The 115,343-nt window shown below is 62.8% G+C and carries 101 protein-coding genes, 3 tRNA genes and 1 pseudogene (2 of these 105 cut by a window edge); 66 read left to right on the top strand and 39 right to left on the bottom strand.

Annotation, left to right across the window (positions count from 1 at the left end; genetic code table 11):
• Both menD and LDN75_RS18725 read left to right on the top strand, forming a co-directional pair.
• A protein-coding gene (gene menD, locus LDN75_RS18730; protein ID WP_223934205.1) for a 2-succinyl-5-enolpyruvyl-6-hydroxy-3-cyclohexene-1-carboxylic-acid synthase crosses the window boundary here: on the top strand, positions 1-435 show its 3' end. It extends 1,275 nt beyond the left edge of the window; 435 of the gene's 1,710 nt are visible here — the last part of the coding sequence; its start codon lies off the left edge, out of view; it ends in the stop codon at positions 433-435.
• A 163-nt stretch (positions 436-598) separates the two neighbouring features.
• Positions 599-1,093 carry a hypothetical protein gene (locus LDN75_RS18725; protein ID WP_223934204.1) on the top strand — a complete coding sequence of 165 codons (495 nt, stop codon included), beginning with the start codon at positions 599-601 and terminating at the stop codon, positions 1,091-1,093.
• Between the two features lie 122 nt (positions 1,094-1,215).
• On the opposite strand, the gene LDN75_RS18720 is transcribed toward LDN75_RS18725, so the two are convergent.
• The 4 genes from LDN75_RS18720 to LDN75_RS18705 form a co-directional block, all read right to left on the bottom strand.
• Entirely contained in the window at positions 1,216-2,010 is a 795-nt protein-coding gene (locus LDN75_RS18720) for an amino acid ABC transporter ATP-binding protein (protein WP_223934203.1), read from the bottom strand.
• An 11-nt stretch (positions 2,011-2,021) separates the two neighbouring features.
• Positions 2,022-2,813, bottom strand: coding sequence for an amino acid ABC transporter permease (locus LDN75_RS18715; RefSeq protein ID WP_223934202.1), 792 nt, complete (start codon positions 2,811-2,813; stop codon positions 2,022-2,024).
• Positions 2,814-2,915: 102 nt separating this feature from the next.
• Positions 2,916-3,716 (bottom strand): ABC transporter substrate-binding protein, encoded by an 801-nt coding sequence (locus LDN75_RS18710; protein ID WP_223934201.1) that lies wholly within the window; start codon positions 3,714-3,716, stop codon positions 2,916-2,918.
• 158 nt (positions 3,717-3,874) lie between these two features.
• Complete coding sequence (locus LDN75_RS18705) at positions 3,875-5,224, bottom strand: isochorismate synthase (RefSeq protein ID WP_223934200.1); 1,350 nt, start codon at positions 5,222-5,224, stop codon at positions 3,875-3,877.
• Positions 5,225-5,315: 91 nt separating this feature from the next.
• Between LDN75_RS18705 and LDN75_RS18700 the strand changes: the two genes are divergently transcribed.
• The 5 genes and pseudogenes from LDN75_RS18700 to LDN75_RS24290 all read left to right on the top strand — a co-directional run bounded on the left by LDN75_RS18700 (position 5,316) and on the right by LDN75_RS24290 (position 10,081).
• A complete protein-coding gene (locus LDN75_RS18700) occupies positions 5,316-6,086 on the top strand; it encodes a demethylmenaquinone methyltransferase (protein ID WP_223934199.1) in 771 nt (256 codons plus the stop codon).
• 22 nt (positions 6,087-6,108) lie between these two features.
• Positions 6,109-7,452 (top strand): geranylgeranyl reductase family protein, encoded by a 1,344-nt coding sequence (locus LDN75_RS18695; RefSeq protein ID WP_223934198.1) that lies wholly within the window; start codon positions 6,109-6,111, stop codon positions 7,450-7,452.
• A gap of 9 nt (positions 7,453-7,461) precedes the next feature.
• Positions 7,462-8,565: a polyprenyl synthetase family protein gene (locus LDN75_RS18690; protein WP_223934197.1), complete on the top strand. Its 1,104-nt coding sequence runs from the start codon at positions 7,462-7,464 to the stop codon at positions 8,563-8,565.
• A 646-nt stretch (positions 8,566-9,211) separates the two neighbouring features.
• Positions 9,212-9,292, top strand: a pseudogene (locus LDN75_RS24295) (hypothetical protein); the annotation flags it as partial.
• 540 nt (positions 9,293-9,832) lie between these two features.
• Positions 9,833-10,081: a DUF559 domain-containing protein gene (locus LDN75_RS24290; RefSeq protein WP_346347182.1), complete on the top strand. Its 249-nt coding sequence runs from the start codon at positions 9,833-9,835 to the stop codon at positions 10,079-10,081.
• A 174-nt stretch (positions 10,082-10,255) separates the two neighbouring features.
• On the opposite strand, the gene LDN75_RS18680 is transcribed toward LDN75_RS24290, so the two are convergent.
• Complete coding sequence (locus LDN75_RS18680; protein WP_223934195.1) at positions 10,256-10,678, bottom strand: hypothetical protein; 423 nt, start codon at positions 10,676-10,678, stop codon at positions 10,256-10,258.
• A 13-nt stretch (positions 10,679-10,691) separates the two neighbouring features.
• Complete coding sequence (locus tag LDN75_RS18675) at positions 10,692-11,363, bottom strand: trimeric intracellular cation channel family protein (RefSeq protein ID WP_223934194.1); 672 nt, start codon at positions 11,361-11,363, stop codon at positions 10,692-10,694.
• On the opposite strand from LDN75_RS18675, the gene LDN75_RS18670 reads away from it, so the two are divergent.
• The 11 genes from LDN75_RS18670 (at position 11,364) to LDN75_RS18620 (ending at position 23,017) form a co-directional block, all read left to right on the top strand.
• Positions 11,364-12,131, top strand: a complete 768-nt coding sequence (locus tag LDN75_RS18670) for a CbiX/SirB N-terminal domain-containing protein (RefSeq protein WP_223934193.1) — start codon at positions 11,364-11,366, stop codon at positions 12,129-12,131.
• Positions 12,132-12,284: 153 nt separating this feature from the next.
• Positions 12,285-14,027: a nitrite/sulfite reductase gene (locus tag LDN75_RS18665; RefSeq protein ID WP_223934192.1), complete on the top strand. Its 1,743-nt coding sequence runs from the start codon at positions 12,285-12,287 to the stop codon at positions 14,025-14,027.
• Entirely contained in the window at positions 14,024-14,737 is a 714-nt protein-coding gene (locus tag LDN75_RS18660) for a phosphoadenylyl-sulfate reductase (RefSeq protein WP_223934191.1), read from the top strand. The genes LDN75_RS18665 and LDN75_RS18660 overlap by 4 nt, the downstream gene beginning before the upstream one ends.
• Positions 14,734-15,741 carry a sulfate adenylyltransferase subunit CysD gene (cysD, locus tag LDN75_RS18655; RefSeq protein WP_223934190.1) on the top strand — a complete coding sequence of 336 codons (1,008 nt, stop codon included), beginning with the start codon at positions 14,734-14,736 and terminating at the stop codon, positions 15,739-15,741. The genes LDN75_RS18660 and cysD overlap by 4 nt, the downstream gene beginning before the upstream one ends.
• Positions 15,742-17,154: a GTP-binding protein gene (locus tag LDN75_RS18650; protein WP_223934189.1), complete on the top strand. Its 1,413-nt coding sequence runs from the start codon at positions 15,742-15,744 to the stop codon at positions 17,152-17,154. It abuts the gene before it with no gap.
• Between the two features lie 111 nt (positions 17,155-17,265).
• The gene (gene mmuM, locus LDN75_RS18645) at positions 17,266-18,219 is read left to right on the top strand and encodes a homocysteine S-methyltransferase (protein WP_223934188.1); all 954 of its coding nucleotides are present in this window, start codon (positions 17,266-17,268) and stop codon (positions 18,217-18,219) included.
• A gap of 222 nt (positions 18,220-18,441) precedes the next feature.
• A complete protein-coding gene (locus LDN75_RS18640) occupies positions 18,442-19,590 on the top strand; it encodes an ABC transporter substrate-binding protein (protein WP_223934187.1) in 1,149 nt (382 codons plus the stop codon).
• 99 nt (positions 19,591-19,689) lie between these two features.
• Positions 19,690-20,421, top strand: a complete 732-nt coding sequence (locus LDN75_RS18635) for an ABC transporter ATP-binding protein (protein WP_223934186.1) — start codon at positions 19,690-19,692, stop codon at positions 20,419-20,421.
• Positions 20,411-21,355 (top strand): ABC transporter permease, encoded by a 945-nt coding sequence (locus tag LDN75_RS18630; RefSeq protein WP_223934185.1) that lies wholly within the window; start codon positions 20,411-20,413, stop codon positions 21,353-21,355. The genes LDN75_RS18635 and LDN75_RS18630 overlap by 11 nt, the downstream gene beginning before the upstream one ends.
• Before the next feature lie 28 nt (positions 21,356-21,383).
• Entirely contained in the window at positions 21,384-21,941 is a 558-nt protein-coding gene (locus LDN75_RS18625; RefSeq protein ID WP_223934184.1) for a dihydrofolate reductase family protein, read from the top strand.
• Between the two features lie 35 nt (positions 21,942-21,976).
• Positions 21,977-23,017 carry an LLM class flavin-dependent oxidoreductase gene (locus tag LDN75_RS18620; RefSeq protein ID WP_223934183.1) on the top strand — a complete coding sequence of 347 codons (1,041 nt, stop codon included), beginning with the start codon at positions 21,977-21,979 and terminating at the stop codon, positions 23,015-23,017.
• A gap of 16 nt (positions 23,018-23,033) precedes the next feature.
• Here LDN75_RS18620 and LDN75_RS18615 read toward each other — a convergent pair whose 3' ends face one another.
• Both LDN75_RS18615 and LDN75_RS18610 read right to left on the bottom strand, forming a co-directional pair.
• Positions 23,034-25,826 carry an aminotransferase class I/II-fold pyridoxal phosphate-dependent enzyme gene (locus LDN75_RS18615; RefSeq protein ID WP_223934182.1) on the bottom strand — a complete coding sequence of 931 codons (2,793 nt, stop codon included), beginning with the start codon at positions 25,824-25,826 and terminating at the stop codon, positions 23,034-23,036.
• A 17-nt stretch (positions 25,827-25,843) separates the two neighbouring features.
• A complete protein-coding gene (locus LDN75_RS18610) occupies positions 25,844-27,295 on the bottom strand; it encodes an amino acid permease (RefSeq protein ID WP_223937631.1) in 1,452 nt (483 codons plus the stop codon).
• A 388-nt stretch (positions 27,296-27,683) separates the two neighbouring features.
• Here LDN75_RS18610 and LDN75_RS18605 point away from each other — a divergent pair, with 388 nt between their 5' ends.
• From LDN75_RS18605 to LDN75_RS18585, 5 genes are all read left to right on the top strand, one after another.
• Positions 27,684-29,300: a helix-turn-helix domain-containing protein gene (locus LDN75_RS18605; RefSeq protein WP_223934181.1), complete on the top strand. Its 1,617-nt coding sequence runs from the start codon at positions 27,684-27,686 to the stop codon at positions 29,298-29,300.
• Positions 29,301-29,304: 4 nt separating this feature from the next.
• Positions 29,305-30,216: a glutaminase gene (locus LDN75_RS18600; RefSeq protein WP_223934180.1), complete on the top strand. Its 912-nt coding sequence runs from the start codon at positions 29,305-29,307 to the stop codon at positions 30,214-30,216.
• Between the two features lie 108 nt (positions 30,217-30,324).
• Positions 30,325-31,611 (top strand): uroporphyrinogen-III C-methyltransferase, encoded by a 1,287-nt coding sequence (gene cobA, locus LDN75_RS18595; protein WP_223934179.1) that lies wholly within the window; start codon positions 30,325-30,327, stop codon positions 31,609-31,611.
• A 20-nt stretch (positions 31,612-31,631) separates the two neighbouring features.
• Entirely contained in the window at positions 31,632-33,098 is a 1,467-nt protein-coding gene (locus tag LDN75_RS18590; RefSeq protein ID WP_223934178.1) for an FAD-dependent oxidoreductase, read from the top strand.
• Positions 33,099-33,169: 71 nt separating this feature from the next.
• Positions 33,170-34,549, top strand: a complete 1,380-nt coding sequence (locus tag LDN75_RS18585) for an MBL fold metallo-hydrolase (RefSeq protein ID WP_223934177.1) — start codon at positions 33,170-33,172, stop codon at positions 34,547-34,549.
• A gap of 72 nt (positions 34,550-34,621) precedes the next feature.
• On the opposite strand, the gene LDN75_RS18580 is transcribed toward LDN75_RS18585, so the two are convergent.
• The 3 genes from LDN75_RS18580 to LDN75_RS18570 form a co-directional block, all read right to left on the bottom strand.
• The gene (locus LDN75_RS18580; RefSeq protein ID WP_223934176.1) at positions 34,622-35,302 is read right to left on the bottom strand and encodes a FadR/GntR family transcriptional regulator; all 681 of its coding nucleotides are present in this window, start codon (positions 35,300-35,302) and stop codon (positions 34,622-34,624) included.
• The gene (locus tag LDN75_RS18575; RefSeq protein ID WP_223934175.1) at positions 35,299-36,582 is read right to left on the bottom strand and encodes an MFS transporter; all 1,284 of its coding nucleotides are present in this window, start codon (positions 36,580-36,582) and stop codon (positions 35,299-35,301) included. The genes LDN75_RS18580 and LDN75_RS18575 overlap by 4 nt, the downstream gene beginning before the upstream one ends.
• A 77-nt stretch (positions 36,583-36,659) precedes the next feature.
• On the bottom strand, positions 36,660-38,102 hold the full coding sequence (locus LDN75_RS18570; RefSeq protein WP_223934173.1) for a PucR family transcriptional regulator: 1,443 nt from the start codon (positions 38,100-38,102) through the stop codon (positions 36,660-36,662).
• 145 nt (positions 38,103-38,247) lie between these two features.
• On the opposite strand from LDN75_RS18570, the gene LDN75_RS18565 reads away from it, so the two are divergent.
• Positions 38,248-39,678, top strand: coding sequence for a gamma-aminobutyraldehyde dehydrogenase (locus LDN75_RS18565; protein WP_223934171.1), 1,431 nt, complete (start codon positions 38,248-38,250; stop codon positions 39,676-39,678).
• 63 nt (positions 39,679-39,741) lie between these two features.
• Positions 39,742-41,097 carry a 4-aminobutyrate--2-oxoglutarate transaminase gene (gabT, locus tag LDN75_RS18560; RefSeq protein WP_223934169.1) on the top strand — a complete coding sequence of 452 codons (1,356 nt, stop codon included), beginning with the start codon at positions 39,742-39,744 and terminating at the stop codon, positions 41,095-41,097.
• 174 nt (positions 41,098-41,271) lie between these two features.
• Here gabT and LDN75_RS18555 read toward each other — a convergent pair whose 3' ends face one another.
• A complete protein-coding gene (locus LDN75_RS18555; RefSeq protein ID WP_223934167.1) occupies positions 41,272-43,713 on the bottom strand; it encodes a polysaccharide lyase 8 family protein in 2,442 nt (813 codons plus the stop codon).
• Positions 43,714-44,023: 310 nt separating this feature from the next.
• Positions 44,024-45,124: an EamA family transporter RarD gene (gene rarD / locus LDN75_RS18550; RefSeq protein ID WP_223937630.1), complete on the bottom strand. Its 1,101-nt coding sequence runs from the start codon at positions 45,122-45,124 to the stop codon at positions 44,024-44,026.
• Between the two features lie 129 nt (positions 45,125-45,253).
• On the opposite strand from rarD, the gene LDN75_RS18545 reads away from it, so the two are divergent.
• The 6 genes from LDN75_RS18545 (at position 45,254) to LDN75_RS18520 (ending at position 52,989) form a co-directional block, all read left to right on the top strand.
• Positions 45,254-46,690, top strand: coding sequence for an FAD-dependent oxidoreductase (locus LDN75_RS18545; protein WP_223934166.1), 1,437 nt, complete (start codon positions 45,254-45,256; stop codon positions 46,688-46,690).
• A gap of 83 nt (positions 46,691-46,773) precedes the next feature.
• Positions 46,774-48,117: a GAF domain-containing protein gene (locus LDN75_RS18540; protein ID WP_223934164.1), complete on the top strand. Its 1,344-nt coding sequence runs from the start codon at positions 46,774-46,776 to the stop codon at positions 48,115-48,117.
• A 110-nt stretch (positions 48,118-48,227) separates the two neighbouring features.
• Positions 48,228-49,751 carry an aldehyde dehydrogenase family protein gene (locus LDN75_RS18535; protein WP_223934162.1) on the top strand — a complete coding sequence of 508 codons (1,524 nt, stop codon included), beginning with the start codon at positions 48,228-48,230 and terminating at the stop codon, positions 49,749-49,751.
• 56 nt (positions 49,752-49,807) lie between these two features.
• Positions 49,808-50,830 carry an alcohol dehydrogenase AdhP gene (gene adhP / locus LDN75_RS18530; protein WP_223934160.1) on the top strand — a complete coding sequence of 341 codons (1,023 nt, stop codon included), beginning with the start codon at positions 49,808-49,810 and terminating at the stop codon, positions 50,828-50,830.
• Between the two features lie 11 nt (positions 50,831-50,841).
• A complete protein-coding gene (locus LDN75_RS18525; RefSeq protein WP_223937629.1) occupies positions 50,842-51,276 on the top strand; it encodes a DUF779 domain-containing protein in 435 nt (144 codons plus the stop codon).
• A 156-nt stretch (positions 51,277-51,432) separates the two neighbouring features.
• Positions 51,433-52,989 carry an amino acid permease gene (locus LDN75_RS18520; protein ID WP_223934158.1) on the top strand — a complete coding sequence of 519 codons (1,557 nt, stop codon included), beginning with the start codon at positions 51,433-51,435 and terminating at the stop codon, positions 52,987-52,989.
• Positions 52,990-53,129: 140 nt separating this feature from the next.
• On the opposite strand, the gene LDN75_RS18515 is transcribed toward LDN75_RS18520, so the two are convergent.
• The 4 genes from LDN75_RS18515 to LDN75_RS18500 all read right to left on the bottom strand — a co-directional run bounded on the left by LDN75_RS18515 (position 53,130) and on the right by LDN75_RS18500 (position 56,696).
• Positions 53,130-53,765: a DUF2461 domain-containing protein gene (locus tag LDN75_RS18515; protein WP_223934156.1), complete on the bottom strand. Its 636-nt coding sequence runs from the start codon at positions 53,763-53,765 to the stop codon at positions 53,130-53,132.
• Positions 53,766-53,895: 130 nt separating this feature from the next.
• Entirely contained in the window at positions 53,896-55,377 is a 1,482-nt protein-coding gene (locus LDN75_RS18510; RefSeq protein WP_223934154.1) for a catalase, read from the bottom strand.
• 14 nt (positions 55,378-55,391) lie between these two features.
• Positions 55,392-55,871 (bottom strand): Fur family transcriptional regulator, encoded by a 480-nt coding sequence (locus tag LDN75_RS18505; protein ID WP_223934152.1) that lies wholly within the window; start codon positions 55,869-55,871, stop codon positions 55,392-55,394.
• Positions 55,872-55,901: 30 nt separating this feature from the next.
• Positions 55,902-56,696 (bottom strand): hypothetical protein, encoded by a 795-nt coding sequence (locus tag LDN75_RS18500; RefSeq protein WP_223934151.1) that lies wholly within the window; start codon positions 56,694-56,696, stop codon positions 55,902-55,904.
• A 107-nt stretch (positions 56,697-56,803) separates the two neighbouring features.
• Between LDN75_RS18500 and LDN75_RS18495 the strand changes: the two genes are divergently transcribed.
• Both LDN75_RS18495 and htpX read left to right on the top strand, forming a co-directional pair.
• A complete protein-coding gene (locus LDN75_RS18495; RefSeq protein WP_223934149.1) occupies positions 56,804-58,075 on the top strand; it encodes an MFS transporter in 1,272 nt (423 codons plus the stop codon).
• A gap of 127 nt (positions 58,076-58,202) precedes the next feature.
• Entirely contained in the window at positions 58,203-59,072 is an 870-nt protein-coding gene (gene htpX, locus LDN75_RS18490) for a zinc metalloprotease HtpX (protein WP_223934147.1), read from the top strand.
• Positions 59,073-59,169: 97 nt separating this feature from the next.
• On the opposite strand, the gene efeB is transcribed toward htpX, so the two are convergent.
• The 4 genes from efeB to LDN75_RS18470 form a co-directional block, all read right to left on the bottom strand.
• Positions 59,170-60,444: an iron uptake transporter deferrochelatase/peroxidase subunit gene (gene efeB, locus LDN75_RS18485; protein ID WP_223937628.1), complete on the bottom strand. Its 1,275-nt coding sequence runs from the start codon at positions 60,442-60,444 to the stop codon at positions 59,170-59,172.
• A 161-nt stretch (positions 60,445-60,605) separates the two neighbouring features.
• On the bottom strand, positions 60,606-61,799 hold the full coding sequence (gene efeO, locus LDN75_RS18480) for an iron uptake system protein EfeO (protein ID WP_223934145.1): 1,194 nt from the start codon (positions 61,797-61,799) through the stop codon (positions 60,606-60,608).
• A 117-nt stretch (positions 61,800-61,916) separates the two neighbouring features.
• Positions 61,917-62,777, bottom strand: a complete 861-nt coding sequence (gene efeU / locus LDN75_RS18475; protein WP_223934143.1) for an iron uptake transporter permease EfeU — start codon at positions 62,775-62,777, stop codon at positions 61,917-61,919.
• 210 nt (positions 62,778-62,987) lie between these two features.
• Positions 62,988-63,479: a YajQ family cyclic di-GMP-binding protein gene (locus LDN75_RS18470; RefSeq protein WP_133202449.1), complete on the bottom strand. Its 492-nt coding sequence runs from the start codon at positions 63,477-63,479 to the stop codon at positions 62,988-62,990.
• 179 nt (positions 63,480-63,658) lie between these two features.
• Between LDN75_RS18470 and LDN75_RS18465 the strand changes: the two genes are divergently transcribed.
• Together LDN75_RS18465 and LDN75_RS18460 are read left to right on the top strand one after the other, a co-directional pair.
• On the top strand, positions 63,659-63,925 hold the full coding sequence (locus LDN75_RS18465; RefSeq protein ID WP_223934141.1) for a hypothetical protein: 267 nt from the start codon (positions 63,659-63,661) through the stop codon (positions 63,923-63,925).
• 127 nt (positions 63,926-64,052) lie between these two features.
• Positions 64,053-64,134, top strand: a tRNA-Tyr gene (locus tag LDN75_RS18460).
• Here the strand turns inward: LDN75_RS18460 and LDN75_RS18455 are convergent.
• Complete coding sequence (locus tag LDN75_RS18455) at positions 64,125-64,955, bottom strand: potassium channel family protein (RefSeq protein ID WP_223934139.1); 831 nt, start codon at positions 64,953-64,955, stop codon at positions 64,125-64,127. The two genes, LDN75_RS18460 and LDN75_RS18455, sit on opposite strands and share 10 nt — an antisense overlap.
• Before the next feature lie 46 nt (positions 64,956-65,001).
• A complete protein-coding gene (locus LDN75_RS18450) occupies positions 65,002-65,223 on the bottom strand; it encodes a hypothetical protein (protein WP_223934137.1) in 222 nt (73 codons plus the stop codon).
• A gap of 179 nt (positions 65,224-65,402) precedes the next feature.
• On the opposite strand from LDN75_RS18450, the gene LDN75_RS18445 reads away from it, so the two are divergent.
• On the top strand, positions 65,403-65,948 hold the full coding sequence (locus tag LDN75_RS18445; protein WP_223934134.1) for an acyl-CoA thioesterase: 546 nt from the start codon (positions 65,403-65,405) through the stop codon (positions 65,946-65,948).
• 6 nt (positions 65,949-65,954) lie between these two features.
• Here LDN75_RS18445 and LDN75_RS18440 read toward each other — a convergent pair whose 3' ends face one another.
• The 4 genes from LDN75_RS18440 to LDN75_RS18425 form a co-directional block, all read right to left on the bottom strand.
• Positions 65,955-66,755: an ABC transporter permease subunit gene (locus tag LDN75_RS18440; protein WP_223934132.1), complete on the bottom strand. Its 801-nt coding sequence runs from the start codon at positions 66,753-66,755 to the stop codon at positions 65,955-65,957.
• Complete coding sequence (locus LDN75_RS18435) at positions 66,748-67,749, bottom strand: ABC transporter ATP-binding protein (protein ID WP_223934130.1); 1,002 nt, start codon at positions 67,747-67,749, stop codon at positions 66,748-66,750. Before LDN75_RS18435 ends, LDN75_RS18440 begins: the two co-directional genes overlap by 8 nt.
• Positions 67,746-68,423, bottom strand: a complete 678-nt coding sequence (locus LDN75_RS18430) for a TetR family transcriptional regulator (RefSeq protein ID WP_223934128.1) — start codon at positions 68,421-68,423, stop codon at positions 67,746-67,748. The genes LDN75_RS18435 and LDN75_RS18430 overlap by 4 nt, the downstream gene beginning before the upstream one ends.
• 119 nt (positions 68,424-68,542) lie before the next feature.
• Positions 68,543-68,974, bottom strand: coding sequence for an ester cyclase (locus LDN75_RS18425; RefSeq protein ID WP_223934126.1), 432 nt, complete (start codon positions 68,972-68,974; stop codon positions 68,543-68,545).
• 369 nt (positions 68,975-69,343) lie between these two features.
• Between LDN75_RS18425 and LDN75_RS18420 the strand changes: the two genes are divergently transcribed.
• Positions 69,344-71,116, top strand: coding sequence for a GDSL-type esterase/lipase family protein (locus LDN75_RS18420; protein WP_223934124.1), 1,773 nt, complete (start codon positions 69,344-69,346; stop codon positions 71,114-71,116).
• An 82-nt stretch (positions 71,117-71,198) separates the two neighbouring features.
• Positions 71,199-71,576, top strand: coding sequence for a thioredoxin domain-containing protein (locus tag LDN75_RS18415; protein WP_223934122.1), 378 nt, complete (start codon positions 71,199-71,201; stop codon positions 71,574-71,576).
• A gap of 111 nt (positions 71,577-71,687) precedes the next feature.
• Here LDN75_RS18415 and LDN75_RS18410 read toward each other — a convergent pair whose 3' ends face one another.
• Positions 71,688-71,966, bottom strand: a complete 279-nt coding sequence (locus LDN75_RS18410) for an antibiotic biosynthesis monooxygenase (RefSeq protein WP_223934120.1) — start codon at positions 71,964-71,966, stop codon at positions 71,688-71,690.
• An 83-nt stretch (positions 71,967-72,049) separates the two neighbouring features.
• Here LDN75_RS18410 and LDN75_RS18405 point away from each other — a divergent pair, with 83 nt between their 5' ends.
• Positions 72,050-73,726, top strand: coding sequence for an AMP-binding protein (locus tag LDN75_RS18405; RefSeq protein WP_223934118.1), 1,677 nt, complete (start codon positions 72,050-72,052; stop codon positions 73,724-73,726).
• Here LDN75_RS18405 and LDN75_RS18400 read toward each other — a convergent pair.
• Positions 73,723-74,697 carry a 3-methyladenine DNA glycosylase gene (locus LDN75_RS18400; protein WP_223934116.1) on the bottom strand — a complete coding sequence of 325 codons (975 nt, stop codon included), beginning with the start codon at positions 74,695-74,697 and terminating at the stop codon, positions 73,723-73,725. The two genes, LDN75_RS18405 and LDN75_RS18400, sit on opposite strands and share 4 nt — an antisense overlap.
• A 345-nt stretch (positions 74,698-75,042) precedes the next feature.
• Here LDN75_RS18400 and LDN75_RS18395 point away from each other — a divergent pair, with 345 nt between their 5' ends.
• The 3 genes from LDN75_RS18395 to LDN75_RS18385 are packed head-to-tail and all read left to right on the top strand — an operon-like array spanning position 75,043 to position 78,970.
• Complete coding sequence (locus LDN75_RS18395; RefSeq protein ID WP_223934114.1) at positions 75,043-76,428, top strand: cystathionine beta-synthase; 1,386 nt, start codon at positions 75,043-75,045, stop codon at positions 76,426-76,428.
• 48 nt (positions 76,429-76,476) lie between these two features.
• Positions 76,477-77,646, top strand: a complete 1,170-nt coding sequence (locus LDN75_RS18390) for a cystathionine gamma-synthase (protein ID WP_223934112.1) — start codon at positions 76,477-76,479, stop codon at positions 77,644-77,646.
• 4 nt (positions 77,647-77,650) lie between these two features.
• Entirely contained in the window at positions 77,651-78,970 is a 1,320-nt protein-coding gene (locus LDN75_RS18385) for a glycosyltransferase 87 family protein (RefSeq protein WP_223934110.1), read from the top strand.
• Positions 78,971-79,065: 95 nt separating this feature from the next.
• On the opposite strand, the gene LDN75_RS18380 is transcribed toward LDN75_RS18385, so the two are convergent.
• Positions 79,066-81,204: a phospholipase C, phosphocholine-specific gene (locus tag LDN75_RS18380; protein ID WP_223934109.1), complete on the bottom strand. Its 2,139-nt coding sequence runs from the start codon at positions 81,202-81,204 to the stop codon at positions 79,066-79,068.
• A 184-nt stretch (positions 81,205-81,388) separates the two neighbouring features.
• On the opposite strand from LDN75_RS18380, the gene LDN75_RS18375 reads away from it, so the two are divergent.
• Positions 81,389-81,913: a helix-turn-helix domain-containing protein gene (locus tag LDN75_RS18375; RefSeq protein ID WP_223937627.1), complete on the top strand. Its 525-nt coding sequence runs from the start codon at positions 81,389-81,391 to the stop codon at positions 81,911-81,913.
• The gene (locus tag LDN75_RS18370; protein ID WP_223934107.1) at positions 81,910-83,361 is read left to right on the top strand and encodes an MFS transporter; all 1,452 of its coding nucleotides are present in this window, start codon (positions 81,910-81,912) and stop codon (positions 83,359-83,361) included. The genes LDN75_RS18375 and LDN75_RS18370 overlap by 4 nt, the downstream gene beginning before the upstream one ends.
• Positions 83,362-83,419: 58 nt before the next feature.
• Here LDN75_RS18370 and LDN75_RS18365 read toward each other — a convergent pair whose 3' ends face one another.
• Entirely contained in the window at positions 83,420-84,595 is a 1,176-nt protein-coding gene (locus tag LDN75_RS18365; protein WP_223934105.1) for an acyl-CoA dehydrogenase family protein, read from the bottom strand.
• A gap of 170 nt (positions 84,596-84,765) precedes the next feature.
• Here LDN75_RS18365 and LDN75_RS18360 point away from each other — a divergent pair, with 170 nt between their 5' ends.
• On the top strand, positions 84,766-86,112 hold the full coding sequence (locus tag LDN75_RS18360) for a glycosyltransferase 87 family protein (protein WP_223934103.1): 1,347 nt from the start codon (positions 84,766-84,768) through the stop codon (positions 86,110-86,112).
• A gap of 19 nt (positions 86,113-86,131) precedes the next feature.
• Here LDN75_RS18360 and LDN75_RS18355 read toward each other — a convergent pair whose 3' ends face one another.
• From LDN75_RS18355 to LDN75_RS18345, 3 genes are read right to left on the bottom strand one after another with little or no spacing between them, the layout of a single operon-like run.
• Entirely contained in the window at positions 86,132-87,679 is a 1,548-nt protein-coding gene (locus tag LDN75_RS18355; protein ID WP_223934101.1) for an APC family permease, read from the bottom strand.
• Entirely contained in the window at positions 87,676-88,881 is a 1,206-nt protein-coding gene (locus LDN75_RS18350) for a glutathionylspermidine synthase family protein (RefSeq protein ID WP_223934100.1), read from the bottom strand. The genes LDN75_RS18355 and LDN75_RS18350 overlap by 4 nt, the downstream gene beginning before the upstream one ends.
• 2 nt (positions 88,882-88,883) lie before the next feature.
• Entirely contained in the window at positions 88,884-89,552 is a 669-nt protein-coding gene (locus LDN75_RS18345; RefSeq protein ID WP_223934098.1) for a Tat pathway signal protein, read from the bottom strand.
• Between the two features lie 151 nt (positions 89,553-89,703).
• Between LDN75_RS18345 and LDN75_RS18340 the strand changes: the two genes are divergently transcribed.
• The 9 genes from LDN75_RS18340 (at position 89,704) to LDN75_RS18300 (ending at position 98,593) form a co-directional block, all read left to right on the top strand.
• Positions 89,704-91,224: a DUF4118 domain-containing protein gene (locus LDN75_RS18340; RefSeq protein WP_223934096.1), complete on the top strand. Its 1,521-nt coding sequence runs from the start codon at positions 89,704-89,706 to the stop codon at positions 91,222-91,224.
• Positions 91,221-91,895: a response regulator gene (locus LDN75_RS18335; RefSeq protein WP_223934094.1), complete on the top strand. Its 675-nt coding sequence runs from the start codon at positions 91,221-91,223 to the stop codon at positions 91,893-91,895. The genes LDN75_RS18340 and LDN75_RS18335 overlap by 4 nt, the downstream gene beginning before the upstream one ends.
• A 30-nt stretch (positions 91,896-91,925) precedes the next feature.
• Complete coding sequence (locus LDN75_RS18330) at positions 91,926-92,582, top strand: MOSC domain-containing protein (RefSeq protein ID WP_223934091.1); 657 nt, start codon at positions 91,926-91,928, stop codon at positions 92,580-92,582.
• Between the two features lie 417 nt (positions 92,583-92,999).
• Positions 93,000-95,171, top strand: a complete 2,172-nt coding sequence (locus tag LDN75_RS18325; protein WP_223934090.1) for a DEAD/DEAH box helicase — start codon at positions 93,000-93,002, stop codon at positions 95,169-95,171.
• Between the two features lie 198 nt (positions 95,172-95,369).
• Positions 95,370-95,855, top strand: coding sequence for a LysM peptidoglycan-binding domain-containing protein (locus LDN75_RS18320; RefSeq protein WP_223934088.1), 486 nt, complete (start codon positions 95,370-95,372; stop codon positions 95,853-95,855).
• Positions 95,856-95,974: 119 nt separating this feature from the next.
• Positions 95,975-96,046: transfer RNA gene (locus tag LDN75_RS18315), tRNA-Thr, on the top strand.
• A gap of 61 nt (positions 96,047-96,107) precedes the next feature.
• Positions 96,108-96,181, top strand: a tRNA-Met gene (locus LDN75_RS18310).
• Positions 96,182-96,266: 85 nt separating this feature from the next.
• Positions 96,267-96,923 carry an NAD(P)-binding oxidoreductase gene (locus LDN75_RS18305; RefSeq protein WP_223934086.1) on the top strand — a complete coding sequence of 219 codons (657 nt, stop codon included), beginning with the start codon at positions 96,267-96,269 and terminating at the stop codon, positions 96,921-96,923.
• 98 nt (positions 96,924-97,021) lie between these two features.
• A complete protein-coding gene (locus LDN75_RS18300) occupies positions 97,022-98,593 on the top strand; it encodes a Na+/H+ antiporter (protein ID WP_223934085.1) in 1,572 nt (523 codons plus the stop codon).
• Positions 98,594-98,644: 51 nt separating this feature from the next.
• On the opposite strand, the gene LDN75_RS18295 is transcribed toward LDN75_RS18300, so the two are convergent.
• Positions 98,645-99,868 carry an ROK family protein gene (locus LDN75_RS18295; protein WP_223934083.1) on the bottom strand — a complete coding sequence of 408 codons (1,224 nt, stop codon included), beginning with the start codon at positions 99,866-99,868 and terminating at the stop codon, positions 98,645-98,647.
• 227 nt (positions 99,869-100,095) lie between these two features.
• On the opposite strand from LDN75_RS18295, the gene LDN75_RS18290 reads away from it, so the two are divergent.
• From LDN75_RS18290 to LDN75_RS18270, 5 genes are all read left to right on the top strand, one after another.
• Positions 100,096-101,370, top strand: coding sequence for an extracellular solute-binding protein (locus LDN75_RS18290; protein ID WP_223934081.1), 1,275 nt, complete (start codon positions 100,096-100,098; stop codon positions 101,368-101,370).
• Between the two features lie 99 nt (positions 101,371-101,469).
• Positions 101,470-102,339: a sugar ABC transporter permease gene (locus LDN75_RS18285; RefSeq protein WP_223937626.1), complete on the top strand. Its 870-nt coding sequence runs from the start codon at positions 101,470-101,472 to the stop codon at positions 102,337-102,339.
• Positions 102,339-103,250, top strand: a complete 912-nt coding sequence (locus LDN75_RS18280) for a carbohydrate ABC transporter permease (protein ID WP_223934080.1) — start codon at positions 102,339-102,341, stop codon at positions 103,248-103,250. The genes LDN75_RS18285 and LDN75_RS18280 overlap by 1 nt, the downstream gene beginning before the upstream one ends.
• Before the next feature lie 76 nt (positions 103,251-103,326).
• Positions 103,327-105,081 carry a glycoside hydrolase family 13 protein gene (locus tag LDN75_RS18275; RefSeq protein WP_223934078.1) on the top strand — a complete coding sequence of 585 codons (1,755 nt, stop codon included), beginning with the start codon at positions 103,327-103,329 and terminating at the stop codon, positions 105,079-105,081.
• 23 nt (positions 105,082-105,104) lie between these two features.
• Positions 105,105-106,064, top strand: a complete 960-nt coding sequence (locus LDN75_RS18270; RefSeq protein ID WP_223934076.1) for an aldo/keto reductase — start codon at positions 105,105-105,107, stop codon at positions 106,062-106,064.
• Positions 106,065-106,156: 92 nt separating this feature from the next.
• Here LDN75_RS18270 and LDN75_RS18265 read toward each other — a convergent pair whose 3' ends face one another.
• The 4 genes from LDN75_RS18265 to LDN75_RS18250 are packed head-to-tail and all read right to left on the bottom strand — an operon-like array spanning position 106,157 to position 109,980.
• Positions 106,157-107,086: a TauD/TfdA family dioxygenase gene (locus tag LDN75_RS18265; RefSeq protein ID WP_223934074.1), complete on the bottom strand. Its 930-nt coding sequence runs from the start codon at positions 107,084-107,086 to the stop codon at positions 106,157-106,159.
• 55 nt (positions 107,087-107,141) lie between these two features.
• Positions 107,142-108,059, bottom strand: coding sequence for an ABC transporter permease (locus LDN75_RS18260; protein WP_223934072.1), 918 nt, complete (start codon positions 108,057-108,059; stop codon positions 107,142-107,144).
• Positions 108,059-108,949 carry an ABC transporter ATP-binding protein gene (locus LDN75_RS18255; RefSeq protein WP_223934070.1) on the bottom strand — a complete coding sequence of 297 codons (891 nt, stop codon included), beginning with the start codon at positions 108,947-108,949 and terminating at the stop codon, positions 108,059-108,061. The genes LDN75_RS18260 and LDN75_RS18255 overlap by 1 nt, the downstream gene beginning before the upstream one ends.
• 2 nt (positions 108,950-108,951) lie before the next feature.
• Positions 108,952-109,980 (bottom strand): ABC transporter substrate-binding protein, encoded by a 1,029-nt coding sequence (locus tag LDN75_RS18250; protein WP_223934068.1) that lies wholly within the window; start codon positions 109,978-109,980, stop codon positions 108,952-108,954.
• Between the two features lie 391 nt (positions 109,981-110,371).
• Here LDN75_RS18250 and LDN75_RS18245 point away from each other — a divergent pair, with 391 nt between their 5' ends.
• The 7 genes from LDN75_RS18245 to LDN75_RS18215 all read left to right on the top strand — a co-directional run.
• Positions 110,372-111,235, top strand: coding sequence for a CoA ester lyase (locus LDN75_RS18245; protein WP_223934066.1), 864 nt, complete (start codon positions 110,372-110,374; stop codon positions 111,233-111,235).
• Positions 111,236-111,237: 2 nt separating this feature from the next.
• The gene (locus tag LDN75_RS18240; RefSeq protein ID WP_346347147.1) at positions 111,238-112,158 is read left to right on the top strand and encodes a DUF2797 domain-containing protein; all 921 of its coding nucleotides are present in this window, start codon (positions 111,238-111,240) and stop codon (positions 112,156-112,158) included.
• 84 nt (positions 112,159-112,242) lie between these two features.
• Positions 112,243-112,467: a DUF3188 domain-containing protein gene (locus tag LDN75_RS18235; protein ID WP_223934064.1), complete on the top strand. Its 225-nt coding sequence runs from the start codon at positions 112,243-112,245 to the stop codon at positions 112,465-112,467.
• A gap of 43 nt (positions 112,468-112,510) precedes the next feature.
• A complete protein-coding gene (locus LDN75_RS18230; RefSeq protein WP_223934062.1) occupies positions 112,511-112,969 on the top strand; it encodes a MaoC family dehydratase N-terminal domain-containing protein in 459 nt (152 codons plus the stop codon).
• Positions 112,970-112,971: 2 nt separating this feature from the next.
• Complete coding sequence (locus LDN75_RS18225; protein ID WP_223934060.1) at positions 112,972-113,409, top strand: MaoC family dehydratase; 438 nt, start codon at positions 112,972-112,974, stop codon at positions 113,407-113,409.
• Positions 113,406-114,713, top strand: coding sequence for an MFS transporter (locus LDN75_RS18220; RefSeq protein ID WP_223934058.1), 1,308 nt, complete (start codon positions 113,406-113,408; stop codon positions 114,711-114,713). Before LDN75_RS18225 ends, LDN75_RS18220 begins: the two co-directional genes overlap by 4 nt.
• A 9-nt stretch (positions 114,714-114,722) precedes the next feature.
• Positions 114,723-115,343, top strand: the 5' portion of a protein-coding gene (locus tag LDN75_RS18215) for a UDP-N-acetylmuramate dehydrogenase (protein WP_223934056.1). Its footprint extends 447 nt past the window's final position; only the first 621 of its 1,068 coding nucleotides appear in the window; its start codon is at positions 114,723-114,725; the stop codon falls past the right edge of the window.

Raw genomic sequence — 115,343 nt, 5'->3', positions numbered from 1 at the left:
ATTGCCCTGGGCAGCGGACGCGAAACCACGCTTCTCCTGGGCGACGTCACCTTCCTCCACGACGCCGGCGGACTGCTCCTGGGCCAGGGCGAGCCCGTCCCCGATCTCCGGATCGTAGTCCTTAACGACTCCGGGGGTGCCATCTTTAGCCTCCTCGAACACGGTGAGGTGGAGGACTCCGGGGCCTACGGCACCGCCGTCGAACGCCTCTTCAGCACCCCGCACTCAGTGGACATCGCCGCACTCGCGGCTGCATACGGCGTCGGACACCAAGCGGTAAGCACGACGGCGGAACTCGCCGAGGCACTTAAGTCGCCGCTGAAGGGCCGCACCCTTGTGGAGGTGCGCGTGGATCGAGCGGGCCTGCGCGGACTTCATGCCCGCATCAAGGAAGCAGTCTCCGGCGCCGTGGGCAAGGTCCTGACGGCGGGCTAGCGGGGTTTCCCACGCCGCCCAAATTCGCCCACGCCACGCTCATGCCTCCACGCTGCTCAAACGGACAGGCGACACCTGGATATGGGTGTCACCAGCAGGATTAGGTGTCAGCAGGCAATTTGAGTGTCGTGCCAGGGTCCCCACCGGGGCGGATCCCGCGAGCGTGGCCGCACACATCGGGAAGGCTGCGCTCAGACAGGTTGAGTTGCTGGCTGCCATCGACGGCAGATACTCGAAGGCGGCAGCCCGCAGGATCATTGCAGCTGTTGAGTTTGCCGTCCCAAATTCAGGTTCGCCGGGGGAGTCCTATGCCCGTGGCCTGATGCATGTGTCCGGGTTCGCCACACCGGAGCTCCAATGCCCGATTCAGACCAAGCAGGGGATTGTCTACAGCGACTACTACTGGAGGGATGTTCGAATAGTGGGGGAATTCGACGGCCGTGAAAAGTATATGAAACCGGAATTTCTGAAGGGACGCACTCCTTCGCAGGTTGTTGTTGCTGAAAAGGACCGCGAAAATGCCATCCGGGCGACGGGCCGCGGCGTTGTCCGGTTGGTGTGGAGTGACCTCCTATCGCCGGGTCGGCTGGAAGCCGAGCTCGAGGCAGCGGGGGTTCCCCGCCGCCGTCGTGCTTCTGCGGGACGCGCAAATTCATAGCTGATACAAATACGGGAGGGCGACACCTATATATAGGTGTCGCCCTCCCGCATGCGTCGCGCTTACGAATTTGCGTGGCGCGAGCTGTCCAGCAAGCCGCAAAGGCCAACGTAGCGGTGGACCTAGTCCTCCACGACGTCGATGTGCGTCGGGTCCAGGACGCGGCGCAGGAATTCCTTGGTTCGCGGCTGGGACGGGGCACTGATGACGTGTTCCGCCGGGCCTTCCTCCACTACTACGCCGGCATCCATGAAGACCACGCGGTCAGCCACCTCGCGGGCGAAGCCCATCTCGTGGGTGACCACCAGCATGGTCATGCCTTCCTGGGCCAGTTTGCGCATAACGGCAAGGACATCGCCCACCGTCTCCGGGTCAAGGGCGGACGTTGGCTCATCGAACAACATCAGCTGCGGGTCCATGGACAGCGCGCGCGCAATGGCAACGCGCTGCTGCTGGCCGCCGGAGAGCTGGTCAGGGAAGCGGTCAGCAAGGTGTCCAAGGCCAACACGTTCCAGGTTGCGGCGAGCCACTTCGGCGGCCTCGGACCTGGACCGCTTGAGGACCTTCATCTGGGAGATGGTGCAGTTGTCCAGCACGCTCAGGTGGGGGAAAAGGTTGAAGTGCTGGAACACCATGCCAACGCTTTGACGCATGCGGTTGAGGTCTACATCGGGGTCGGTTGCCTCGAACTTGCCCACGTTGATGGTGCCCGCGTTCGGGTGCTCCAGAAGGTTCACGCAGCGCAGGAGGGTGGACTTTCCGGAACCGGAAGGGCCGATCAGGCAGACAACCTGGCCTGGCTCCACGGTAAGCGAGATTCCCTTGAGGACCTCATTGCTTCCGTAGGACTTGCGCAGATCCTTGATGTTCACGCCCGCGGCCTGGACGGTCGCTGGGTTGTTTACGACGTCGTTCATGACTGTCCTGCCTATCGCTTCGTCCGCGCGGAGCGGCTTTCGAACTTCCGTGCCAGGAGGCTCAAGGGGATGGTGATGACCAGGTAGAAGGCACCCGCCACGAGCAACGGGGTCAGCCCGGCGCCGAGGCTGGAGATACCGTCGCGGCCGAACTTGGTCAGCTCATACTGGGACGCGGTGAGGCCAAGGACGTAGATCAGCGAGGAGTCCTTGGTGAGCAGGATGATCTCGTTGGTCAACGGCGGCAGGACGATTTTGAACGCCTGGGGAATGACGATGGAGACCATCGCGCGCCAGTGCGGCATGCCGAGTGAGCGCGCGGCTTCCATCTGTCCCTTGGGAACGGCCTGGAGTCCGGCGCGCAGGGTTTCGGCGATGTATGCGGAGGCCACCATACCGAGGGAGACCATGACCACAATGTTGACGTCCCACTGAACGCCAAATGCGAGGGGCACGCCGTAGCCAAAGGCGATGAACACCAGCAGGGCAGGAACGCCGCGGAAGAACTCGATGTAACCGGTAGCGAGCCAGCGGTACAGCGGGAAAGAGGAGAGCTTCATCAGGGCGAGCAGCAGGCCGCCGGAGAGGCCCACAACGAAGGCAAGTGCCGTGTAGATGAGGGTGTTCTTGAGGCCGATCAGGAAGATATCCGGGAACATCGGGCCGATTTTGGCGAAGTTGAAGACGCTGTTTCCAACGGTCTTCCAATCCACGGCGAGGATCACTGCGGCCACGGCCACAACGAAGATCCCGGCCTGGACGTACAGACTGACTTTGGCTCGTTGACGTGCAGTCATTGCCATGGTGTTCTCACATTCGTGTTGCGCAGGTGGGGCCCCGAACGGACTGCCTGGACAGATCGTTGCGGGGCCCGCCTGCGTGATTCTTGGGAGCCGGGGCTCGGACTACTTCTTGGTGGCTTCGCCGAACCAGGTCGTCTGGAATTTCTTCAGGGTGCCGTCATCGGTGATGCGCTTCAGAGTGGCGTTGACGGCATCAGCCATGGCCGTGTTGCCCTTCTTGATGGAGATGCCCAGCTTCTCGCCTGTTGCGTAGTCTTCAACGCGCTTGAGCTTGGAATCGCCCATGATGGCGTAGCCCAGAACCGACTGGTTGCCCACTGCGGCGTCGATGGTGCCTGCCTTGAGGGCTTGGACCAGGAGACCGGAGTCTTCGAACTGCTGGGCGTCGATTCCCTTGTCCTTTGCGTACTGGGCGCCGGTGGTGGCCTGCTGGACGCCCACCTTCTTGCCCTTGGCGCCGTCGAGGTTGTTGATGCCCGACGATGAGGTAGCGACGAGGGTCAGGTCGTCGTCCATGTAGGGGTTGGAGAAGTCCATGACGTTCTTGCGGACGTCGGTGATGGAGATTGAGGAGATGGAGACGTCGCAACCAGTCAGTGCCGTGCCGGTCTCGATTGCTTCGAAGGAGCTGTCCACTACGTTGAGTTCGGCCTTAAGGTCCTTGGCCACTTCATTGGCAATGTCCATGTCGAAGCCGACGATCTTGCCGTCCTTCTGGAATTCGAAGGGCTCGTAAGGGACATCGGAGCACACCGTGAGTTTGCCGGCGTTGATGAGCTTGGGGCCCGATTCACTCGAGGCTGCCGGGGTGGAGGAGCCACCGCAAGCGGTCAGGGCCAGGACGCCTGCTGCGAGCACGGCGGCCATCTTGGTGCCGGACAGAACCGAACGGGAGATCTGCATGTTTTTTACCTTTTGTTGCAGTGGATGCTGAACTGAGTCGGTTTTAGTGTAGCGCCGAACGTGAGATGTGCATCACAGGAAACTTAGTTTCACTATCAGATAACTAGTTTAGCGAATATGCAAGCGCCGGCCGGCAGTCCCAGTCTGAGATCCCAGATTCAGCGCTGGATGCCCAGCGCCTCAAGCATTGGCCGGAATTTCGCCCATGTCTCAGCGAGTTCAGCCTCCGGCTGGGAACCTTCCACGATCCCGCAGCCCGCGTAAAGGCGCACTGTATTGGCGTCCTCTATGACCGCGCCGCGCAGGGCAATGCCCCACTCGCCATTGCCTGCGGCGTCCAACCAACCCACCGGCCCGGCGTACGGTCCGCGGTCCAGATGCTCGAGTTTCCGGATGAGCGCTCCTGCCACCAAGGTGGGTGTTCCGCAGACGGCCGCAGTGGGATGCAACGCGTTGATCAAGGCCAAACATGTGGGCACGTGACCTTCGATATCAGCAAGCTCAGCCTTGACGTCCGAGGCCAAATGCCACACGTTGGGCAGTTCAAGAATGAAGGGCTCACTATGGGAGTTCATCGCCTCGGAAAACGGCGCCAGCTGGCGTGTCAGCGAATCAATAGCGATCTCGTGCTCGTGGCGCTGCTTTTCGGATCCGGCCAGAACCCGCTCTGCGTATGCCATGGGGGATCCGTCAACGCCTTCGGCGTCGCGGCGATCCAACGTTCCTGCCAGCACGCGGGCCTGAGCTGTGCGGCCCTCTACCTGAATCAGCATTTCCGGCGTCGCGCCCACCAGGCCGTCAACACCGTAGGTCCAGCATTCCCGGTACCTTGCAGCGAGTTGGCGAAGCACCTCCGCGGCGTTCACGCCCGCAGGAAGGTTGGCTACGACGTCGCGCGCCAACACAAGCTTCTCCAGCTTGCCGGCGCGGATTTCCGCCACGCCGTTGGAGACGGCCTGCATCCAATCCGTTTCGCTCAAGGAGCCGCGGCTGAGGTACGCACCGTCGGGCGACAAAGCATCAGGTGACAGCCCGACGTCGGATCCGCCTGCCGCCGAATCCTCACCGTTCGGCTCGCCACCACTGAGCCAGCGGTCCAGGGCGGCGAGGACACCCGCCTCGGTGAGCTGGGCGTCGTCGAACGTTAGTTGGGTTGCCCAGGCGCGGCCATCGCGGATGCCAACCACCATTTCAGGGACAATCAGCCGGGAAACGTGCGGGGACATCTTGGAAAAAGCGAACGAGCCGAACGCCACCGGGCCAGTGCCCGGAATCTCCACGTGGTCAGTGATTTCGGCTTCAAGGATGAGGTGCCGCCACCAGATATCGGCTTCAAGGAAGCGTTCAGGGCCCGAGGCGCTGAACCGGGTCAGCTCGCCGTACCCCACCAGACCGGCTTCGCGGCGTGACCAGCAGAGGACGTCGTCCCGGACCAGAAACGACGGCAGCCCCCCGGAGGATGATTCGACATCGAGGGGGACTGTCAAGGTACGGAGCGTGCTCGTCATGATGGAACAACAGTACTCCCGCGTGCCACCAGAACCTGAGCCGAGTTCTACAGCGCAGCAAAGTCGGCTGAATGTCTGAGACAATTACAGGGTGAACCGAGCATCCTTGGAAAAGCGTCCGGACGAAGTTGCGACGATGTTTGACGATGTCGCCCCCAAATACGACGTCGTGAATGACGTCCTCTCCATGGGGCAGACGCGGCGGTGGCGCCGGATCGTGGTTGATGCCATGGATGTCAGGGTGGGCCAGCGGGTCCTGGACCTCGCCGCTGGAACGGGCACTTCCAGCGAACCCTATGCCGACGCCGGCGTGGACGTTGTGGCTTGCGACTTCTCCCTGGGCATGCTCAAGGTGGGCAAGCGCCGCCGCCCGGACATCGACTTCATTGCAGGCGACGCCACCAACCTGCCCTTCGCGGACAACAGCTTTGACGCGTCCACCATTTCCTTCGGCCTGCGGAACGTCGTGGAACCGCGCAAGGCGCTCGAGGAAATGCTCCGCGTCACCAAGCCCGGCGGCCGGCTCGTCATCGCCGAGTTCTCGCAGCCCGTAGTTCCCCTGTGGCGCAACCTTTACACCGAGTACCTGATGCGTGCCCTCCCGGCCATCGCCACCAAGGTCTCCTCCAACCCGGACGCCTACGTCTACCTGGCAGAGTCGATCCGTGCCTGGCCGGATCAGGACCACCTGGCCCAGTGGCTTAGCGAGGCTGGCTGGACGGACATCACCTACCGCAACCTCAGCGGCGGTATCGTAGCGGTGCACCGCGCGCAGAAGCCCGCCGAACACCGCGAAAGCGTTCCCGTCGCCAAGCTGCGCCGCCAGATCAAACCGCGACGGTCCGGCAGCCAGCCCAGCTGACGTGCCACTTATTTAGGACGATGTGAAAGTACTGATAGTTGGCGCGGGGCCCGCCGGGTCCACCGCTGCGTATTACCTCGCCCAGGCCGGCATTGACGTCACGGTGCTGGAAAAGACGAGCTTCCCGCGTGAAAAAGTTTGCGGCGATGGCCTGACCCCTCGGGCGGTTCGGGAAATCCAGAAGCTTGGGTTGCCGCACGCCGAATCAGAGGGCTGGCGCCGTAATAAAGGTCTCCGCCTGATCGCCGGTGGCCGTACCATCGAGCTGCCGTGGCCTGAGGTTTCAGACTTTCCCACGTACGGACTGATTCGGACGCGTCTGGGCTTCGACGAAGAGTTGGCCCGTCACGCGCAGGCCGCGGGCGCCGTCGTGCTTGAACGCCACAGCGTCACTTCCGCCCTGACAGCTGACGACGGGCGCGTCATCGGCGCACGGGTGTCCATCCTTGACGAGTCCGGACGCAAGACCGGCGAAACGCGCGACTTCCATGCCGACGTCGTACTCGCCGCGGACGGCAACTCCACGCGAACCGCCGTGTCGCTGGGCATGCACAAACGTGACGACCGTCCGCTGGGCGTCGCCGTACGCACGTACTTCACTTCTCCCCGGCACGAAGACGACTGGATGGAAGGCTGGCTGGAGCTCCCCGGCAAGTCCGGCAAGCCGTTGCCCGGTTACGGCTGGGTGTTCGGCGTGGGCGACGGAACGTCCAACGTTGGCCTCGGGATCCTGAACTCTTCAAAGGAATTCGGCAAGCTGGACTACAAGCAGGTCCTTCGCGAATGGACCGCCGGCATGCCCGCTGACTGGGGCTTCACCCCCGAAAACCAAGTGGGGGAGATCCGCGGCGCCGCACTGCCCATGGGCTTCAACCGCACGCCGCACTACTCGCCAGGGCTGCTCCTGCTGGGCGACGCCGGCGGCATGGTTTCCCCGTTCAACGGCGAGGGCATCTCCTACGCCATGGAGTCGGCCCGGTTCGCGGCCGAGTTTATTGTCGATTGTGCCGCCCGGTCCGCTTCTGCCGGATGGACCGCCGACGACGCCGACGCCCACCTTTCGCGGTACGCGGACCATGTGCGGGACCAATGGGGATCGCACTTCACCTTGGGCCGCATGTTTGCTTCCTTGATCGGGAAGCCCGCCGTCATGAAGCTTGCATTGCGCACGGGCATGCCCATTCCGGTGCTCATGCGCTTCGTGGTGCGTATGCTTGCCAACCTCACGGATCCGTCCGCGAAGGGCTTCGAAGACCGCGTGATCCGCGTCCTTGAGATGCTCGTCCCGGCCACGTCCAACGTTTCCTCTGTCCGTCCTTTTAAGCCGGCAGACTCCGACACCGCGGTTTCCGCAACAACTAGTTAGGGTTAAGCCGTGACGAACTCTGCCGAACACAGCTGGACGCATGCCGGGCACGGCCTGCCGGACACTGTTGAGCCTGCTCCCAACACCACCGCGATCGCAACGGGACTCCAGCTGCCCGCCGGATTTGCCGCCATCGCCGGCGACGCCGAACTCGGCCCAGCCATCACCACAAACCTCGCCCGCGTGGAGAAAAAGCTTCGCGAAGCCATCTCCAACTCGGATCCCCTGGCTGACGCGACGTCGCGCCACCTGGTGGAAGCCGGCGGCAAGCGCATCCGTCCGCTGCTGACTTTGCTGTGCGCACACCTTGGAGATGCATCCCGTCCCGAGGTGGTCCAGGCGGCTGTCGTGGTTGAACTGACGCACCTCGCCACCCTGTACCACGACGACGTCATGGACTCCGCCCCCTTCCGCCGCGGCGCCCCGACAGCTCACGAGGTCTGGGGCAACTCCGTGGCAATCCTCACAGGCGACCTCATCTTTGCCCGCGCCTCCATTCTCGTCTCCGAACTCGGTTCCCGCGCCCTCGGCATCCAGGCCCGCACCTTCGAACGCCTGTGCCTTGGCCAGCTCCACGAAACCGTGGGCCCGCGTGAGGACGAAGACGCGGTTGAGCACTACCTGTCCGTCATCGCCGACAAGACTGGCTCCCTGGTTGCAGCCTCCGGCCAACTTGGCGCGATCTTTGCCGGTGCCGACGAAGCGTTCGAGGACGTCTTGGTTGAGTACGGCGAGAAGGTGGGCGTGGCCTTCCAGCTTGCCGACGACGTCATCGATGTCACCGGTGTAAAGGTCAAGTCCGGCAAGTCCCCGGGCACCGATCTGCGCGAAGGCGTGCCCACTTTGCCCGTGCTCCTCCTGCGCCGGGACGCTGCAGCGGGGGATTCCTCCGCGGCCGCCCTGCTGGAGTTGGTGGACGGTGACTTGTCTTCGGATGCCGCTCTCGCCGAGGCTGTGGCTGGCCTGCGGGAGCACCCGGTGACCACTGAATCCTGGAAGATCGCCCGCCAGTGGTCTTCGGAGGCAATTGCAGCCCTTGCGCCACTGCCCGAGGGCGTAGTGAAGACGTCGCTTACTAACTTCGCTCACGCTGTGGTGGACCGGAGCAGCTAACTTTCCCCTTGTGGCTGTGGGTTCCTGACCTTGTTTGGGCTCAGCCTTCAGGCCCAGCCTTTAGACCCGGCAGGCGCTCGAACCTCGTTGGTTCGGGCGTATGTCTTTTTGTTAGCGTGCCCCGTTGCATGCGTTCACGGGGTCCGTCACGACCCACTTTGGGCGCGCAAGGTCCGCGGCGCGCCAGGCACTGCGGCGAGTCGCCGGCGTCGTGCGTTCAAAGTGGTTGCTGGCCGCACACGTCGCTCGCCCCGTACTTGATTACCGCGGATCTTGCGCTGGCTTAAAAGGAATGGCCCCGGCTCGCTGCAACATTACGAGTCATACGTTGCACCGAACCGGGACCACAATCTCCGTTCGCATCAGACCCACCGGAGGCATTTAGTGGATCCGTGAATAGCTTATGACAAACCTGTCATATATGCAACTTTCTGAGTCAACGAAAATTTAATGTGGGCCACGGCTATTTACAGACTCGCTGGTACCTCCACGACCTAGTCTGAAATGTGGTGCCGGCCGACACGCCGGGATCCAGGTGTGACGGTAGCCATTTGGCGCCAAAGTGGGGCGTGGTCGTACGTCGGAGTTATCCACATACAGCCGAATGCTGCCCCCAAGGCATTTCTCTCGGCTGCAGCGTTGACTGATGGACTTCAATGAATTTCTTCGTCGTCGGTATGGGGCCGCAACCACCGGTGCACTCGAGAGGGCAGGCTTTCCCAGAAGGGCCGTGGAACGCGCTGTTCTCGATGGCACAATACTTCGGCTGCACCGAGGCGTTTACGTATCAAAGGATGCGGACCTCGAGATCGTGGCGGCCTTCCGGGCCAACGGTCGGCTGACCTGTATTTCGGCAGCCCGGTTTTACCGTCTTTGGACTCTGAGCGTCCCCGAGCAACTTCATCTGAGCTGCGGAACTGGGCGACCCAGGCACCGAGTGGTGCATCACGGTGACTGTTTGCATCCCGTCCACCCATATCTGCCTGTGGCGGGGGTGGCTGATGTCTTGCTGCATGCACTGAGGTGCCGACCCGAACTTGAAGCGGTGGTGCTGGTGCAGAGTGCGGTTAGTCAAGCTTTGCTGACAACCGACTTCCTTCGATCCAAATTACCGGGGAACAGGAACGGGAAACTCCGGGCAATCCTTGACTTGGTGCTCCCCAGGGCAGATTCGCTCCTGGAGGTACTCGCCCATACCCATTTTGTCCGCGCCGGACTCAGGGTGCGGATGCACGTGGAATTGCCTGGCGTAGGGGAGGTGGATTGCTTGATCAATGAATGCCTGATTGTTGAACTCGACGGCAGAACCCACTTGGAAGGCAAGCAGGTAAGGAAAGACCAGTATCGGAACAATGCCGGTGTCCGGGGAGGCCTGCTGACGCTGCACTACTACTACGTGGATGTGGTGCATCACCCCCAGCGAATGGTTGAGGAGGTGTTGACTGTCCTTCTGAACAGGGAAGTCGGCCGGTATGCACCGGCGCGCTACGCACCCGGGTGGGTACCGCCGTCGTGAATCAGCGCGCGTGTACCGTCACGACCTACTTTGAGGACCAAAAGTGGGCGACACGCCGCTGGTGCGGCGCGTCCGGGCTGGTTTCCAGTTGAAAGTGGGTCGTGACCGCGCGGAGCCGCAACAAAACAGCCCCCACGCCACCCAAAAGGGAGCGCAGGGGCCGCCAGTCAAAACCTAGTCTTCGTCGTTGAACGCCCACTCGAACATGTCGAAGACGAACTCGGAGAACGTGCCTTCTTCGCTCTTCCACTGGCCGCGGGCGTTGTTCCGGCGCCACACAATGGGGTCCGGGATGCTGACATCGGCAATGCGGAATCCCCAGGTGAATTGTTCCTCTTCGTCCTCCAGGAACATGAGGAAGCCTTCGTCATCTACCTCGAGTTCCTCGGGATCCCAGAAGTAGTGGTACGCCTCCATGAGGTCCTCGCAGCCACCGAGGGCGAGGTAGAACTCGCGCAGGGCAAGCGGGATGGTGAAGGAGTGGTCAGCGAGGGCGTCGTCCAGTTCGTCGGGCGTGAGGCCGTCTTCTTCCTGCCATTCATCCTCGAGATACTTTGGGACCAGCGCGCGGAACTTCTCGAGGAACATGTCAGTCATGCTCTTATCCTAGCTAATCGCGGGCACCCGAAATTGCGCCCGCCCCGGTGCCTCCGCGCTGCCAACCACGCACGGCCAACGGCACGTACCAACTCCGCCTCCAGGCTGTGACGCGGAAAGCAAAAACAATGCCGGCTACCAAGCATGCGGTGAGTCCGCTGAACAGGCCAAGGTGCCAGAGCAATGTGGTCAAACCGGCCCCCACAAAAGCCGGTAAGGCGTAAATGTCGCGGGCATCAAAAAGAGTAGGAATCTCGTTGGCGGTGATGTCGCGCAACAGTCCGCCGCCTACTGCCGTGGTGACGCCCAACAGGATCGCAGCAACGGGGTTCATCCCCGCGGTGAGCGCCTTCAAAGTCCCGGTGATGCAGAACAGTGCCAGCCCGCCGGCGTCGAACAGTGTTAGTAGGGATGTGAAGCGCTGCACGGAGGAGAAGAGGAAGTAGACCAGCAGCGCAGCCAGCAGTGGCGGAACCAGGTAGACCGGGTTTGTGAAGGCCACGGGAGGTCCGGCGTTGATGACGACGTCGCGGATCGCGCCGCCACCCAGCGACACAATGGAGGCGAGGAGAACTGAACCCACGATGTCGAATTGTTTGCGGGCTGCCAGCAGCGAACCCGAGACCGCGAAGAAGAACACGCCGACCAGGTCAAGCCACAGAAGGACAATGTCGATGGAAATCAAGTGGACGGGTTCTTTCTGCCTGCGACTCTCAGTAGGTGCTGGCTCAACGTTACGCTAGCTCCCATGAACAGCCCCGTTTTGATCGCCTGCGCCCACGGAACCCGCAACGCCGAAGGCCAGGCCGCCATCCGCCACGTCATGGCCGAAATTGAGGCCCTCCGCCCGGGTCTGCAGGTCCTTGAGGCGTACGTGGACGTGCAGGAACCCGAGTTGTCCGGGGTAGTGGAGGGCCTGCCTGAGGGGACTGCCGCCGTCGTTGTACCGCTTTTGCTCAGCACAGGCTTCCACATCAAGGTGGACGTGCCCAAGGCCATCAAGAGCCGGCCGGAGGTAGTAGCCGCGAGGCCGCTGGGCCCGGATCCGCGACTGGCTGAGCTGCTCGCCGCGCAGCTGCGCGCCGCTGGCCTGACCGAGCACGACGGCGTGCTGCTGGCTGCCGCCGGATCGTCGCTTCCGGACGGGTCGGTGGACTCGGAGGAGCAGGCGCGGCAACTCGCTGAGCTGCTGCCGAACAAGGTTCGGGTCGCCTACGGTGCCAGCGCGAAGCCAACAGTGCCCGACGGCGTCGCCTCCTTGCGTGCCGAACTTGCCGAAGACGGTGGAACAGGCAGGGTCTTCGTGTCCTCGTACCTGCTGGCAACCGGCTACTTCCACGACCAACTGGCCAAGGCCGGAGCGGATATTGTTACGGCTCCACTGTTGCCGTCGCCGGTTCTCGCAGAGATAGCGCTGGAGCGTTACGACGCAGTGCTGGCAAGGGCGTCCTAACCTTTGTTTGCGCAGCGGGAGCCCCAAAAAGGACCTGCATATGCAGGCCCTCGGGACAAGGCCGCTGGCGTGTTCGTGACGAAATGTTTCCCTAGGTGACTTAGCGTTTCCGGACCTTTGCTGACGAAAACTGGCCAGACCTAAAGTCGACGTATGACAGATACAGCTGTAGCCGGTGCGCCCTCGGACGCCGCAGTCCCCTCGCGCCCAGCACGCACCCGCCCTGCCGCCAAGCCCCACGGTCAGTGGAAGGTTGATGGCACTGCGCCACTCAACGCCAACGAAACCTGGAAGCAGGAAGACAACGGACTGAACGTCCGTGAGCGGATCGAGTCTGTCTACTCCAAAGAGGGCTTCGACTCGATCGACGGTACGGACCTCCATGGCCGTTTCCGCTGGTGGGGCCTCTACACCCAGCGCAAGCCCGGGATCGACGGCGGCAAGACCGCCACGCTTGAGCCGCACGAGCTCGAAGACAAGTACTTCATGCTGCGCGTGCGCATCGATGGCGGTGCGCTGACCACCGAGCAGCTGCGCGTCATCGGCCAGATCTCCGTGGACTTCGCCCGCGGCTCGGCCGACCTCACGGACCGCCAGAACATCCAGCTGCACTGGATCCGCGTGGAGGACGTGCCGGAAATCTGGCGCCGCCTCGAATCCATCGGCCTGTCCACCACCGAGGCCTGCGGCGACGTTCCCCGCGTCATCCTCGGCTCCCCGGTCGCCGGCATCGCCAAGGACGAGATCATCGACCCCACGCCGCTCATCCACGAGCTCGCCGAGCGTTTCATCGGCGACCCGGAGCTGGCCAACCTGCCTCGTAAGTACAAGACCGCCATCACGGGCCACCCGTCCCAGGACGTGGTGCACGAGATCAACGACTTCGCCCTGGTGGGTGTTGTCCACCCCGAGCTCGGTGCCGGTTACGACCTCTGGGTTGGCGGCGGTTTGTCCACCAACCCGCGCCTTGCCGAGCGCCTCGGTGTGTTCGTCTCGGCCGACGTCGCCGCTGAAGTATGGCTGGGCGTCACCAGCATCTTCCGCGACTACGGCTACCGTCGCATGCGCACCAAGGCCCGCCTGAAGTTCCTCATGAACGACTGGGGTCCGGCCAAGTTCCGCCAGATCCTGGAAGACGAATACCTCGGCTTCAAGCTGCCGGACGGCCCCGCCGCTCCCAAGCCCACGGCTCCCGGAGACCACATCGGTGTCCACGAGCAGAAGGACGGCAAGTTCTTCATCGGCGTGACCCCCACTGTGGGCCGCACGTCCGGAGAGGCGCTGGTCAAGCTCGCCGACACGCTGGAACAGCACGGCACCTACCGCCTGCGCACTACTCCTCACCAGAAGCTCGTCATCTTGGACGTTGCCAAGGAGCAGGTGGAGCCGCTCATCGCTGAACTGGACACCCTGGGCCTTTCCGCCCGCCCGTCCGTGTTCCGCCGCGGCACCATCGCCTGCACGGGCATCGAGTTCTGCAAGCTCGCCATCGTGGAAACCAAGGTCACCGCGGCCACGGCGATCGCCGAGCTGGAACGCCGCCTGGCTGACCTCGTGGAGACCAAGCAGCTGCCGCAGGCACTGTCCCTCCACATCAACGGCTGCCCCAATTCCTGCGCCCGCATCCAGACCGCGGACATCGGCCTTAAGGGCATGATGCTGCCAACGCCCGACGGCGACCCCACCCCGGGTTTCCAGGTCCACCTTGGCGGCGGGCTGGCTAACAACGAGCGTGAGGAAGCCGGTTTGGGACGCACCGTCCGCGGCCTCAAGGTCACGGTCGAAGAATTGCCCGATTACGTGGAGCGTGTGGTCCGTAAGTTCGTCGCTGTTGGCGCCGAGGGCCAGACTTTCGCAGAGTGGGCACACTCCGCCGATGAAGGAGACCTCCAGTGACCGTTGCTACTAAGCGCTCCCACGAAGAACTCAAGGCTCTGGCCGAGGCCGGAGCTGCCGAGCTCGGTTGGAATGCCCCCGCCCGCGATGTCATCGCCTGGGTGGCCCGGAACTTCGAACTGCCTGCAGTGACGGTCGCCTGCTCCATGGCCGACGCCGTACTGCCGGCTTTGGTCGCGGACCAGCTTCCCGGCGTCGACGTTTTGTTCCTGGAGACCGGCTACCACTTCAAGGAAACGTACGAGACCCGCGACGAAGTCGCGGCGAACCTGCGCGTCAACGTGGTGGACGTCCTTCCGGAGAACACGGTGGAACAGCAGGACCGCCTGCTGGGCAAGGACCTGTTCGCCCGCGACCCCGCCCAGTGCTGCGCGCTGCGCAAGGTGGAGCCGCTGCGCCGCTCGCTGGCTGGCTACGAAGTGTGGTTCACCGGAGTCCGACGCGACGAAGGCCCCACCCGCACCAATACGCCGGTGATCACCTGGGACGAGGGCTTCGGCCTGGTCAAGGTGAACCCGATGGTCGACTGGACTTTCGACCAGCTGGTCGAGTACTCCGAGGACAACATCCTTCCCGTCAACCCCCTCCTGAGCCAGGGCTACCCGTCCATCGGCTGCCAGCCCTGCACCCGCAAAGTGGCCCCGGGTGAAGATCCCCGTGCCGGCCGCTGGGCTGGATCCGACAAGACAGAATGCGGACTACACACATGAGCACCCAAACAACCAGCGAGGACCTCGAGTTGAACCAGTTGCAGAGCGAAGCTGAAGGGGCCGCCGCGGCGTGGCGGGCATCGCGAAGCGGGCACGGCGGCCCTTCAGCTGAGCGGTTGAGCTCACTGGACACCCTCGAGTCCGAAGCAATCCATATCATCCGCGAGGTTGTTGCTGAGTTCGAGAAGCCTGCGCTGCTGTTCTCCGGCGGCAAGGACTCCGTGGTCATGCTGCACCTGGCCACCAAGGCTTTCTGGCCCGGCAAGGTTCCTTTCCCGGTCCTGCACGTGGACACCGGCCACAACTTCCCGGAGGTCATCGATTTCCGTGACCGCACGGTTGAGCGACTTGGCCTGAAGCTGGTTGTTGGTTCGGTCCAGGAGTTCATTGACCGCGGCGAATTGGCCGAGCGTGCCGATGGCACCCGCAACCCGCTGCAGACAGTCCCGCTGTTGGATGCCATCCAGCGCAACAAGTTCGACGCTGTGTTCGGCGGCGGCCGTCGCGACGAGGACAAGGCCCGCGCCAAGGAGCGCATCCTGAGCCTCCGTGACGAGTTCGGCCAGTGGGACCCGCGCAACCAGCGCCCCGAGCTGTGGAACCTGTACAACGGCCGCCACACGGTGGGCCAGCACGTCCGTGCATTCCCCATCAGCAACTGGACCGAGCTGGACATCTGGCGGTACATCGAGCGCGAGAACATCGAGCTCCCCAGCCTGTACTACGCCCACGAGCGCGAGGTCTTCGCCCGCGACGGCATGTGGCGTGCAGTGGGCGAGGTTTCCGAACCGTTGCCGCACGAGGAAGTCATCACCAAGCTGGTTCGCTACCGCACAGTTGGCGACATGTCCTGCACCGGTGCCGTCGAATCCGACGCACGCACCGTGGCCGACGTCGTAGTTGAAGTCGCTGCCTCCACCCTGACCGAACGTGGCGCCACCCGAGCAGATGACCGCATCTCCGAGGCAGCCATGGAAGACCGCAAGAAGGACGGCTACTTCTAAATGAGCACCGATACCGTATTCCTTGACGGCGGCCTTGAGTCCGCGCAGCTCCCGTCTACTCTCTTCCGCTTCGCTACTGCCGGATCGGTTGATGACGGCAAGTCCACTTTGGTGGGCCGCCTCCTTCACGACTCGAAGGCAATTCTTGCTGACACGCTCGACGCTGTTGCCCGTACCTCTGCGGACCGCGGCTTCGGCGGGGACAAGGGTGGGATCGACCTCGCCCTCCTGACCGACGGCCTGCGTGCCGAGCGGGAGCAGGGCATCACCATCGACGTCGCTTACCGCTACTTCGCCACGGACCGCCGCAGCTTCATCCTGGCGGACTGCCCCGGCCACGTTCAGTACACCAAGAACACGGTGACCGGCGCGTCCACTGCGGATGCCGTCGTCGTACTCATTGACGCCCGCAAGGGTGTCCTTGAGCAGACCCGCCGGCACCTGTCCGTGCTGCAGCTGCTTCGCGTGGCCCACGTGATTGTTGCCGTGAACAAGATCGACCTCGTTGACTTCAGCGAGCAGGTCTTCCGCGACATCGAGGCGGACGTGCAGAAGGTTGCCCGCGAGCTGGGACTTGGGTCCGATGGCGTGGCTGACCTGCTGGTGGTGCCGGTTTCAGCGCTCGACGGCGACAACGTCGTGGACCGCTCGGACCGCACCCCCTGGTACAGCGGTCCCGCTCTGCTGGAGGTCCTCGAAACGCTCCCGGCAGCCGACGAGCTTGAGGCCGAACTGGAGAGCTTCCGCTTCCCCGTGCAGCTGGTCATCCGTCCGCAGGGTGCCTTGGCGCCTGATGCTGTGGCTGGTGGCTTGGACGTGGAGGCATACCGCGATTACCGCGCCTACGCTGGCCAGATCACCGAGGGTTCCGTCAAGGTCGGCGACGAAGTGACTGTCCTGAGCCCTGGCCACGAACCGCGAATCACTCGGGTCATTGGCATCGACTTCGCCGGTAAGGAACTTCAGGAAGCGGCTGCTCCGCAGTCCGTTGCCGTCCGTCTGGCCGACGAGATCGACATCGCCCGTGGCGACACGATCGCTGCTGCCGGCACGGTCCGCGAAAGCACTGCCGATCTGTACGCGTCGCTGTGCTGGCTCTCGCCCAAGCCGCTGCGTGAAGGCCAGAAAGTCCTGGTGAAGCACGGTACGCGCACGGTCCAGGCCTTGGTCCGGAATGTCACCGGCAAGCTTGATCTCGCTACGTTCAACGTGGAGCCGGCTTCAAGCCTGGAGCTCAACGACATCGGCCACGCCCAGCTGCGCCTGGCTGCCGCGTTGCCGCTGGAGAACTACCTGCACCACCGCCGTACGGGCGCTTTCCTGGTGATCGACCCCATCGACGGCAACACCCTTGCCGCGGGCCTGGTCAAGGACCACCCGGGCGATCACGAAGACGAGCGTTACGTCATCTAAGGTCGAAGAGTCAGATAGACCGCAGCTTGTTCGAAATTCCCGGCCTTGTACGGCGGGGATTTCGAACAAGCTGCGGTTTTTTCATTGAGCGATTAGCAGGAAGATCACTATATGCCGCGGAACATAGCACTTAGCACCTTGTTGGATTCAGGTCAGGACCTCGTCCTGGACGGCGCGCTGGCCACGGAACTGGAAGCCCATGGCTGTGATCTGGAGGACGCATTGTGGTCCGCCAAGGTTCTGCTGGAGCAGCCACACCTGATCAAGCAGGTCCACAGGGACTATTTCGACGCCGGTGCCTCCGTGGCCATCACGGCCAGCTACCAGGCCACTCCCCAGGGGTTCGCGCGGCGTGGCCTAGGGGAGCGCGAGGCCTTGGATCTGGTGGCTTTGAGTGTGCAGCTTGCAGACCAGGCACGGCGCGAGCATGCCGAGGCGAACCCTTCCAAGCGCCCGCTTCTGGTGGCCGGCTCCGTGGGCCCGTATGGTGCCTATCTTGCTGATGGCTCGGAGTACCGGGGCGATTACACACTGAGCCGCGCCGACTTCATGGAGTTCCACCGTCCCCGGATCGCTGCGCTCGTGGAGGCCGGAGCGGATTTCCTGGCGTGCGAGACGCTGCCATCGTTCGCCGAGGCAGAGGCACTGTTGGCGCTCGTGGCGGAGTTCGACGTCGAATCCTGGTTTACGTTCACGCTGCGGGACGCGGAACACATCAGCGACGGAACCCCACTGGCGGATGTGGTTGCGCTGCTCAGCGCGGAACCGAGGGTGGCCGCCGTCGGGGTTAACTGCGTGCCGCTGGACCTGGTGACCTCGGCGCTTGGGACGCTCAACGAGGTCTCGGACAAACCCTTGGTCGCGTACCCGAACTCCGGGGAGACCTACGACGCCGTCACGAAGACCTGGGGACCTTCCGCGGGCGGGCACGGCACCACTACCCTCGCCGGAAACGCCGCTGATTGGCGCGACCGGGGAGCCAGGCTGATCGGTGGCTGCTGCCGCACCACGCCACGGGACATTGAAGACCTTGCAGCAAACATGACGCCGGGTGACCCTTCGTGAACGCAAGTGCCGCACAACCCGGCGCAACTTTGAAGGCATGGCAGTGAATATGACGCCACGTGACCCTGCGTGAACGTTGGTTTCTGCGGGATTGAAGCGGAAATATGACAGTCCCTACTGTGAACTTATGACCTCTCCGGAATGGTCCTTCCTTGCCCAGAACGGGCGATGTTAGGGGCCTGATCTTCGCCCCTTCGCATCCCACAGCTCCTTAGGACCCCCATGGCAAACACTCCCGAGTCACAGAAGCCCGATTCCGGCACCACCCGCATCGTCGCCGGTGAGACCAACAAGCCCAAACGCCGCCGCACTGTAGAGATCGCCCTCGCCCTCGGCCTGGTGCTGCTCATCGGTGCAGGCGCCGCGGTTGCGTCCGCCGTCTCCCGCAGCAACGAGGCAGCACCGGCGCCCACAACGTCGCCCGCCGCCGAACTCAAGCTCGGCTACTTCAGCAACGTCACCCACGGCCCGGCGCTGGTGGGCATCAGCAAGGGCATCATCGCCAAGGACCTCGGCGACACCAAGCTGAGCACGCAGATCTTCAACGCCGGCCCTGCCGCGATCGAGGCATTGAACGCCGGTGCCATCGACGCCACCTACATCGGCCCGAACCCGGCCATCAACTCGTTCGTCAAGAGCAAAGGCGAGTCCATCAGCATCATCGCCGGCGCAGCAGCAGGCGGAGCCCAGCTTGTGGTCAAGCCCGAAATCAACTCGGCCGCCGACCTCAAGGGCAAGGTGCTCGCCTCGCCGCAGCTTGGCGGTACGCAGGACGTAGCCCTCCGCGCCTGGTTGGGCCACCAGGGCTACAAGACCAACCCGGACGGCAGCGGCGACGTCACCATCAACCCGACCGAAAACGCCCAGACGTTGAAGCTCTTCCAGGACGGAAAGCTCGACGGCGCGTGGTTGCCCGAGCCGTGGGCCTCCCGTTTGGTCCTGGAAGCAGGCGCGAAAGTACTCGTGGACGAGAAGGACCTGTGGGACAAGGGTGAGTTCACCACCACCATCCTGATCGTGAACAAGAAGTTCGCCTCGGAGCACCCGGAGACCGTGAAGGCACTGCTCAAGGGTCACGTCGAATCCGTGAGCTGGCTGAATTCCGCGTCGGCTGAGGAGAAGGCAAGCACCATCAACGCGGTCCTCAAGGACACTGCCGGCAAGCCGCTTCCCGCCAACGTGATCGATCGCGCGCTGAAGAACATCACCTTCACCACGGATCCGCTCGCTGGAACCTACAAGAAGCTCCTGCAGGACGGCGTGGACGCCGGCACTACCAAAGCAGCCGACATCAACGGCATCTTCGACCTCCGGGCCTTGAACGAAGTAGAGGGCAAGAAGACGTCCGCTGCCGGGCTCGGCCAGGACTAAGCACCAACCGGCTGGTCCGCTTCCCCTCGGAAAACAGGTGGGGGAGCGGGCCAGCCTTCAGCCATATCAGCTCCACCAATCAACACGAAGGACGGGACCATGCCAGTCGTACTCGAGAACCTGGGCAAGCGCTTCGGCGACGGCGCCCCGGTGCTGGACGACGTCAACGCCACCATCGCGCAGGGCGAGTTCGTTGCCCTCCTCGGTGCGTCCGGCTGCGGCAAGTCCACGCTGCTGAACATCATGGCGGGACTTGAGCATCCGACGTCGGGCGCCCTTGAGGTGCCCAGCGACGGCGCGGCCTTCATGTTCCAGGACTCGGCACTGTTCCCGTGGTTGACGGCGCGAGGCAACATCGAGCTGGCACTGCAGCTGGCCGACAAATCCAGCACCAAGGCCAGCCGCCGCGCACGGGCAACTGAACTGCTGGAACTCGTCCACCTGGGTGGCGCTGGCGACAAGCGTCCACACGAGCTGTCCGGCGGCATGCGCCAACGCGTTGCCCTTGCCCGTTCCCTGGCGCAGGACCGGCAACTGTTGTTGATGGACGAGCCCTTCGCGGCCCTTGATGCCATCACGCGCGATCTCCTCCACGACGAGCTTGAGCGGATCTGGAAGGAGACCGGCCGCACCATCGTGTTCGTGACCCACAACGTTCGTGAGGCCGTGCGGCTGGGCCAGCGCGTCCTGCTTTTGTCCTCGCGTCCTGGCCGTGTTGTGGCGGAATGGGATGTGACCGAAGAACACCGAACTGATGCTGGTCGTGCTGGGGAGCTGACCGGAGTCATCACCCGCCGGCTACGCGACGAGATCCGCCGCCATGCCAAGTAACCCCACCACTACCCAAGAGCGGACCCTGCCCGTGAGCGAATCCAGCGAGCACATTACGTCGCCATCCTTGAAGGGCAACCCCTCAGAGCTGCGCGACCTCGAAGCGGGCCTGGATAACCTCCAGTCCGATACCGGACGTAAAGCCGGTATCGAATGGAAGCGCATACTGCTGCCGATCGCTGCCTTGGTAGTCCTCGTCCTCGTCTGGCAGTTCTACGTTTCCCTCGGCCTCAAGCGCCGTGACCAAGTGCCCGGGCCCCTTGACGTGCTCACCCAGTTGGTGACGCTCTGGGGCGAAGGCAAGGTCCAGGAATCGGTGTGGACCTCGTTGCAGCGTGGCTTGGTCGGCTTCCTGATTTCGGTTGTGATTGCGACGCCCGTGGGTCTGTTGCTGGCACAGGTTGCTCCGTTACGGCGGGCCTTTGGGCCGCTGATCTCGGGTCTTCAGGTCCTGCCGTCGGTGGCCTGGGTGCCTGCGGCGATCATCTGGTTTGGCCTGACCGACGCCACCGTCTACTTTGTGGTGTTCATGGGCGCTATCCCGTCCATCATCAACGGGCTCATCTCCGGCGTAGACCAGATCCCGCCCCAGTACCGCAGCGTTGGCACCGTGCTCGGCGCGAACCGGCTTCAGATGGCCCTGCAGATCGTCCTTCCTGCTGCACTTCCCGGGTACATCGGCGGATTGAAGCAGGGCTGGGCGTTCTCCTGGCGCTCTTTGATGGCCGCGGAAATCATCGCTGTGGGTGGCTCTATCGGCTTCGGCCTGGGCTCGCTTCTTGACCAGGGACGTACGTTGGCCGACATGGCAGTGGTCATGTCCGCGATCCTGTTGATCCTGGCTGTGGGCATCCTGATCGAACTCCTCGTTTTCGGACCGATCGAGAAGCGACTGCTCCAGCGTCGCGGTTTGCTGGCGGGCAGCAGCCGCTAGGCCCCCTTTAGCTGCATAGAATCACCTAATGGGCCTTCTAACGTTCAGCATCAACGTCACACTGGATGGTTGCATCGACCACCGGGAGGGCATCGCCGACGACGAGACGCATGCCCACTTCACCCGGCTCCTGGAGGAGAGCGGCGCGATGCTCTGGGGCCGAACCACGTACGAAATGATGGAGGCCTACTGGCCGCTGGTGGCCCGTGGCGACGTCGACTCGCCGCCAGCCATGCGCGATTGGGCCCTCAAACTGGAGACCAAGCCCAAATATGTGGTCTCGTCGACCCGTAGCGACTTCCCCTGGACCAACAGCCATCACCTCGACGGCGAGTTGCGCAGTGCTGTGCAGCATCTCAAGGACGGGACTCCTAACGGCGTGCTTGTCGGTAGCGGCAAACTTGCCGCCGAGCTGGACCGCCTGGACCTCATCGACGAGTACAAGTTCCTGGTCCACCCCGTGATCGCCGGCCACGGTCCCACTCTGCACCAGGGCGGACTGCCCAGGAGCAGGCGCCTGGCACTGATCTCGGCCAAGCCGCTCAGCAACGGCGCGGTCGCCGTGCACTACCGACGCGCCGAGTGAGGAATTAGCGGGCGCCCACTGCTGTTGTCCCGGACATGCACAACAAACGGATCGGCTTCCTTTCCTTCGGCCATTGGGCACGCGTCCCTGGTTCGCTGGTACCGTCGGCCGGTGAAGCACTTAAGCAGGGCATCGATCTGGCGGTAGCGGCAGAGGAACTTGGGATCGACGGCGCGTTCTTCCGCGTCCACCACTTCGCCCGGCAGCAAGCCTCCCCGTTCCCGCTGCTCGCCGCAATCGCGGCGCGGACCAGCACGATCGAGATGGGCACCGGCGTGATCGACATGCGTTATGAGACACCGCTGTATATGGCGGAGGAAGCTGCTGCTACGGATCTCATCAGCGACGGCCGGCTTCAACTCGGAATAAGCCGTGGTTCACCCGAGCCCGCCCTGAACGGAGCGGCCAACTTTGGCCATGTCCCGAACGAAGGCGAGGACACCGGCGATATGGCGCGCCGCCACACGGCACTTTTCCGCAAGGCCATTGCCGGGCACGGCGTAGCCCAAGCGGATCCGCACTATGCAGGCGGAGCCAGCGGACTCCTCCCCATCCAACCGCTCTCTCCCGGGCTCCCACAGCGGATCTGGTGGGGTGCCGGCACCCGCAAGACGGCCGTCTGGGCTGCCGAGCAAGGGATGAACCTCATGAGTTCGACGCTCCTGACCGAGGACACGGGCGTCCCGTTCGACCAACTGCAAGCCGAGCAGATCCACATGTTCCGCGAGGCCTGGGCCGCTGCCGGGCACGACTTCGAGCCCCGTGTTTCAGTCAGCCGCAGCATCTTGCCGATCGTCGATGAGGTGGACAATCGCTACTTTGGTCTCCGCGCCCAAGCGGACCGGCAGGACCAGGTAGGAATCCTCGACGGCGCGTTGTCCCGTTTCGGGAAGAGCTACATCGGGGAGCCGGACACCTTGGCCGAAGAACTCGCATCCGATGCAGCCGTCCAAGCTGCAGATACGGTCCTTCTGACGGTGCCCAACCAACTCGGCGTCGAGTACAACGCGAAGCTCCTGGGGAACGTCGCGAAGTACATCGCACCTGCTTTTGGTTGGGCCCGCCAAAGAGCCTGACGGATCCGGTTACGCCCTACGACGCGGCGGGCAGCCGCCCGATGCCGGCCGCTGCGACAGCACTTGCCGAAACGCCAGATTCCGAAACACCAGACTCAACCACTGACCCATCGACGAAAACCCGGTAGCCGCGTTCGTGATCGAATCCGTGGATTTCGCGCGTGTCCAAAGCGGCCATGAACTCCAACGTTTGCCGGGTAATGACCTGGCCCGGGACGAGGATGGGGAAGCCCGGCGGGTACGGCGTAACGAAGCCGGCGGAAATTACTTCCTGGCCTTCTCGTACCGCAATGGCCAGCTCCTCGGCGGACAAGTACGCGGTGGATTCCGGCTTGTAGCTTTCGAAGTAGGCGGCTCGGATGTCGCCGTCTTCGCAGGCGTCGTCCACACGGAACCGCGTGGCGAATGTGCTGAAGTCCGGAAGTGGCGGCGTCTGCCCAAGCCCCGCTGACCCTCCGGCCGGCGAAAGCACAGGCACTGACCGAGGCCGCGATGAGGGATGTGGGTTATCGAAATCTTCTGCGAGTTTGACCAGCACCTCGATCAAGTACGCCACGGAACTCCGCGATGTGCCGATGTTGGTCATGAACAGCACCGTGTTCCGGGACGTCTTGTTCACCTGGATTCCGTGATCGTCCATGAGGTAGCTGTGGCGGAACGTGTCGCCGTCGATGCCCGTCTTGCTGATATCCAGCGTGAGGCGGCTGGGATCGATGACGAACTCATCGCGCTGCCAGGCGTCCTCAAGTTCCGCCAATCCCTCCCGCAACGGCATGGCGGCGCTGGTCTCACGGTATTGGGGCTCAATGAGGTCCCGCGAGGTCAACACACGGAAGTACTTCTTCAGCAGGGGATGCCGTGCCACGGCTTGTGCCACTGACACGGCGAGGTCGGATTGCCTCTGGACCAAGCCAAAACCTTCAAGCTCCACCTGCCGCCGGCCAATGTCCAGGGACGCCAGGATTTGGTAATTGGGCGAGGTGGAGGTGTGGGTCATGTACGCCTCACGGAAGGACTCCTGGTTGGACGACATGAAGTCTTGGTCGTACACATGGATCATGGAGCCCTGGCGTAGGGATGTCAGGGTCTTATGCGTGGACTGGGTGGCGTAGACCCTGATGCGCGCCTTCGCGGGGTCGGGAATCAGCCGGGTGTTCAGCCAGGCCTCATCATCCACTGGCTCACCCGTGGCAGGGTCATGGAGGGCCGCTGCCTGATCGGCAAACCGGGCAGCGTAGGCCGGGTTGCTGAAGGACGCCTCCAACGCAGCTGCCGATGCCATCGCCGTTCGGCGCCGGTAGATGGGATGCGAGCGGGCGAAGGCAAACCATGCCTCGTCCCAGAGGAACACCAGATCAGGTTTGATGGCCAGGCATTCCTCCATGACACGTTCCACGTCGTAAACGATTCCGTCAAAGGTGCAGTTGGTGAGCGTGACCATTTTGACTTCGTGCAGCCGCCCGGCACGACGGTACTCAAGCAGCCTGCGCTTCAGGCTGGCCAAGGGCACGGCGCCGTAGAAGGCGTACTTGTCCAAGGGGTAGGCATCCAGATATGAAACCCGGGCACCGGCGAGCACGAACGCGTAGTGATGGGACTTGTGGCAGTTTCGGTCAACCAACACAACGTCACCGGGGGCCAACAGGGATTGGTGAACGATCTTGTTGGCGGTGGAGGTGCCATTGGTAACAAAGTAGGTTCTCTGCGCTCCGAAGGCCCGGGCGGCGAGGTCCTGCGCCTGTTTGATGGATCCGTGCGGGTCAAGCAGGGAATCAAGGCCGCCGGAGGTCGCGGATGTCTCCGCCAAAAGAAGGTTTGTCCCGTAAAAATCGGCCATGTCCCGGATCCAGGGGGAGTTCCCTACGGATCCGCCCCGTGAAATGGGCAGGGCGTGGAAGACGCTTGCGGGCCTACGGCTGTAATCCTGCAGGGCCGTGAAGAACGGAGCTTCGTATCGTTCTGCAACCCCGGACAACAGGGACAAATGCAGGTCCAGGTGATCCTGCCTGCGGAAAATCCTTCGGAACTTCCTGGTCAGTGACCCGGCCAAGGATTCGATGGAAACGCCTGCAACCAGGTAGACGTCCAACTCAGGCCGGAGCCCGGATAATTCCTCGGCCAAGCCCAGGATCCGTTTGACAGGTCGCAAAGCCTGCAGGTCTTCGGGGGTGTGCCCAGCCAGGAACCGGCGGAGATCGCTGCCGAGTAGCTGGGAGCTGCGAACGGAAAAACCCGGACGCAGGATCACGGCTTGGATATCCGGGTTAAGCAGGACGGCAACCAACGCGTCTTCGTAGCTGGGAACCACATTGATGTCGTAAGTAAAAGCATCGGAAGGACGGCGCTGGGCTGCCATATTGCTCTTGAGCGACTCAGCTTCCTGGACCGTGACGTTGTCCACTACCAAGACTTCGAAGCGGGGACGCTCAGCCTGCTCGGTTTGCGAAACCTCGTCCTCCAGCGACTCCTGGACAACTCCGGACACTGAACCGGGCTCCGCTCCAGAAGCCAGCGGAAGGTGCGCCAAACCGCCCAGAAGCTCGAGCGCGGCGTGGGGGTCGCCGTCGTTGACCAATTGGCGCAACTGCGCCACAGCGTCAACTCCCGGCTCTGCCCAGTAGGGCTCCACGGCGTCCAGGAGGGCAAAAGTGCGGCTGATCTGGGAGCGCAAGCCTGAATCGGGGGACGCGGAGTTGTGGTCCAAGGCAAGTTGCTTGATGGCGTATCCCAGGAACTCCCAAGCATCGGCGCGCGACCTCCAGGCGCGGCTGGGTGTGCCAATTTTTGGAAGGGGGGAGAGGGTGCTCATGTGACGTGTTTTCTCTTTCAAACTGAGGGCGGGTTCAAAGCGGGCTGCTCGTTGTGGATTCGGCCCCGGTGGGCATACCAGCCGCCGACGAGCAGCGGTGCCAGCACCAGCAGGGAAGCGAGCACCCATCGGCCTGTTTCCGAGAAGCCCATGGTGATGAGGACAAAGGCCAGGAATCCGAGAGTCAGATAAGAAGTAAAGGGGGCGCCGAAAAGCTGGAACGCGGGCCTTGCCACTTTGCCGCTCCGCACCCACGCCTGGAGTTTGATGTGGCAGAGCATGATGGTGGCCCAGCCCCCGATGATGCCCAGAGCAGAGACCTCAAGCACGATTTCAAAGACCTGCGACGGAACGATCGCATTGAGGCCCACACCCATCAACGTGATGACCGCAGTCAGCAAGATGCCGCCGTAAGGAACACCGGAAGCGCTGATGCGGGCGGTGAAGCGTGGAGCTGAGCCGTTGACAGCCATGGAGCGCAGGATCCGGCCGGTGGAGTACAAGCCGGCGTTGAGGCTCGAGAGGGCGGCGGTCAGAACCACGAAATTCATCACGGAGGCCGAAATCGCGCCAGCCTGGGGATCGCCAAGGTGGGAGAAAAAGGTCACGAACGGCGATTCGCCGGACTTGTAGGACGTGAAGGGCAGCAGCAGGGAGAGCAAAAGGACGGAGCCGACATAGAAAATACCGATACGAAGCACCACTGTGTTCACGGCTTTGGGCATGACCTTGTGAGGGTTGGCAGTTTCGCCGGCGGCGGTGCCCACCAGTTCAACGGCCGCGTAGGCGAACACGACGCCGCTGATCGCCAGGAGCAGCGCCACCGCTCCGGTGGGGAAGAGACCCCCGTTGTCCGCAATGACGTTCAGGCCGGGAACGCCCACATCCGTCTTGCCACCAAGGACAATGAAGCAGATTCCGACGACGAGGAAGGCCACGAGCGCACCCACCTTGATGAGGGCGAACCAGAACTCCATCTCGCCGAAAATCTTCACCGACACGAGGTTCAACGCCAGCACTACCACCAGGGCGATGAGGGCGATGAGCCACTGGGGGACGTCATTGATGGGCTGCCAGAACTGGCCCCAAAACTTCACGTACAGAGCCACTGCGGTGACGTCCACAATGGAGGTCATGGCCCAATTCAGGAAGTACAACCAGCCAGCCGTGTACGCCATCTTCTCGCCGTAAAACTCACGGGCATAGGAGACAAACGAGCCCGAGGCTGGGCGGTAGAGAACCAACTCGCCCAGAGCCCGCAGGATGAGAAAGGCAAAAAATCCGCACACCGCATAAACCAGGACCAAGGCGGGGCCTGAACCGTTGAGGCGGCCTCCTGCCCCCATGAAAAGCCCCGTGCCGATCGCGCCGCCGATGGCGATCATCTGGATCTGGCGAGGCTTGAGTGTCTTCCGGTAGCCCGATTCTTCTGTTGAGAAATCCTGGCCTGGCTCCTGGCCAACAAGCAGGGTGCCGGCCCCGTCGGACCGGTTGGGCGCAGCAGTATGCGCTGAAACTGACGTGGGTATCACTGAGGGGTCTCCTTTGACTCCGGCGCCGCCGTCGGCAGCTCAACAGTCCCAACGGGCACAGACGTGTTCTCTGGCACTGGCGCGACAGACAGTGTTTGTGGCGTTGGGAACAGTCAATAACTCTAGATCTCAGGCGAATCGCGCAAATTGGCTGGCGAACCAAATTCAGGGCCCGGCTCTTGTGCTGGCTGGACAACACTGGTGTCCTGAAGGCCCGGTAATGTTTTTCGCTGTGCGCGATTGCGCAGGAGCATGGGCAGGATTTCTTCAATGGCGATGGAATCCAGTTGACCCGAACTGAATACGAGAGGAAGCGATAGCTTCGTTGAAGGCCCTGGAAATTGACGACGACGGCGTCGTCACCTTGCTGAGCGATGTACTTGAAGACCTGGGGGTGGACAACGCACGGTTGTTGCTTGCCCCCGACACGGACAACCTGACAGTTCGTGAAACGGTCATTGTAGATGCTGAAGACGAGAATGCCACCCGCCCCGGGTCCTTGGTGATGCTCATCGGCGCCCGTGGACGTGTGGCGCTGCCGGCAATCCGGCGGATCATTAGCGACAGGCCAACGGCCGTCGCGGTCAAGGGCAACGAACGTGAACTCGAAGCCGTGGCGGAGCTGTTGCAATCCACCGGAATCGGATTGGTTGCCGTAGCCCCGGGCCTTCGCTGGGACAAGTTCGAAAGCGTCGCCTTGGACCGTATCCGGGAACGCGGTGTGTCCGGGGAGAATCCCACCACGGTGCACAGGGACTTGTTTGCCATCGCCCAAACAACGGCAACCCTGACCAACGGCCACGTCGTCATTGAGGATCCAGGAAACCGGGTCCTCGCGTACTCGCCGGCTTCCAACGACGTCGATGAGCTCCGGCGCCTGTCCATTCTTGCAAGGCGCGGACCGGAGCGGTACCAGAAGCTCCTCAAGGAATCAGGCGTCTACAAGCACCTTCAGGCCACCGAAGAGCCCGTTCACGTGGATGCCAACCCCGCGGCCGGGCTTCGGGAACGCGTGGCCATTGGCATCCATGCGGGGAGCCGCGTGATGGGCTACATCTGGCTGCAGGAAGGGGCCGAACCGCTGGCACAGAACACTGACAGGCTGATGATCGGCGCTGCGCGCCATGCGGCGATCGAACTGGTGCGCCACCGGAACCAGCAATCCCAATCCATGCGCGAGGACCGGGTGTCCAGCCTGCTGAGCGGCACGGCACAGGTTCATTCGCAGGCCCAGTCGGCAGGAATCGACCCCTCCAAACCTGCGGCCTTGGTGTTGATTTCCGCGGGCGGGTTGGACCAGAGCGCCCCCGGCCTCCAGCTCCGCAGGGGTGAGCTCTCCAACCTCGCATCCATCCACGCCGCGGCATACCGTCCGGGAGCAGTCGTGGGAGCGCTGGGCATGGAAACAGCAATTATCCTGCCCGATCTGGACCCGGTAAAGTCCCTGCCCGCCATCAACCGGCTGGTCAATACGATTGTGCGTGACGCCACCACACACCTGCATTTCCAGGTCCAGGCCGCCGTTGGCCCGATTGTTCCCCGGCTGGACGCCCTGCACGCAACGCTTGACCACGTCCGCAGTGTCCTTAAGGTGCTGCAAAGCACCCCGTCCATCCGGGTTGCCTCCTACAGGGATGTGGAAACCACAGTCCTTACCAACGAATTGCTTGATCTGTTGGAAACCCGCAAGAGGCTGCGGCACCAGGGCATAGCGAAGCTCTGCGACCGCTATCCGGAGTTCGCTTTGACCCTTCTCACGTACCTCGAATTCTTCGGCGATGTGAACCGCTGCGCCGAGGAACTGGCCATCCACCGCAACACCGTCCACTACCGTCTGCGGCGTGCGTGCGAGGAAGCAGGGCTGGACCTGCAGTCCGCGGACGAACGCTTGCTTGCCCATCTCCAGTTACGACTGTGGACCTACGCAGAGGCCAGGAGCTAGAACCTTGGACATCCAGAATCTCCTCGACGACATCGTCGGGGCAGTACAGCCGCACGTCGGCCAGGGCAACGTGGCCGATTACATCCCGCAGCTGGGATCCGTCGACCCACACCAGTTCGGCATCTCCCTCGCCACCCGGGACGGTGACGTCTACTCTTCAGGGGACGCGCATGTGCCTTTCTCAATACAAAGTATTTCCAAAGTGTTCGCGCTCGCCTTGGTGTTGGCCTTCGACGGCGATGGAATCTGGAAGCGCGTCTTCCGCGAACCATCGGGCAACCCGTTCAACTCGTTGATCCAATTGGAGAGCGAGGAAGGGATTCCCCGGAACCCCTTCATCAACGCAGGCGCGATCGTGGTCAGCGACCGGCTCCTCAGCGTCACGGGAAGTGCTGCCCTGTCTGTCCGCGATTTGATGCGCAGGGAAACCGGCAACTCCACCGTGGCCGCGGACCACTACGTCGCTGCGTCGGAACTACGGAACAGCCACCGCAACGCCTCACTGGCCCACTTCCTTGCCAGCTGCGGGAACCTGGAAAACCCCGTGGAAGCTGTCCTGGAGTCCTATGTGGAACAGTGCGCCCTGGCCATGACGTGCGAAGACCTGGCGCTCGCAACCCGATTCCTGGCAGCCAACGGCGTAGGAGCGGACGGCACGCGATTGCTGTCGCCGGCGCAGACCAAGCGGATCAACGCCGTCATGCTCACCTGCGGGACCTACGACGCCGCCGGGGAATTCGCCTATCGCGTGGGCCTTCCGGGAAAGAGCGGCGTTGGAGGCGGAATCGTCGCAGTGGTTCCCAACAAATGCGCCATCAGTGTGTGGAGCCCGGGCCTTGGCCGGTCCGGCAACTCGGTGGCAGGAGTCGCTGCGTTGGACGAATTCACGACGCGTACGGGCTGGTCTGTTTTTTAGGGGATGAAGTTTTGGAGGGATGAACCCAATGTGACGCTGGATTACCCAGCGTTACCGGGTGTTTCCGAGCCTTTGAAGCATGTTACGAGCCAGCCCTACAGTTTTTTCATGGCAATACAGGACATTTACCCCACAGCATTACGGCTGCTTGGCCGCCCGGTGCTGGTTGTGGGCGGCGGGCCCGTCGCGGAGCGCCGCGCCAAGGGACTGCTCGACGCCGGTGCAAAGGTCACCGTTGTCGCTCCCGTTGCCTCCGAAAACCTCCGCGGACTCGCCGACGCCGGACTCCTCACCTGGGAGCCGCGCGAGTACCGCACGTCAGACCTCGACGGCGTCTGGTTCGTTCAGACGGCCACTGGCGCTCCCGCAGTGGACACCAAGGTTGCAGCCGACGCCGAAGCGCAGCGCATCTGGTGCGTCAATGCCTCGGACCACGAATCATCGGCCGCATGGACTCCGGCAGTGGCAGTGGTGGATGACGTAAAGATCGCCATCAACGCCGGGGGAGACCCTCGCCGTGCGATGGCCCTCCGCGATGCCGTTGCCACCGCCCTGGAAACCGGTGACCTCCCGCTTCGCCGCCACCGCAAGCCCGATGCGTCCGGAAAGACCTCCACTGGTTCCGTCGGCTCAGTCGCTTTGGTAGGTGGAGGCCCGGGCGACTCGGGACTCATCACAGTCCGTGGTCGCCGCCTGCTTGGCCAGGCCGACGTCGTGGTTGCTGACCGTCTGGGCCCTCGTGAGCTGCTGAAGGAACTGGCTCCGGACGTCCGCGTGATCGAGGTAGGCAAGACGCCCGGCCATCACCCGGTGCCGCAGCTGGAGATCAACCGCATCCTCGTGGACGAAGCCCTCAAGGGCAACCGCGTGGTCCGCCTCAAAGGCGGCGATCCGTACGTTCTGGGCCGCGGTGGCGAGGAAGCAGAGTTCTGCCGGCAGCACGGCGTCGAGGTTGAAGTGGTGTCCGGCGTGACGTCGGCCATCTCGGTTCCTGCCGCTGCTGGTATTCCCGTCACGCATCGCGGCCTGGCCAAGGGCTTCAGCGTGGTGACTGGCCACGAAGAGCTGTCCGAAGTCCCTGCCCGGCCGGATCACACTGTGGTTTTGCTCATGGGCGTGGCCCAATTGCGCGATTCCGCGGCTGCCCTGGCTGGCTCGGGTCTGCCTTTGGACACTCCAGTAGGTATCGTTGAGAACGGGTATTTGCCGGACCAGCGCGTCACCATCGGCACGTTGGGAACCATTGCGGACCAGGCTGAAGCCGTCGGCGTGGCCAATCCAGCAGTCATCGTGATCGGCGATGTGGTCCGTGTCAGCCCCTTCGCCCCCCAGCATTTCAAGACCGCTGACTACAGCACCATTACCCCCAACCGTCCCCGCGTCCGCACCAACTGAGAAGAAGAAGGAACACAGCCGTGTCAACTAGCACCCCCGTAGGTTCTGCGGACCGTCCGCTTCGCGTCGCCGTCATCGGCTCCGGCCCTGCCGGCGTGTACGCAGCAGACATCCTGACCAAGAGCGAGGCCGTCAAGAGCGGCGAGCTCAACGTCAGCATCGACCTCTTCGACCGTTACCCGGCACCGTATGGCCTGATCCGCTACGGCGTCGCCCCGGACCACCCGCGAATCAAGGGCATCGTCAACGCCCTGCACAAGGTCCTGGACCGCGGCGACATCCGCTTCTTCGGCAACGTTGACTACGGCACGGACATCTCCATCGAGGACCTGCGCAAGCACTACGACGCCGTCATCTTCGCCACCGGCGCCATCAAGGACGCGGACCTGAACATCCCGGGCATCGAGCTTGAGGGATCCTTCGGCGGCGCCGACTTCGTCTCCTGGTACGACGGCCACCCGGACGTTTCCCGCGAATGGCCGCTGGACGCCAAGGAAATCGCTGTCCTCGGCAACGGCAACGTTGCCCTTGACGTGGCGCGTGTCCTCTCCAAGCACGCCGATGACCTGCTGGTCACCGAAATCCCGGACAACGTTTACGCCGGCCTGAAGAACTCTCCGGTCACGGACGTCCACGTCTTCGGCCGCCGCGGCCCCGCCCAGGTGAAGTTCACCCCGCTGGAACTGCGCGAACTCTCGCACTCCAAGGACGTAGACATCATCCTCTACGCCGAGGACTTCGAATTCGACGAAGAGTCCGACCGCCAGGTCCAGACCAACAACCAGACCAAGACCATGGTGGGCACGCTCACCAACTGGATCGCTGAGCAGCCCGAGGACCTCTCCGAGCTCAAGGCTTCCCGCCGCCTGCACCTGCACTTCCTGCACAGCCCGGTTGAGATCGTTGACTCCGCGGAGACTCCGGGCAAGGTTGCCGGCATCAAGTTCGAGCGCACCGAGCTGGACGGCACGGGCAACGCCCGCGGAACCGGCGAGTTCATCGACTACCCGGTCCAGGCCGTTTACCGTGCCATCGGCTACTTCGGCTCCGCCCTGCCGGACGTTGAGTTCGACCACAAGAAGGGCGTTGTCACGAACGACGGCGGCCGCGTCCTGGACGCCGACGGCCAGCACGTACCGGGCCTCTACGCAACGGGCTGGATCAAGCGTGGTCCGGTGGGCCTCATCGGCCACACCAAGGGCGATGCCCTGGAGACCGTCACGTACCTCCTTGAGGACCGCCAGAACCTGCCCTTCGCTGAGGTTCCCGAAGCTGATGCGGTGGTGGAACTGCTCGACGCCCGCGGGGTGAAGTTCACCAGCTGGGAAGGCTGGCTGGCACTGGACGCCCACGAGCTCGCGCTCGGCGCTGCAGCCACCGAGGCCGGCACGTCCCACGGCGTTGAGGTCACGCGTGAGCGCATCAAGGTTGTGCCGCGTGAGGACATGGTGGACATCTCCCGCGACGGAGTAGCCGCACAGGTCTAGTTTTTCTGCGTTGGCGGGGTCACTCATTGAGTGGCCCCGCTTTTGCTTAACCTTCAGCGGTACGCTGAATCATGGACGTCGTAGTCATCGAAACCATGGCATTGGGGGACCGCAGCTACCTGGTGCATGACGGCAAAGTTGCGCTGGTTATAGACCCGCAGCGGGACACTGATCGGATAGAAGCGGCAGCGAGGCAAGCTGGCGTCCGGATCACCCACGTCGCCGAAACCCATCTGCACAACGACTACGTCACCGGCGGGCTGGTTTTGGCTGAAAAACATGGTGCCGAGTACTTGGTCAACGGTGATGACCATGTTGCGTTTGATCGCGTCCCCGTCACCGACGGGCAAGTCATCCGTGTGGGGCGCTTGATTGTGAAGGTGCTCGCAACGCCTGGGCACACGCACACGCACCTTTCGTACGTCGTCCGGGAGGAAGGGCACGACGGCGGCCCCGAGGCTGTGTTTTCCGGCGGCAGCTTGCTCTACGGTTCCGTTGGGCGGACGGACCTGGTCTCGCCACATGACACGGCCGGCCTGGCACACGACCAGTATTCTTCGGTCCGGCGTCTGGTCGCTGAGGCGCAATCCGATGCTGCCCTTTATCCAACGCACGGCTTCGGATCCTTCTGTTCCATCGGACCAGCGAGCAGGCAGAACGCCTCGACCATTGGCGAGCAAGCCGTCGCCAATCACGCGTTAACGGACCCCAGTGAGGACCATTTCGTGGCTGAGCTCTTGGAGAACATCACGGCTTACCCGGCCTACTACGCGCACATGAGCCCGCTCAATGCAGGTGGCCCTGGCCCGGCAAATCTGGGAGTACCTGATTCAGTGGACGCCGCAGAGCTGGGTCGTCGTTTGGACGCGGGCGAGTGGGTGGTGGATCTGCGGCACCGGGTGGCCTTTGCGGACAGCCATCTTCACGGCAGCGTGAGCTTCGAATACGGAAGCGGCTCCAACTTCACCAGCTACCTCGGCTGGGTGATCCCGTGGAACCAGCCACTCACCCTACTGGGCCCGTTGGACGAAGTAGAGAAGGCGATCCGTGACCTGGCGAGAATCGGCATCGATAGTCCGGATGCCGCCGTCGGGCCTAACGCTAAAGTCTTGGACATTGGTGCCTTGGCGCCGGACCACACGCAGGCGTCGTATCCGCACTCGGACTGGGCCGGGCTCGTCAAGGACAGAACACCGGAGGACGTGGTCCTTGATGTTCGGCGGCCGGATGAATTCGCGGCCTCGCATGTCAGGGGCGCGCTCAACATGCCGGTATATGAGCTGCTCGGAAGGATCACGGAGCTGCCGGAGTCAAGAATCTGGGTGCACTGCGCAACGGGTTACCGGGCGAGTGTTGCAGCCAGCCTCCTGGACCGGGCGGGACGCGACGTGGTGCTGATCAACGCCAGGTACAAGGACGCGGCCGGGGTGGGAATCGAAACGACTCCGTAAAGACGTTGCCGGGCCGCTGTTACGTGGTTGGGCAACAACGGAAAAGCGGGCTGGCAACGGACTAGCGAAGGGTTAGTGTGGGGTTTTGTCCGCGCAGAAATCCAGGTTCCGGTAGACGCTCTGGACGGCGGCGTCGGGATCGTGGGCTTCCAAAGCATCCACCAGTTCATCGTGCCCCTCGCGGGGGATGCCGTTGAAGCCCTCCTTGCGTTGCTGGCGGAGGAGGTCATTATGGAAGACCCCGCCAAACGAGACGTAGAGCTGATGCAGCAGCGGATTTCCGGATGCCAGGGCAACCCGTTCGTGGAATTCCCAGTCAGCGCGGGCCCAGGTGGGGTAGTCCTCGGACTGCCAGGCGTCATGGCGCAGGGCCAGCAGGCGCCGCATCTCGGACAGGTCTTCCACCGTTGCGTGCTTGGTGGCAAGGCGGGCCGCCTGGGTATCCAGGCCGAGCCGCACTTCCACGATGTGTTCCTGGGTGTGCTCCAAGTACATGCGCTGGGCCGCACCGGACATTTCACTGTTGGCCCGTACATACGTGCCGTCTCCCCGGCGGACTTCGAGCATGCCCGAGTGTGCCAAAGCCTTGATGGCCTCGCGGAGGGTTCCCCGCGAAACGCCAAGGCTCGCCATGAGTTCAGGCTCAGCCGGGATGCGCTCCTGGAGTGGCCACTCGCCTGATTTGATCATGTCCCGCAGCTTGGCGGTGATCTCCTCGGCAAGTGCCGGGCGATGCGAAGGAGTAAGGGTCATGCTTTCCTCGGTCCGGTCTTGGTGGCAGTGCGCTTGCTCGTGAGCATGTGGCAGGTAACCATGAGCGCCACTGCCACGATGGACAGCAAGCTCAGGGGCAGCGCCCACCCGCCCGTAGCGCTGTGGAGCAGCCCCATGCCAAAGGGGCCGATTGCCGCAATCAAGTATCCCAGCGATTGGGCGATCGTGGAGAGCGCGGTGGTTTCCGCCGTCGAGCGTCCACTGCGGCTGATGATCACCAGGACCAGCGGGAAGATGCCCAAGCCAAAGCCGAAGAGCACCGCCGAAATGACCGCCAAGGAGGTGGGCAACCAGATCATGGCGGCAATGGCAACCAGCGTGGAGCTGCTCGCGAGGTAGAGAGCAGGCCGCAGCATGCCCGGCCGGGAACCGAAGGCGAGCAGGATCATGCCGGCGGCTACGGAGACCAGCTGCATGACGCCAAACTGCAGTCCGCTTTCGGAAGCACTGAGGCCCTGGGAGGTGAGGATGTACGCGAACCAGCTCATCACGGCATAGGCGAGGAAAGCCTGGAAGGTGAAGATAGCGGTGATGAGGATCCCCAGGCGGGTGCGGAGCAGGGGCCACATGGATACGCGCGGACGGTCCGTCTTGGTGGAATTCCGGTGCGAGTGCAGGACCACCGGGAGGAAGCCGAGTAGCGCTGCGACGCCCAGGATGCCCCAGGCGGCAAGGCCCATCGACGGCGAACCGAGCTGCTGGGCCAAGGGAACGCTCACGGCCGCTGCGAACGTAGCGCCGCCGGACATCGTGAAGGTGTAGAGCCCGGTCATCATCGAGGTGCGGTCCGCATAGTGTTCGCGGATAAACGACGGCATGGCCACGTTGCACACGGCAAGTCCGGACATCGCCAGGACGGTTCCACCGAGCAGGGCGCCCGTCATTGGAACACCGCGCACCAGCAAGCCCCCTGCCAGCAAGGCCAAGGCGATCGCGATGGCCTTCTCAACACCCACGCGGCGGGTCAGCCACGAGGTCCCCATCCCTGCAACCGCAAAGCACAGCAGCGGAATCGAGGGCAGGATCGAAGCCACCAAGGCGCCGTAGCCCAGCGCCTGCTGCAACTCGTGGAAGAGCGCCGCTGCGCTGGTGATTCCGGCGCGCAGGTTCAGTCCGATGAGGACCACTGCAACGATGCCGACGACGGCCACGACGCGCGTCTTGGGGACTGCCTTCACCGCTTGGGCTGTTGCCACGTTGGCGGGGGCAATCTGTGGGATGTTTCCTGTGGTCGGGGTGTAAGGGGTCGTCGCAGCCATATCTAAAGGTTAGACGTTTGACGTTTAATGTCTAGAACTTTGTGGCGAATCTCTCCGGTGGCGCGGCGGCTGGGCGCTTACCGGGGGTTCCGCGAGCCCAGCCGCTGGACGGCCAGCGCAAGCCAAAGCTGCACCCGGTCCTGCGTCTGTGAGGGGTCGTAGCCCGTCAGCTCCGTAATCTGCGCCAGCCTGTACCGCACCGTGTTGCGGTGCAGCGTCAGGGCTTCGGCGACGGCCGCCACGGAGCCGTTGTGGTTGAGGTAGCTCTCCAGCGTGGTCACCAGTTCGGCACCGTGCGCGGCGTCGAACTTCCGCAGGGGGGTGAGCGACTCGCTGGCCATGTCGGCCAACGGAACGTCCTCGCTCGCCAGCAACAGGGAGGTCAGGCTCAGCCGCTCGGGTTCGTTCACGGGCAAGCCGTGCGCCACGGCGTCGCGCGCTTCAAAGTAGCTCCAGCGCAGGCCGTTCGGCTTCGTATAGGCGCCGCCGATTCCGATCACGGCGTGGATCCCGGCTTCCTGCAGATGGTCGCTCAGGCTCTTGGCCAAGGCTGTGGCAGAGCTGCCGTCGTCGCTGATGACGGTGACCAGGTCCTTCCCGACCACCGCGCTGACGCCAGCTTCCAACGCCTGGGGCAGCGAGATATTCACCAGTTGCTTGTGGTGTGCCGTGGACTCCGCCACGAGCACCACGTTCTTCCTGGTGCTGTTGATTCCAACGCCTGCCAAACGGCGGGCAGCCTCTATGGTTTCCAGCGTGCCGTGGATGACGTCGTCCAGCACCTGCCCGGCCATGGCTCTCTGCGCCTGGCGCTGCTTGACCATGTTGTTGAGCTCCACGCTGATGAGGTTCTGTGCGTAACTGACAATCCCGGAGTCCACGAATGGCTGCCGCAACCACAGCGTGCAGGCGTCCCTACGGCCGGTGGGAATCGGATACGAAGCCCAGCCATCCGCCGTCGGGGCCGGTTTCCCGGGAACGCTGTTGTAAAGTTGCGCGCTGAACTGGGTAAGCACGACGTCAGTGCGCAGCATGCTGCCCAATTGCTTGAGGAGTTCGCCCAGGCCGCCGCCGGTAAGGAGCGATCGGGCGAGGATCTGGTGTCCTGCCAGGAGTCGTTCCAAGTTTGCGTAGTGGTCAGCCGAATGCGACTCGGCAACGAGTTTTCCGATGGCGATGAAGGGAATCTCGTACTGCACTTCCACCAGGGGCAGGCCCCAACGGTTGGCTTCGGCGATGAGGGCCTCGGGAACGGACTCGTGCGTAAGGCCGATGCCGAAGCCGATGCCCACCGCACCCGCGCGCTGGACCTGCCGGACGAATCGGCGCTGGTCGGCGGCGCTCTTCAGGCGCAGGCCCGTGGTGAGGACCAATTCCCCGCCGCTGAGGAAGCGCTGTGGATCTTCCAGCTCCGTCACGGCCACCCAGCTGATGTCCTGGTTCCAGGTTGTTTCTGCGCTACCTGTTTTGCGGAGCTTCAGGGAGGGGACAGCGACGAGCGAAGAGAGGGACATTGCCATGGTTACAAGCGTAACCCGGCGCTGGTCAAGCGCACTAAGGAGAGTGTGCGTGTGTGTGCAGCTGACTATTCCTTGGACCCCTCTGCTGGCATAGGCTCTGATCAGCTAAAACCCACGCCCACACACCGAAAGAGGGTTGCACACCGTGGTTCAAACCTTGCAGAATTTCATCAACGGCGAATTCGTTACGCCGGCAGGTACGGGTCTCCTGGACATCGTGAACCCCACCAACGGGGAGATCGTTGCCAAGTCGCCGATTTCGGTGCAGGCCGATGTTGACGCCGCCATGACCGCTGCCAGCGACGCTTTCAAGACGTGGAAGCACGTCACACCGGGCCAGCGCCAGCTCATGCTGCTCAAGCTTGCCGACGCCGTGGAGGCCAACAGCGAGGAACTCGTTGAAGCCCAGCACCGCAACACCGGCCAGGTCCGCTCCCTGATCGCTTCCGAGGAAGTTGCCGCCGGCGCAGACCAGCTCCGCTTCTTCGCAGGTGCTGCACGCATCATGGAAGGCAAGTCCGCAGGCGAGTACTTCGAGGGCCACACCTCCTACGTCCGCCGCGAACCGATCGGTGTCGTGGCCCAGGTCGCGCCGTGGAACTACCCGTTCCTCATGGCCATCTGGAAGATCGGCCCCGCCCTGGCCGCTGGAAACACTGTTGTCCTCAAGCCGTCGGACACCACCCCGGAATCCACCCTGGTGCTGGCACGCCTCGCCGGGGAAATCTTCCCCGCCGGCGTCCTCAACGTTGTCCTGGGAACCGGTGAAACCGGCGCCATGATGGTGGATCACAAGGTCCCCGGCCTGGTGTCCATCACCGGTTCCGTCCGCGCCGGCATCGCCGTTGCCAGCGGTGCGGCCAAGGGCCTCAAGCGTGCACACCTGGAACTTGGCGGCAAGGCTCCGGCCATCGTCTTCAAGGACGCCGACATCAAGAAGAGCGCTGCGGCCATCGCAGAATTCGCCTTCTTCAACGCCGGCCAGGACTGCACGGCCATCACCCGTGTACTGATCGAGGACGAGATCCACGATGACATGGTGGCGGCCATGGTTGAGCACACCAAGACGCTGCACACCGGTTCCGAGAACGACGAAGACAACTACTTCGGCCCGCTCAACAACGTGAACCACTTCAACGCCGTCACCTCCGTGGTGGAACACCTCCCGGAGAACTGCAAGATCGAAACCGGCGGCCACCGCGCGGGCGAGAAGGGCTTCTTCTTCGAGCCCACCATCATCACCGGCGCCAAGCAGACCGACGACATCGTCCAGAAGGAAACCTTCGGTCCCGTCATTACGGTCCAGAAGTTCAGCACCGAAGCCGAAGCGCTCGAGCTGGCCAACGACGTCGAATACGCCCTGGCATCCAGCGTCTGGACCACCGACCACGGCACTGCCATGCGCATGAGCCGTGACCTGGACTTCGGCGCAGTCTGGATCAACACCCACATCCTCCTCACGGCAGAGATGCCGCACGGTGGCTTCAAGCAGTCCGGCTACGGCAAGGACCTCTCCATGTACGGCGTGGAGGACTACACGCGCATCAAGCACGTCATGAGTGCATTGGATGCATAACTCAGTTGCATAACGCAGTCGCGTAACCCTCCACACCTGGCTTCCCAGAAAGGCAATCACCCCATGACCACTACCGCGAACGAACTCTCGTACCGCATCGAGCAGAAGCGCAACATCAACGGCGCCTTCCCCGGCCCCAAGTCGCAGGCACTGGCCGAGCGTCGCTCCGCCGTCGTTGCTGCCGGCGTCGCTTCCGGCGTACCTGTCTATGTCGAAGACGCCGACGGCGGCATCATCCGCGACGTCGACGGCAACTCCTTCATCGACCTCGGCTCCGGCATCGCCGTGACCAGCGTCGGCGCGTCCGACCCCGCCGTCGTCGCCGCCGTCCAGGAAGCTGCCGCGCACTTCACGCACACCTGCTTCATGGTCACCCCGTACGAGGGCTACGTCGCAGTGGCCGAGCAGCTCAACCGCCTCACCCCGGGCGACCACGCCAAGCGCACCGTGCTGTTCAATTCCGGCGCTGAAGCCGTGGAGAACGCCGTCAAGGTTGCACGCCTGGCTACCGGCCGCGACGCTGTTGTTGCTTTCGACCACGCCTACCACGGCCGCACCAACCTGACCATGGCGCTCACTGCCAAGGCCATGCCGTACAAGACCAACTTCGGCCCGTTCGCGCCCGAGGTCTACCGCATGCCCATGAGCTACCCGTTCCGTGAAGAGAACCCGGAGATCACCGGTGCCGAGGCTGCCAAGCGCGCCATCACCATGATCGAGAAGCAGATCGGTGGCGACCAGGTTGCAGCGATCATCATCGAACCCATCCAGGGTGAGGGTGGCTTCATCGTTCCGGCCGAAGGCTTCCTCCCGGCACTGTCGGCTTGGGCCAAGGAAAAGGGCATCGTCTTCATTGCTGATGAGGTCCAGTCCGGCTTCTGCCGCACCGGCGAATGGTTCGCCGTTGACCACGAAGGTGTTGTCCCGGACATCATCACCATGGCCAAGGGCATCGCCGGCGGCCTGCCGCTGTCCGCCATCACCGGCCGCGCCGATCTGCTCGACGCCGTCCACCCCGGCGGCCTCGGCGGCACCTACGGTGGCAACCCGGTTGCTTGCGCAGCAGCTCTCGCAGCCATCGACACCATGGAGCAGCACGACCTCAAGGGCCGCGCCCGCCACATCGAAGAGCTCGCCCTGGGCAAGCTCCGCGATCTGGCTGGAGAAGTTTCCGTGGTTGGCGACATCCGTGGCCGCGGCGCCATGCTGGCCATTGAACTCGTACAGCCCGGCTCCAAGGAACCGAACGCTGAGCTCACCAAGGCCGTCGCCGCCGCATGCCTCCAGGAAGGTGTCATCATCCTGACCTGTGGCACTTACGGCAACGTGATCCGCCTGCTTCCGCCGCTCGTGATCAGCGACGAGCTGCTCCTCGACGGCCTCGAGGTTCTCGCCGCCGCCATCAAGGCCAACGCGTAAGGTCTGTTTCGCGGAGGAGGGCCGGGATTTCCCGGCCCTCCATCTGCGTTAAACGGCTGAGTTCGCGGGAACCCGCCGAGTTCGCGGGAGGTTTCCGTGCGAACTCGCACGGCTCCCACGGTGTCGGCGTCGCGGGGCTGCACGTTCCAGGGAACGCACGACGCCGGAGCCCGCCTAGGTGCCCAGCGTCAGGTTCTTCTGGTGGCCATGTCCGTCGAGTTGGACTTCGATGACGAGGGGATCGACGCTGACAAGGGCCACGCCGTCGTCGGCCTGTGCCAGCGTGCGCCACTGGGTTCCTGGCAGCGTGACCCGAACGCTGGACTGTGTCCGGGACGGATCTGCAACGGAGACAGCGAGCTGGTCCCCAACCTGGCGGACTGCCAGCGTGCCGGGCCCGGAGACCGTATAGCCCTCGCTGCTGCCTGCGGCGAAGAAGTTGGCCAGGACCAGCTTTTCCGTCGCGACTTCGATCATCTGCGACACTGAGGAGTTTGCCAGGACCTTTACATCGGGATTCGCGGACTGCGAGAACGTGGTGTCGTGGGTTGCCGCGGGGAGCACCATGTATGCGTAGCCGGAATCCGCGGGATCCACGCCGTGGCGGTGTGTGATGGTCACGTATTCCCGTGTGACGGGATCCGTGGTGCCGCCGGTATCCGCTCCGGAGTTGACGTCATACCAGCTGCCCGTCCGGCGGATCACGGCTACCTCGGTTGCTCCTGAGATGCCGGGCGCGTCCAAGAGGACATAGCCGCCATGCCCTTCAATGTGAACTGATCGTTTAATGGCTACGGGGGAATCGCCATCAGCCAGGCGACGCGTCCGGGAATCAGTTCGCAAGTCCGGACCGGACCCCACGGCGAAGGACCTGTTCTCGATGGTGGTCTGAACCGAAGCTCCACCTGTACCGGTGATGCCCGCGCCCAGGCAGATGACGGCGTCATCCAGGAAGAACCACGATTTCCTTCCGGACAGGGACTTGTTGTGGTTCAGGTGGTCCATACCGATGACGCCCCAACGTCCGTCCACGGTGAGTCCGCCGGCAAAGGCCTGGAAAGCGCGGGGGATTCCAGTTCCTGCACCGCCTGCTCCGCTCGCGCGTGCTTGGTCGTTGACTGTGGTGCCCGGGAGTGCGTAGGGATCCACCGTGGGCCAGAAGTCAGCGCTGAACTGGGAAGGATCTTGCCGGGTGTACAAAAAAGTCATTCCGTCGCCCTGATACCAGCCGAGGTTGTTCTCGCTGTTGCCCCACTCGTAGCGGCCAATGCGCTTGGAGGACAGGTTCACCGTGCAGCCCCACTGTGGTCTGTGGTGCACCAGCCGATCCTGGTCGGCAAACATCCGGCTATACACAGGCGCCGGTGCTGAAACCACGGAGGAATCGGACAGGACGCCCATCGATAACAGGGACTTTGCCAGGCTCTGCGTTGGATGGCCAACGAGTTTCTGGTCCGCGCAGCGTTCAAGCCAGCCCTTGGCCAAGGCGAGGAACCTCGAACGGTACGGCTCCTCGCAGCCTGGTGCCAGCAGTAAGACGGCGGAGATCAGCCCAAAGCCGCTGACATAGTCGGGCTCGCGCTGCCGGGATACGGCACGGCCACGGATGGTGTCCATGATCCGGCCGTCCCACACGAACGGTGCGTAGGTGTTCTCCACTGCGTCCAGGAGCACGGAACGCTTGGGGTCGTTGACTGCCCAGGAGCTTCCACCGAGCATGGCGATGATCTCTGCGATGCCGGCCAGAGCCACAACGCCGTAGGTTCCGGCATATGGCAGATAGCCGTGCTGCACAAAGGAGCCGTCCGTGTAGAAGCCGTCGCCGCTGCTCACGTACGTGAACACACTGTTGGTGCCGCCGCGTACCGTGTCGCTCAAAGCGTCCCTGCCCAGGGCTATCTCATCCGCGTTGTTGTCCAGGATGCCCCGCATGCAGCAGGCCAGCGATTTGTCCACGCGGTTGGCGCCGGTCTCCGCGAGGGACGTTGTGCGCCCGCGCCAATTCGGGTTGGGAGCGAACCAGCGCACTGCTGCCAGCAGCGAAGCCCGCAGCGTTTCGGGGACCTCGGCGTAGAGAAGGGTGAGGATGTCCACCGATTTGCGGGGGACACCTATTTCCCAGAACCACCAATTGCCAGCGGCCCGCATGCCGGGCTTGTACGCGGTGTCATTGAGGAGCTGCAGGCCAGCCACAATATCGGCCGCCAGTTGCGGGTTTCCGGCATAGGGAGTTCCCGGAACCGCATAGCCAAGGGCCATGTCATAGAGGCGGTTGAAATGCAGGCCCATATTGCCGGTGGCCGCCGTGGACTGTCCAATGCCAATCAGCGGAATGTCATTCCACAACGAGGTCCGTACGGGAGCCTTGTCCATGGAAGTCCACCACTTTTCCGTGGTTTGGCCCATACCCTCAAGCTGCGCTGCGAGCTCAGGGACCTCCGCAGCGCTTTGCCCGCCGGCAAGGACCAAGCGCCTTCGATCGATGAGCTGCAGCAGTCCGGGTGCCTGTTCCGCAAACGCCGGGGCGGAGTGGGATAGCAGGGCTCCGGCCAGGGCGGCCGCGCCTGCCGTGCGGAAAAGGGTCCTGCGGTTCAGTGTGGGTCCATTGATGTTCAAAACGGCTCCGTTCAAAACTGTTGCCAGCAAAGGGCAGGTCCATCTGACTGTCATTCGTCTTTGTTCCCCGATGTGGGAACAGCCGCAAATGCCAGCTATGTGGATGTGCCTGTACTCGTTGGCAGGTTGGGGTGGACGTGGCGGTGAAAGTTTCCGCAACTTTATGTCCGGTTGACGGACACCTCAACAGAAATGAACAAAAGTGCTCAGGCTATGAGTTCGTCGGATAGATGCAACTACGCCGGAAAGCTCCGGCGTTCAGGACGCATTCCAGCGTCGATGCACTCCTCCGGCGTTTTCAGCAGTCTGGCTAAGCTCCCGCAGCGGCCGCGATCCTGGCCTTCTTCTTCAGGGACGAGTTCTTCTTTGCCGTGTTCAGCATGTCCACAGTGAGCACCAGCAGGGCGAGCCACACCACGCAGAATCCGATCCAGCGGGCCGTGGTCATGGTCTCGTTAAAGACCGCCAGCGCCACGATGAACTGCAGAATCGGCGCGAAATATTGGAGCAGGCCGATGGTGGTCATGGGCAAACGACGTGCCGAGGCGCCAAAGAAGAGCAGCGGCACAGCCGTGATGACACCAGATGCCAGAAGCAACCAGAAATGACCGGGTCCAAAGGCGGTGAGTGTCGCGACGCCGCTCACGCCCAGGACAACCATGGTTGCGGCTGCAAAGGGGGCCAGGACCACTGTCTCAACGGAGAGACTGGTGAGCGCATCAACCTTGGGGCCGACGCGCTTCTTGACGAATCCGTACAAACCGAAGCTGAAGGCCAGGGTCAACGCGATCCAGGGAAGTTGCCCGTAGGAAAAGGTCAGGACGCCCACTGCCACGAAGCCGATTCCAACTGCTGTCCATTGGAGTGGCCGCAACTTCTCCTTGAGGACGAATACGCCGAGCAGGACCGACACCAAGGGGTTGATGAAGTATCCAAGGGACGTTTCAACTGCGTGTCCTGTGGTGACGCCGAAGGTATAGGTGAGCCAGTTGATGGCAATCAATCCAGCCGCCAAGGCCAGCGAGCCAAAGACTGAGCGGTCCTTCACGGCTGCGCCAAAAACCCTCCAAGCCCTCGTGACCGTGATCAGCAAGGCACAGAAGATCAACGACCAAACGACGCGGTTGGCAACGATTTCCATGGCCCCGGCTGGTTGAAGTGCCAGGAAGTACAGCGGAAGCAGCCCCCACAAGCTGTAAGCGCCAATGCCAAACAGGATTCCCGCCGTCGACTCGCTCCAGACCGGCTTCCGTCCGGAAGCCCTGCCGCCTGGGGTGCGTCCATCGCTTTCTACTTCACTGCTGGACGCACTCTGGACCCTGGGCTGGTTGGAAGAGGACGAGGTTGCGGTGATCTGCTCGGGTGTCGACACAATGTCGCCAACACCAAACGGCGGCGCAATATTCCGCAATGTTGGAAGCAACAGTGTGTTTTTGTGTGACTCCCGCCATATAGGAGGCTGGGTGCAGGGTGGACATCTAGAATTGGAATCTGCGCGCCCCAACAACGGGCGTGGCTTACTGATTCGGAAGGGCTCACGGTGTCCAACTCAGCCGCAACCACCCCCAAACGTCCGCTTCGCGTCGCCATCGTGGGCGCCGGTCCCGCCGGCGTGTACGCCGCCGACATCCTGACGAAATCCAACGAGGTCAAGGACGGGGACGTGGAGGTCAGTATCGATCTCTTTGAGGCGTACCCGGCCCCGTACGGGCTGATCCGCTACGGCGTGGCGCCAGACCATCCCCGCATCAAGGGCATCGTCAACGCCCTGCACAAAGTGCTGGACCGGGGCGACATCCGGTTCCTCGGTAACGTGACTTACGGCCGGGACCTGACTCTTCACGATTTCCGTGCTTTCTATGACGCCGTGATCTTCTCCACGGGTGCCATCAAGGACGCGGACCTCAACATCCCGGGTATCGGGTTGGAAGGTTCGTTCGGCGGCGCAGATTTCGTTTCCTGGTATGACGGACACCCGGATGTCCCGCGCGACTGGCCGTTGGATGCCAAGGAGATCGCGGTCATTGGAAACGGCAACGTTGCCCTCGATGTGGCCCGCATGCTGGTCAAGCACCCCGAGGAACTGCTGGTTACCGAGATCCCGGAAAATGTGTACGAAGGGTTGAAGAAATCACCCGTTACCGATGTCCACGTGTTTGGGCGCCGCGGTCCTGCGCAGGTGAAGTTCACCCCGTTGGAACTGCGGGAGCTGTCCCACTGCAACGACGTAGACATCGTGCTTTACCCGGAGGACTTTGAGTTCGATGAAGCCTCAGACGAAGCAATCCGCAGCAATAACCAAATCAAGACCATGGTCAACACCATGACCAACTGGCTGGTGGAAGAACACGCGGAATCCGAGCAGCCATCCTCCCGCCGTCTGCACCTGCATTTCCTGCATAGCCCGGTGGAAATCCTGGACTCGCCGGAAACTCCCGGCAAGGTTTCCGGCATCAAGTTCGAGCGCATGCAGCTCGATGGAACCGGCAACGTCAAGGGCACCGGTGAGTTTGTGGAGTACCCCGTGCAGTCCGTCTACCGGGCCATCGGCTACCACGGCTCGCCTCTCGAAGAACTGCCATACGATGCCCGCCGCGGTGTGATACCGAACGACGGCGGTCGCGTCCTGGACGCCGACGGCAAGCCCGTGCCGGGAATCTATGCCACCGGCTGGATCAAGCGTGGACCTGTCGGCCTGATCGGTCATACCAAGGGCGATGCCCTGGAAACCATCGGCTGCCTCCTCGAAGACCGGCTCACGCTGCCTCCGGCCGAGAACCCGGATCCGCAGGCAATCATTAACCTCCTTGAGGAACGCGGCATTGAATACACCACGTGGGAGGGGTGGAACCGTCTGGATGCCCACGAGGCCGCCCTGGGTGCCGCGTGGTCCGAATCGGGCAACGGCAACGGCGTCATCCGCGAGCGCATCAAGGTAGTTCCTCGTGAGGAAATGATCCAGATCTCGCGCGGCTGACAATCGCCTCCACCGGAACTAGACTTCTCGGTACTGTGCCGCATCGGTAATGTGCCGGACGCTCGGTGCATCAGGGGAGTTCGATGAGGAATCCAATCCATCCGTCAGTTCCAGGCAGCGAGGCCCGGGGACTTGTGCAGAAGCGCGCCCTGATCAGCCATGAACAACTGGATACCCTGCGGGCCGGATCTCCTGGGGAAATCCCGGGCCTCCGGCGCTTGGTCCGCGAGTCCTGGCAGCGTTCGGCCAGCCTCCAGGCCAATCCCGATGTTCCGGAAGCGCCGCTCGCGATGGACCGCGACGAGCTGGAGGACTACCGCAGGCAACACCCGCTGGCTGCAATCATGCCGGTCATCAGGAAATTGCTGGTCCAGCCAAGCCATGACAGTGGGCTGTTGGTGGCGGTGGGGGACGACGTCGGGCGGCTTTTGTGGGTAGATGGCGATCCCGTCATGCAGCGCAGGGCCGAAGGCATGATGTTTGTTGCGGGCGCCGATTGGTCCGAAGCCTCTGTGGGGACAAGCGCGCCTGGGACGGCGCTGGCCCTGGACCGCAGCATCCAGATCTCAGGCGCTGAGCACTTCAAGAGATCGGTTCACCCGTGGAGTTGTACCGCTGTTCCTTTCCATGATCCGGATTCCGGTGCCGTGCTGGGCGTCGTGGACATCACTGGAACGGAGACTGCGGTGGCCCCGCATACGGTATCCCTGGTGGAAGCAACCGTTGCGGCGGCGCAGGCGCAGTTGCGCATTGAACGCCTCCAGCTTGCCGCCGCTGTCCGGGAGAAACCACGACGCCGGAGTTCAGCTTCCGCTTCGGGCCGCACTCTGTATCGGAACAGCCTGCAGTTGCTGGGGCGCGATCAAGCGCTCCTTAGTATCGATGGCCGGACGGTTTCCTTGTCGGCCCGGCACAGCGAAATCCTGGCTATCCTTTGCAGCCAACCGGCCGGCCTCAGCGCAGATGATCTCTGCGCCCAGCTATACCCCGGAGATGGCTCGGCCGTGACCCTGCGCGCGGAAATGGTGCGCCTGCGCAAGGTGCTCCATGAGCTCAGCCCGGGGGCCGTTCCCGAATCGCGGCCATACCGGTTGCCCGTCGAGTTGCTTCCCGATTCCGGTCAAGTGCTCAACTGCCTGCAGCGGGGTGCCCATCGGATTGCCTTGGAGATCTACAAAGGAGCAGTCCTGCCGCGCTCGGAGGCGCCAGGCGTCGTGGAGTTGCGTGAGCGGGTTTCGCATCTGTTGCGGGAAGCGCTGCTCAGCGACGGCAGCGTTGATTCGCTCCTGAAGTACGCTGAGCTGCCCGAAGCGAAGTACGACGTCGAACTCCGCCTTGCTGTCCTGAAGCTGCTGCCGCCGCGCTCACCCAAGCGCGCCGCCGTCGTGGCCGATCTTGAACGGCTCGAGAGCGAACTGACAGCCTGAACCTACGCGCGTGAGCTGAATCACATGGTTGCAACGTAGCTGCAACCTGCCCGCTCCTAGGCTCGAATCAATGGCGACAGCCACCGTGATTCGCAGCAAAGGAGCTAGCAATGACCGTTTATGCACAGCCGGGCGCCGAGGGTTCGAAGGTTACCTTCAAGGACCGGTACGAGAACTGGATTGGCGGGGAATGGGTTGCTCCCGTCAAGGGCGCCTACTTCGAAAACATCACGCCCGTCACAGGCAAAGCTTTCTGCGAGGTTGCCCGCGGCACGTCCGAGGACATCGAACTGGCCCTCGACGCCGCGCACAAGGTCGCGCCATCCTGGGGTAAGACGTCAGCGGCAGAACGAGCCGCGATTCTGAACAAGATCGCAGACCGCATAGACGAGAACGTGGAACTGCTCGCCGTTGCCGAGACCTGGGACAACGGCAAGCCCGTCCGGGAGACCCTCAACGCGGACATTCCGTTGGCGGCCGATCACTTCCGCTACTTCGCTTCGGCTGTCCGTGCCCAGGAAGGCCACCTTTCGCAGCTTGATGACGACACCACCGCCTACCACTTCAAGGAACCGCTGGGCGTGGTTGGCCAGATCATCCCTTGGAACTTCCCCATCCTCATGGCCGTGTGGAAGCTGGCCCCCGCGCTCGCCGCCGGTAACGCGGTGGTGCTCAAGCCCGCCGAACAGACACCGACGTCGATCCTGGTGCTCATGGAATTGATCGGGGACCTGCTGCCGGCGGGCGTAGTGAACGTCGTCAACGGTTTCGGCGTCGAAGCCGGAAAGCCGTTGGCTTCCAGTCCGCGCATCCGCAAGATCGCCTTCACTGGTGAGACCACCACGGGCCGGCTTATCAGCCAATATGCGTCCAACAACCTCATTCCGGTCACGTTGGAACTTGGCGGCAAAAGCCCCAACATCTTCTTCGACGACGTCGCGGCCCAGGATGACGCTTTCTACGACAAAGCACAGGAGGGCTTCACGCTGTTTGCCTTCAACCAGGGTGAGGTCTGCACCTGTCCGTCACGTGCCTTGGTCCAGGAGGGCATCTACGAGTCCTTCATGGCAGACGTTGTAGCCCGAACCAACAAGATCATCCAGGGCAACCCGCTGGACACGGAAACCCAGATCGGTGCCCAGGCTTCCAACGACCAACTGGAGAAGATCCTCTCCTACATCGACATTGGGAAGCAGGAGGGCGCCAAAGTCCTCACCGGGGGCGCGCGGGCTGAACTGTCCGGTGACCTGGCCGGCGGCTACTACGTGCAGCCCACCATTTTCGAAGGCCACAACCGGATGCGGATCTTCCAGGAGGAGATCTTCGGGCCTGTGGTCTCTGTGACCAAGTTCAGCGACTACAACGACGCCATCGGCATCGCCAATGACACCTTGTACGGCCTGGGTGCCGGCGTATGGTCACGAAACGGAAATGTCGCCTACCGCGCGGGCAGGGAAATCCAGGCCGGCCGCGTGTGGGTCAACAATTACCACGCCTACCCGGCAGGTGCCGCCTTCGGTGGCTACAAGTCCTCAGGAATTGGCCGTGAAAACCACGCCATGATGCTGGACCACTACCAGCAGACCAAGAACCTCCTGGTCAGCTACAACGAGAACAAGCTCGGCTTCTTCTAAATCCGTCCTGTTCATCGATCAATTCCGTCCTGTTCATCGATCAAAGGAGATCGTCAATGTCTACAACCATGCAAGCTGCAGTAGTTACGGAGTTCGGAACCGACCTTAAAGTCATGGACGTGGAAAGGCCGACGCCGGGTCCCGGCCAAGCGCTGGTCCGCCTGATCACGTCGGGGGTATGCCATACCGACCTGCACGCGGCCGAGGGTGATTGGCCGGTCAAACCTACACCTCCGTTCGTACCTGGACACGAGGGAGTGGGTGAAGTAGTGGCCCTTGGCGAGGGGGTAACGGACGTTGCCATCGGGGACCTTGTTGGCAACGCCTGGCTGTGGTCTGCCTGCGGAGATTGCCAGTACTGCCGCACTGGATGGGAGACCCTGTGCGAGTCCCAGCAGAACGGTGGCTACAGCGTGGATGGCTCATTCGGCGAGTACATGTTGGTGGATACGCGTTTTGCAGCGCGCATCCCGGAGGGCTCCGATCCTGTGGAGGTTGCTCCGGTACTGTGCGCCGGAGTCACCGTCTACAAGGGCTTGAAGATGACCGAAGCCAGGCCGGGTCAGTGGGTCACCATCTCCGGAATCGGCGGACTGGGACACATTGCCGTCCAGTACGCGGTGGCCATGGGGCTGCGTGTGGCGGCCGTGGATATTGCCGACGACAAGCTGGCGTTGGCCAAGGAGCACGGCGCTGAGCTGACGGTCAACGCACTGCATGAGGATCCAGCAGAGGTCATCCAGCGCGAAACCGGCGGCTGCCATGGCGTCCTGGTCACGGCGGTGCACCCCTCTGCTTTCGGGCAGGCCATCGGCATGGCCCGGCGCGGCGGAACAATCGTCTTCAACGGCCTTCCTCCTGGTGACTTCCCGGCCCCGATCTTCGAGATCGTCCTGAAGGGACTCACCGTGCGGGGATCGATTGTGGGCACGCGCCAGGACCTTGAAGAGGCTCTGGAGTTCTATGCGCAGGGCAAAATCAAGCCAACGGTTTCCACGAGAGAGCTCTCCGAAGTCAATGCAGTCTTTGACGAGATGAAGCACGCCAAGATCGACGGCCGAGTGGTTCTGAAGTTCTGATGTCCCAGAACATGTCCCAGGACATCCTGGAGGCTTCGGTGACGCTGCCCGGGGAGGACTTCTCCCGGGTGGCGCTCACCGGAGCATCCGTGGAATTGCTGCGCAAACTCTGGGAGCAGCATGGGCCGCTCATGTTTCACCAATCCGGTGGGTGCTGCGACGGCTCCGCCCCCATGTGCTACCCGGCGGGGGAGTTTCTCACCGGTGATTCGGATGTCCTCCTCGGCAGGTTCGATATCAGCGCAGGCTTCGGAACCGGACCCGGCCAGGATCCAAAGCCTCTCGAGTTCTGGATGTCCAGGGAACAGTTCGCTTACTGGTCGCACACCTATCTCACCGTCGACGTGGTTCCCGGCCGGGGAAGCGGCTTCTCTGTAGAGTCCCCCGAGGGGAAGCGTTTCCTGATCCGCTCCACCATCATGGACTGGGACGTTCCGGAGGTTTAGTGGTGTGACGGGGGCTACTCGCCTCCGTCACACCAGTCACATCAGTAACGTGGACTCGGGGACCGTCTCACTATCTGGGATAAATATGGTCGTCCACTGACCGGACACTATTCTTGATGAGTCCTATACCACCCCCCTCCAGAATGTGGCATTTTTATGAACATTTTCAGGACCAAGTCGATCGAGCAGTCGATCGCCGACGCCGACGAGCCCGGGCGCAAGCTGAAGCGAAGCCTCAGTACCTGGGACCTGATGATCATGGGTGTCGCCGTCGCTGTCGGTGCCGGTATCTTCTCCGTTGGCGCCAAGGCTGCTGCAAACTTTGCCGGCCCTGCCGTCACCATCTCCTTTGCCATCGCAGCTGTCACGTGTGCCTTGGCCATCATGTGCTACGCCGAATTCGCCACCGCAATTCCCGTGGCAGGCTCGGCCTACGTTTTTACATACGCCACCATGGGCGAGGTACTCGCGTGGATCATTGGATGGAACCTCATCCTCGAACTCTTCACTGCTGCTGCGGTAATCGCGAAGTACTGGGGCATCTACCTCAGCAAAGTCTTCGCCCTGATGGGCCTGGACATCCCGCCAGCGCTCAGCCTGGGCGGCGTTGACCTCTATTGGGGCGCCTTCCTCATTGTCGCTATCTTCACCGTGCTGCTGGTGCTGGGGACGAAGTTGTCCGCCCGCGTTGGCAACATCTTCACCTTGATCAAGATCGCCGTAGTGCTGTTCGTGATCGTCGTGGGCTTCAGCTATGTGAAGTTCTCCAACTACACACCGTTCATTCCCGCGTCCGAGCCCACTACCGGAACGGGTGCCGCTGATGTCATGAAGCAGTCCTTCTTCGGCTTCCTGACCGGTGCTGTTCCTGCCCAGTACGGCACCTTGGGTATCTTCGCTGGTGCTGCCCTCGTCTTCTTCGCGTTCATTGGCTTTGACGTGGTTGCAACCTCCGCGGAGGAGGTCAAGAACCCGCAGAAGACACTGCCGCGCGGTATCTTCGGTGGCCTGGCAGTGGTGACGCTGCTCTACATCCTGGTCTCCCTTGCGTTGACCGGCATGGTCTCCTACACCCAGCTGGCTGAGGAAAAGAACCCCACGTTGACCACGGCTTTCGAGGCCGTAGGCAACAATGATGCCGCCAAGGTCATTGCGTTCGGGTCCCTGGTGGGCCTGACCACGGTGATCATGGTGCTGCTCATGGGCCTTTCCCGCGTGGTGTTGGCCATGAGCCGCGACGGGTTGCTGCCGCGGTCTCTGTCAAAGACCAGCGCGAAGCGCTCCACTCCTGCACGCCTGCAGATCATTTGTGGTGCAGCAGTGGCCCTGGTGGCCGGGTTGACCAACGTGGATCTCCTCGAGGAAATGATCAACATCGGAACGTTGTCCGCCTTCGTGATGGTCAGCCTGGGCATTTTGGTCCTGCGCAAGAAGCGTCCGGACCTCAATCCCGCCTTCCGGGTGCCGTTCGGCAAAGTCCTGCCCTGGGTGTCCGCGATCCTGTGCATCTACCTCATGACCAACCTGGCAGTCGAGACCTGGATCTTCTTCGCGATCTGGCTGGTCATCGGCATGGTCATCTACTTCTCCTACGGGCAGCGCCACTCGCGGCTCAACGAGAAGTTCGCCTCAGCCAAGGCAGCTGTCAACGGCGGCCCCGCAACCGCGGCGATCAAGGGCGACGAGGACGAGGACTCCTTCACCAAGGTCTAAACCAATCCCAGCTGCTTGTCAGACAGCTGGCTTGAATCACCACTGAAAGCGCTCGGGAACATTGCTTCCCGGGCGCTTTTTGGCATTCCGAGGGCGTCGGTTTAAGGCAGGGGGCGCTACCCGGTGAAAGCGATCATCGCTTATGGCGCTGCATGCTTCCCAACCCAGTCCACCAAGGGCCTCAACACTTCCCAGCGATCAGCGATCTCCTGCTTTGCTGATGGTGTGGAGAGCCATTCAGGCTCACCAACCTCAACCCCTGCAGACAAGGACTTGTGCTTCAGGAGCTCGGCGCGTGGGTGATCTTTGTCGAAGCCCCGCGGAACGGTCTTGAGCTTCTCGCCTTGGATGGCGAAACCCGCTGCGGCAACTGAGTCCACAATCTGCTGCAATTCCCCTCCGCTGTCAGGAGCGTCCACAGCGGCGCGGAAGCGTGCCAATTGCGGGGGAGTATATGAATGGCAGCCGCCACCGATCAAGAGACCATCGGCACTGACTTGGAGGTAGAACCCGAGGCCTTCCTGTGACGCTGCGAAGGCCCCCTGGGCCGTTTTGTAGGGCGACTTGTCCTGGGAGAACCTGATGTCCCTGTTCGGCCTGAAGATTTTCGCAGGCCCGAACTCAGGCTCCAGCTCCGAAAGGAGGGCCACCAGCGGCTCCTTGACGGCGGCGTCGTAAATGTCTTTGTGCTCCAACCACCACTCGCGGTTGTTGTGCTCTTCCAGTTCCTCATAGAAACGGAAAGCTGCGGACGGAATTCCTTCGAATGTGCTCATGGAAGGATCCTATGGACCACGGCACCAGCGCAGCCAGAGCCCGGCCCGCCTATGTGGAAAACAAGAAAGAACACCCCGCCGCGGAGATCCGCAGCGGGGTGTTCCCGGCAATTCTTTGCTACTCAGAACCTTAGAGCTTGTTGGCTGCTTCGGCGTCGGAGGAGGTCTGGCCGGCACCGAGGTTGGCGCGCAGCTTGGCGCCGAGTTCGGCGTCAACGTTGGTCCAGTACTGGATGGCGCGTTCCTTGATGTCGGCGCTCTTCACGCCGCCAACGGCACCGGTGATGGTGTCCAGCAGGCGTGCCTTGGCGGCGTCGTCGTAGACCTCGCGGTACAAGGTACCGGCCTGGCCGAAGTCGCTGTCCTCGGAGTGGAGGGTGTGTGCGGAAAGCGTGAGCTCGCCGTCGTTCTCCCAGCCGCCGGCCGGGGAAGCCGGCTCAACAGCAGCCGGGCCACCAACGGAGTTCGGTGCGTAGACCGGGGTGGTGGGGGCGTTGAACAGGTAACGTCCGGCGCCGTCCTGGCTGTAGTTGTTGACCTGGTTCTTGGGCTGGTTCACCGGGATCTGGGCGTGGTTGGTACCCACGCGGTAGCGGTGTGCATCGGCGTAGGAGAAGATGCGGGCCTGCAGCATCTTGTCCGGCGAGGCGGCGATACCCGGTACGAAGTTCGACGGCGCGAAGGTGGCCTGCTCGATCTGCGCGAAGTAGTTCTCCGGGTTCTTGTTCAGCTCCATGGTGCCCACGTGGATCAGCGGGTAGTCCGCGTGCGGCCAAACCTTGGTGAGGTCGAACGGGTTGAAGCGGTAGGTCTTGGCATCTTCGTACGGCATGACCTGGACGTGCAGTTCCCAGGAGGGGAAGTTGCCGGCTTCGATGTTCTCGGAGAGGTCGCGGATGTAGAAGTCTGCATCCGAGCCTGCCAGCTGCTCAGCCTGGTCGCCCGTGATGGTCTTGACGCCCTGGTTGGACTTGAAGTGGTACTTGACCCAGAAGCGCTCACCAGCGGCGTTGATCCACTGGTAGGTGTGCGAGCCGTAGCCCTGCATTTCGCGCCAGGAAGCCGGGAGGCCACGGTCGCCCATGAGCCAGGTGACCTGGTGTGCGGACTCGGGGGAGAGGGTCCAGAAGTCCCACTGCATGTCAGCGTCACGCAGGTGGGTACCCGGGAGGCGCTTCTGGGAGTGGATGAAGTCCGGGAACTTGATGCCGTCGCGGATGAAGAACACCGGGGTGTTGTTGCCCACGAGGTCGTAGTTGCCCTCGGAGGTGTAGAACTTCACGGCGAAACCGCGGGGGTCGCGCCACGTGTCAGGAGAACCATTCTCGCCGGCAACGGAGGAGAAACGGATCAGCATGTCCGTCTCGACGCCCGGCTGCAGGAACGCGGCCTTGGTGTAGGCCGAGACGTCCGAGGTGGTCTTGAACGTACCGAAAGCGCCGCCACCCTTGGCGTGCACTACACGCTCCGGGACCCGCTCGCGGTTGAACTGGGCAAGCTTTTCCACCAGGTAGTGGTCGGTCAGGATGATGGCACCGTCGGCGCCGACGGACTTGGAGTGCGCGTCGGAAGTAACGGGGGCACCTGACTGGGTTGTCGAAATAGCAGTCATTGTTCTCCTTGTTCTTATTTTTGAGTTACGGACGTTGGTTCGGGGAGCTGTTGTTTTGCCTGGCAGTCCTGGCAGATGCCTTGATACAGGACGTCTGCGATCTGGATAGTCATTGGCTTGGAATTTTCATCCCAGTGCGGGGTGAGGCACGGTGCGTGACCCACGGCGCAGTCCACGTCTTCCACTCGACCGCAACTGATGCAGACGGCGTGGTGGTGGTTATCGCCTACCCGGGTTTCATAGAGCGCCGGGGAGTGCGGGGGTTCAAAGCGGCGCAGCATCTGCAAATCCGTGAGGTCGCTTAGCACTACATAAACGGACTGCGCTGTCAGTTCAGGAAGCTCTTTGCGGGCAGCGGCAAGGATGCCTTCTGCAGGGGAGTGCGGATGGTGCTGGACCGCGGCAAGCACTGCCAGCCGCTGTTTTGTCACGCGCCTGCCGTGGGCATGCAGCGCAGAGGCCCATGCTTGCTGGTCGGCTGTGTGATCGGTCATGCACTTATTGAAACACTTATTTTGATCAGTTCACAATAAGGCGAGGCTAACTTCGGGCAAATTAAGTACCTCCACCATCGGATTGGCTTCTTCCGCAGCAGACCGACCTACCGCGTGGATGCGGAGGCGTGGGTCCAGGTTCCCGCCTTCCACGGCCACGCAGCTAAAACCACTGAGTCCACTGGCCAGCGGCAGCGCACCCAATGCGGCACCTACAGCGACGAGTTCTCCGGGAAGGACCTGGGAAATCGAAGCCGCCCCACTGGCAGGCTCGATCACGCGGTGGTGGCGGGCTGCGTCAATTGTCGCAACCAGCGGAAGCGGCACCTGCGCGGGTACGACGCCGGACGCCGCCTCAGGTGCGGATCCCACCTGCCCAGTGGGTGCTTTCGGGATACCGGCCGAAGCAACCCGCAGTGATTCCCGGATCCGTGCATCGACGATGTCCAGGCTGTCCTCAGGCACCGCAACGCGATGGTGGGCCGGCAACCTCAGCTGGCGTCCCGGCGTCGTGGTTTCCGCCTCCCAACGCCCGAAAAGGTGGAACGTTGGCGTCGAAGACTCAGCCACCGGCTCGCCGATGGCCGAACCCAAAGGGTGCCATCGGTGGGCGAACATCACGGCGCACCTCTTCGCGCCCAGGACGTTGTCCAACGCAACCCGCGCGAGGTTGTGGCAGAACAACCAATCAGCCGCCGAGGATTCCGTAAATTCCGTGGACGGGTCCGAGAGGCGGATCAGAATGTGCCCGGCAGTCAGCGGGTGACGCGGCCTGGCAATTTCCCAGATGACCGAGCGGAACAGCAATCGTCGCGACAAGACCATGTGGACTCCTTCCCCCGGGTGAGCCTACCAACCAGCGCGTTACGGCGGGAGACGCACCACGGAAGCCTTGCGGGCAACGACGTCCCCGGGGTGGTTAGGGTGGCTGGGTGGCGAAACTACTGGCAGACATCACCCCGCTCAAGGAGAGTCCGGCCTTCCGGCGGCTTTGGCTCGGAGCCTCGGTGGCTGCCATTGGCACCCAGCTCACGTTGGTGGCCGTCAGCCTGGAGGTCTACCGCCTGACACAGGAGAGCTTCTACGTAGGCCTCCTGGGCATCTTTGCGCTGGTGCCCCTGGTGATCGCAGGACTGTACGGTGGCTCGGTTTCGGACGCCTATGACCGCCGCAAAGTAGCCCTGATCGCATCGCTGGTGCTATGGGCCACCACCGCGGGCCTGGCCCTGCAGGCCTGGCTGGAAATCGGCAACGTGTGGATACTTTACGTGTTGGTAGCCATCCAAAGTGGCGCACAGGGCATCAACGGTCCGGCCCGCAGCGCCATCATTCCGCTCCTGGTCCGCAAGGACCTGCTCCCCGCGGCGAACGCTTTGAGCATGCTGACGTTCGGCCTGTCCATGACTGCCGGGCCACTGCTGGCCGGTGTCCTGGTGGCCACGATCGGTTTCGGTTGGACCTACACGATCGATGTCGTCAGCTTCACTTTTGCCCTGTGGGGCCTTGCCAAACTCCCGCCGTTGCCACCGTCCAAGGATGCCGTTCGGCCCGGGCTCCGGTCCGTTGTGGAGGGCTTCCGGTTCCTTGGCACGCGACCCAATGTCCGCATGACTTTCATCATTGACCTCATTGCCATGATCTGCGCCCAACCCCGCGCCCTGATGCCTGCAATTGGGGCGGTCATGATTGGAGGCGGAGAGACGACGGTGGGTCTGCTGCTGGCATCCACCGCCGTGGGCGCCTTTCTGGCCGGACTGTTTTCGGGTCCCCTCGGCAGGGTGAGGCGGCAGGGCAGCGCAGTGGTGTGGTCCGTAGTCGGGTGGGGTGCCTCGATTGCAGGCTTTGGCCTGGTGGTGTTGCTGGCTGGAGATTCCGGCCGCGAGGGCGTCACGCCATGGCTCCTTCCTGCTGCCCTGTGCTGTGCGCTGGCTGGGATCTCCGACTCTGTCAGCGCGGTCTTCCGCACCACAATCCTGCAGTCCGCCACGCCGGATCACCTGCGCGGAAGGCTGCAAGGCGTGTTCATTGTGGTGGTGGCAGGAGGTCCTCGAGTGGGGGACATGCTGGCCGGCGGTGTCACACAATTCCTCAGCGAAGGCGGAGTGCTGCTCATTGGCGGGATCGCATGCATCGTGTTGGCCTGGCTGGCCTCCTGCCTGCAGCCGGGCTTCGTCGCGTACGATGCGAAGCATCCGGTGCCATAACCAACGGGCAGGCAGCGGGCAGTGCCAATTCCAGCTCAAGGTGCGGCAGCTACGGAACACGGCGACCGCCGTCGGCGTTAATCCGTACAAGACCTCTGATAGAGCCAATGAAAGTGAAAGAACAACCGTGCACAAACACAACAATGGACTCAAGACCGCGGCACTCTTCGGTGTGCTGTGGGCGGTGCTGTTGGGTTTGGGCGCCATTATCGGGGCCGGAACGCGCAGCAACACGCCCATCTGGATCTTTGCCCTGATCGGGGTAGCCACCACCGCCTACGGATACTGGAACAGCGACAAGATCGCCATCCGCTCCATGGCTGCATATCCGGTTACCGAAGCGCAGGCCCCGCAGTTGTACCAGATTGTCCGGGAGCTTTCCGTTCGCGCCAACAAGCCCATGCCGCGGATCTACCTCTCGCCCACCATGACGCCCAACGCTTTCGCTACAGGCCGCAGTCCCAAGAATGCCGCGGTCTGCTGTACGGAGGGAATCCTGCACGTCCTTGATGCCCGCGAACTGCGGGGTGTCCTGGGCCATGAGCTCATGCACGTGTACAACCGTGACATCCTGACATCGTCCGTGGCGGCCGCCGTTGCCGGCGTGATCACGTCCGTGGGGCAGATGCTGTTGTTCTTCGGCGGCGGGGACCGGCGCAACGCCAACCCGATCGCAATGATCGCCATGGCATTGCTGGCACCGTTCGCGGCCTCGCTGATCCAGATGGCGATCTCCCGCACCCGTGAGTACGACGCCGACGAGGACGGCGCGGAGCTGACCGGCGATCCGTTGGCGCTCGCTTCAGCTCTGCGCAAGATCGAGTCGGGTGTATCCCAGCTTCCTCTTCCACAGGATCAAAGGTTGGTGAATACCTCTCACCTCATGATCGCGAATCCGTTCCGCGGTGGCGGGATGCGGCGCCTGTTCTCTACCCACCCGCCCATGAAGGAACGGATCACCAGGCTTGAGCGGATGGCTGGCCGCCCGCTTTCCTAATTCCCAAAAACGTCGTGAACCCGCTATTCCGTGGTTGGCCAACAACGGAATAGCGGGTTTCCGACGCAACAAGGAATCAGCGCAATAGGGAATCAGCCTAAGCGAACAATCCCTCGCCAATAAAGCCACCCTGCTGGACGCCCGGAGGCACGGCAAACAGTCCCGAACCTGTGTGTTTGAGGTATTCCACGGACAACGTATCGCCCTTGGCCAGCGCCATCTGCATGGGAACGTAATGGGTCCGGGGATCCTTGACGAACGCGATGAAGAACAGCCCCGCGTCCAGGTGCCCGAGTCCGTCCGAGCCGTCGGTGAAGTTGTAGCCACGGCGCAGGATCCGTACACCCCCGTTCTGGTCCGGATGAGCCAGCCGGACGTGCGAGTCCAGGGGGATGAGAGGATCACCGTTGCGGCCCGCGAGCTTGAAATCGGGTGCGGTGAACTCCTCGCCACCAGATAGCGGGGCGCCAACGCCCTTGGTCCTGCCGATCAGTCCTTCCTGCTCGCGCAGGGACGTCCGGTCCCAGATCTCGATGTGCATTTGGATCCTGCGCGCCACAAGGTAACTTCCGCCGCTCATCCACTGCTCATTCGATGAACCTCCGGAACCTACCCACACATGCTCATCGAGGAGGGCCTTGTCCTCAACTTTGAGATTGTTGGTGCCATCCTTGAAGCCGAATAGGTTGCGGGGCGTCACCTGCGCCCGGGACGTGGACGAGGTCCGGCCAAAGCCCAACTGGGACCAGCGGACCCGAACCTTTCCAAAGCCGATGCGGGCCAGGTTGCGGATAGCGTGGACGGCTACTTGGGGGTCGTCTGCGCATGCCTGGACCACGATGTCCCCACCGGTGCGCCCAGGTTGAAGGTCGTCACCCGGGAAATGCGGGAGGTCGATCAGGGCTGCGGGCCTTCGTCCATCCAAGCCGAAGCGCACCTTGCCATTCTTCTCGAACAGCCCTGCACCGAAACCGAAGGTCAGCGTCAACTGTGCGGCGGCCAGGTCCAGCGCCTCACCGGTGTCTTCCGGCGGTGCGTCGTAGGGGCCATCGACTGCGCCAGTGGCACCCGTGGTGCGTCCTTCTGTCATGGCCTCGGCAGCAGCAGTCCAGTCCTTCAGGAGCTTGATCAGCTCTTTCCGGTCCTCCGTGGTGACGTCGAAGGCAGCCATGTGAAGGCGGTCCTGGGCCGGTGTGGTGATGCCAGCCTGATGCTCGCCGAAAAAGGGAACAGTGGCATTCCCTGCATCGGATTCCGCAGCCGCTGCAGCGCCAGCCGTTACCAGGTCATGGCCCAGGAAACCTGCGGCGAGCCCGGCGACTGCGCCGGCGCCGCCCACTCCGGCAAGGGAAAGAAGACCCCGGCGGGACAGCCGGGAGGTATCAGCGGCAGTTGTCGGGCCGCCGTCGGGCGTCGCCGGGGAACGTACGACGCCGGTCGCCTCGCCTGGGCGGGCGGCATCGTTCACATTCACTGGCTGTCCGGCAGCTGGAGCTTCGGGGGCCTCGCCGGTGTGCCCGTAGGGGCAGCCGCTCACAGCACGACGGCCGAGGTGAGCTTGGACAGTGGTTCGCCCAAGGAATCGACCAGCGCGGCGAGTTGCTGGATCTGATCCTGGCTCAGCTCGTTGTAGTAGGAGAAGCCATCGCCCTTGGCGTGCTTCTTGAGCTCGGCCTGGAGGGCTGCGAACTTCGCGTCCAAGGACTTGGCGAGCTCGGCGTCCTTTTGCTCCAACGCCGGCTTCAAGCTCTCGAAGGCGATGCGGGCGCCATCCACGTTGGCCTGGAAATCCCAGAGGTCGGTGTGGGACCAGATCTCTTCCTCACCCGTCACCTTGCCGGTAGCAACCTCGTCGAGGAGTTCCTTGGCACCGTTGCCCAGCTTGTCCGCAGTCAATTCCACCGTGCGGGTACGCGTTGCGAGGTCCGCGGTGTCTGCAACCAGCTGAGTGGAAAGCGCGCCACGTTCGGCTGCGGTCATGGCCGTGTAGTCCGCAGGCGGGAACAAGTCCTTCTCTGCGCGGTGCCAGCCAGTCCATTCCTGGCCTGGCTCGAGATCGGCCTCGCGTGCGTCCAGCTTGGGATCGAGATCGCCAAACGACTCGGCTACGGGCTCGATCCGTTCCCAGTGCATTCGGGTTGCGGCATACAGTTCGCGTGCCTTGGCGGCGTCGCCGGCTGCGAAGGCGTCTGCAAAGGCCTTGGTGCCCGTGACGAGTTGCTCCGTTTGGTCCTTGACGTACGCGGAGTACTGCTGGGAGCCCGTCGCAAGGAGCTTTTGGAAGTCAGCGTCTGCGCTTGGCTTGTTTCCGGATTCAGTGACCTCAAATGAGGCCCGGATGCCATCGCCCTGCATGCCCGGCTTGCAAGCGGTGTTGTACTTGCCGGCAGGAGCTGTGACCACCAGGTTCCGGGTAATTCCGGGTCCGATATTCTCCACTTCACCGATGATCCGCAAACCGTCCTCGGCCAGCAGGTAGAACTCGGTGACCTCAGTACCGTCGTTCTTCACGGCAAACGTCAGGTTGCCGCTGGGCGCCGTGCTTGTGGAGACCTTGCATTCGTTGGCCGTGCTGCTGACTTGGATGGGCCCATCTGTTGCAACGGTGGTTTTCGTATTGTCGGTGCAGCCCACCAGAACCATGGGGACCGCTGCGGCCGCACCGATGACGGCGAGGGTCCTGCGGAGCTTGGGGGACGTGGGGTTGGACAGGAACTTGCCAGGCATGGGGGTCCTTTGCGTTGGGGGAAGGCGCGTTGTGCAAGGGCCGCGCGCGAGTTGGGGCGGCGTGTTTGAGGCCGCGGGTTCTTACGGTTGAACGGGTTCTTACGGTTGAACGGGTTCTTACGGTTGAACGGCGACTGCCGGGTTCGGGACTGAAGTCTTCGCTTTTGCCGCCGGAGGATGGGAACGGTTGGCCCGGATGTATAGGAACAGGACCGGAATGACATACAGCAGCCAGGCTGCTGCTTCCAGCCAAGTGGTGGCCGGGGAGAAGTTCAGCGTGCCCTTCAGCAAGGTCCCGTACCAGGACGACGGCGGGACGGCGGCTGAGACGTCGAAGGCCAAGCTATGCAGGCCGGGCATGATGCCGGCCTCCTGGAGATCGTGGATGCCATAGGCCAGGACGCCGGCGGCGATGATGATGAGCCCAACGCCCGTCCAGGTGAAGAATCGCCCCAGGTTCACTTTGAGGACGCCGCGGTGCAGCAGGTATCCAAGCCCGGCAGCCGTCAGGAGGCCGAGCAGGGCACCAAGAAGGGGGAAGGTGGTTTCTCCGGTGGCTTGGGCTGCCGCCCAGATGAAGAGTGCGGTCTCCAGTCCTTCGCGGCCCACGGCCAGTGCTGCAACCAGCGCAAGGCCCCAGGCGGCGCCGTCGGCTGCTTTGTCCACGTGGGACCTGAGGTCGCTTCCGAGGTTGCGTGCAGTGCGCGCCATCCAGAAGACCATCCAGGTCACGAGGCCCACGGCAACAATGGACAGCCCTCCGCCGATCGCTTCCTGGGCCTCGAAGGTGAGGCCTCGTGGCCCGAACGTAAGCAGGGCACCGAAGGCGAGGGAGATGGCAATGGCCAGCCCGACGCCGGCCCAGAGCCGGGGGAGCAGGGACTTCCTGCCGGTCTTGATGAGGTAGGCCATCAGGAGGACCACGACGAGCGATGCCTCAAGGCCTTCGCGAAGGCCGATCAGGAAGTTGGCGGTCATGTGGGTTTCTTTCACTCAGGGGAGCCACACTTAGGCTTGCCTAAGGAAGAAGAATACTGCCACTGGACGATTACGCAAAAAGTTTGTGCCCTAATAGGCGAGCCCATTACGACACTCGATGTAGTGGGGGCAGTAAAAAGCCGGGGTGCCGCGCCTTTGGCAGGCGCCGCACCCCGGCTTTCATGACGCTGGCATTGCAGCCAAGGCAGCCTAACTGCGGAAGTTCACGAACTGCAGGTCTGCCTCTTCGAACTTCTTGAGGATGTTCATGGTTTCCTGCAGGTCGTCACGGGACTTGGATGTGACGCGGAGTTCGTCGCCCTGGATCTGGGACTTGACGGACTTGGGTGCTTCGTCGCGGATGATCTTGTTGATCTTCTTGGCGATGTCCTGCGCGATGCCCTCCTTGATGCTGCACTCCAGCCGGAATTCCTTGCCGGAGGGGTAGGGCTCGCCCTGGTCCAGGGACTTCAATGAGATGCCCCGCTTGATGAGCTTGGACTGGAAGACGTCCAGGACGGCGAGGACGCGATCCTCCGAGTTGGCCTTCATGAGGATCTTTTCGCCGCTGAAGTCGATCTCTGCGCCGACGCCCTTGAAGTCGTACCGCTGTGCGATTTCCTTCTGCGACTGGTTGAGCGCATTGGCGACCTCTTGCTTGTCTACCTTGCTGACGACGTCGAATGTTGATTCGCCTGCCATGACTCTCCTTAGGTTGGGGGCCCGGTAAGGGCGGTTTGTCTGCCATCCAGCCTAGTACGGAAGGGCCGTGATGGGGCCGTGGATGCGTTTCACAGTTCGCTCACAGCACATGCTTGGTTGGAACCGAGGTGGATGTTTAAGAGTTGTACCAGTTGGAAGAGCACACCCCGGAGGTAAGCATGAGCCACAAGGCCGTCCAGTACGTCACCAAATCCGCATCCGCGGCAGCTGGGTCAATCGGTACGGCAGCGGCCGCCGCGGCAAGTGCCGTGGCTGCGGTGACCGTGGCGGCGTCGATCGTCCTGAGCCCGGTGCCGGATGCGGCCTCGCGCATGGACGGTGTGCACGCGGATTTGCAGCGCGCGGTGGAGCTCAACCAAATCACGGCTGAGCAGGCCGAGAAGTTCGAGGCGAAACTGGCCGGTCGGATCCTCGGCGAGGCCTGAAATACGGGCCATTCCGGCGCGTCCGCCCTCGATTAGATTCTTGGCGAGAAGTTCTGTAAGGTTGTCTCTGCCTTCGGTTACCGGATCGAAAGAAACGGTCTCCGGAAGTGATCTTCTTTTGAAGTTCGGCAGATTACCCGAGCGGCCAAAGGGGGCTGACTGTAAATCAGCTGGCAACGCCTACGGGGGTTCGAATCCCTCATCTGCCACCCAATGGGAAATCCCCGGAACCATCAGGTTCCGGGGATTTTTCGCGCTCTGGCTCTGTGTTCATGCGGAGGTCCGCGCTCTTCCGCAGTTCCGCAACCTCGAGCCGCAGGGCTGCAATTTCAGCGACCAGGTCAGCCAGCTCAGCACGGACCGGTTCTTCGGCGGCTGCTGCTTTGTCTTCCACCGCCGCAGCAACTTCCTCCGCGTTTTCCTCGATTCGTTGCACCAGCCACGAGGCAATAGAAGCCGTCACAATACCCAGGACCGCAATCCCGCTCATCATGAGTGCCGCCGCCACGATCCTGCCGATGGGGGTAACGGGGTAGAGGTCGCCATAGCCAACGGTGGTGATCGTGGTGATTGCCCACCAAGCGGCGTCTCCAAACGTCAGGATCTTCGCATCCGGCGCATTCTGCTCCACGTCAAGGACTGCCAGGGCGCCGATGAGCACAAGCATGGCGGCTGAGCCGGCCACGTAGGCGGCAACGCGTCCGCGAAGGGTCTCTCCCACGGTGCGTTGTAGTACGGACAGGAGCGTGACGAGCCGAAGGAGCCGGAGTGGCCGGAAGAAGGGGAGCACCACGATGAGGAGTTCGTGGAGATTCCAGATAAACCATCGCCGCCGATCCTCGGCCAGCCACAGGTTGGCGACGTAGTCCACAGCGAAGATCCCCCAGGTAATCCAGAGGATTATTTCGAAAGGGAGGGCAGCGGCGCCGTCGACGCGTCCGATAACCTGCCAGGCATATGCAGTGAGGAATATCAGTGCAGTCGCCATGAGGGGCCATTCGACGAGGTCCCGGTATCGCGCTTGAGTCATACGGGAATACTAGCCACGGCAGCAACCCCGGCCGCGGAAGATCGGATCAGGCCGCGGGAGTCTCCAGCCAGTAGCCGTCCAAGTGGTGCACGAGCTGCCGGCCCAAACCGCCTTTGAGTTGTACCCACAGTGTGCTGTGGTCTTCGGTCATGCCATCGATGGTTCCTTCGATGCAGTTGCCGCGGGCGTCCCGGAGCACAACGTCCTGGTGCCGGGCGAGGTCGGGCCAGACGTCGGCGTGCGGCTTGGTGCTTTGCAGAGTGCTCAAAGGGATCTCCCTGGGTATGAGTCGGTGTTTCCGGGTTTCAGATATTGTGCACGGGATGGATGAACTGGCGGTAAACGTTTATGCAATCGTTGGACATAAAGCCCTGAATGTACTAACGCTGAGTCCACTATTCGGTCTGCCTATTCCCGCTGAAGTTACTCGCGGGTAACATAGCCCGCATGCATTTGCTTCTCCGCACCCTCATGTTGCTGTTCACCTCATCCAAGCGTTCTCACTTGGGTGCCTGGGAAACGTCCTCGCTGCCCATGCGGGTTCTGCCCACGGACATTGACATCGCCATGCACGTCAACAACGGCATGTATTTCTCCTTGATGGACCTCGGCCGTTTCGATCTCATGGTCCGAAGCGGCATCTGGAGAAAGATGCGCCGACGTGGCTGGAGTCCCGTGGCCGCCGGAGAGACCATCGCTTTCCGCAGGTCGTTGCAGCTTTGGCAGCGCTACACCATCGAGACGCGCATCATCGGTCTGGACACCAAAGCCATCTACTTCGAGCAGCGAATGGTGGTGGACGGCGAGGTCTACGCTCGCGCCCACATCGCAACCCGCCTGGTAAATAAGGGGAAGCCTGTGACGCAGGAAGAGATCATTGCTGAGTTCGGTGCGCCGCCGGCTGATCTGCAACTGCCGGAGTGGATTCACGAGTGGCGGGAAAACAATGCGCTGCCAGGAGCCCGCCGGCCAGCTCCGCACGTGTGGGCTTAGGGGAAGTCAAACCCCTACGTCCCGTCTCTGGAGTGCAACGGCGCCCAGCGCGATAAGCGCAGCGGAGATACCGAGCAAGCCTGCAGCGGCTCCCCAATCGGCGCCGTTCGTTACCGGTGAGTTGCCATACGCCCAGTGGTATGGCGAGAGGTTAAGGAGCCAGTCGACGTCGGGACTTTGCCTGCCAACAGCGTTGAAGACATAGCCGAGGACGGCGACGGCGGCACCTGCCGCAATCGCATAAACCTTCCGTCCGGTCAGCGCACCGGCGCACAGCGCGGCCGTTCCGCTGAGCAATGCCAAGGCGGCGAACAGCACCACCGCTCCGATGAGATGCCCGACGTCGATATCCAGTTTCGAGGGCCCGTTAAGCACCAACACCAGCAGGAATACCAAAGCGGAGAGGATCGCGACGCGCACCACCAGTGCCAGGGCGCGCTCAAGGACCACCTGGATGCGGGTCACGCTGTGCGCCAAGGTCAGCTCAAGCAGCCCCGACTCCTCGTCCCCGCCGACCGCCGCCGCGCCCCACCCCACGGACGCCATGGACATCAGCAGGAAGCCGATCAGCCCAAACAAGGTGGCCTGTGTGTAACCCGGGCCGGTCGCGATTTGATCGTAGTTCAAGGCCTTGGTCATTTCCTGTGGCAGGGCGTCGATCATTTGCTGCATTTGTGCGCTGCCCCCGATGGATGGATAAAGCGGCAGGTACAGCATGATTGCAGCCGATAGTCCCAGGGCCCATGCGAGCGTGGACCGCCACGAGTCAGTAAGGGCCTTGGTGAAGAGGGGGAGGAACCTAGGCATGACGCGCTCCTTCCGCGGGTTTCACCGCATCGTTCCCATTTCTTCGGGGATCGTTTCCGTTGCCGACGTAATGCCCCGTGTAGAGAGTCAGCACGGCTTCCTCCAGGTCCGGCTCTTCCAGGACGAGGTCTGTGAGGTTCAGGTGCGCCAGTTCCTGCACCAGCGGCTGGACCTGACCCGAAAGCGTAGCCGTTGCCTCGACGGCGGCATCCGCTGTGCCGTCACCAGGAAGCTCCCGCAGTACAACATTGCCGACGCCGGGCACCCGGGCCAGCAGCGCGCCGACGTCGTGCGCTGCTGCCCCGGCCGCGTTGAACCGCAACTGGCGTACAGCCGCGTTCCGGAGGGCCTCAACAGTCGAGATCGTCACGATTCCACCGTCGCGGAGGATGGCAACGGCGTCGGCGGCCTGCTGGACCTCGCTCAGCACGTGGGAGCTGAGGAAGACCGTAGCGCCGTCCTCCACCACTTCCCGCACCATGGCATGGAATTCCTGCTGGACCAGGGGATCCAGGCCGCTGGTCGGTTCATCGAGCACCAGGAGTTCGGGGCGGTGCATGAACGCCTGCAGGAGTCCGAGCTTCTGCTTGTTGCCTTTGGAGAGCTTGCGGGTCTGCCGGTCCAGATCCAGGTCCAACCGCTCTGCCAACTCGCTGACATACTTTGGCTCTACTGGGCCGCTGATGGCCGCGAAGTGTTCAAGCATCCGGCGGCCCGTGGTCCGGTTCTCCAAGTGGAGTTCACCGGGCAGGTAGCCAATCCTGCGGCGGAGGGCGGTTCCGGCGCGCCGTGGGTCCTGGCCCAGCACGGAAATGGTTCCCGCGCTTGGCCGGATGATGTCCAGCAGGCAGCGCATGGTGGTTGTCTTGCCTGCTCCGTTCGGTCCAATGACGCCGAAGACCGTTCCCGGTTCAACCGCGAAATCGAGTCCGTGGAGGACCTCGCGCTGGCCGAACTTTTTGCGCAACCCTTCGACGACGATTGCCTGGGTCACGGGGCATGCTCCCTTCTTTGGTTGGTGGCCTCCTGCTGCAGGGCTTCGCGGGCCGCGTCGAGGAACCGCGAATCTGCATAGAAGCCGTTGGTGTAAATGTCCAGTGCAGGCAGTGTCAGCTGCCGCAACAGTTCGGGCCCGATGCCGTGGGGTTCGGGTACCTCGGCACCGAGCGCCCGTGAGAGGTGCCTGCCCAGCATGAGCATGGAGAGGCTGTTGGATGCAATGACGACGGCGGTGGCCCGGACGTCCTCGAAATCCCGGATGGTGCCGGCTGCGATTCCGGCCTCGATGATGTCCTGGGTCTGGCCCACTACCGCGTCGAAGAACGCATCGCCTGCCTCCGACTCGTCGCCCAGCGAGCGGCGAATGTAGGCGATCTCATCGGCATACTGGTCCGGACGGTTGAGGTAGTCCTGGATCAATTGACGTACGGAAGCGGGGTTGGTTTTCTCCCTGCCCTGGCTGGCTGTTTGCGCGAGCACATGCTGGTCGCAAGCTTCGCGCAAACCTGCCTTGCTGCCGAAATGGTGGATCACCAGACCAGGGCTGACGCCAGCCGCGGAGGCCACCGCCCGGACAGTGGCAGGCGCGAAACCAGCGCGGCCGAACAGTCCTATGGCGGCGTCGCGAATGCGTGCCCGGGTGGTCAAATCATCTGCGCTTAAACGCATGTTTCATAGACTAAACACTTGTTCAATCGCAATCAATAGTCCATCGGCAAGCCCACTTGCTTGCACGGGGTGAACAGCCGGCTGAAGTCAGCGAGGTAGCGTTCCAGGCTTGTTTAGGTTCAGGCTCCCGGCATCTGGATGATGCCGAGTTGTTGCATTAGTCCAAGGTCGTCGCGGTCGGACCAATGCTCGGCAATCCTTCCGTCCTGAATTCTGTGGATTGCCACGGCGGTTTCGTCCAGTTGAGCACCCGTGGCGGGCAGTGGCCCGGGCAGGTCGCCTTCGTGTCGACCATGGGCGGTCAATCTTGTAACTACCTTGTCGCCTTCGCAGATCTGGTCCTCAATAACGTGATGTCCCGGCGTAGCGTGCAGGAAAATGCGGAAGGCCTCCTTTAGGCCGTCCCGCCCAGCCGAGAGCCCGGGGAATGGAGGGTGATGGTCCAGGTAGTCTTCAGCCACCAGATCGTCCATCGCTTCGATGTCGCCGGCATCGATCGCTGCGTAGAAGCGCCTAACCAGCGCTTTGTTCTCCTCAGGCTCCACGTTCATCCCTTCATTGAATGCGTGGCCGCCGGGACCGGAACTGCTCCCCGGACCGGAATGCTCTTGGCAGGCAACGCAACCGGTCCCCAAGTCTCTATGGGGAGGCCAGTCTAGGACGAACTATCCACTCATGACAGACGTCGCGCTGACTTGGCGAAAAGGGGCCTGCCGGCTCGGAACATAACGATGTGACACCAAACGCTGCGTCGTCGCTGCCTCAACTGCCGCCGTCGAACATACTGGCTTCACTGTCTTCATGGGGGAGCAGTGACAGGGGCTGGGACCCGAAGATGCAGGGGTAGAGAAGTGGGTTGTTCAAGGTCGGCTTCATCGTCGAGGAAAAGCAAAATTGCCAGGTCTTTGGCGGCGCTGCTGTTGACCCCCGGCCTGCTCGCAACCGCGGCATCGGCGCAAGCCGCAACATCGGGCAGCGTCCGGATTGAGGCCGCAACACCTCCAGTCACCGGCGCCATCGGGCAGCTTTACACCACGAGCGCCTGGGCCCGAAGTGTACTGATCCGGCCAACGGCTACTGAGGAATGCTCCAGCACGGGCTGTGTACAACCGTTCGTCGGCGGCGATATCGCTTGGTCGCCCCGCACGGGAGCGCGCGTGGTGGTCAATGGACCTGTGCGCACAGCGTGGTGGGAAGCAAATGGGCCCGCGGGCTATCACGGATATCCCACGACGGATACCGCCAGCGGCCTGCGCAATGGAGGTTCCAAGCAAATCTTCGAACGTGGGGCGATTAGCTTCTCGCCGGCAACTGGCGCCCAGCGCACAACGGGATCCATCCACTTGGCATGGGGGCGGACGGGTTTTGAGGGGGGTTTCCTTGGCTACCCGGCAGGCAGTGAGCGCACAGGACTGCCCGACGGCGGTGCCTACCAGGTCTTTGAGCGCGGCTTTGTTGTGTGGTCGCCGGCGACCGGCGCACATCCCTCCATGGGTGCCATCCGTGAACGCTGGCGCCAATCCGGGCTGGAAAGCGGTGAGTTTGGCTATCCCACCACGGATGAAGCGACGGGACTGCGCAATGGTGGCTCTTCACAGCAATACCAGCACGGAACCATCATCTGGTCGCCTGCCACCGGTGCGAGGGCGCTGACGGGAGCTATCCGGAGCTACTGGTCCGCGACTGGGGGCCAGAACGGTGCCCTGGGGTATCCGGTCAGCGAGGAGTACCGGCAGAACAACTTCGTCTACCAACTCTTCCAGGGCGGCACGGTCTACTGGTCGGCGGCAACGGGTGCGCATTCCACCACCCACGGCGATATCCACAACCGCTATGTGGCCCTGGGTGGAGCTGCCGGTCAATTGGGCCTTCCACTCACGGACAAACTTCCGCGGGCGGGGGGCCTGGTGCAACAGTTCGTCAACGGCTGGCTCGTCTGGGGTCCTGCCACTGGAGCGCGGATTGTGGGGCACTCCACATACAAAGTGTGGTCCATCAATCCGGGCGAGTTCGGTTGGCCGCTGCGTGACACCTGGACGGATGCAAGGGGCTCGCACGTCGCCTTCCAAAAGTTGGAGACAATCTGGAACGACTCCACGGAGGAGCTGTATTCAGCCGAAGCGGTTGACGCCTCCACGGTGGTCTTCCTTGGAGACTCGCAGCTCGACCTTGATTCGTGGGGCGAACAGGGCGCCCGTGCCGATGGCTACACCCGACAGGTGGTCCGAAGCATCGGTGGCATCGGATATGTTTCGGGGAGCCCCGCGGTCGGTGGCAACTCAGCGACCGATGCCGTGCTCCTTGACCGGATCCTCTTGCCCCAAGGCAACCCCGGACTGGTGGTGGTGACCCTTGGCGGAAACGACGCCCGGATTCTTGCCACCGATGCTGCCATCTTGTCCCAGGCCAACCGGCTATGGGACGAACTGCGCCGCAAGTATCCCCGCAGCACCATACTTATCAATGGGGTTCTCTCCCGCTACGATGCCAGCCATTTCCAACGTCGGTGGGTGGACGGGCTCTTGACCCGCGAAGCCGCTGTCCGTGGATGGCCGCGCATCTCGATGGCCGGCACCGCAACCATCGCAGGAGCTACCTGGGACTATGTGGACGGTGTGCACCTGAACCAAACCGGACACAACAAGGTGGCCCCGCTCTACGCGTCCGCGCTCAAGTACGTCCTGGGCAAGTAGCAGTTTTATTCCCGGTGACGCGGGAAGCGAACATCGCCCCTCCCCGCGGGACTTAGGGAGCGGGGTCGCGTACCGTGGAAACATGGCTACAGTTGACATCACTGGAGAACAGTTCGCTTCGACCATCGAAGGCAATGACATTGTCCTGGTGGATTTTTGGGCTGCATGGTGCGCCCCGTGCCGTCAGTTTGCGCCCACCTATGGGGCAGCCTCGGAGAGACATCCCGATGTGTTCTTCGCGAAAGTGGACACGGAGGCCGAGCAGCAGCTCGCCGCCGAAGCCGGGATTACGTCCATCCCAACACTCATGGCCTTCCGCGAGAAAGTGCTTGTCTTCTCCCAGCCTGGTGCGCTTAACGGCCCGCAGCTGGAGCAGGTCATCGAGGCTGTGAAGGGCCTGGACATGAAAGAAGTCCACGCACACGTGGCCAAGGCGCGCGCCGAGGCCCAGGAAAGCTAGACCCACCCGGCGAAATCGCCGGAAAAGCATCGAGGTCGCCGGAGAATTCCGGCGACCTCGATGCGTTTCGGCGTTACCGCGTTGTTCCAGCGGTTTGGCTACGTGGAGAGCCTAGAGCCGCTCGAGCTGGACCGGCTCGGCAAGCAGCGCACTGAGGGACTCGTTCAGGTCCTGCACAGCAATGCCCTTGGAGTGCTTCTCAAGGAGTTCCTCGGATTCCCAGCGCTCGGTGAGCACCAGCTTCTCCTCGGTGGCTTCGGTCAGTTCATAACGGATGCAGCCGGGCTCGTTCACGACCTCGTCGATCGCGATTTCCAGGGCGAGCTTCACGCGGAAGAATTCGCCTTCGTTGGGGATGAACGTGGCCTGCAGGTCGATGGGTGCACTCATGGATCCAACCCTACCGGGAGGACACGCAGCGGATTGTCCTCTTTACGGTTCTGTTGCGCGGACTGACTTGGTAGCGTTCGGTCATGTTGTCCTACACTGCCGGAGACACTGACGTCCCGCTGCTCGAAGAGACCATCGGTGCCAATTTTGAACGCATCGCAGCGCAATTCCCGCTCAGGGACGCCCTGATCGAAGCAGCTGCCACGCCAGGCGGGGACGCCCGGCGCTGGAGCTACGAAAAGCTTAACGACGACGTCGATCACCTCGCCCGCGCTCTCCTCGCCCTGGGCATTGGGAAGGGTGAGCGCATCGGCATCTGGAGCCCGAACTGTGCCGAGTGGACCATCCTGCAGTACGCCACAGCAAAGATCGGCGCTGTGTTGGTCAACGTCAACCCGGCGTACCGAAGCCACGAGCTGGAGTTCGTGGTTAAGCAGAACGGCATGCGGATGCTGGTGGCTGCGCCCTCGGACAAGAACAGCAATTACGTGGGCATGGCCAGGGAGGCCGCCGGCACATGCCCCGAGCTCAGGGAGATCGTGTTCCTCCCGGGCGACCCTCTCACCGGGCTCACAGCGGGTGTCCCTGAAGCCAGCCACGAACTGACCTACGCCCAACTCCTGACCCGGGCGGACGGCGTCGGGCCTTCTGCGGTGCGGGACCGCATGGCAGAACTTGATCCGCACGAGCCCATCAACCTCCAGTACACGTCGGGCACTACGGGCTTCCCGAAGGGTGCAACTTTGACGCACCACAACATCCTCAACAACGGCCACTCGATCGGCCGCCTCCTGGGCTATACCGAACATGACCGCGTGGTGATTCCGGTGCCGTTCTACCACTGTTTTGGCATGGTGATCGGGAACCTGAATGCCCTGAGCTTCGGGGCGGCAACCATCATCCCCAGCCGCGGATTCAATCCCTCGGCCGCGCTGGAAGCGGTTCAGGACTTCGGCGGAACATCGCTTTACGGTGTGCCCACCATGTTCATCGCCGAACTCGCACTGCCTGACTTCGCCACCTTCGATCTCTCCACGCTCAGGACCGGCGTCATGGCGGGATCGTTGTGCCCCATCGAAGTCATGCGCAGGGTCATCGACGAGATGCACATGGTTGATGTGGCTATTTGCTACGGCATGACCGAGACATCGCCGGTTTCCACCATGACCCGGGCGGGGGACACCTTGGAACACCGCACCAGCACTGTGGGCAGAACCATGCCGCACCTGGAGAGCCGGATCGTGGACCCGGGTTCCGGCGAAGTGGTGGAGCGCGGTGTGATCGGGGAACTCTGCACCCGTGGTTACGCGGTGATGCAGGGCTATTGGGGCCAGCCGGACAAGACAGCCGAGGCCATCGACGCCGAGGGCTGGATGCACACCGGCGATCTCGCCCGCATGGACGAGGACGGGTACCTGGTGATCGAAGGCCGGATCAAGGACATGGTGATCCGCGGTGGGGAGAATATCTACCCGCGCGAGATCGAAGAATTCCTCTACCAGCATCCTTCCATCCAAGACGTGCAGGTCATTGGCGTTCCCGACAAAAAGTACGGGGAGGAGCTCATGGCCTGCATCATCCTCAAAGCCGGAGTCTCCACGCTCACGGAAGAGGACATTGCCGAGTACTGCCGTGGCAAACTGGCGCACTACAAGATTCCCCGGTACGTGGACGTCCGCGAGAGCTTCCCCATGACCGTTTCGGGAAAGGTCCGGAAGGTGGACATGCGCCAGGAAGCGGTGGCCCGCCTGCACCTCTAGTGGCCGCGGTGGTCCTGGATGGTCATGCGGGGGCCGAAAGTTGGTTTGCGGAAGCCGCTGAGGTAGAGCATGCGGACCAGCCGCTGCCTCTGCCCGCGCCAGGGTTCCAGCAACTCCAACATGCCGGCGTCGTCAATCTTCCTCCCCGTCAACGCATAGCCCACGAACGACGCAAGATGGTAGTCGCCCACGGAAATCGAATCCGGGCAGCCGTGGGTCCGCTGGACCACCTCCGCAGCAGTCCAGACGCCGATGCCGGGAATGGTCTGAAGTTTGGCTCCGGCCCGCGCTGAGTCCACGCCAGCCAGGCGTTCAAGCGCGACGGCGGATTGCAGCGCCCGCATTACTGTCGCCGAGCGCTGTGGCCCGACTCCCGCCTTGTGCCATTCCCAGGACGGAATGGCCAACCACTGCCGCGGCGTTGGAGGAACGAGGAGGCCGGGGGGAGCAACGCTGCCCGGGGCTTTTGTTCCGAACCGGTACATCAAGTAACGGTAGCCACGCCTGGCCTCCAAGGTGGTGACCTTTTGCTCCAGGATGGTGGGCACAAGGGCGTCAACCACCCGCCCGGTGGAGGGGAGCCGCAGAGCCAGGTTCCGGCGTCGTGCTTCAGTGACAAGGCGGGGGAGCGTTGCATGGAATCCGGGTTCGTCAAAAGCGGACCAATCATCGTCCGCGCCGAGCAGCCGGGGTACGCCGGCAATGGCGTGCTCCGCGCCGGGCCCCCATGCCTGCGCATCAACAAACGATTCAGATCCCAGGCCGCCTGCCGAGAGCCGCAAGGCGACAGGCCCGGAAGGACCAGTGAAGGCCAACCAGAAACCACTGGCATGGGCCGCGAACGAGGGATCGGCGTTGCCCCGCATGAGGGGAAACATGGTTTGGTCGAGCCTGTAGGAGGCACCCGGGCGCCATCGCACGGAAGCGTCTGCCGCGGCCGCAACACGGGGCGGGGCGTCTGCGATGGTCATGTTTTCATGGTCCCACGCCTGGCCGACAATCCGCTCCGGAAGCCTCTTACGGCGAATGCCTTCCGGGTCTAGACTCCCTGATGTGGCGCGGGTGGGCCGCGCCCGAATCCCAATCCAGGAGCGCCAACCATGGCCGGAATAGTGCATTTCGAGATTCCCACAGATGACAACGGGAGGGCCAACACTTTTTACCAGAGTGCTTTCGGCTGGAACCTTAGTCCCATGCAGGAAGACACCGAAGGCAACATCCTGGGACTTTGGCAGACCGATTCATCCGCAGGGAAGTGATGCACGGCAAGTGATGCAAGGCAGGGCGGGCTGCGGGCAGGCGGTAACTTTGTACCTATGAAGTACGCCCAGTCCGTGTTGGACCTCATCGGCAATACGCCGCTCATCAAGCTCAACCACGTAACGGACGGGATCAAAGCCACCGTCCTGGTCAAGCTTGAATACGTCAACCCCGGCGGATCCATCAAGGACCGGATCGCCGTGAAGATGATCGAAGAAGCGGAAAGGGACGGGCGGCTGCAGCCGGGCGGAACCATTGTTGAGCCGACGTCGGGGAACACCGGGGTGGGACTGGCGCTCGTGGCCCAGCAAAAGGGCTACAAGTGCGTCTTCGTGGTGCCGGACAAGGTGGGCGAAGACAAACGGGCGGTCTTGGCCGCGTATGGCGCCGAAGTCGTGGTGACGCCCACAGCCGTGGCCCCCGACAGCCCGCAAAGTTACTATGGCGTCTCGGACCGCTTGGTCAAGGAGATCCCGGGGGCTTTCAAGCCGGACCAGTTCTCCAACCCCGCAGCCCCGGGCAGCCACTATGAGTCCACAGGCCCGGAGATCTGGCGCGACACTGACGGCAGGGTCACGCACGTCGTCATCGGCGCCGGTACGGGCGGCACCATCACCGGAACGGGCCGCTTCCTTAAGGAAGTCTCGGCGGACCGGCCCGAGTCCGACGGCGGCCGGGTCAAGGTCATCGGCGCGGACCCCGAAGGTTCTGTGTACTCAGGCGGTACCGGACGCCCGTACTTCGTGGAGGGCGTTGGCGAAGACATGTGGCCCGCCAATTACGACAAGACCGTGCCGGACCAGGTCATTGCCGTCTCTGATGGCGATTCATTCGCCATGACCCGCCGGCTGGCACGCGAAGAGGGCCTCCTGGTGGGCGGCTCTTCCGGTATGGCCGTGGTGGCTGCTCTGCAAGCCGCCAAGGACCTGGACGAGTCCGCGGTGGTTGTGGTGATCCTCCCCGATTCCGGCCGCGGCTACCTTGCCAAGATCTTCAGCGATCAATGGATGCGCTCGTACGGCTTCCTTTCCGGCGGCGAAGAGTCGTCCGTGGGCGAGGTGCTGAAGTCCAAGACGGGCGAGATGCCGGACCTGGTCCACATCCACCCGAACGAGACCGTGCGTGACGTCATCAACATCATGAACGAGTTCGGCGTCTCCCACATCCCGGTCCTCTCGCAGGAGCCGCCCGTGGTTATGGGCGAGGTCCTCGGCGCAGTTGATGAGCGCAGTCTCACCACCAAGCTCTTCCGCGGCGAAGCCAAACTCACAGACAAGATCGCCGAACACATGGGGGAGCGCCTGCCCGTTATCGGATCGCTTGAGACCATTTCCGCGGCACGCGAGCTGTTGTCCGACGTCGATACTGTGATGGTGACGTTCGTTGGGGCGCCCGTGGGCATACTGACCCGCCACGACCTTCTCGCCTACCTGAGCAACTGAGCGCTCGGCGCCCACATCCAACCGTTGAACACTGAAAGAGGAGCTTCCATGTCTGTCAACAACAATTCCGGGTTCAACACGAGGGCTGTCCACGCGGGCCAGGCCTTCGAACCCCGGACAGGCGCTGTGGTGCCGCCTCTGCATTTCAGCTCAACCTACGCCCAGGATGGAATTGGCGGCCTGCGTTCCGGCTACGAATACGGCCGCGGGGGCAATCCCACGCGTGACTCCCTGCAGGAGCAGTTGGCAGCCCTTGAAGGTGGTTCGGCCGCGTTCTCGTTCGGCTCGGGCCTTGCTGCCGAAGACTCGCTGATCCGCGCTGTGGCACGTCCGGGGGACCACATCGTCCTGGGCAATGACGCCTACGGTGGCACTTACCGCCTCATTGACCGCGTGCTCGGTGACTGGGGCATTGGCAACACTCCCGTAGACATGTCCGACCTCGATGCTGTGGCACGTGCCGTTGCCGCGAACAAGACGCGCATCGTGTGGGTGGAAACGCCATCCAACCCCCTGATGAAGATCACCGACATCGCGGCGCTCGCCGCCGTGGCGCACGACGCCGGCGCCCTCCTGGTGGTGGACAACACCTTCGCGTCTCCCTACTTGCAGACCCCGTTGGACCTGGGTGCCGACGTCGTGATCCACTCCACCACCAAGTACATCGGTGGCCACTCTGACGTGGTGGGCGGAGCGATCGTCGTCAACGACGCCGAGCTCGCCGAGAAGATCGGGTTCATCCAGTTCGCCGTTGGTGCCGTTTCCGGGCCGATGGATGCTTTCCTCACCACGCGTGGCCTCAAGACCCTGGGCGTGCGCATGGATCGGCACAGCGAGAACGGCCAGGCTGTGGCCGAATGGCTGCTGCAGCGCCCCGAAGTTGAAGCTGTGCTCTACCCAGGCCTCCCGGATCACCCCGGCCACGAACTCGCTGCGAAGCAGATGAAGAAGTTCGGCGGCATGGTCTCCGTGCTGTTCAAGGGCGGTGAGGCAGCTGCCCGTACCGTTGCCGAGTCCACGTCGATTTTCACGCTGGCGGAATCACTGGGCGGGATCGAATCCCTCATGAACTACCCCTCGGAAATGACGCACGCTTCCGTCAAGGGGACAGAGCTGGCCGTTCCCGTGAACCTCCTGCGCCTGTCCTGCGGCATCGAGGAGTCCGAGGACCTGATTGCGGACCTTGAGCAGGCCTTCGCCAAGATCAGCAACGGCTGACACTGTGGCTTCTTCTTCACCCACGGTTGTTTCGGCTGCCCAGCGCGGCTGGATCCTGACCGTCGCAGGCGCGCTGACCCTCGCCGTCGCCGTTTGGTTCCTCTATACGGACTACGCGCCGTTCCTGAACGACTTCGAGGTCTATTTCTACGGCGGCGGCAAGGTCCTCCAAGGCGGGGACCTGTATGCAGTGCGCGATGGCCTGCCATTTACTTACCCGCCCTTCGCAGCGTTGCTCTTTGCCGGCCTGGCGGCAATGGGTTTCTTCGCCAGCAGCATGGTCTTCATCATCGCTGCCTTGGCAGGCGCCGCAGTGGTGGCTGCCTGGTTGGCACGTCACTACTTTGGACTGAAGACATGGCGTTCCGCATTCGCCGACTATCGCTTCAGGACCACGGCTTTAGTGGGAACGGGGGCCATCCTGCTCCTGGGTCCGTGGCGGGACACATTCGTTTTCGGCCAGATCAATATCATCCTCATGGGCGTGATCCTGGCGGACTTCGCACTCTACGGTAAAGCGCGCGCTGGCCTCATCCGGTGGCCCGCAGGACTATTGATCGGCCTGGCTGCCGGTGTGAAGCTCACGCCGCTGGCGTTCGGCCTGTATTTCCTGGTCCGCCGCGACTTCAAGGCACTCGCTTGGATGGCCACAGGGTTCTTCGGATCCATCGCCGTGGCCTGGGCCATCCTGCCGCAGGCGTCCCTGGCATTCTGGACCCAAATCCTCCCCGACACCGGCCGCATCGGTGGTCCGGGCTACGTGGACAACCTGTCCGTCAAGGGGCTGCTCCTGCACTTCGGCATGCCGGATTCCACTCTCACCAGCTTGGTGTGGCTGGTTCTTTCCCTGGGACTCGCGGTCCTTGCGGCGTTGGTCATTAAGTGGGCCGTGGACGTCGACGAGAACTTCATTGCGGTCTCGGCCACGGCCATCCTGATGCTCCTGGTCAGCCCCGTCTCCTGGTCCCACCACTGGGTTTGGGTAGCAGTAGCCCTCCCAAGCATGGCCTTCGCGATGCATCGGGTACCGTCCCGCAGCGGGCGTATGCGCACAGCCGGGTGGGTCATCGTGGCCTTCTCCACCGTTGCCTTTTTCATGACGCCCAAGAACCTGGCCGTCTGGGCGGGGGCGGCCGAGTGGGGCAAGGACCCCCAGACGCAATGGCAGCTCATGGTTTCCAGCCTCGGTGTAGTCTGCGGAATCGCGATGCTGGTCTACTGGGCCCTGGCTTACCGGCCCTCGCGCGCAAGCCTCGTTCCTGCCGGGATGCGCCCTGGAGCGGGTGACTCCGCGGGCCTCCCGGGAAACCAGCCGCGCACCTAAAACTCCAGCTCACAAATCCCGCGCTTGTTCACCTTTCCAACCTTTCCCGCTGTGGGGTGAACAAGCGCGGGATTCTTCAAAGTGTTGCGTTCCGGCTAGCCCGAGATACCTTCCCGGCCGTCTTCCTCACGACCGGTTAGGCGCCTCCGGAAGGAAGCATCCTCGGGTGAGGTGACCTGGATGTCGTACCAACCCTGCAGCGTCTCCCAACCGATCTTCTTTGTTTGGCCCGGCTTGAGTTTTACGGTGTCGCTGCCGTCCAGGTACTGCAGGGACTCGAGCTTTAGAGTCACGGACGCTCCTCCGTTATTGCGTACCTCCAGTTCCACCGCCTTGTTACCGCGGCGACCGTTCATGGTGACGTCGACGCCGGCCGCAAGGCCCGCCGTCGAGCCTTTCAGCTCGTACTGGTAGCGGTTGGGACCGGTGACGACGACGTCGAAATCGCTGGACGGGACGGTGAGCTCCACCTTCTGGTTGCCCAACACGTCCGCATGCCGGGGTTCGGTGACTTCGCCCGCGTAGCCATAGATGGTGAAGTGGCTGGACCGTGTGCCGCTGTTTGCCAGTGCCAGGGTAATTTTGCCGGGCTGAGCCGCGGCCGATACTCCGGGCCTGTAGGGCAGCGGACGGGCCGGCCGGCTTCCGGGTTCCTGGATGGGGGCCACCTGGACCGCCGGTGGGTTCGGCCGCCACCTGCTGATCTTGGCAGGCACAGGGCCGGGGTGGTCCAGAACCGGGGGAGTCCCCGGGGAATCGAAGTTAAAGACGCCTGTGAGGTCGCCGCAGACTTCACGGCGCCAAGGCGAGATGTTGGGCTCTTCGACGCCGGTCCAGCGCTCCAGGAAGCGGAGCACGGAGGTGTGGTCGAAGACCTCGGAGCTGACATAGCCGCCTACGGTCCATGGGGAAACGATGGTCATGGGAACGCGCGGGCCCAGGCCTATGGGCCGTGCCGTGGTCCAGTCAGTGGATTCCCCGGACTCCGGGCGTGGTTGGACGGGTGGTGGGACATGGTCGAAGTAGCCGTCGTTCTCGTCGAAGTTGAGGAAGATTGCCGTGGTGTCCCACGTGTCCGGGTTGCTGGCTACGGTGTCCAAAAGCCTGTAGACGAAGTTTGCACTGCCCACTGGCGTGGATGCTCCCGGGTGCTCGGAGTCTGCCGCCGAGGGAACCAGCCAGCTGACTTGCGGCAAAGCGCCATCCTTGATGTCGGTGCTGAGCCGTTGAAGGAGCGTGTCAGGCCGGCCGCGCCACATGGCTTTGTCGAAGAGCGCTTTCTCGGACTCGCTGAGCGAAGCCCGGCCTTGCTCAAGCTGGGCAAGGAGGCGGTCCTGCTCGGCAGGGGTCTTGCCGGCCAGCTTGTCGTAGAACTCCTCGGTGGTGTTGAGGTTGCCCTCTACCGAGGCCAGCATCTTCCTGCCGATTGCCTTGAAGGTTTGGAAGTACTCCACGGCGTTGTCCGTGAAGTTGTCCCAGTCCTGATAGATCCTCCAGGAAATACCGGCCTTTTCCAGGCGTTCGGGGTAGGTGGTCCAGTCGTATCCGCCGTGGGTGTAGCTGTAGGCCGCGTTGGTCACGGCCCGCTTGGTGCTTCCTGGCTCGTTGCCCGTGGTGCCGCTCCAGAGGTAGTTGCGGTTGGGATTGGTGGAGCCGTTGACGGAGCAGTGGTAAGCGTCGCAGATGGTGAACGTGTCGGCGAGTTCGTACTGCAAAGGAATGTCTGCACGCTCATAGAAGGTCATGGTGGATGCGCTCTTGGCAGGAACCCATTTATCGCACCAGCCGTTGTTCCACGCCGTCGTAGTACCAGCGAAGGAGTGGTCAAGATCGCCCAGGTACTGGATGTCGGAGCCTGGGCGGCCAGCGAGCTCCGCTGCTTTGCGGAGGGAGAACGGCAGAACGGTCTCGCCCGTTGCCCGTGGCTGTTCGAACATAGACTTGCCATTGGGCAGCCGCGTCACGGACTTGTCGCCATATCCGCGGACGCCACGCAGGGAGCCAAAGTAGTGGTCGAAGGAACGGTTTTCCTGCATCAGCACAATCACGTGCTTGATGGATTGGAGGTTTCCTGGCGGGACTGGCTTGGCCATCGCTGCCTGAACGGATGGAGGCAGCAGCGAGCCGGTGGCGGCAAGCGCCGTCGCTGCGGCCGCGGTGCCCAGGAAGCCGCGGCGGGAAAGCGCGGACCCTCCGGTGGAACGATTAACCAAGTCAGGGGTATTCGAGGACATTCAGGGTGCCTTTCGTGGTCAGAGTTGACGCAGCCAGCCTAGGCAGTCCGGGTAAACCAATGATGAAACTACGGCAAACCAGCGGGGGTGTGTCGCGGAGGTCACATGTGGTTCCAGGTCCAAGGTAGGTCAGGACACTGCCGTGGTCTTGGCTTTCTTTAGAAAAGTCATGTACTTTGTCCGCATGCCTCTACGATCCGACTGGTCCGCGCGCACGTGCAGCCTGGCCCGCGGTCTCGATGTCCTGGGCGATCCATGGGGGAGCCTGGTACTCCGCGAGATCTTCTTCGGAAACGGCCGCTTCGAGGCCATCAAACAGCGGCTCGAGGTCGCGGACAACATCCTCAGCAAGCGGCTCAGCTGGCTGCTGGAGAGTGGCTTGCTGGCCCAGCGTCCTTACCAGGATGGGGCCCGGATCCGGCAGGAATACGTGCTCACACCCAAGGGCGAGGACGCTCTTCCGGTCCTGAATGCCATCATCATCTGGGCAGAGAAACACTTGGACGCCCCCAACGCGGTATCCCATATGCGGGTCATCCACACGGACTGCGGACAAGCCACGGCGTCCGCGGACACCTGCACCCACTGTGGCGTCCAACTGACTGCCGCCAATACCAGCTGGCATAGCTTCAAACGCAGCGACCAGCCGATGCCATTGGCCGTCGCGCCGCCCCTAACACCTTCCCTCGAAACGGAGATCTCCGCATGACCGCTCCCGATGTCACAGGAACTCCGACAACTCCGACAAACGCGGCAGAGGTCCCCACCGGTAAGCGCCCTGAAGCTGCCAAGCGCCCTGAACCTGGGAAGCGCTCCGGGCGGAGGCTGCACCCGGCCTGGATCGTGGCCGCCGTTGCTTTCCTCGCCTTGGTAGGGGCGGCCGGATTCAGGGCCGCGCCCGGTGTGCTGATGGTCCCGCTTCAAGAGGAATTCGGCTGGTCCACCACGGTCTTGTCCCTTGCGGTGAGCATCAACCTCGTCCTGTTCGGGCTGACTGCCCCGTTCGCCGCGGCCTTGATGGAACGCTTCGGTATACGCAAAGTCACATCGCTGGCCCTCTGCCTGATTGGCCTGGGATCTGCGCTTACTGTGTTGGTGAACCAGTCCTGGCAGATCCTGCTCACGTGGGGCCTGTTGATTGGCCTGGGAACGGGATCCATGGCCCTCGTCTTCGCGGCGACCATCGCCAACACGTGGTTCGCCAAGAGCCGTGGCCTGGTGATCGGCATACTGACCGCCGGCAGCGCCGCTGGCCAACTCGTGTTCCTGCCCTTCATCGCCGCACTGGCACAGGACCCGGGCTGGAGGGGCGCGTCGCTCCTCATCGCCGCTGGCGCGCTGGCGGTGGTACCACTGGTCCTGCGCTGGTTGCGGAACTCACCGGCCGACGTCGGGGTGTTGCCTTACGGTGCGGAAGCACCTGACGCCAGTACCGCCGGAACAAAGACCACGACGCCGGCCGGTGCGGGGGCGTCGCCACAGCCCGGTCCCGCTACAGCCAAGCCGGATTCGGCGAACGCGGCCGTCCGGGCATTGCAGGTCCTCAAGCGCGCCAGCAAAGTGCGCACGTTCTGGGCGTTGGCTGCGGGCTTCGCCATTTGTGGTGCCACCACCAACGGTCTCATCGGCACGCACTTCATTCCCTCAGCGCACGATCACGGAATGCCCGAAACCACAGCGGCGGGCTTGCTGGCCGTCGTCGGGATCTTCGACATCGTGGGGACCATCGCATCCGGTTGGCTGACCGACCGTTTCAACCCCAAAGTCCTGCTGGCGGTGTATTACCAATTCCGGGGGATCGGTCTTCTGGTGCTGCCACTGCTGCTGGGCTCATCCGTGGAACCGAGCATGATCATCTTCGTCGTGGTCTATGGCTTGGACTGGGTGGCGACTGTTCCTCCGACTGCAGCCATCTGTCGCTCGGTGTTCGGCGCCGATGGCTCCGTGGTGTTCGGCTGGGTGTTCGCGGCCCATCAACTCGGAGCGGCGGCCGCAGCCCTCGCAGCTGGCTTCATCCGTGACGCCACGGGCCACTACAACTACGCCTGGCTGGGCGCGGCCGCAATGTGCACGGTGGCTGCGGTGATCAGCGCAACCATCCGCAAGGACGCCGCGCGGAAGCAACCCGTGGCGGTCGCCGGCTCCCCAACTGTGTAGCATCTGAGCGCGTAGTCAGGCATGAAAACGCGCTCAGCTGCTACCTACTTGGGTGGCGTTAGCCGCGGAAGGCGCCGATCCCCGTGATGTGCTGCCCCAGAATCAGGGTGTGGACCTCGTCAGTGCCCTCATAGGTGCGAACTGATTCCAGGTTGTTGGCGTGCCGCAGCGGCGCATAGTCCAAGGTGACGCCATTGCCGCCCAGGATGGTGCGGGCCTCGCGGGCGATCTTGATGGCCTCGCGGACATTGTTGAGCTTGCCCAGCGAGATCTGCTGCGGCTGGAGGTGTCCGTCGTCCTTCAGGCGGCCCAAGTGGAGTGCCAGCATGGTGCCCTTCTGGATCTCGAGGAGCATGTTTACCAGCTTCTCCTGGGTGAGCTGATAACCCGCCAGCGGGCGCCCGAACTGCAGTCGCGTCCCGGCGTACTCGAGGGCGGCCTCGTAGGAGTCCCGGGCCGCACCCATCGCTCCCCAGGCGATGCCGTACCTGGCCTCGTTGAGACAGGAGAACGGGCCCCGAAGTCCTATGGCACCCGGGAGGATCGACTCTGGACCCAGCCTCACGCCGTCGAACTTTACGTCGCATTGGATGGATGCACGCATGGAGAGCTTCGGCTCGATCGGTGTGGCCGTGACGCCCCGCGTGCCGGCCGGTACGAGGAATCCCCGGATGCCGTCCTCTGTTTGGGCCCACACCACCATGACGTCGGCAATAGAGGCCAGTCCGATCCAGCGCTTGGCGCCGTTGAGGATCCAGCCGTCTGCCGTTTCACGGGCGAACGTGGTCATCGACGACGGGTCCGAACCCGCCGTCGGCTCGGTCAACGCAAAGCAGCCGATCAGCTCACCGGCGGCCATCCGCGGCAGCCACTGTTCTTTCTGTTCCTCTGAGCCCCACTTGTGAATAGCCGTCATGGCGAGCGAGCCTTGCACCGAGACGAACGTGCGGATGCCGGAATCGCCGGCCTCCAGTTCCATGGCTGCCAGGCCATACTCGACGGCGGTGCGGCCGGGGCAGCCATAACCCTCCAGATGCATTCCAAGGACGCCGAGCTCGCCCAACTCGGGGGCGATCTCCCGTGGGAACACTGCGTCCTCATACCAGCGCGCGATATTCGGCCTGATCCGCTGGGTTGTGTAATCCCGCACTTTCTCACGGAGGGCCAGCTCGTCGCTGGTCAACAGGGAATCAAGGGCCAGCACATCCGAGGTGTTCGTCGTTGAATCGCTCATTCCAGCATCCTAAGCGGCTCCACGCCCGGTAAAGGTTGCTCCCGGTAGGTTGCCCGCGGGAAGGTTGCCTCTGGAGTCCGAACGATCGGCCCGTTGGGGGCTCATAAGTAGTATGTATTCGGGAGCCCATGTTCCCCACTGCGCACATGGAAAATATTGGGGGACAAGAAATGGCACTGCCCGTCGTCGACTTACAGGCCAAGGCGGATGCCGAAGTTCCGCGCCCGCCCGCATTCACCGCTTCAAGGGCAATCCGCTGGCTGCCGGTGGCGTTCGTTGTGTTGCCGGTGTGGCTGATGCTTGCCGGCTGGGCCAAGCAGGGCCTGGACTTCAGCGTCTATTGGTTTGGCGGAAGCATCCTCAACGAAGCCGGGGCCTCGCCGTCGGATCTTTACGCCCCCACTGTTGCATGGGCAGGGGGACCGCAACTTCCCTTTACCTACCCGCCCTTCGCGGCCCTCGTCTTCGGCCTGCTGGCACTGTGGCCCCAGCCAGCTGCGCTCATGCTGTTCAACGTGGCCGGGGTTGCGGTCGCAGCCTGGGTTGCCGCCACCATCGTCAAGTACTGGGCATCGAAATCCGACTGGCGTGCAGCGTTGGCACCAGGCCGCAGCCGCTGGTTCGTGGCTGCACTGTTCCTGGCCGTCTTGTTTCTCGGACCGTGGCGCGAGACGTTGGCGTTCGGCCAGATCAACATCCTGCTGATGGGCCTGATGGCCGTCGACTTGCTGGGAGTGGGCTCCCGGGGCCGGGGACTCCAAAGCAGCGGCTTCCTTGTGGGCATCGCAGCAGGTATTAAGCTGACGCCGCTGGTCTTCGGCCTGTATTTCCTGATGCGCAAGGACTGGCGTGGGCTGGCCAACATGGCCATGGGTTTCATTGGCACAGTCCTTCTGGGATGGCTCCTCAGGCCTGCCGAATCGATCCAGTTCTGGCTTGAAATCCTCCCTGACACGTCCCGAATCGGTGGAGCCGGTTACGTCGACAACCTTTCGATCAAAGGTGCCTTGCTGCACTTCGGTGTTCCACAGGACTCGGTGACGCTTCCGTGGCTCGCCCTCAGCCTGGCCACGGTCGTTGTGGCGGCGTTCCTCATCCGTTCGGCATCCGCACAGGGTGCCCGCGTCATAGCGATGTCAGCAACGGCCCTAACCATGCTGCTCATCAGCCCGGTCTCGTGGTCGCACCACTGGGTGTGGATGGCAGTGGTCCTTCCGGCCTTTGCCTGGACCATCAAGGAAACCCCGTCCAGGTACATGGCGCAGCGAATCCTGATGGGTGCCGTTCTGGCCGTTTCCGCGTTCGTGTTCTTCTCTTCGCCAAAAACCATTGGAACGGCCCTGGGCGCCGAGGACCTCAACGTCCAGACACCGGGCCTGTGGATCATGGCGTCGAGCGCCGGAGTGTTCTGCGCCGTTGCGATCCTGGTCTGCTGGCTCGTGGCACTGCGGCGGGACACTGTCTTGCCGGACGGCGTGCCCGACCGGCTCCGCCGCTGGGCCATGACCGCCCGTTAGTTCCAAAGGGAACGCAGCGTTACTCGCCGCGGACCAGCCCGACTTCGGTGTGCTCACCGGTGAAGAAGGCACGCGTCGCAGGTGCGAAGCGGCACACGATGGCAAGCACGACGCCCAGGACCAGGAGTAGGACACCACTCACAAAGGCTCCGCCGATCCCAAAGATCTGGGTGTCCCCGTATTCCGGATCCCACATCTGCACCGCCGAGATGAAGAACGCCGCCGTCAGCGAAACCGCGCCCACGAAGGGCAGGATGCCGCGGAACCACAGGTTGCGGGCAGAATCGCGGAGCGTAGAGCGGAAGAACCATACGCATGAGAAGCCGGTCAGGGCGTAGTAGAACGCGATGAAAAGGCTGATGGCACTGATCGAGTCGGCCAGCAGGTCCTCGCTGAGGAAGCTCATGGCCACGTAGTACGCCACCGCAGCAACGCCCATGACCTGGGTAGAGAAACCCGGTGTCTGGAACCTTTGGTGGACCTTGCCAAAACGCGCTGGCAGGGCACCATGAACGCCCATGGACAGCGTTCCCCTGGCTGTTGGGAGGATGGTGGTCTGCGTTGAGGACAGCACCGATGCGAGCACAGCCACCACGATCAGCCAACCCCAGGGACCCAGCACGACGTCCTTCATGGCCAGGAACACGTCATCCTGGTTCGCTTCATTGCCCAGGCCAATGCCTTCTGTACCGACACTCGCATACATCATCACCAGCAGGGCCACGGAAACGTAGATTGCCACCAGGACGAACGCCGAGATGACGGCACCCCGGCCTGGAGTCTTCGCAGGGTTTTCGGTCTCTTCGTTCAGCGCGAGGCAGGTGTCCCAGCCCCAGTAGATGAACAGGGCCAGCAGGACTCCGTGAACCACGGCGCTGGGGTCGGCGAAGGCACCCGCGGGGTTGAACCACTCAAGGTCGAAAGGCTGGATGGTTGCGCTGCCGTTGGCTCCGCCAGGCGCGCCACCGGCGATCCGGACAATAATGGCCACCGCAAAGATGCCCAGTGAGATGTACTGGATGTAGGTCAAGGTCCGCTGGACGTGCTCGCCCAGCCGGATGCCGCGGTGATTAACGTAGGTCATGAACGCGATGAACAGGACCCCGGTGGCGGTAACCAGCCACGTGTTGCCGGCCAGGGAACCGTCGCCGATCAGCAACCAGAGATATTTCCCGGCAATTTGGGCCAGGTTGGCGAGGACCACGATGCCGGCCAATGCCACGCCCCAGCCGCCCAGCCAGGCCGCCCACGGACCAAAGGCCTTGCGTGCCCAGAAGAAGGTGGTGCCGCAGTCCGGGAGCGCACTGTTCAGCTCCCGGAATGCGTAGGCGATGAACAGCACTGGAATGAAGCCAAGAACCAGGATCAGGGGAGTGTAGTTGCCGTTGACGGCGACAATGAGCCCCAGCGTAGCGGCCAGCGAATACACAGGCGCCGTTGACGCCAGCCCCAGCATGACGGAGTCGCCAAGGTCCAGGATGCCTGCATGGAGGCCTTTGGAAGGTACGACGGCGGTAGGGTCGCCTCCCGCTGAACCGCCGTCCGGCGTCGAAATTTCAGTGCTCAAAGCGCAGCTCCGTAGGAAGTAGTAGTGGGCGCGGCAGGCGCCGGGGCGTCAATGGTGTTGGGAACGAAACGGCAGAAATAGTCCGTGATGGGGCCATCCGATTCGCGGATACCGCAACCGACGGACTCGCCATCCACCACCCATAGGCCCAGCACCGGGTGGTTCCCCTCGAAGTCAGGGAGTGCGTGGTACTGCTGGAAGCACCACCCTTCACGGCCATAGCCGCCGGGTTGCTGGAGTTCGATGCCGGGGGCATGGATGCGGATGTTATCGCCCTCGCGGCCATGAAGAGGCTTGGCCACCCATTCTTTGAGCGGACCAGGATCGCCAAGGTAGGCCGGCAGCAGGTTCTCGTGGCCAGGGTAGAGGTGCCACAACGCAGCCAGCAGGGCTTTGTTGGAAAGCAGCATCTTCCACGCGGGCTCCACCCACCGGGGGTTGTGCGCCCGCGTCAGCAGCCGATGCCCGAAAGGTTCCTTCATCATCAGTTCCCACGGATACAGCTTGAACATGGTGCTGATCATGAAATTGTCCAGGTCCACAAAGCGGTTCAGGTTCGGGTCCCAGCCGATGTCGGACATATTGATGCCGATGGTGGTCCACCCACCCTGGCTGGCCACATCCCGCATGTAGGCGGCGGTCATCCAGTCTTCACCGGATTCTTCGGCCTCCGAATGAGCCACGTGCAGTGTGCTCATTCCGGTGCGGAACTGCAGCTTTTTCCATTGCCGGATCAACGCCTCATGGATTCCGTTCCACTGGTCCTTTTCCGGGAACACATCCTGCAGCCAGAACCACTGCGCAACGGAGGCTTCAATGAGGCCGGTGGGTGTATCGGCGTTGTACTCCAGCATCTTTGCCGGCCCACCCTTGCCGTCATAGATGAAGTCGAAGCGGCCGTAGATGTCCATGTCCCCGGCCTGCAAGGATTCGCCGGCGAGCTCCAGCGCCTGTTGCCCGATCCCAATTTCGCCCATCGCCCCGGTGGCAAGGTACTTTGCCGCCTCCAGGCACATGAGGTGCATGTCCTCCGCTGTCTTCTCGAGCGTCTCCACCTCGTCCATGGTGAATTCGTAGTACGCCGACTCGTTCCAGTATTCGATTTTGCGGCCGTCGGGCATGGTGGTGGTGGAAAAAACCAGGCCTTGTTCTTCGATCTTCTTTTTCCAGTCCGGCCTGGGCTCGGAGGGCAAACGCTGCACGCCTAGCCTCCCGAGCTTCCGCCGCTTTTGGAACTGCTGCCAAAGCCGCCACGGCTGACTGTGCCGCCTTTGGTGCTGTAACCCGTAGAGGTCTTTGCGCCCTGCGGAACTGTCTTGGCGGAGCCCGGGTAGGAGTTACGGTTCTGTCCCACAGCGGGCACGCTGGATCCCCGCGAGTAGAAGTACCAGGCGTAGATAGCCGAACCGCGGCCATCCGAGCTGCTGTTGTTGCATTGGGTATCGTCTACGCGCTCGCCGGTTTCATCGTTGAAACAGACCTGCGCGTAGTCGGCCTCTTGCTCGCTGCTGGCAACAACGGCGGTGATGGTTCCGGCCAGAAGAGCAGTAACGCCCAAACCCACGACGACGGTGCGGCGCCGGGAGCGCTTCTTCCGTGCCTCTGCCTGGGCTGATTCGCGTTCACGTTCCTTGGCGAACGGATCAATGATCGGAAGGGGTCCGCCTGGCTCCGGGTGGGATGCATCGGGCCTGGGGGAGCCAGGCTTGTGTCCGTTTGGCGTTTCGTTCTGGTCGTCAACGGCAGGCGGGATCAACTCGGGGTGAAGCTCGGGCTTGGGCACTTGCCATGGTGGTGGCTTGGGCGGATTCCTGGCCGCGTCCGAGCCATTGCCTGAACCGCCGTTGCCTGCGGCGCCTTCTTTCGGGTCCATGTATATCCCCCTGGATAGACCGTTGGAGTGTCCGACGCCATGCCGGACCAGATGCTGAAAGCAAGCCTAGTCCTTGAGCGGAGCGCGGGCACTGGTCTCAGAGCAAGGTGGGCAGAACTGCCCACCCTGCCAATCGTGGAAGGATGTAGCCATGCCAGGTCCTGAAGCACAAAGCACCGAAGCCGACGCCGTTCTCCTGCGTCTTCCCGCGGTTCGGGGCATCGGCCGTGGACGTGTTGCCACAGGCCTTTTCCTGGCCCTGCTGATGCCGCCCGGCGTCGAAGTACTGGTCACTTTGCTGGGCTTCCGCAACTTCGCCATGATCATGCTCCTTCAGCTGGCAGCAGCCGTGGCCGTTGCCGCCATCGGAGGCCTGTGGCCGGCCGTGGTCGCAGCAGTGCTGGGCAGTTTCCTGTTGAACTACTTCTCCGCCGAACCCGTTGGTTCGCTGTCCATCGCTGATCCCACCACCCTCTTCACCCTTGTGGTTTTCCTGGCTGTGGCCTGCGGCGTGGCGCTCGCGGTGGGACTGGCAAGCCGCAGGGCCCAGGAAGCTGCGAGGTCCGAGGCAGAGGCCACGGCCCTGAGCGAGTTGGCCCTGCGCATCCTTAGCTCGGACGGCAGCCTTGAGTCCTTCCTTGAAAAGGTCCGCGGCAACCTCGGCATGGAAGCTGTGACATTGTTGGGTTCCCCCACCCCGGACAGCGTCACAGTGCCAGGGGCGCCGCCACAGTGGAGGGTCCTTGCGAGTGCCGGCCCCAATCCGCCGGTGACCCACGCCGCGGCCGACCATGCCGCCGTCGTCGATCCCCACTACACGCTGTTGTTGCGCGGCGGTGCGCTGTCTTCGCAACACCAGCGGCTGCTGGCCGCCTTCGGAGCGTTCGTGGTTGCCGTGCGTGAGCGGCAGCAACTGGTCAAGAGCCGGCGGGACAACCTTCGCCTGGCCGAGGGAAACAAGATGCGCACGTCCATCCTTCGTGCCGTTTCGCATGACTTGCGGACGCCGCTGGCCGGCATCAAACTGGCTGTCAGCAGCCTGCGGCAGGAAGAGGTCCAGTTCCCGCCGGACGTGGAGAAGGAGTTGCTGGAGACAATCGAGAATTACGCCGATCGCCTGGACCATTTGGTGGACAACCTGCTGGATATGTCCCGGATTACCGCCGACGCCGTGAACCCGTTGCTCGCGGGCACCACGTGGGCTGAAATTCTGCCTGAAGCACTACGCGGGATCCCGAAGGACCGGATACGCAACGAGCTGCAACCCAACCTTCCGCCGGTAACGGCTGATGCCGGAATGCTGGAGAGCGTGGTGGCCAACATCGTTGAAAACGCAGTGAAATACGCGCCGGGTTCGGACGTTGTCCTCACTGCGCGTGCAGGCGCCGGGATCACCGTGGGGGACAGGCCTGCCAGCGAACTGAGGATCGTGGACCACGGCAGCGGAGTGGGACACAACGAGGTGCTTGAGATGTTCCAGCCATTCCAGCGGCTTGGCGATTCGCCTGCCCCCGCAAGCGCCGGCGGTGGAATCGGCCTGGGACTTGCGGTGGCCAAAGGTTTTACGGAAGCCATGGGAGGCACGCTTATGGCGGAGCCGACGCCAGGTGGCGGCCTGACCATGGTGGTTACGCTGCCGTTGTGGACCGGTCACGGCGGGGGCAGGGCATGACCCGGGTGCTGATAGTTGAGGACGAAGCCCAGATTGCGCGGGCAATGCAGGTCACCTTGCAGGCCCATGGCTATCAGGCAGTGACCGTGGGAAACGGCGCCGACGCCTTGAACGCGGTGGCGAAACAAAGCGTGAATATTGTTGTGCTGGACCTTGGCTTGCCGGACATGGACGGAGTGGAGATCATCCGCCGCATCCGCGGGTGGAGCAGCATGCCCATCATCGTCTTGTCCGCCCGGCATGCCTCGGAGGACAAAGTTGAAGCGCTCGACGCCGGCGCGGACGACTACGTGACCAAGCCTTTCGGACTGGATGAACTGCTTGCGCGGCTTCGGGTTGCCTCGCGCCGGGTCCTTACCGATCGTGAAGAACCTACCTTGGCGACGTCGGACTTCATGGTGGACCTGGCCGGCAAGAAAATCGTGAAGGATGGTTCAGAGGTGAGGCTGACGCCCACCGAGTGGAACATCCTGGAGTTGCTGGTCCGGAACAAGGGGAAGCTCGTGAGCCAGCAGCAGATCCTGACGCAGGTCTGGGGTCAGGCCTATGCCAAGGAGACCCAATATCTGCGGGTCTATATTGCCCAGTTGCGGCGAAAGCTGGAGCGGGACCCGGCCGCGCCGCGTCACTTGCACACCGAAGCGGGAATGGGTTACCGGTTCGATCCTTAAATCCGGCCCTTCGTCCGTAAACTGTTGTCCATGAACACCGCATCCCTCCTCGCTGTCTGCCGTGTCCACCAGCTGTTGCCGGACCCGGAAGGAAGCGTTGGCGTCACCGCGATCGATAAGCGTCCCGTGGAAGGCCCCGTCAAGATCCACAAGCTCGGGGTCCATGGTGACGTCCAGGCAAACCGGTTCGATCACGGGGGCGAAGACCAGGCGCTTTACGCCTATTCCCAGGCAGACGCCGACTACTGGTCCACGGAACTGGATCGTGAGCTTCCAGCCGGGGTGTTCGGGGAGAACCTGCGCGTGGCCGGAATCGAAACCACGGGAGCCGTGATTGGTGAACGCTGGAAGATCGGTCTGGATGTGGAAGTGGAAGTGACGTCCCCGCGGGTCCCGTGCGCCACGTTCCAGCGCTCGCTGGACGAGCCGCAATGGGTGAAGCGCTTCACGCAGGCCGGACGGGTGGGAACATACCTGCGCGTGATCAAGACCGGGACGGTCTCTGCGGGAGACCACATTCACCGGCTGTTCGTACCGAAGCATGGCATTACCGTTGGCCAGTGGTTCAGCGAGCCCACGCCGGACATGGTCCAGGCCCTGCTCGACGCCGAAGCGGACGGTGAGGTCCGGCTTCAGGATGAATACCATGACAAGTTCGAGAAAGTCCTGCGTCGGAACGGGCTGTAAGGCTTGTTGAACTGGCTGTAGTGCTTCATGGAGGCCCCTTAGAGTTCGGGTGTGCTCAAGCTCACCCTGGCTTCATCAGCCCTCAACTCGCGGTAACGACCCTCTGTGCCCTACACTTGAAATATCCCCCACTCCGGAAATCCCTTTATCCTGCCCAATTCTTGAGGCAGGACTGGTAAGTGTTGGGGCCCGCAAATGTGTGCGGGCATTTTCATAGGGAGAGCCGGCTAAAGAAAACGCTGTACAGACTGCTGGGATAGCAGCCAAGAGATGCAGCGGGAAGTCCTGCCATGGGATTGCGATAGCGCCGGACTTCTTGCGAAAGCAGGGCACCTTTGCCCGGCTCTTCGCGACGAGTAATGCGGCCAAGCCCAACCGGGCCGCGCCGACTGCCCTATGGATGAGGAATTTCCCCCTATGACCGAAAATCTCAACGAAAACTTCGATGCCCCGAACGCTGAGTCTGCTGACGTAGCAGAGACCGCCGCTGAAGGCACCGTAGTAGAAGCACCGGCTGCCGCCGCTGCCCCCGTCGAGACCGCTGCACCCGAGTCTGCAGCCCCTGCCTTCACCGAAGCTCCTGCCCCGAAGGCAGAGGACGAGGAAGAAGAAGGCGTCCGCTTCGTCGATCTTGGCATCGATGGCCGCGTTTTGGCCGCGCTGCAGGATGTCGGGTACGAAAAGCCGTCCCCCATCCAGGCAGCCACCATCCCGCTGCTGCTTGAAGGCCGCGACGTCGTCGGCCTGGCCCAGACCGGTACCGGCAAGACTGCAGCCTTCGCTGTCCCCGCACTGTCCCGCCTGGCCGAGCTGCACGACCTCAACGGCCCGTCCCGCAAGACCCAGGCATTGGTCCTGGCGCCGACCCGTGAACTCGCCCTCCAGGTTGCTGAAGCCTTCACTTCCTACGCCAAGCACATTGACGATTTCACTGTCCTCCCGGTTTACGGTGGGTCCGCTTATGGCCCCCAGCTGGCCGGCCTCCGCCGCGGTGCGCAGGTTGTTGTCGGTACCCCCGGCCGTGTAATCGACCACATTGCCAAGGGCTCACTGGACCTTTCCGAACTCCAGTACCTTGTGCTGGACGAGGCTGACGAGATGCTGCGCATGGGCTTCGCCGATGACGTTGAGCAGATCTTCCAGCAGACTCCGGAAACCCGCCAGGTTGCGCTGTTCTCTGCCACCATGCCGGGCCAGATCCGCCGCATGTCCAAGCAGTACCTGAACAACCCTGCTGAAATCTCGGTGAAGTCCAAGACCACCACCGGCGCCAACACCAAGCAGCGTTACCTCCAGGTCATGGGCCCGCACAAGCTGGACGCCCTGACCCGCATCCTCGAGGTTGAAGAGTTCGACGGCGTCATCGCCTTCGTGCGTACCAAGATGGCCACCGAGGACCTGGCTGACAAGCTGAAGGCCCGCGGTTTCCAGGCTGCCGCCATCAATGGCGACATCCCGCAGCAGCAGCGTGAACGCACTGTTGACGCGCTGAAGGAAGGCCGCATCGACATCCTGGTTGCTACCGACGTCGCAGCCCGTGGTCTTGACGTTGAGCGCATCAGCCACGTCATCAACTACGACATCCCCCACGACACCGAGTCCTACGTCCACCGCATCGGCCGCACCGGCCGTGCAGGCCGTTCCGGTGACGCCATCCTGTTCATGACGCCGCGCGAGAAGTACCTGCTGCGTTCCATCGAGAAGGCCACGCGCCAGCCGGTGGAGCAGATGCACCTGCCCACCGCCGAGACCGTGAACACGCTGCGCCTGGGCAAGTTCGCCGAGCGAATCACCGAGACCCTCGAGTCCGAGGATGTTGCAGCGTTCCGCGACCTCATTTCCTCCTACGAGGAAGAGCACAACGTACCGGCCTCGGAGATCGCCGCTGCACTTGCGGTCATGGCCCAGGGCGGTCAGCCCCTGCTGGTGAAGGAACTGCCTGCAGCTCCTGAGTTCCAGAAGCGCGAGCGCTCCAAGGACGGCTTCGGCTCCCGTGGCCCGACCCGTGCACTCACCGAGGGCAACGCAACCTACCGGATCGCCGTCGGACGCCGCCAGCGCGTCATGCCGGGCTCGATCGTGGGCGCCATTGCCAACGAAGGCGGCATCTCCTCTGCACAGATCGGTGGCATCGATATCCGCTCGGACCACTCCCTGGTGGAGCTTCCGGCTGACCTTAGCCCCGAGCAGCTGCGCGCACTGTCCCGCACCCGTATTGGTGGCGAACTGATCCACCTCGAGCTGGATAACGGACGCAAGCCCAGCGGCGACCGTGGCGGTTACTCCGGCGGTGGCGCAGGTGGACGTGGTGGCTACGGCGACCGCGAAAACCGTGGCGGCGGCAACTTCAAGGGCAGCGGTGGGTTCAAGAAGGACTTCCGTAAGTCCGAGGGCGGCGAGCGTTCCTCTGCCGACCGTGGTGGCCGCACCTACAGCGACCGCTCCGAGCGCACTGCAGGCAGCTTCGGCGACCGTGACCGCGGCCAGTCCAGCGGCTCGCGCTTCGGTGGCCATGGGGACGGCGCCCGCAAGCCCCGCAGCGGTGGCGAAGGCGGACACCGCGACTTCAACCGCAAGGGCAAATGGTAAACACCGCCAAGTGGTAAATACTGCCAAGTGGTAATCACTAAGTAGTCCCGTCAGGGGTCGGCTTTTGGGCCGGCCCCTGATGTGTTTAACGCTGGTAAACGGTGCGGTGGAAGGCACTCCGCCGTACGATCAAAGTGCTACGAGCCGCGTAGCTGCGAAGAGCCTGACGGTCGCAAGCTGAATGTAGGAGGGGTTCCCATGGGATTGCTCGACAACTTGAAGAAGAATCTTGGCCTTGGTGAGAAGGATCACAGGGGTCAGGTTGCGCCCACCGCCCCGGAAGCTGCTGCGGACCAATCTGCTGCCGACCAGGCCGCAGAGGACGCTGCCGCCGTCGGGACTTCGAGCAAGGCCGCCGCGGAAGCTGCTGCAGCCCAGGCGGCCGAGCAGCAGGAAGCCGCCAATGCTGCGGGCGCTCAGATCGCCGGAGAGGCTGGCTTGGAACCAGAAGCCCCGGAGGTCCAGCCATTGGCCCAGCAGGCGGCTGCTGAGGCCGCTGCCGGGACGGGGCAGCCCGGGCCAGTGGCCCCGCGCGTCACGGAGGTGGTGGTGGAGCCCGGCGACACCATGAGGGGTATCGCTGCACAGTTCGGTGTGGACCTCGGTGCCCTGATCGCGACCAACGCCGACACTGTGCCCAACCCGGATCTCATCTACCCCGGGCAGGTGCTTCGCCTGCCCTGATTTTGGCCGGTATCTGGATCAGGAAAACGGCCTCTGCGCAAATTGTGTCGGCGCCGTTTTTCCCCGGATTTTCGCCGATTTGTAGCTTCTGAAAACGTCCGGTAGAGTATTTACTCGTTGCCCCCCTAGCTCAGTGGTAGAGCGCGTTCTTGGTAAGAACGAGGTCACCGGATCGATTCCGGTGGGGGGCTCTGAATGAGGGCCTGTGTCAAGGCGGTTTTGACCGGCTTGACACAGGTTTTTCTCATTCGTGGCGGTGTAGCTCAGTTGGTTAGAGCGCACGACTCATAATCGTGAGGTCGGGAGATCGAGCCTCCCCACCGCTACAGAGCAAGGCCCCGCAGGTATCACCTGCGGGGCCTCTTCATTTCCCCGCCCGCGCCAACTTCCCATGTGGGACAGAATGGGTGCATGAGCCGAATCGCAATCATTGGCGGCCACGGCAAAGTGGCCCTGCATTTGTCCCGCATTCTTAGTGGCGAAGGTCACGACGTCACGTCTTTCATTCGAAATCCCAACCATGTGGCAGACGTCACGGAGACGGGCGCTGCTGCGCAGGTCCTGGACGTGGAAAACTCGACGACGGCGGAACTCGCCCAGGCGCTACAGGGCCATCACGCCGTGGTCTGGTCAGCAGGAGCCGGTGGCGGCAACCCGGCCAGGACGTATGCAGTGGACCGGGACGCCGCTATCCGATCCATGGACGCAGCCCAAGAGGCCGGCATTAAGCGCTATGTGATGGTGTCCTACATCGGCAGTTCAAAGGATCACGGCGTTTCCGAGGACCACCCCTTCTTCCCCTACGCGGAGTCCAAGGCCGTGGCTGATGACTACCTGCGGAGCACTGGACTGGACTGGACCGTGCTGGGACCGGGAACCCTGACGGAGGAGCCCGCCTCCGGGATGATCGATGTCAATCCAGCAAACCCGGGCAATGGTACGCAGACTTCCCGTGCGAACGTTGCCCTGGTGGCGGCTGCAGTTCTGGAACTTCCTGGCACCATCCACCGGACCATCACGTTCAAGGACGGATCAGTCGACGTGGTGGATGCACTGACGGCGGAATGAAGCTGGCAGGGGATCCATGGACCCCGGGATATGTTGGTAGGTAGCTTCTGCGGGCCACGTCTGCGGTGGGCACGTACAACTTCTGGGGAAGCAGGAATATGGATCAGCTGGCACTCATTGTCGGATTGCTGCTTGCGACGGTGCTGGCTGTGGGCTTGGGGGACAGGCTTCGGCTTCCGTACCCGGTCCTGATGCTGCTTCTGGCTGTTGCGCTGACGTTCATTCCGGGCTTCCCTGAGTTGGAGATTACGCCGGAGTTGATCCTGCCGATCTTCCTCCCGCCGCTGCTTTTTGCCACCGCGCAGAAGAGTTCCTGGGCCGTTTTCCGGGTGCGTTGGCGGACGTTGCTGCTGATGGCTGTCGCCTTGGTGGTGGTTTCCACCGTAGTGGTGGCTGGTGCTGCATGGCTCATGATTCCTGGCATTGGCATACCGGCGGCGATTGCATTGGGAGCCATGGTGGCGCCGCCGGATCCGGTCGCAGTGGAGTCAGTAGCTGGCCGCGTGCATATGCCCCGACGGCTCATCACCGTTCTGCAGAGCGAGGGCCTTTTCAATGATGCCGCCGCTATCGTGATTTTCCAGGCAGCGGTCGCCGCCACGGTGTCTGGTAGCGAAGTGGGGCCCAATGTCATCCTGCAATTTGTGGTGGGTGCTGCTTTGGCGGTGGTCATCGGCATCGCCATGGGCTGGCTGACCAAGTTCATCTCCAAGCTTGTGACATCCATGGTTGCCCGCAGCGCAGTCACGCTAGTGGTTCCCTTCGCGGCATACATTCTGGCGGAAGAGTTGCACGCTTCAGGTGTGGTGGCCGTCGTCGTGACTGCCCTGGAACTGCAACGCCACGCACGGCCGCAGGACGCTGCCGAGCGCATTACGCGGACAGCCTTCTGGGATGTGGTGGAGCTGCTGGCAACCGGCCTGGCCTTCGGCCTGGTGGGCTTGGAAATCAGGCACGTTATCCGTGACGAGGGGACGGCCATTTTCGGGATGATCGGCGCGGCTGTGGTGATCTGCATCCTGGTGTTCGCCGTTCGCTACCTATGGCTCGGACTGCTTGCGCTGACCGCCCATCGGCGGCGGAATCTCCTGCAGCCAACCTCACCCAAAGAAGTACTCATCCTGACGTGGTGTGGAATGCGTGGCCTGGCAACACTGGCCCTCGCCTTGGCGCTCCCGCTGACACTGCCTGATGGCAGCGACTTCCCGGCGCGCCACGAAATCCTGGTCACCGCCTGCGCCGTGCTTCTGGCCACCTTGGTACTGCCTGGCCTGACGCTTCCGTGGCTGATGCGGGTCCTCAACGCCATGGAGGACGGTTCACATGAAAAGGACGCTGCCCGCGTGCTGGCCAAACGTGCCCAGTCGGCAGCGGTAGCGGCGCTGAAGGACCACGAGCTCATGAAGGAGCTCCCTGCGGACAAGGTGGCACTGGTCAAGGAAAAGATGCGCCGCCTCCATGCCGAGCTGCTGGATGGGACGTTGCGGAACGAGTCGGCCGCGGAGAAACGCAAACGAGGGCGTGAACTAGCCATCGCCGTGCAGACGATCGCGCTGGATGCCGCCCGCCAGGAAGTGGTGGACGCACGCAATGAGCCGGGTACCGATCCTGAGGTGGCGGACCGCGTTCTCAGGCAGCTGGACCTGCGCACCATGTCCATGCCGGAGTAGCGATTCCGGCAGCCAGGTGGCAGCCGGGTGGCAGCAAAGAACCTGGAAGGGTCAGGAAGCGTCCGCGTGTTTCGGCAGTGATGCGGGGTAAAGGTCCAGTGCATGCTCTTCGACATAGTCCAAGGCATGGCGGATCGCGCCGAGGGACACAATGCCGTCGCCCAGAATGGATGTTGCCAGGCGCGGGGGAGTGAAGGTGAAGTCCGGCAACTGCTTCCCGATGTCCGGGAGCAAGGCGTGGACTGACGCTGCGACGCCGCCGGCAATAACCACAAGCTCAGGGTTGACCAATGTGCTGATGGAGCCGATGACGCGGGCCATGCGGTGCGCCACACGATCAAGGGCGATACGGGCGGCGCGGTCACCGTCCGCGGCTGCCTTGAAAACCATCTCTGCCGTCAGGGCCGCAGGATCGCCGCCACAGAGCAACCGCAGGGTCGTGCCGGAGTCATCGGCAAGGGCTTCCCGCCCCCACAGCGCAGCGTAGTGGGCGATGCCGTAGGTGTCGCCTACGCCGTCCACGTTGTCGAGGTATCCCAGTTCGCCAAAGCCACCAACTTGCCCATGGAGCAATCGGCCCGACTCGAGGATGCCCGATCCCAGGCGGTCTCCGGCGAGCATGACCACCAGGTTGTCGACTCCTTGCGCCGTGCCCTGCCACCTTTCTGCGAGGGCTGCAAGGTTGGCGTCGTTTTCGAGGAGTACCTGCCAACCATGCCGCTCGGACACAATCCGGCGGACATCAAATGACTTCCAGAATTCCTGGGCCGTGAGCACCTCTCCGTCGCGGCTGACGGGAGCGGCAACACCAACAGAAACAGCAAGAACAGAGTCAGCGGTTACGCCGGCTTTTTCCAGGGCATCCGCCGCGATCCGGTCCAGCACATCGGCGCGCTCATCGGCAGGTACGTTGTAAGCGCGGAAGGGCATCGTCACCTGGGACAAAGGTTTTCCGGCCATGTCAGCCACAATCGTGGTGATCTTGTTGGCGCCGATGTCGATTCCGAGCACGCTGGCCGCGCTGTCGTCGAAGATAAAGCGGCGTGCCGGCCTGCCTTTGACGTAGTCTCCGGCACCTCGCTGGTTTTCCAGTTCCTGCAGCCATCCGAGCCGGACAAGTTCGTCGCAGATCGAAATGACGGTGGCGCGTGAGAGTCCGGTGGAAGCCATCAGTTCCGTGCCTGTGACTACCCCCGCACCACGCATTGCCTTCAGCATCGCGCCGGCGTTGACCCTGCGTACCAGCTGTGTTGACGGCGCAGTCCCGATCACCATTGATGCTCCTCCCAGCCGCCCTTCCGGTGATAGAGCGATCTCTCTAAATTTAGTGCATAAATTTAGATGACGACGCATTTCCACCAAAAGCTTGACCATGTGGCGCTGCTCACTAAATACTAGCGATAGGTCATAAATTTACCCCCTATCTAAACTTCGGGTTGAGCTTGACGCGACCACTTCCCCGCGGCATAGCGGCCACTGGGAATCCGCACGACGAAAGGACTATGGAGTCTGTGAAAGCTACGCGCAAGAAACGCATGGCAGCGATGGGCCTGGGGCTGGCCCTGCTGGCCGGCCTCCTCTCGGGCTGCACCGGGGACCCTGGGAAAGAGACCATCCGCTTCACCTTCAGCAAGCGGGAGGCCATCGGCTTCATGACCAAACTCGTTGCCGACTACAACGCTTCCCAGAACGAAGCCGAGGTAGTACTGGACACATCGGGCGTCGACGTCGTGTCGGCAAGTTTCGTCCGCGGCAATCCACCGGACATCGCGCTTGCAAACTACAACATGGAGACTTCCCGCTTTGTCCAGCGCGGAGCGTTGAGCGACCTGTCCGGTACCGAGGCCGCATCCCACATCCGGGAGGACCTTCAACCGCTCATGGACCAGTACGGTTCATATCCGGGTCGGACCAGTGCCCTGCCGTACTCGGTCATGGCATCCTCCGTGATCTACAACAAGGAAATCTTCGCTGCGCACAACATAGCTGTGCCGAAGACGTGGAGTGAGATGATCGCGGCGTGCGAGGCGCTGAAAGCCGCTGGCGTGACGCCCTTCTATGCCACATGGAAGGATGACTGGACCATCGCCCAAGGGTGGTTTGACTACTCGGTAGGTGGTCAGGTGGACACCATTGACTTCTTCAAGAAGCTTGCTGCCGAAGGCACGGAAGTTGGGCCGCAGTCCTCCGTGTCATTCCAGAAGGACTTCAACCAGCCGGTCGAGAAGATGCTGACGCTCGCAAAGAGCTACGTCAACAAGGATGCTGCAAGCCGGGCCTACGGTGACGGTAACCTCGCGTTCTCACAAGGCAAGGCCGCAATGTACATGCAGGGACCCTGGGCCTTCAGCGAGATCGCCAAGACCGCGCCGGACCTCAAACTCGGGACCTTTCCGCTCCCTATGACCGAGGACCCCAAGGACTTGCGCGTCCGCGTGAATGTGGACCTGGCGGCCTGGATTCCGGAGGCGTCCAAGCACAAGGACGCTGCGCGTAACTTCCTGGAGTACCTGTACCGGCCGGAGGTGATCGATGCCTACAACAAATCACAGTTGGGCTTCACACCCACCAAGGACTCTGCAAATGTCCCGGACCCCCGGATAGAGGGAATGGTGGAGTACTACGAGAATTCGCAGGTTTATCAGGGCCCATCGGTGCTGGTTCCGCGCACCATCCCGATCATGAACTACACGCAGGCAATCGTGTTCGGCGCGTCCCCTGCATCCACCCTCCGCACACTCGACGCAGACTGGGCGCGCCTGGCGTTCCGCCAGTAGTGCAGAACATAGGAAGTCAGATACATGTCCAGCATTAGCACCTCAACCACATCCGGCCCTACCAGCCAAAGCCCCGCCAGCCAAAGCCGTACCCGCGAAATGAAGGGCAGCAGGCGGCGGGTGGAACCGATCTTCTACTTTTTCCTCCTGCCCAGCCTCATCCTGTTCACCCTGGCCATCACGATACCGGGCATCATTGGCATCTTCTTCAGCTTCACGGACTCCATCGGAATCGGTGACTGGGAGTTCACCGGCCTGACCAACTACATCGCGATCTTCACTGACCCCGCTATCCTGCAGAGTTACCTGTTCACCTTCGGTTTCTCCATCGTCACAGTGATCGCGGTGAATGTAATCGCCTTCCTCCTTGCAGTCGGCCTGACCTCGCGCATCCGGATGAAGTCCGCACTCCGGACCATCTTCGTCATCCCGATGGTGGTTTCCGGCATCATCATCGCCTACGTTTTCAACTTCCTGTTTTCGAACTCCCTCCCGGCGGCTGGTGCCGCGGCAGGGATCCCGTGGCTGGAGAGCAGCCTCCTGGCCAACCCAGACCTCGCCTGGATTGCGATTGTGCTTGTCACGGCCTGGCAGGCTGTGCCCGGGGCGCTGCTCATCTACATTGCCGGCCTTGTTGCCGTGCCCGGGGATGTCTATGAGGCCGCGGAAATTGACGGCGCGAGCAAATTCCAGCAGCTGCTGAAGATCACCCTTCCGCTGGTTGCCGGCTATGTGGTCATCAACATCATTCTCGGTTTCAAGGGCTTCCTCAATGCTTACGACATCATCGTCGGGCTGACGAACGGTGGCCCGGGAACCTCGACCAGGAGCATCGCGATGACTGTTATCGCCGGCTTCAACGGCGGCGACTACGCCTACCAGATGGCCAACGCGACCATCTTCTTCGTGGTCGCCATCCTTATCTCTCTCCTACAGCTATCGCTGACTCGCGGACGGAACGCACTCTGATGACCAAGCAAGCCACCCTCGCAATCGAAGACTCCTCCCAGGTTGAAACCGCCACCGCCCCAACCAGCCGACGTCGTTCCTCTCCAGCGGTGGAACGGGTCAACTGGTCCGGAACCACCATCCTGGTATTGTGCACGGTTACCGTGCTCCTACCTCTCTATGTCACGGTCTCCATGGCTTTCAAGACCCAGGGGCAGGCTGTGGATGGCAATGCCTTCTCATTTCCCGCTCCATTCAGCCTCGACGGGTTCGTCCAGGCCTGGACTCTGACAAACTTTCCCGTCGGCGCCGCGATGTCATTGCTGGTGACCGCGGGGACCGTTCTTGCCACCATCGTCCTGGCCGCCTTCGCCTCGTACGCGATTGTGCGCAACTGGGAACGCCGGCTGTTCAGGTACTCGTTCTTCTACCTTCTTGGGGCGATGTTCATTCCGTTCCCGGTGGTTGCCCTGCCGCAGATCCAGCTCACGGGCCGCCTCGGGCTGGACAACCCGCTGGGCGTCATTCTTCTGGCCACAATGTTCCAACTGAGCTTCAGCGTGCTGCTCTTCACCGCATTCCTCCGTTCGATTCCCATGGAACTCGAAGAGAGCGCCAGGATCGACGGCGCTACAACGTGGCAGACGTTTTGGAAGCTGATCTTCCCACTGCTGGCGCCGATGAGCGCGACCGTCGGTATCTTTGCATTCCTTTACGCCTGGAATGACTTCATGATGCCGTCGCTGATTATCTCCGATCCGGCACTGCAGACCCTTCCAGTACGGCAAAACCTGTTTCAGACCCAATTCAGCAACAACTACCACGTGTCCTTCGCGTCCTACCTGATGGCGATGGCGCCCGCAATCGTCGCGTACCTCTTCACCCAGAGGTGGGTCATGGCAGGCGTTACCCAAGGGGCCGTTAAGGGCTGACACTTGTTGACCTTCCGCACCCGGCGTTTCATACTGGTTCGGGACATAAATTTAGATTCTAAATCAAAGGAGTTTCGTGAGCACTTCCGCCACTCAGGCACCCCGTACCGACGCAGAGCGCATGGCTGATCCGAACTGGTGGCGCCAGGCGGCCGTTTACCAGATCTACCCCCGCAGCTTCGCTGATTCCAACGGCGACGGCATCGGCGACATCCAGGGCATCACGGCAAAGGTCCCGTACTTGAAGGAACTTGGGATCGACGCCGTCTGGCTGAGTCCGTTTTATCCCTCCGCACTCGCTGACGGTGGCTACGACGTGGATGACTACCGCAACGTGGATCCCAAGCTGGGGACGCTTGAAGACTTCGATGAGATGGCTGCTGCCCTCCACGCCGCGGGCATCAAGCTGGTGGCCGACATCGTGCCCAACCACTCCTCGGACCGCCACGAATGGTTCAAGGAAGCTTTGGCATCACCCAAGGGCTCCGCTGCGCGCGAACGCTACATCTTCCGGGACGGCAAAGGTGAAAACGGCGAGCTCCCGCCCTCGGACTGGGACTCAGTGTTCGGCGGACCGGTCTGGGAGCGCATTACAGAGCCGGACGGTACTCCCGGCCAGTGGTACATGCACATCTTTGCCAAGGAGCAGCCCGACTTCAACTGGGACAACCCGGAGGTCCGTGAGGACTTCCTGAAGACCCTGCGCTTCTGGTCCGACCGTGGCGTGGATGGCTTCCGCATCGACGTCGCCCACGGCATGGCCAAGGATCTCTCCGAGCCCATGCCGATGAAGGCCGATCTCGCAGCCCGGGCCCATGGCACAGATGGCTTCGTGGACGGATCACACCCGTTTTGGGACCGCGACGAAGTGCATGAGGTTTACGCCGAGTGGCGGAAGCTTTTCAACGAGTACAACCCGCCACGGACTGCCGTGGCCGAGGCTTGGGTCCACGAGTCCCGCCGTGCCCGCTATGCGAGCCCTGAGGGACTGGGCCAGGCTTTCAACTTCGACCTCCTGCAGGCCGATTTCGATGCACCTTCCTTCCGGAAGATCATCACGGAAAACCTGATCGCGGCCAAGGAAACCGGGGCTTCCTCCACCTGGGTGTTCTCCAACCATGACGTCGTCCGCCACGCCACACGCTACGGCTTGCCCAAGGGCGGTTCAGTGGCCCAGGGAACCAATGCTGCCCAGGACATCTCGTCCACCAAGCCCAAGGGCCAGGACGGCAAGGGCTGGCTTCTGGCCGGAGCTCCGGCGGAAGAGCTCGACGTCGAACTCGGCTTGCGTCGTGCCCGTGCTGCCACGCTGCTGATGCTCGCACTTCCTGGCTCTGCCTACCTGTACCAAGGAGAAGAGCTTGGCCTGCGTGAAGTGACCGAAATTCCTGACTCCGAGCGTCAGGACCCGTCCTTCTTCCGCAACCCGGGAGTCGAGATCGGCCGCGATGGTTGCCGCGTCCCGCTCCCTTGGACTGCAGACGGACCTTCCTTTGGCTTCGGCCAAGATAGGGCACACTTGCCCCAGCCGGAGTGGTTCGCACGCTACGCAGTTTCAGAACAGGAAGGCGTGGAAGGCTCAACGCTGGAGTTCTACCGCAGAGCGCTTCGCCTGCGGAGCGAACTGCAGGCTGACGAGGAACTCGAATGGGTTGAGACTGGCAACCAGGACGTGCTGCACTTCAGCCGTCCGGGTGGTTGGGACACGGTAACCAACTTCGGAACCGAGCCGTTCGAGCTTCCGGCGGGGACCGTCGTCGTGAGCAGCGGACCGCTGGAAGACGGCCTGCTTCCTGCCGACACCTCTGCGTGGGTGGTCCGCGACGCTTAAGCGTTGCGGAAGAATCTGAAGGCATGACTAACGCGAACGGGCGCGGGCGCCTCATTTACGGTTGCATGGGCCTGGGCGGTCCTTGGGACGGTACCTCGTACGGTGCTGCGGAGATCGAACAGGCTGCCGCAGTTATCGAGGCAGCACAAGGGATCGGCATTGAGTTGTTCGATCACGCGGACATCTACCGGAGCGGTAAGTCCGAAGCCGTTTTTGGGGAAGTCCTCGCCCGTTCGCAGGGCCTGCGCGAAAAGATCCAGCTCCAAACCAAATGCGGAATCAGGCTGGGGGAGCGTGGGCTTGATACCCACTACGACCTCAGCAGGGAAGCCATCCTGGAACGGGTCAATGGAAGTTTGAAGCGGCTCCAAACGGACTACGTGGACATCCTGCTCCTGCACCGTCCGGATCCCCTCATGGACCCACGCGAGGTGGCGGACGCCGTCGGGCAGTTGATGTCGGAAGGCAAAGTGCGGCAGCTGGGTGTGTCCAACATGTCCGGCGCGCAGATTGCGTTCCTGCAGGACTGCCTTGAGATGCCGATCATTGCCAACCAGCTGGAGATGAGCCTGCTGCGCCGGGACTGGCTGGAAAGTACGGTGCTGGTGAACCATGCAGAGGGAGTGGGCTACAGCTTCCCGCACGGGACGGTGGAGCTATGCATGGCAAAGGGGATTGAGCTCCAGGCCTACGGTTCCATGGCTCAAGGGCGCTACACGGGAGCGCCGTCCGAGGAAAAGTCGCTGGCCGAGTCGGCAACCGCTGAAATGCTTCAGCGGCTCGCGGGAGAGAAAGGCACCACGCCTGAATCGGTGCTGCTGGGGTGGCTGATGCGACATCCGGCGCGGATCTCTCCCGTGCTGGGAACCACTAACCCCGGGCGAATCGCTGCCTGCACTGATGCCGCCCGGATAGCTGATTCCATGTCCAGGGCCGAGTGGTACGGCCTGTGGGTGGCGGCGCGGGGAAGCAACATCCCCTAAACCCAACTGAGTCGCAGTTGTGCGCGTTATGAAGCCTCAAAACGCGCTTAACTGCGACTCAGTTGGGTGACAACAGAAACACATATCCCCTCCTAGGAGACGGTCACCGGGGCCACCACCGAGTAGGTGCTCGAATCACCCTGGATGGACTGGCTGGGCTTGCCATCGATGCCCACCGGAATGTCGCCGGCAATGGTCACGCGGTTGAGCTTGCGCGGCTGGCCGTCGTAGTTGTCCGGGGCGTAGTGCTGGGTGATGCGGTTGTCGAACAAGACCACCTGGTTCGGTTCCCAGTTCACGCGGACCACATTCTCAGGACGCGTCACGTATGCCTGCAGGAGGCGGATGATGTCCTTCGATTCCGTGTTGGACAAGCCCACGATCCGAAGCCGCTGCGCGAAGCCCCCAATGAACAATCCGCGCTCGCCGGTCAACGGGTGGACGCGCACCACAGGGTGGGCGGTTTCGAACTTCAGGCGGGTGAACTCCTTACGGCGCTCCTCGGCATTCTGGTGCTCAAGGTTCTTGGGCACTGAGTAGTCGTAATCGTTGGTGTGGATGGCCCACAAGGTGTCCGCGAAGTTGCGCAGTTCCTCCGGCAGGTCCTGGTAGGCGCCGGCAGAGGAAGCGATGAGGGTCTCCCCGCCATAAGCAGGCAGATCGATGCTCCGCAACGTGGAGGCCTGCGGTGGGTTGACCACAAACGTGACGTCGGTGTGCCAGTTGTTGGCGGAGCCGTTCTCGCTGTCTACGGGCAGGACGTTTTCTTCACCTTCCACGGAAGCAACTGTCGGATGCGCCTTGGTGAGCGGGCCGAAATGGCTGGCGAACTTCACCTGTGCTTCGTCGCTCAGGATGTTGGCCTCCCGGAACACCAGGGCCTTGTGCTCATTGAGGGCCGCACGGATTTGGGAGACGGTGTCCTGGCTGAGGTCTCCGCTGATGTCGAATCCGCGGATTTCGGCTCCGATGCGGGAACCCAGCTTGGCGAACTCGAGTTTGGTTTCGGTAATGACGGTCATGGTTTCGTTTCCTTACTTGTTGTGTTGGTTGCGGCAGGTGCCGCAGTGGGTGGTTTTAGGAAGCTGCGGCGCCAACGGCGGTCCGCCAGCGCGAGAAGTGCCGCTCAAGGGCCACCAGCAGGAAGTTCACGCCGAGACCCAGCAGCGAGACGGTCAGGATGCCCGCGTACATGTCCGGGATCAGGAAGCTGCTCTGCGCGTTCACAATCAGGTATCCAAGGCCCGCTTTGGCACCCACCATCTCGGCAGCAATCAGTACCAGGATGGATGCCGTGCCGGCCATGCGGATGCCAGTGAAAATCGTTGGCACGGCGGATGGCAGGATGACCTTCTGGAAGAGGCGGAAACTGTTCAGGCCCAACGAGCGCGCGGCCCGGATGAGCAGCGGATCCACGGTTTTCACGCCCGCAATCGTGTTGAGCAGCACCGGGAAGAAAGCCGCGTAGGCAACGATGCTGATCTTGGATTCCTCGCCGATGCCCAGCAGCAGGGTGAACACCGGCAGGAGGGCCAGCGCGGCCGTGTTGCGGAATAGTTCCAGCAACGGGTTGAGGACTGCGTTGAGCCGGCCGTACCAAGCGATCAGGAGGCCCAGCGACACACCTGCAACGAGCGCTGCGCCGAAACCGGCTACGGACCTGGTCAGGCTGGCCGCGATATGGCCTTGGATGGTTCCCGCTTCGAAAAGCTTGCCCCACGCCAGCAGCACGTCATGCAACGGTGGGAGGAACACCCTGGTGGACGGACTGGCCAGATACGTCGGGCCGAGTTCCCACAGTGCCAGAAAGGCCAGGATTGCGGTGGACTTCCACACGCCTGAACCGGCTGCTGCGGTAACCCTGCGCACGGTAGCGAGCAGCGGCGTCGTGCGTGCCCGTGAGCCCCTCGATGCGGAAGGTTCGACGGCGGGGCTTGGGTGTGGCGCGGTGCTCGCCTGAGGCGCCGCTTCTGTTGGCGCGAGCGTGGTGGTCATCAGGCAGCGCTCCTTTCAGTGATAGTGGTGGCGGGCTCGTCCGGGGCGCTGCCGTCCGGGAGGATCTTCCGGTGTCCGGCGTCCTGCGCCCTGCGGACCTCGTCGTGCAGCAGCGTCCACACCTCGTGCCGATGCTCCACGAAGGCCGGGTTGGAGCGGATGTCTTCATCGCCGTCGCGGTCGGGGATATGGATGTCCACGATTTGCTTCAGCCGGCCAGGGCGGGCGCTTAGCACGGCCACGCGCTCGCCGAGGTAAACGGCCTCGTCAATGCCGTGCGTGATGAACACGATGGTCTTTCCGGTGGCCTTCCAGATGCGCAGCAGTTCGTCCTGCAACTGCTCGCGGGTCTGAGCGTCCAAAGCCGCGAAGGGCTCGTCCATCAGCAGGACGTCGGGCTCGTAAGCCAGGCTGCGGGCAATCGCAACACGTTGCTTCATGCCCCCGGAGAGTTCATGGGGATACCGGTCCTCGAAACCGGCCAATCCCACCAGTGCCAAGTACTCCCTGGCCTTGGCTGCCCGTTCGCGCCGGTTCAATTTCCTGCCGCCGGGCCCTGTTCCTTCCAAGCCAATCGAAACGTTGGCCGAAGCTGTCCGCCACGGGAACAATGCGTACTGCTGGAACACCACAGCGCGGTCCTTGCCGGGTCCGGTGACGGGTTTGCCGTCCACCAGAACCTCGCCCGACGTCGGCGTTGAGAGTCCGGCGAGCAGGTCCAGCAGCGTGGTCTTTCCGGACCCGCTGGGCCCCACCAGGGTGAGGAACTCGCCGTCTTGGACGTCCAGGCTCAGGGAATCGATGGCCGTGAGGGTGGTGGCAGCAGCGGACTTCGTAGCCCGGACCGTGAATTGCTTGGTGACATTGCGGAGGCTGATTTTCGCTGTCATGGCTATCCCTTCTTCGCGAGCTCGTTGAAGTCGTTGGTGTAGTACTTGGACGGCGTGAGCTTGTCCTTCACGATTCCGGCAGAGTTCAGCCACCCCTCCCAGCGGGTGAAGTCCTTGTCCTGGATCACGCCGGAGTCGGGAACGCCAGGGCTCTTCCAGAACTTCAGGTTGGCCGTGTTCTCATTGCGTCCGCGGTTTTCGATGATCTTGGTGAAGCGGGCAATGACTTCGTCCCGTGGTGTTTCTGCTGCCCATTTGATGGCTTTGGCAACGCCGGTGGTGAATGTACGCGTCGTGTTCGGGTTCTTTCCGATGAAGTCGCTCCGGAGCACGATCTGGCCGCCTGCAAAGTTGCCGAACAGCTGCACATCGCTGAACAGCGAACGTAGTCCGCCAGCCTCGATGGCATGGTCCTGCAGCACGCCGCCGAGGGTTCCCGCGTCCACTTGGCCGCGGCGGATGGCTTCCTCAGTGTCGTTCGGTGCCAAAGGGACGAGCTGGACCTGCTTGATCTCATCCGGGCTGAGCCCGTTCTTGGTCAGATAGCTGTTGATGACCGCTTCGTGGTGTGCGCCGAGTGTGTTCACCGCGATTTTCTTGCCGATCAGGTCGCGGGGTCCCTTGATGGAGCTGTCCGCCTTCACGTAGTAGCCGCTGAAGGTCTTCTCGTCCGAGCCGTAGTAGTTGACCACGGCCTTCACGGGCGCGCCTGCTTCGATCAGCTTCACCACGGCTCCGGAGAATGCGCCGCCGAAGTCGGTCTGGTTGGTGGCTGCGGATTGGATGTCCTGGGGGCCACTGGTGGTGTTGCCCACCCAGTTCAACTTCAGGTCGCCCAGGTATCCGAGGTCGGCAGCAAGTTCGGGGAAAGTCACGTTGTTGGCGGAGCCTTGGTACCGGAGTTCCTTGACCTCGTTGCCGGCTTGGTTGGCCTGACTTTGTCCGGCTTCGGCTGCACCGCCGCAGCCGGACACCGTCAGCGCTAGTACGACGGCGGCCGCGACGCTCAGCAGGGGCAGATGCAGTTTCATGGGAGCTACTTTCGAGTGGTTTGGTGTGTTGGGGGAGCCATACGTTTCACTGGCTTGGGAACGATGTAAGCCCATTCAGGCGGCCGGTGGAAAGTGGAGCGGTCATGGTGGGAAACGGCGGGAAACGCGGTGAAACAGCGGGCAACGGGTCGCAACGCGGGGCCACGAAAAGCAACGGACGGACAATCCAAGGCGCCGTGTTGAGCAGCATGAAGAACGTGTTGAGCCCTGTGACGAACAGCGACGGGTGCGCCGGAATTGACTGGTGCTTGCCGCCGTCGGACGGTCATACTGCGTGAGGGGACAGTCATAAGGGCTTTAGTTCGTATTGATCCTCACAACCGGGCGGATTTCTTCGCACTGCGGGGCGCTTGGCGGATACGGTAGATACATGACGTCTAGCATCGCCGCCGAATCCATTCGGCCTACCCGCAATATTCCCGCCGATATCGCCCGTTCCTGGCTCCTTGTGAACGCCATGAAGACGGAACTTTTTGACGAATCCGCGGCCTCACGGGCAGATGCCATCATCCTTGACATCGAAGACGCCGTGGACCCTTCCCAGAAGGACGCAGCCCGCGAGAATGTTGTGAACTGGCTAAGGTCCGGCGGCCAGGCCTGGGTCCGCATCAACGATGCCACCAGTAAGTTCTGGGCCGACGACCTCGCCGGCCTGCGCGGCACCCCGGGCCTGCTCGGCGTGATGCTCGCCAAGACCGAGTCCGCGGACCAGGTCACCGAGTCCTACCACCGCATGGACGGCAAGACTCCCGTAATTCCGCTGGTCGAGTCTGCCCTCGGCATCGAGGAAGCCAACCACATTGCCCGCGCCCAGGGTGCGTTCCGCCTGGCTTTCGGTTCCGGCGACTTCCGCCGCGACACCGGCATGGCCGCCACCCCCGAGGCCATGGCCTACCCGCGTGCCAAGCTCGTGGTAGCCAGCCGCGTGGGCAACCTGCCGGGTCCCATCGATGGCCCCACAGTCGGCACCAACCACCCCATCCTGCGCGAGCAGACCGGCATCACTGTGACCATGGGCATGACCGGCAAGCTTTGCCTTGCCATCGACCAGACCACCGTGATCAACGAGGTCATTAGCCCCACGCCGTCCGACGTCGCATGGGCCACCGACTTCATGAACGACTTCGAAGCCAACGGCCGGGTTATCCGCGATGGTTCGGACCTCCCGCGACTTGGCCGCGCCGAGAAGATCATGAAGCTCGCAGTTGCCTTCGGGGTCCAGCCTTCCCTGTAGCCATGCTGGTCCACGGCGTAGCTTGGGACTCCTCTTCACCGGCACTGAGGTTGTTCTCGCCTGACGGGGAGTTCACCGGGGTTGCGTTGGCCCAAGGTTTAACGTTGGGCTTGCGCGTGCTTCCCGGGGTGTGGTGCCTTGGCCATACCAAGGTCCATGGGCCGGGGGAGCGCACTCATGTTCCCTGCCGCAGCGGCTCACCGGCCGAGCGCGGGAAGCAATGCGGGGCCTGCTTTGCCCGGGACGATTCCCGGCTCATGCACGACTTCCACCGCGGCGGGTCCGTGCCCACTGGCCTGCGTTCTTACCTCATGCAACCCCATTGGCTGTACGTTGCAACGTTCGCAAATGGTGCCACCAAGGTTGGTACCGCCTCAGCTCCGCGCAAGTGGAACCGGCTGGCCGAGCAGGGTGCCGTTCACGCTTCCTATGTTGCCCATGCCGAGGACGGTCGTGTCGTTCGAGTGCTCGAGGATCTTGTGACACGCGAGCTTGGGCTCGTCCAGCAGGTCCGTTCCGCAGCCAAGGCGGCATCGCTCGTTGAGCCGCGCCCCGGCGTCGAACTCGTGGCCACCAACCGCCGGCACGCCGCACAGGTGCGTGAGTTGCTGGGCGGACTCGCCATGACCGGTTTCGCCCTTGTGGAGGAAGAGTGGGAGCGGCCGGTTTTGGCAGACCAGCTCTGCACCGCGCGTGCGGAGGGTGGCCTTCGCCACCCATATCCGGCAACGTTCGACGGCGGCGGGCATGGCCTGCGGGTCCGCTCGCTTTCCGGTGCCATCGCCCTGGCCGGGCTGCCTGATGTTTCCGGGAACGAGGTTCAGGGAAGTTTCGTGGCAGACCTGGGCGCCTTGAAAGGCCGAAAGATCGAGTTCGGCCCCCACGTCACGGAAATCCCTGCGCTGCAGGACTCGTTGTTCTAGCTCCGTGTGGGGCCTGTTGTGCGTGCTATTTGTGGGTTTTGGGGCGCAGAGCGGGCCTGCAACGCGCACCGGTAGACTTGGACGGTGCTGAACGAATTCTGGGCCACCTCGTCCACCGCCTACAAGACGCTGGTTTTCAGCGCCATGGGGCTGATCGCCGTCGGACTTGTGCTCTCCATCGCGGGTAACACGTCCGGCAACCAAGGCCTGGCCATAGCCTCGCTGCCCGTGATCGGCCTCGGGTTGGTGCTCCACGTGACCGGGCTCGTGGTCCGCGGCCAGAAGATCCGTAAGAGCTACAAGAAGTAGTCACCGCACCACTCACAGTCCGCGGGCCCGATAGGGTTGGACCATGAGTATCAATCCGGACCTGCAGGGCCGAAGCTACCCTGCCGCAGAGGTTTACGACGTCGGCCGTGAAAAGATCCGCGAGTTCGCGAAGGCCGTCAAAGCCAGCAACCCCGCGCATTTCGATGTTGAGACGGCACGGGCCTTGGGCCATAGCGATCTCGTTGCTCCGCCAACGTTCGCCATCATCGTGGCCCAACGAGCCGACGCCCAGCTTGTGGAGGACCCCGAGTCCGGCATCGACTTCTCCCGCGTGGTGCACGCGGACCAGCGCTTCACCCATCACCGGCCGATTGTTGCCGGTGACCGGCTCGTGGCTGAGTTGCACGTGGACGGAGTCCGCGCCATGGGCGGCGGTGCCATGATCACGACGCGTTCGGAGATCTTCGCCCTCAACGGCGATGACCGTGAAAAAGTAGCCACCACCACCTCGTCCATCCTGGTCCGCGGAGAGGGACAGTAACTATGAGCCCCAAATTCGAAGAACTGACGGTCGGCCAGGAAATCGGCACCCGCCGCATTGAGGTCACCCGCCAGGACCTGGTGAAGTATGCAGGCGCTTCCGGCGATTTCAACCCGATCCACTGGAATGAAGCCTTCGCAACGTCCGTTGAATTGCCCGGCGTGATCGCCCACGGGATGTTCACTATGGGCTCCGCAGTGCAACTGGTCAGCGACTGGGCAGGCGACCCCGCCGCCGTCGTCGATTACCAGACGCGCTTCACCAAGCCCGTTCTGGTCACCGACACCACCGGAACCGATGAAGCCGGTGCCGTCATCGACGTCACCGGTGTTGTGGGAGCGCTCGACGCCGAGGCCGGCACCGCGCGCATCGATCTCACCGTAGTCGCAGCCGGGCAAAAGGTCCTGATGAAATCCCAGGCAGTCGTGAAGGTCTCTTGAACCAACTGAACACCTCCCGTCGGCGTGCCACTTCGACTCAGATGTCGCAGTGGCGCGCCGCGGTTTTGGCCTCCTACGCGGCAAGTGGCCTGGCTTTCGCCACCTGGGTTTCCCGCCTCCCTGCCATCCGCGACGGACTGGACCTCACCCCGGGCGGCATCGGGCTGTTGCTGATGTGCATGACCGTAGCCTCTTTCATTTCGATCTCGGCATCCGGCCTGATCGTGCTGCGGCTGGGTCCCAAGCTGACTACCCGGATTGGGAGCAGCATGGTGGGGGCAGGCCTCGCCGCCGTTGGCTTTGGCAGTTCGATCGTGGGGAATCCGCTGGTAGTGGCCGCCGGGCTGGTGGTGGTCGGCCTGGGCACGGCCAGTTGGAACACCGCTTCCAACGTGGAGGGGGCCGCGCTTGAGCGTGCACTGGACCGGCACATCATGCCTCGGCTGCACGGTGCCTTCAGTTTGGGAACCGTGGCGGCTGCCGGTTTCGGTGCCTGGGCAGCAGCCGTGCACATGCCTGTGTTCTGGCATTTCCTGATGTCAGGAGCGGTAGTTGCTGCATCCGTTGTGACCGCCGGATTCTGGTTCCGCGCGGAGAAGGAGGGTCCGGCCCCGCGAAGCTATCGTCCGGACGGGCGGGACACTTTCGACGACCCGTCTACAGGCCCGTTGCCCGTGATCACGCCGGAACCCGTACCGCTGGACAACAAACGCCTGGTTGCCCTGGCCTGGCGCGATCGCCGCACGCTGTTGATTGGCGTACTGGTCCTCGGGTTGGCCCTCGCTGAAGGCGCCGCAGGGGACTGGGTGGCCCTGGCTTTGGCCGATGGCTACGGGCAGACCGACGCCGCGGGTGCCGTCGGCTACGGCCTGTTCGTGACCTTCATGACCATCGGTCGGTTTGCCGGAACCGTCATCCTGGACCGTTTTGGCAGGGTGGCGGTGATGCGCTGGTGCTCGGCCATCGCCGTCGTGGGCCTTGCGCTTTTCGTCTTTTCCCCGGTTCCGTGGATGGCGTTCGTCGCTCTGGCGGTGTGGGGGCTCGGTGCCTCCCTTGGCTTCCCTGTAGGGATGTCCGCTGCCGCGGATGATCCCGTACATGCCGCCGCAAGGGTGTCGGTGGTTTCGACCATCGGTTACGGCGCATTCCTTTGCGGACCACCGCTCCTTGGATTGCTGGCCGAACACTTTGGCATCCTGCACTCCCTTTTGGCGCCCCTCGTACTGTTGGTCATCAGCTTCTTCCTGGCTCCGGTGTCTCGCAAGCGGCCCGCTGCGTCAGTACAGGCCGCCAATCCCCGTTAGGCTTGATTGGTGACCCAGACGCTGCTTTCCGAACTGACCACAGCCGCCGTCGGCGGACCCGCGGGAAACCTCGTGGAGGCCCGCACCGAGGCTGAAATCATCGACGCCGTGCGGTCCGCTGACGCTGCAGGGGAGAAGCTCCTCATCATTGGCGGTGGCTCCAACCTGCTGATCTCGGACGAGGGCTACGCCGGCACGGTCCTGAAGATCGCGTCCGAGGGCTTCACCGTGAACTCCGACGACAGCTGCGGGGGCGTGTCCGTGGTGGTCCAGGCCGGCCACAACTGGGATGCCCTGGTGGAACATGCGGTGCTGCACGCGTGGTCGGGCATCGAAGCGTTGTCAGGCATCCCCGGCGCCACAGGAGCCACCCCGGTCCAGAACGTGGGCGCATACGGGTCGGATGTCTCGCAGACCATCGCTGCGGTCCGTACCTGGGACCGCGAACGCAATGCGGTTCAGACGTTCACCAACTCAGAACTCAAATTTGGCTACCGCGACTCGATCCTGAAGCAGACCACGGTTGAGGGTTCGCCGCGCTACGTTGTGCTGACTGTTGAGTTCCAATTGCCCCTGGGCCGCATGAGTGCGCCCATCCGCTACGCAGAACTCGCACGGGTGCTTGGCGTG

Source organism: Arthrobacter sp. StoSoilB5, assembly GCF_019977235.1.
Classification (GTDB): Bacteria; Actinomycetota; Actinomycetes; order Actinomycetales; family Micrococcaceae; genus Arthrobacter.
This window is presented reverse-complemented; position numbering and strand designations above follow the sequence as displayed.

Excerpts from the sequence above, each read along its gene's own strand:
- cobA (WP_223934179.1), top strand. The coding sequence starts at position 30,325 with ATGGCAATACAGGACATTTACCCCACAGCATTACGGCTGCTTGGCCGC.
- LDN75_RS18265 (WP_223934074.1), bottom strand. The coding sequence starts at position 107,086 with ATGACCGTCATTACCGAAACCAAACTCGAGTTCGCCAAGCTGGGTTCC.
- LDN75_RS18650 (WP_223934189.1), top strand. The coding sequence starts at position 15,742 with ATGAGCACCGATACCGTATTCCTTGACGGCGGCCTTGAGTCCGCGCAG.
- LDN75_RS18635 (WP_223934186.1), top strand. The coding sequence starts at position 19,690 with ATGCCAGTCGTACTCGAGAACCTGGGCAAGCGCTTCGGCGACGGCGCC.
- LDN75_RS18630 (WP_223934185.1), top strand. The coding sequence starts at position 20,411 with ATGCCAAGTAACCCCACCACTACCCAAGAGCGGACCCTGCCCGTGAGC.
- efeO (WP_223934145.1), bottom strand. The coding sequence starts at position 61,799 with ATGCCTGGCAAGTTCCTGTCCAACCCCACGTCCCCCAAGCTCCGCAGG.
- mmuM (WP_223934188.1), top strand. The coding sequence starts at position 17,266 with ATGCCGCGGAACATAGCACTTAGCACCTTGTTGGATTCAGGTCAGGAC.
- LDN75_RS18255 (WP_223934070.1), bottom strand. The coding sequence starts at position 108,949 with ATGACAGCGAAAATCAGCCTCCGCAATGTCACCAAGCAATTCACGGTC.
- LDN75_RS18300 (WP_223934085.1), top strand. The coding sequence starts at position 97,022 with ATGGATCAGCTGGCACTCATTGTCGGATTGCTGCTTGCGACGGTGCTG.
- LDN75_RS18405 (WP_223934118.1), top strand. The coding sequence starts at position 72,050 with ATGTTGTCCTACACTGCCGGAGACACTGACGTCCCGCTGCTCGAAGAG.
- LDN75_RS18705 (WP_223934200.1), bottom strand. The coding sequence starts at position 5,224 with ATGACGAGCACGCTCCGTACCTTGACAGTCCCCCTCGATGTCGAATCA.
- LDN75_RS18360 (WP_223934103.1), top strand. The coding sequence starts at position 84,766 with ATGGCACTGCCCGTCGTCGACTTACAGGCCAAGGCGGATGCCGAAGTT.
- adhP (WP_223934160.1), top strand. The coding sequence starts at position 49,808 with ATGTCTACAACCATGCAAGCTGCAGTAGTTACGGAGTTCGGAACCGAC.
- LDN75_RS18260 (WP_223934072.1), bottom strand. The coding sequence starts at position 108,059 with ATGACCACCACGCTCGCGCCAACAGAAGCGGCGCCTCAGGCGAGCACC.
- LDN75_RS18290 (WP_223934081.1), top strand. The coding sequence starts at position 100,096 with ATGGAGTCTGTGAAAGCTACGCGCAAGAAACGCATGGCAGCGATGGGC.
- LDN75_RS18620 (WP_223934183.1), top strand. The coding sequence starts at position 21,977 with ATGCACAACAAACGGATCGGCTTCCTTTCCTTCGGCCATTGGGCACGC.
- LDN75_RS18250 (WP_223934068.1), bottom strand. The coding sequence starts at position 109,980 with ATGAAACTGCATCTGCCCCTGCTGAGCGTCGCGGCCGCCGTCGTACTA.
- LDN75_RS18615 (WP_223934182.1), bottom strand. The coding sequence starts at position 25,826 with ATGAGCACCCTCTCCCCCCTTCCAAAAATTGGCACACCCAGCCGCGCC.
- LDN75_RS18680 (WP_223934195.1), bottom strand. The coding sequence starts at position 10,678 with ATGACTGACATGTTCCTCGAGAAGTTCCGCGCGCTGGTCCCAAAGTAT.
- LDN75_RS18325 (WP_223934090.1), top strand. The coding sequence starts at position 93,000 with ATGACCGAAAATCTCAACGAAAACTTCGATGCCCCGAACGCTGAGTCT.
- LDN75_RS18390 (WP_223934112.1), top strand. The coding sequence starts at position 76,477 with ATGTCTGTCAACAACAATTCCGGGTTCAACACGAGGGCTGTCCACGCG.
- LDN75_RS18225 (WP_223934060.1), top strand. The coding sequence starts at position 112,972 with ATGAGCCCCAAATTCGAAGAACTGACGGTCGGCCAGGAAATCGGCACC.
- LDN75_RS18525 (WP_223937629.1), top strand. The coding sequence starts at position 50,842 with ATGTCCCAGGACATCCTGGAGGCTTCGGTGACGCTGCCCGGGGAGGAC.
- LDN75_RS18625 (WP_223934184.1), top strand. The coding sequence starts at position 21,384 with ATGGGCCTTCTAACGTTCAGCATCAACGTCACACTGGATGGTTGCATC.
- LDN75_RS18500 (WP_223934151.1), bottom strand. The coding sequence starts at position 56,696 with ATGGTCTTGTCGCGACGATTGCTGTTCCGCTCGGTCATCTGGGAAATT.
- cysD (WP_223934190.1), top strand. The coding sequence starts at position 14,734 with ATGAGCACCCAAACAACCAGCGAGGACCTCGAGTTGAACCAGTTGCAG.
- LDN75_RS18665 (WP_223934192.1), top strand. The coding sequence starts at position 12,285 with ATGACAGATACAGCTGTAGCCGGTGCGCCCTCGGACGCCGCAGTCCCC.
- LDN75_RS18425 (WP_223934126.1), bottom strand. The coding sequence starts at position 68,974 with ATGAACGTGGAGCCTGAGGAGAACAAAGCGCTGGTTAGGCGCTTCTAC.
- gabT (WP_223934169.1), top strand. The coding sequence starts at position 39,742 with ATGACCACTACCGCGAACGAACTCTCGTACCGCATCGAGCAGAAGCGC.
- LDN75_RS18715 (WP_223934202.1), bottom strand. The coding sequence starts at position 2,813 with ATGGCAATGACTGCACGTCAACGAGCCAAAGTCAGTCTGTACGTCCAG.
- LDN75_RS18505 (WP_223934152.1), bottom strand. The coding sequence starts at position 55,871 with ATGACCGATCACACAGCCGACCAGCAAGCATGGGCCTCTGCGCTGCAT.
- LDN75_RS18520 (WP_223934158.1), top strand. The coding sequence starts at position 51,433 with ATGAACATTTTCAGGACCAAGTCGATCGAGCAGTCGATCGCCGACGCC.
- LDN75_RS18365 (WP_223934105.1), bottom strand. The coding sequence starts at position 84,595 with ATGAGCGATTCAACGACGAACACCTCGGATGTGCTGGCCCTTGATTCC.
- LDN75_RS18535 (WP_223934162.1), top strand. The coding sequence starts at position 48,228 with ATGACCGTTTATGCACAGCCGGGCGCCGAGGGTTCGAAGGTTACCTTC.
- LDN75_RS18515 (WP_223934156.1), bottom strand. The coding sequence starts at position 53,765 with ATGAGCACATTCGAAGGAATTCCGTCCGCAGCTTTCCGTTTCTATGAG.
- LDN75_RS18340 (WP_223934096.1), top strand. The coding sequence starts at position 89,704 with ATGCCAGGTCCTGAAGCACAAAGCACCGAAGCCGACGCCGTTCTCCTG.
- LDN75_RS18370 (WP_223934107.1), top strand. The coding sequence starts at position 81,910 with ATGACCGCTCCCGATGTCACAGGAACTCCGACAACTCCGACAAACGCG.
- LDN75_RS18575 (WP_223934175.1), bottom strand. The coding sequence starts at position 36,582 with ATGGCTGCGACGACCCCTTACACCCCGACCACAGGAAACATCCCACAG.
- LDN75_RS18540 (WP_223934164.1), top strand. The coding sequence starts at position 46,774 with ATGAGGAATCCAATCCATCCGTCAGTTCCAGGCAGCGAGGCCCGGGGA.
- LDN75_RS18375 (WP_223937627.1), top strand. The coding sequence starts at position 81,389 with ATGCCTCTACGATCCGACTGGTCCGCGCGCACGTGCAGCCTGGCCCGC.
- LDN75_RS18295 (WP_223934083.1), bottom strand. The coding sequence starts at position 99,868 with ATGGTGATCGGGACTGCGCCGTCAACACAGCTGGTACGCAGGGTCAAC.
- LDN75_RS18510 (WP_223934154.1), bottom strand. The coding sequence starts at position 55,377 with ATGACTGCTATTTCGACAACCCAGTCAGGTGCCCCCGTTACTTCCGAC.
- LDN75_RS18395 (WP_223934114.1), top strand. The coding sequence starts at position 75,043 with ATGAAGTACGCCCAGTCCGTGTTGGACCTCATCGGCAATACGCCGCTC.
- LDN75_RS18710 (WP_223934201.1), bottom strand. The coding sequence starts at position 3,716 with ATGCAGATCTCCCGTTCGGTTCTGTCCGGCACCAAGATGGCCGCCGTG.
- LDN75_RS18570 (WP_223934173.1), bottom strand. The coding sequence starts at position 38,102 with ATGGCAATGTCCCTCTCTTCGCTCGTCGCTGTCCCCTCCCTGAAGCTC.
- LDN75_RS18640 (WP_223934187.1), top strand. The coding sequence starts at position 18,442 with ATGGCAAACACTCCCGAGTCACAGAAGCCCGATTCCGGCACCACCCGC.
- LDN75_RS18245 (WP_223934066.1), top strand. The coding sequence starts at position 110,372 with ATGACGTCTAGCATCGCCGCCGAATCCATTCGGCCTACCCGCAATATT.
- LDN75_RS18335 (WP_223934094.1), top strand. The coding sequence starts at position 91,221 with ATGACCCGGGTGCTGATAGTTGAGGACGAAGCCCAGATTGCGCGGGCA.
- LDN75_RS18280 (WP_223934080.1), top strand. The coding sequence starts at position 102,339 with ATGACCAAGCAAGCCACCCTCGCAATCGAAGACTCCTCCCAGGTTGAA.
- LDN75_RS18305 (WP_223934086.1), top strand. The coding sequence starts at position 96,267 with ATGAGCCGAATCGCAATCATTGGCGGCCACGGCAAAGTGGCCCTGCAT.
- LDN75_RS18380 (WP_223934109.1), bottom strand. The coding sequence starts at position 81,204 with ATGTCCTCGAATACCCCTGACTTGGTTAATCGTTCCACCGGAGGGTCC.
- LDN75_RS18285 (WP_223937626.1), top strand. The coding sequence starts at position 101,470 with ATGAAGGGCAGCAGGCGGCGGGTGGAACCGATCTTCTACTTTTTCCTC.
- LDN75_RS18345 (WP_223934098.1), bottom strand. The coding sequence starts at position 89,552 with ATGGACCCGAAAGAAGGCGCCGCAGGCAACGGCGGTTCAGGCAATGGC.
- LDN75_RS18330 (WP_223934091.1), top strand. The coding sequence starts at position 91,926 with ATGAACACCGCATCCCTCCTCGCTGTCTGCCGTGTCCACCAGCTGTTG.
- LDN75_RS18230 (WP_223934062.1), top strand. The coding sequence starts at position 112,511 with ATGAGTATCAATCCGGACCTGCAGGGCCGAAGCTACCCTGCCGCAGAG.
- LDN75_RS18400 (WP_223934116.1), bottom strand. The coding sequence starts at position 74,697 with ATGACCATCGCAGACGCCCCGCCCCGTGTTGCGGCCGCGGCAGACGCT.
- LDN75_RS18415 (WP_223934122.1), top strand. The coding sequence starts at position 71,199 with ATGGCTACAGTTGACATCACTGGAGAACAGTTCGCTTCGACCATCGAA.
- LDN75_RS18445 (WP_223934134.1), top strand. The coding sequence starts at position 65,403 with ATGCATTTGCTTCTCCGCACCCTCATGTTGCTGTTCACCTCATCCAAG.
- LDN75_RS18470 (WP_133202449.1), bottom strand. The coding sequence starts at position 63,479 with ATGGCAGGCGAATCAACATTCGACGTCGTCAGCAAGGTAGACAAGCAA.
- LDN75_RS18455 (WP_223934139.1), bottom strand. The coding sequence starts at position 64,955 with ATGACTCAAGCGCGATACCGGGACCTCGTCGAATGGCCCCTCATGGCG.
- efeU (WP_223934143.1), bottom strand. The coding sequence starts at position 62,777 with ATGACCGCCAACTTCCTGATCGGCCTTCGCGAAGGCCTTGAGGCATCG.
- LDN75_RS18580 (WP_223934176.1), bottom strand. The coding sequence starts at position 35,302 with ATGACCCTTACTCCTTCGCATCGCCCGGCACTTGCCGAGGAGATCACC.
- LDN75_RS18320 (WP_223934088.1), top strand. The coding sequence starts at position 95,370 with ATGGGATTGCTCGACAACTTGAAGAAGAATCTTGGCCTTGGTGAGAAG.
- LDN75_RS18430 (WP_223934128.1), bottom strand. The coding sequence starts at position 68,423 with ATGCGTTTAAGCGCAGATGATTTGACCACCCGGGCACGCATTCGCGAC.
- LDN75_RS18720 (WP_223934203.1), bottom strand. The coding sequence starts at position 2,010 with ATGAACGACGTCGTAAACAACCCAGCGACCGTCCAGGCCGCGGGCGTG.
- LDN75_RS18240 (WP_346347147.1), top strand. The coding sequence starts at position 111,238 with ATGCTGGTCCACGGCGTAGCTTGGGACTCCTCTTCACCGGCACTGAGG.
- LDN75_RS18410 (WP_223934120.1), bottom strand. The coding sequence starts at position 71,966 with ATGAGTGCACCCATCGACCTGCAGGCCACGTTCATCCCCAACGAAGGC.
- LDN75_RS18270 (WP_223934076.1), top strand. The coding sequence starts at position 105,105 with ATGACTAACGCGAACGGGCGCGGGCGCCTCATTTACGGTTGCATGGGC.
- LDN75_RS18465 (WP_223934141.1), top strand. The coding sequence starts at position 63,659 with ATGAGCCACAAGGCCGTCCAGTACGTCACCAAATCCGCATCCGCGGCA.
- LDN75_RS18585 (WP_223934177.1), top strand. The coding sequence starts at position 33,170 with ATGGACGTCGTAGTCATCGAAACCATGGCATTGGGGGACCGCAGCTAC.
- LDN75_RS18440 (WP_223934132.1), bottom strand. The coding sequence starts at position 66,755 with ATGCCTAGGTTCCTCCCCCTCTTCACCAAGGCCCTTACTGACTCGTGG.